Annotated in this window: 89 protein-coding genes, 2 tRNA genes and 14 pseudogenes (2 of these 105 cut by a window edge); 43 read left to right on the top strand and 62 right to left on the bottom strand. The window is 71.8% G+C overall.

All coding sequences use genetic code 11. From position 1 onward, the window contains the following. The 4 genes and pseudogenes from OJ254_RS15635 to OJ254_RS15620 all read left to right on the top strand — a co-directional run. Window positions 1-180, top strand: partial view of an ABC transporter substrate-binding protein gene (locus tag OJ254_RS15635; RefSeq protein WP_265362813.1) — the 3' portion only. Its footprint begins 1,080 nt before the window's first position; 180 of the gene's 1,260 nt are visible here — the last part of the coding sequence; its start codon lies beyond the left edge, outside the window; the stop codon is at window positions 178-180. Next, window positions 177-1,120 (top strand): annotated as a pseudogene (locus OJ254_RS15630) (carbohydrate ABC transporter permease). The gene OJ254_RS15635 and the pseudogene OJ254_RS15630 overlap by 4 nt, the downstream one beginning before the upstream one ends. A gap of 5 nt (window positions 1,121-1,125) precedes the next feature. Continuing rightward, on the top strand, window positions 1,126-1,989 hold the full coding sequence (locus tag OJ254_RS15625; RefSeq protein ID WP_265362812.1) for a carbohydrate ABC transporter permease: 864 nt from the start codon (window positions 1,126-1,128) through the stop codon (window positions 1,987-1,989). A gap of 404 nt (window positions 1,990-2,393) precedes the next feature. Next, window positions 2,394-3,283, top strand: a pseudogene (locus OJ254_RS15620) (TauD/TfdA dioxygenase family protein). A gap of 130 nt (window positions 3,284-3,413) precedes the next feature. Here OJ254_RS15620 and OJ254_RS15615 read toward each other — a convergent pair. From OJ254_RS15615 to OJ254_RS15605, 3 genes are all read right to left on the bottom strand, one after another. After that, window positions 3,414-4,259 carry an ArsR/SmtB family transcription factor gene (locus tag OJ254_RS15615; protein ID WP_265362811.1) on the bottom strand — a complete coding sequence of 282 codons (846 nt, stop codon included), beginning with the start codon at window positions 4,257-4,259 and terminating at the stop codon, window positions 3,414-3,416. Between the two features lie 524 nt (window positions 4,260-4,783). Next, the gene (locus tag OJ254_RS15610) at window positions 4,784-5,674 is read right to left on the bottom strand and encodes a tetratricopeptide repeat protein (RefSeq protein ID WP_265362810.1); all 891 of its coding nucleotides are present in this window, start codon (window positions 5,672-5,674) and stop codon (window positions 4,784-4,786) included. A gap of 92 nt (window positions 5,675-5,766) precedes the next feature. Continuing rightward, the gene (locus OJ254_RS15605; protein ID WP_265362808.1) at window positions 5,767-7,572 is read right to left on the bottom strand and encodes a hypothetical protein; all 1,806 of its coding nucleotides are present in this window, start codon (window positions 7,570-7,572) and stop codon (window positions 5,767-5,769) included. 127 nt (window positions 7,573-7,699) lie between these two features. Here OJ254_RS15605 and OJ254_RS15600 point away from each other — a divergent pair, with 127 nt between their 5' ends. Both OJ254_RS15600 and OJ254_RS15595 read left to right on the top strand, forming a co-directional pair. Beyond that, the gene (locus OJ254_RS15600; protein ID WP_265362807.1) at window positions 7,700-7,921 is read left to right on the top strand and encodes a hypothetical protein; all 222 of its coding nucleotides are present in this window, start codon (window positions 7,700-7,702) and stop codon (window positions 7,919-7,921) included. Between the two features lie 52 nt (window positions 7,922-7,973). Next, window positions 7,974-8,315, top strand: a pseudogene (locus OJ254_RS15595) (STAS domain-containing protein); the annotation flags it as partial. Between the two features lie 268 nt (window positions 8,316-8,583). On the opposite strand, the pseudogene ppdK reads toward OJ254_RS15595, so the two are convergent. Continuing rightward, window positions 8,584-11,318: pseudogene (gene ppdK, locus OJ254_RS15590) on the bottom strand (pyruvate, phosphate dikinase). Window positions 11,319-11,901: 583 nt separating this feature from the next. Next, complete coding sequence (locus OJ254_RS15585) at window positions 11,902-12,486, bottom strand: MarR family winged helix-turn-helix transcriptional regulator (RefSeq protein WP_265365171.1); 585 nt, start codon at window positions 12,484-12,486, stop codon at window positions 11,902-11,904. A 225-nt stretch (window positions 12,487-12,711) separates the two neighbouring features. Here OJ254_RS15585 and OJ254_RS15580 point away from each other — a divergent pair, with 225 nt between their 5' ends. Then, the gene (locus OJ254_RS15580) at window positions 12,712-13,344 is read left to right on the top strand and encodes a GNAT family N-acetyltransferase (RefSeq protein WP_265362806.1); all 633 of its coding nucleotides are present in this window, start codon (window positions 12,712-12,714) and stop codon (window positions 13,342-13,344) included. Between the two features lie 23 nt (window positions 13,345-13,367). Here OJ254_RS15580 and dusB read toward each other — a convergent pair whose 3' ends face one another. Beyond that, window positions 13,368-14,498, bottom strand: a complete 1,131-nt coding sequence (dusB, locus tag OJ254_RS15575; protein ID WP_261951577.1) for a tRNA dihydrouridine synthase DusB — start codon at window positions 14,496-14,498, stop codon at window positions 13,368-13,370. 192 nt (window positions 14,499-14,690) lie between these two features. On the opposite strand from dusB, the pseudogene OJ254_RS15570 reads away from it, so the two are divergent. Next, window positions 14,691-16,153, top strand: a pseudogene (locus OJ254_RS15570) (MFS transporter). A 25-nt stretch (window positions 16,154-16,178) separates the two neighbouring features. On the opposite strand, the pseudogene OJ254_RS15565 reads toward OJ254_RS15570, so the two are convergent. After that, a pseudogene (locus OJ254_RS15565) lies at window positions 16,179-17,116 on the bottom strand (helix-turn-helix transcriptional regulator). A 101-nt stretch (window positions 17,117-17,217) separates the two neighbouring features. Between OJ254_RS15565 and OJ254_RS15560 the strand changes: the two are divergent. The 3 genes from OJ254_RS15560 (at window position 17,218) to OJ254_RS15550 (ending at window position 20,679) form a co-directional block, all read left to right on the top strand. Beyond that, the gene (locus tag OJ254_RS15560; RefSeq protein ID WP_423835902.1) at window positions 17,218-18,669 is read left to right on the top strand and encodes an MFS transporter; all 1,452 of its coding nucleotides are present in this window, start codon (window positions 17,218-17,220) and stop codon (window positions 18,667-18,669) included. A 178-nt stretch (window positions 18,670-18,847) separates the two neighbouring features. Beyond that, window positions 18,848-19,852 carry an aldo/keto reductase gene (locus tag OJ254_RS15555; protein ID WP_265362805.1) on the top strand — a complete coding sequence of 335 codons (1,005 nt, stop codon included), beginning with the start codon at window positions 18,848-18,850 and terminating at the stop codon, window positions 19,850-19,852. A 182-nt stretch (window positions 19,853-20,034) separates the two neighbouring features. Further along, on the top strand, window positions 20,035-20,679 hold the full coding sequence (locus tag OJ254_RS15550) for a TetR/AcrR family transcriptional regulator (RefSeq protein ID WP_265362804.1): 645 nt from the start codon (window positions 20,035-20,037) through the stop codon (window positions 20,677-20,679). 90 nt (window positions 20,680-20,769) lie between these two features. Here the strand turns inward: OJ254_RS15550 and OJ254_RS15545 are convergent, their stop codons facing one another. From OJ254_RS15545 to OJ254_RS15535, 3 genes are all read right to left on the bottom strand, one after another. Then, window positions 20,770-21,663, bottom strand: coding sequence for a D-alanyl-D-alanine carboxypeptidase family protein (locus tag OJ254_RS15545; RefSeq protein ID WP_265362802.1), 894 nt, complete (start codon window positions 21,661-21,663; stop codon window positions 20,770-20,772). A gap of 202 nt (window positions 21,664-21,865) precedes the next feature. Beyond that, window positions 21,866-22,504 (bottom strand): response regulator, encoded by a 639-nt coding sequence (locus OJ254_RS15540; RefSeq protein ID WP_265365169.1) that lies wholly within the window; start codon window positions 22,502-22,504, stop codon window positions 21,866-21,868. Window positions 22,505-22,605: 101 nt separating this feature from the next. Continuing rightward, the gene (locus tag OJ254_RS15535; protein ID WP_265362801.1) at window positions 22,606-23,826 is read right to left on the bottom strand and encodes a sensor histidine kinase; all 1,221 of its coding nucleotides are present in this window, start codon (window positions 23,824-23,826) and stop codon (window positions 22,606-22,608) included. Window positions 23,827-23,978: 152 nt separating this feature from the next. On the opposite strand from OJ254_RS15535, the gene OJ254_RS15530 reads away from it, so the two are divergent. Then, window positions 23,979-24,443: a hypothetical protein gene (locus OJ254_RS15530; protein WP_265362800.1), complete on the top strand. Its 465-nt coding sequence runs from the start codon at window positions 23,979-23,981 to the stop codon at window positions 24,441-24,443. Between the two features lie 602 nt (window positions 24,444-25,045). On the opposite strand, the gene OJ254_RS15525 is transcribed toward OJ254_RS15530, so the two are convergent. After that, window positions 25,046-26,428, bottom strand: coding sequence for a glycine--tRNA ligase (locus tag OJ254_RS15525; protein ID WP_265362799.1), 1,383 nt, complete (start codon window positions 26,426-26,428; stop codon window positions 25,046-25,048). A 210-nt stretch (window positions 26,429-26,638) separates the two neighbouring features. Here OJ254_RS15525 and OJ254_RS15520 point away from each other — a divergent pair, with 210 nt between their 5' ends. From OJ254_RS15520 to OJ254_RS15490, 7 genes are all read left to right on the top strand, one after another. Continuing rightward, on the top strand, window positions 26,639-27,601 hold the full coding sequence (locus tag OJ254_RS15520) for a metal ABC transporter substrate-binding protein (RefSeq protein WP_265362798.1): 963 nt from the start codon (window positions 26,639-26,641) through the stop codon (window positions 27,599-27,601). Between the two features lie 41 nt (window positions 27,602-27,642). Continuing rightward, entirely contained in the window at window positions 27,643-28,422 is a 780-nt protein-coding gene (locus OJ254_RS15515; protein ID WP_265365168.1) for a metal ABC transporter ATP-binding protein, read from the top strand. Then, window positions 28,422-29,321, top strand: coding sequence for a metal ABC transporter permease (locus OJ254_RS15510; protein WP_261951566.1), 900 nt, complete (start codon window positions 28,422-28,424; stop codon window positions 29,319-29,321). Before OJ254_RS15515 ends, OJ254_RS15510 begins: the two co-directional genes overlap by 1 nt. 101 nt (window positions 29,322-29,422) lie before the next feature. Beyond that, complete coding sequence (locus tag OJ254_RS15505; protein WP_261951565.1) at window positions 29,423-29,851, top strand: Fur family transcriptional regulator; 429 nt, start codon at window positions 29,423-29,425, stop codon at window positions 29,849-29,851. 165 nt (window positions 29,852-30,016) lie between these two features. Continuing rightward, the gene (locus tag OJ254_RS15500) at window positions 30,017-30,370 is read left to right on the top strand and encodes a WXG100 family type VII secretion target (protein ID WP_265362796.1); all 354 of its coding nucleotides are present in this window, start codon (window positions 30,017-30,019) and stop codon (window positions 30,368-30,370) included. 57 nt (window positions 30,371-30,427) lie between these two features. After that, on the top strand, window positions 30,428-31,207 hold the full coding sequence (locus OJ254_RS15495; protein ID WP_265362795.1) for a hypothetical protein: 780 nt from the start codon (window positions 30,428-30,430) through the stop codon (window positions 31,205-31,207). A gap of 14 nt (window positions 31,208-31,221) precedes the next feature. After that, on the top strand, window positions 31,222-31,473 hold the full coding sequence (locus OJ254_RS15490; RefSeq protein ID WP_265362794.1) for a hypothetical protein: 252 nt from the start codon (window positions 31,222-31,224) through the stop codon (window positions 31,471-31,473). 96 nt (window positions 31,474-31,569) lie between these two features. Here OJ254_RS15490 and OJ254_RS15485 read toward each other — a convergent pair whose 3' ends face one another. Beyond that, window positions 31,570-32,388 carry an isoprenyl transferase gene (locus OJ254_RS15485; protein WP_261951562.1) on the bottom strand — a complete coding sequence of 273 codons (819 nt, stop codon included), beginning with the start codon at window positions 32,386-32,388 and terminating at the stop codon, window positions 31,570-31,572. A 94-nt stretch (window positions 32,389-32,482) separates the two neighbouring features. Next, complete coding sequence (recO, locus tag OJ254_RS15480) at window positions 32,483-33,229, bottom strand: DNA repair protein RecO (protein ID WP_261951561.1); 747 nt, start codon at window positions 33,227-33,229, stop codon at window positions 32,483-32,485. A gap of 134 nt (window positions 33,230-33,363) precedes the next feature. On the opposite strand from recO, the gene OJ254_RS15475 reads away from it, so the two are divergent. From OJ254_RS15475 to OJ254_RS15440, 8 genes and pseudogenes are all read left to right on the top strand, one after another. Next, window positions 33,364-34,197, top strand: a complete 834-nt coding sequence (locus OJ254_RS15475; RefSeq protein ID WP_265362793.1) for a helix-turn-helix domain-containing protein — start codon at window positions 33,364-33,366, stop codon at window positions 34,195-34,197. Continuing rightward, a complete protein-coding gene (locus OJ254_RS15470) occupies window positions 34,179-34,391 on the top strand; it encodes a DUF397 domain-containing protein (RefSeq protein ID WP_265362792.1) in 213 nt (70 codons plus the stop codon). Before OJ254_RS15475 ends, OJ254_RS15470 begins: the two co-directional genes overlap by 19 nt. Before the next feature lie 240 nt (window positions 34,392-34,631). Next, entirely contained in the window at window positions 34,632-36,089 is a 1,458-nt protein-coding gene (locus OJ254_RS15465) for an ATP-binding protein (protein ID WP_265362791.1), read from the top strand. Further along, on the top strand, window positions 36,086-36,514 hold the full coding sequence (locus OJ254_RS15460; protein WP_261951557.1) for a roadblock/LC7 domain-containing protein: 429 nt from the start codon (window positions 36,086-36,088) through the stop codon (window positions 36,512-36,514). Before OJ254_RS15465 ends, OJ254_RS15460 begins: the two co-directional genes overlap by 4 nt. Then, complete coding sequence (locus OJ254_RS15455) at window positions 36,511-36,873, top strand: DUF742 domain-containing protein (RefSeq protein WP_030413708.1); 363 nt, start codon at window positions 36,511-36,513, stop codon at window positions 36,871-36,873. The genes OJ254_RS15460 and OJ254_RS15455 overlap by 4 nt, the downstream gene beginning before the upstream one ends. 34 nt (window positions 36,874-36,907) lie before the next feature. Further along, entirely contained in the window at window positions 36,908-37,486 is a 579-nt protein-coding gene (locus OJ254_RS15450) for a GTP-binding protein (RefSeq protein WP_265365167.1), read from the top strand. Then, window positions 37,483-38,940 (top strand): cytochrome P450, encoded by a 1,458-nt coding sequence (locus tag OJ254_RS15445; RefSeq protein ID WP_423835901.1) that lies wholly within the window; start codon window positions 37,483-37,485, stop codon window positions 38,938-38,940. The genes OJ254_RS15450 and OJ254_RS15445 overlap by 4 nt, the downstream gene beginning before the upstream one ends. Next, window positions 38,856-40,099: pseudogene (locus OJ254_RS15440) on the top strand (cytochrome P450 family protein). The gene OJ254_RS15445 and the pseudogene OJ254_RS15440 overlap by 85 nt, the downstream one beginning before the upstream one ends. A 127-nt stretch (window positions 40,100-40,226) precedes the next feature. Here the strand turns inward: OJ254_RS15440 and OJ254_RS15435 are convergent. Together OJ254_RS15435 and leuA are read right to left on the bottom strand one after the other, a co-directional pair. Then, complete coding sequence (locus OJ254_RS15435) at window positions 40,227-40,937, bottom strand: TerB family tellurite resistance protein (RefSeq protein WP_265362790.1); 711 nt, start codon at window positions 40,935-40,937, stop codon at window positions 40,227-40,229. Window positions 40,938-41,183: 246 nt separating this feature from the next. Then, the gene (leuA, locus tag OJ254_RS15430) at window positions 41,184-42,947 is read right to left on the bottom strand and encodes a 2-isopropylmalate synthase (protein WP_265362789.1); all 1,764 of its coding nucleotides are present in this window, start codon (window positions 42,945-42,947) and stop codon (window positions 41,184-41,186) included. 287 nt (window positions 42,948-43,234) lie between these two features. Between leuA and OJ254_RS15425 the strand changes: the two genes are divergently transcribed. The 4 genes from OJ254_RS15425 (at window position 43,235) to OJ254_RS15410 (ending at window position 47,588) form a co-directional block, all read left to right on the top strand. Then, the gene (locus OJ254_RS15425) at window positions 43,235-44,344 is read left to right on the top strand and encodes a M4 family metallopeptidase (protein WP_265362788.1); all 1,110 of its coding nucleotides are present in this window, start codon (window positions 43,235-43,237) and stop codon (window positions 44,342-44,344) included. A gap of 196 nt (window positions 44,345-44,540) precedes the next feature. Beyond that, on the top strand, window positions 44,541-44,807 hold the full coding sequence (locus tag OJ254_RS15420; RefSeq protein WP_265362786.1) for a protealysin inhibitor emfourin: 267 nt from the start codon (window positions 44,541-44,543) through the stop codon (window positions 44,805-44,807). 133 nt (window positions 44,808-44,940) lie between these two features. Continuing rightward, window positions 44,941-46,308: a GH1 family beta-glucosidase gene (locus OJ254_RS15415; RefSeq protein ID WP_265362785.1), complete on the top strand. Its 1,368-nt coding sequence runs from the start codon at window positions 44,941-44,943 to the stop codon at window positions 46,306-46,308. Further along, window positions 46,305-47,588 (top strand): MFS transporter, encoded by a 1,284-nt coding sequence (locus OJ254_RS15410; protein WP_265362784.1) that lies wholly within the window; start codon window positions 46,305-46,307, stop codon window positions 47,586-47,588. Before OJ254_RS15415 ends, OJ254_RS15410 begins: the two co-directional genes overlap by 4 nt. 205 nt (window positions 47,589-47,793) lie before the next feature. Here the strand turns inward: OJ254_RS15410 and era are convergent, their stop codons facing one another. The 7 genes and pseudogenes from era to OJ254_RS15370 form a co-directional block, all read right to left on the bottom strand. Then, complete coding sequence (era, locus tag OJ254_RS15405; RefSeq protein WP_261951548.1) at window positions 47,794-48,732, bottom strand: GTPase Era; 939 nt, start codon at window positions 48,730-48,732, stop codon at window positions 47,794-47,796. A gap of 55 nt (window positions 48,733-48,787) precedes the next feature. After that, window positions 48,788-49,719 (bottom strand): annotated as a pseudogene (locus OJ254_RS31625) (aldo/keto reductase). A gap of 316 nt (window positions 49,720-50,035) precedes the next feature. Further along, window positions 50,036-50,395, bottom strand: a complete 360-nt coding sequence (locus OJ254_RS15390) for a cytidine deaminase (protein ID WP_265362782.1) — start codon at window positions 50,393-50,395, stop codon at window positions 50,036-50,038. 325 nt (window positions 50,396-50,720) lie between these two features. Then, a complete protein-coding gene (locus OJ254_RS15385) occupies window positions 50,721-52,037 on the bottom strand; it encodes a hemolysin family protein (protein WP_265362781.1) in 1,317 nt (438 codons plus the stop codon). A 12-nt stretch (window positions 52,038-52,049) separates the two neighbouring features. Next, on the bottom strand, window positions 52,050-52,547 hold the full coding sequence (gene ybeY, locus OJ254_RS15380) for an rRNA maturation RNase YbeY (protein WP_030415187.1): 498 nt from the start codon (window positions 52,545-52,547) through the stop codon (window positions 52,050-52,052). 42 nt (window positions 52,548-52,589) lie between these two features. Then, window positions 52,590-53,594 (bottom strand): PhoH family protein, encoded by a 1,005-nt coding sequence (locus OJ254_RS15375; RefSeq protein ID WP_265362780.1) that lies wholly within the window; start codon window positions 53,592-53,594, stop codon window positions 52,590-52,592. A gap of 164 nt (window positions 53,595-53,758) precedes the next feature. Further along, complete coding sequence (locus OJ254_RS15370; RefSeq protein ID WP_265365164.1) at window positions 53,759-54,859, bottom strand: carbohydrate kinase family protein; 1,101 nt, start codon at window positions 54,857-54,859, stop codon at window positions 53,759-53,761. Window positions 54,860-54,970: 111 nt separating this feature from the next. Between OJ254_RS15370 and OJ254_RS15365 the strand changes: the two genes are divergently transcribed. Continuing rightward, on the top strand, window positions 54,971-56,308 hold the full coding sequence (locus OJ254_RS15365) for a family 4 glycosyl hydrolase (protein WP_265362779.1): 1,338 nt from the start codon (window positions 54,971-54,973) through the stop codon (window positions 56,306-56,308). Between the two features lie 310 nt (window positions 56,309-56,618). Here the strand turns inward: OJ254_RS15365 and OJ254_RS15360 are convergent. From OJ254_RS15360 to OJ254_RS15350, 3 genes and pseudogenes are all read right to left on the bottom strand, one after another. Then, a pseudogene (locus OJ254_RS15360) lies at window positions 56,619-57,247 on the bottom strand (MBL fold metallo-hydrolase). Next, the gene (locus OJ254_RS15355) at window positions 57,247-58,332 is read right to left on the bottom strand and encodes an S-(hydroxymethyl)mycothiol dehydrogenase (RefSeq protein WP_265362778.1); all 1,086 of its coding nucleotides are present in this window, start codon (window positions 58,330-58,332) and stop codon (window positions 57,247-57,249) included. The pseudogene OJ254_RS15360 and the gene OJ254_RS15355 overlap by 1 nt, the downstream one beginning before the upstream one ends. A gap of 172 nt (window positions 58,333-58,504) precedes the next feature. After that, window positions 58,505-59,812 carry an enolase C-terminal domain-like protein gene (locus OJ254_RS15350; protein WP_265362777.1) on the bottom strand — a complete coding sequence of 436 codons (1,308 nt, stop codon included), beginning with the start codon at window positions 59,810-59,812 and terminating at the stop codon, window positions 58,505-58,507. A 305-nt stretch (window positions 59,813-60,117) separates the two neighbouring features. Between OJ254_RS15350 and OJ254_RS15345 the strand changes: the two genes are divergently transcribed. Then, a complete protein-coding gene (locus OJ254_RS15345) occupies window positions 60,118-60,948 on the top strand; it encodes an HAD family acid phosphatase (protein ID WP_265362776.1) in 831 nt (276 codons plus the stop codon). Window positions 60,949-61,011: 63 nt separating this feature from the next. On the opposite strand, the pseudogene OJ254_RS15340 reads toward OJ254_RS15345, so the two are convergent. After that, a pseudogene (locus OJ254_RS15340) lies at window positions 61,012-61,916 on the bottom strand (ribonuclease Z). A 6-nt stretch (window positions 61,917-61,922) separates the two neighbouring features. Further along, window positions 61,923-62,282, bottom strand: coding sequence for a histidine triad nucleotide-binding protein (locus OJ254_RS15335; protein ID WP_261951536.1), 360 nt, complete (start codon window positions 62,280-62,282; stop codon window positions 61,923-61,925). A gap of 151 nt (window positions 62,283-62,433) precedes the next feature. Here OJ254_RS15335 and OJ254_RS15330 point away from each other — a divergent pair, with 151 nt between their 5' ends. Continuing rightward, on the top strand, window positions 62,434-62,865 hold the full coding sequence (locus tag OJ254_RS15330; protein WP_265362775.1) for an OsmC family protein: 432 nt from the start codon (window positions 62,434-62,436) through the stop codon (window positions 62,863-62,865). Window positions 62,866-63,012: 147 nt separating this feature from the next. Here OJ254_RS15330 and OJ254_RS15325 read toward each other — a convergent pair whose 3' ends face one another. From OJ254_RS15325 to hrcA, 4 genes and pseudogenes are all read right to left on the bottom strand, one after another. After that, on the bottom strand, window positions 63,013-63,756 hold the full coding sequence (locus OJ254_RS15325) for a 16S rRNA (uracil(1498)-N(3))-methyltransferase (protein WP_265362774.1): 744 nt from the start codon (window positions 63,754-63,756) through the stop codon (window positions 63,013-63,015). Further along, window positions 63,753-64,889 carry a nitronate monooxygenase gene (locus tag OJ254_RS15320; protein ID WP_265362773.1) on the bottom strand — a complete coding sequence of 379 codons (1,137 nt, stop codon included), beginning with the start codon at window positions 64,887-64,889 and terminating at the stop codon, window positions 63,753-63,755. Before OJ254_RS15320 ends, OJ254_RS15325 begins: the two co-directional genes overlap by 4 nt. Before the next feature lie 284 nt (window positions 64,890-65,173). Further along, a pseudogene (dnaJ, locus tag OJ254_RS15315) lies at window positions 65,174-66,309 on the bottom strand (molecular chaperone DnaJ). Continuing rightward, window positions 66,310-67,326, bottom strand: coding sequence for a heat-inducible transcriptional repressor HrcA (gene hrcA / locus OJ254_RS15310; RefSeq protein ID WP_261951531.1), 1,017 nt, complete (start codon window positions 67,324-67,326; stop codon window positions 66,310-66,312). Between the two features lie 194 nt (window positions 67,327-67,520). Between hrcA and OJ254_RS15305 the strand changes: the two are divergent. Both OJ254_RS15305 and OJ254_RS15300 read left to right on the top strand, forming a co-directional pair. Continuing rightward, window positions 67,521-68,257, top strand: a pseudogene (locus OJ254_RS15305) (MBL fold metallo-hydrolase). A 168-nt stretch (window positions 68,258-68,425) separates the two neighbouring features. Beyond that, window positions 68,426-69,259, top strand: coding sequence for a DUF3097 domain-containing protein (locus OJ254_RS15300; RefSeq protein WP_265362772.1), 834 nt, complete (start codon window positions 68,426-68,428; stop codon window positions 69,257-69,259). Here OJ254_RS15300 and OJ254_RS15295 read toward each other — a convergent pair. The 5 genes from OJ254_RS15295 to lepA all read right to left on the bottom strand — a co-directional run bounded on the left by OJ254_RS15295 (window position 69,237) and on the right by lepA (window position 77,945). Further along, window positions 69,237-69,815, bottom strand: a complete 579-nt coding sequence (locus OJ254_RS15295; RefSeq protein ID WP_265362771.1) for a Uma2 family endonuclease — start codon at window positions 69,813-69,815, stop codon at window positions 69,237-69,239. The genes OJ254_RS15300 and OJ254_RS15295 overlap by 23 nt on opposite strands. Before the next feature lie 99 nt (window positions 69,816-69,914). Continuing rightward, on the bottom strand, window positions 69,915-71,147 hold the full coding sequence (gene hemW / locus OJ254_RS15290) for a radical SAM family heme chaperone HemW (protein WP_265362770.1): 1,233 nt from the start codon (window positions 71,145-71,147) through the stop codon (window positions 69,915-69,917). A 77-nt stretch (window positions 71,148-71,224) separates the two neighbouring features. After that, complete coding sequence (locus OJ254_RS15285) at window positions 71,225-73,585, bottom strand: ATP-binding SpoIIE family protein phosphatase (RefSeq protein WP_265362769.1); 2,361 nt, start codon at window positions 73,583-73,585, stop codon at window positions 71,225-71,227. Between the two features lie 237 nt (window positions 73,586-73,822). Further along, on the bottom strand, window positions 73,823-75,712 hold the full coding sequence (locus tag OJ254_RS15280) for an AMP-dependent synthetase/ligase (RefSeq protein WP_265362768.1): 1,890 nt from the start codon (window positions 75,710-75,712) through the stop codon (window positions 73,823-73,825). A gap of 358 nt (window positions 75,713-76,070) precedes the next feature. After that, window positions 76,071-77,945, bottom strand: a complete 1,875-nt coding sequence (gene lepA / locus OJ254_RS15275) for a translation elongation factor 4 (protein WP_265362767.1) — start codon at window positions 77,943-77,945, stop codon at window positions 76,071-76,073. 499 nt (window positions 77,946-78,444) lie between these two features. Here lepA and rpsT point away from each other — a divergent pair, with 499 nt between their 5' ends. Next, a complete protein-coding gene (gene rpsT / locus OJ254_RS15270; protein ID WP_261951524.1) occupies window positions 78,445-78,711 on the top strand; it encodes a 30S ribosomal protein S20 in 267 nt (88 codons plus the stop codon). Between the two features lie 654 nt (window positions 78,712-79,365). Beyond that, the gene (locus OJ254_RS15265; RefSeq protein WP_265362766.1) at window positions 79,366-80,334 is read left to right on the top strand and encodes a hypothetical protein; all 969 of its coding nucleotides are present in this window, start codon (window positions 79,366-79,368) and stop codon (window positions 80,332-80,334) included. Window positions 80,335-80,378: 44 nt separating this feature from the next. Here the strand turns inward: OJ254_RS15265 and holA are convergent, their stop codons facing one another. Further along, entirely contained in the window at window positions 80,379-81,362 is a 984-nt protein-coding gene (gene holA, locus OJ254_RS15260) for a DNA polymerase III subunit delta (RefSeq protein ID WP_265362765.1), read from the bottom strand. 271 nt (window positions 81,363-81,633) lie between these two features. On the opposite strand from holA, the gene OJ254_RS15255 reads away from it, so the two are divergent. Continuing rightward, window positions 81,634-81,858, top strand: coding sequence for a hypothetical protein (locus OJ254_RS15255; protein WP_265365163.1), 225 nt, complete (start codon window positions 81,634-81,636; stop codon window positions 81,856-81,858). Between the two features lie 220 nt (window positions 81,859-82,078). Here OJ254_RS15255 and OJ254_RS15250 read toward each other — a convergent pair whose 3' ends face one another. Continuing rightward, window positions 82,079-82,864 carry an arylamine N-acetyltransferase family protein gene (locus OJ254_RS15250; RefSeq protein WP_265362764.1) on the bottom strand — a complete coding sequence of 262 codons (786 nt, stop codon included), beginning with the start codon at window positions 82,862-82,864 and terminating at the stop codon, window positions 82,079-82,081. Between the two features lie 369 nt (window positions 82,865-83,233). Here OJ254_RS15250 and OJ254_RS15245 point away from each other — a divergent pair, with 369 nt between their 5' ends. Then, window positions 83,234-84,850 (top strand): substrate-binding domain-containing protein, encoded by a 1,617-nt coding sequence (locus tag OJ254_RS15245; RefSeq protein ID WP_265362763.1) that lies wholly within the window; start codon window positions 83,234-83,236, stop codon window positions 84,848-84,850. On the opposite strand, the gene OJ254_RS15240 is transcribed toward OJ254_RS15245, so the two are convergent. The 7 genes and pseudogenes from OJ254_RS15240 to OJ254_RS15210 all read right to left on the bottom strand — a co-directional run bounded on the left by OJ254_RS15240 (window position 84,780) and on the right by OJ254_RS15210 (window position 97,087). Next, on the bottom strand, window positions 84,780-87,809 hold the full coding sequence (locus OJ254_RS15240; protein WP_265362762.1) for a ComEC/Rec2 family competence protein: 3,030 nt from the start codon (window positions 87,807-87,809) through the stop codon (window positions 84,780-84,782). The two genes, OJ254_RS15245 and OJ254_RS15240, sit on opposite strands and share 71 nt — an antisense overlap. Further along, entirely contained in the window at window positions 87,806-88,783 is a 978-nt protein-coding gene (locus OJ254_RS15235; RefSeq protein WP_265362761.1) for a ComEA family DNA-binding protein, read from the bottom strand. Before OJ254_RS15235 ends, OJ254_RS15240 begins: the two co-directional genes overlap by 4 nt. A 428-nt stretch (window positions 88,784-89,211) precedes the next feature. Continuing rightward, window positions 89,212-90,057: a DegV family protein gene (locus OJ254_RS15230; protein ID WP_265362760.1), complete on the bottom strand. Its 846-nt coding sequence runs from the start codon at window positions 90,055-90,057 to the stop codon at window positions 89,212-89,214. A 366-nt stretch (window positions 90,058-90,423) separates the two neighbouring features. After that, window positions 90,424-91,226, bottom strand: a pseudogene (locus OJ254_RS15225) (hypothetical protein). A 324-nt stretch (window positions 91,227-91,550) separates the two neighbouring features. Further along, entirely contained in the window at window positions 91,551-94,457 is a 2,907-nt protein-coding gene (locus tag OJ254_RS15220) for a leucine--tRNA ligase (protein WP_265362759.1), read from the bottom strand. A gap of 254 nt (window positions 94,458-94,711) precedes the next feature. Next, entirely contained in the window at window positions 94,712-96,670 is a 1,959-nt protein-coding gene (locus tag OJ254_RS15215) for a S53 family peptidase (RefSeq protein WP_265362758.1), read from the bottom strand. Window positions 96,671-97,014: 344 nt separating this feature from the next. Continuing rightward, window positions 97,015-97,087 (bottom strand) — tRNA-Ala (locus OJ254_RS15210). Window positions 97,088-97,242: 155 nt separating this feature from the next. On the opposite strand from OJ254_RS15210, the gene OJ254_RS15205 reads away from it, so the two are divergent. Then, entirely contained in the window at window positions 97,243-98,577 is a 1,335-nt protein-coding gene (locus tag OJ254_RS15205) for a glycosyltransferase 87 family protein (RefSeq protein WP_265362757.1), read from the top strand. Window positions 98,578-98,797: 220 nt separating this feature from the next. Here OJ254_RS15205 and OJ254_RS15200 read toward each other — a convergent pair whose 3' ends face one another. From OJ254_RS15200 to OJ254_RS15160, 9 genes are all read right to left on the bottom strand, one after another. Continuing rightward, window positions 98,798-99,031, bottom strand: coding sequence for a hypothetical protein (locus tag OJ254_RS15200; RefSeq protein WP_030413843.1), 234 nt, complete (start codon window positions 99,029-99,031; stop codon window positions 98,798-98,800). 3 nt (window positions 99,032-99,034) lie between these two features. After that, a complete protein-coding gene (locus OJ254_RS15195; RefSeq protein WP_261951513.1) occupies window positions 99,035-99,211 on the bottom strand; it encodes a hypothetical protein in 177 nt (58 codons plus the stop codon). Between the two features lie 149 nt (window positions 99,212-99,360). Continuing rightward, a tRNA-Ala gene (locus OJ254_RS15190) sits at window positions 99,361-99,433 on the bottom strand. A 113-nt stretch (window positions 99,434-99,546) separates the two neighbouring features. Next, window positions 99,547-100,200 (bottom strand): histidine phosphatase family protein, encoded by a 654-nt coding sequence (locus OJ254_RS15185; RefSeq protein WP_265365162.1) that lies wholly within the window; start codon window positions 100,198-100,200, stop codon window positions 99,547-99,549. Then, the gene (rsfS, locus tag OJ254_RS15180) at window positions 100,197-100,631 is read right to left on the bottom strand and encodes a ribosome silencing factor (RefSeq protein WP_261951512.1); all 435 of its coding nucleotides are present in this window, start codon (window positions 100,629-100,631) and stop codon (window positions 100,197-100,199) included. Before rsfS ends, OJ254_RS15185 begins: the two co-directional genes overlap by 4 nt. A gap of 272 nt (window positions 100,632-100,903) precedes the next feature. After that, the gene (locus OJ254_RS15175; protein WP_265362755.1) at window positions 100,904-102,760 is read right to left on the bottom strand and encodes an LCP family protein; all 1,857 of its coding nucleotides are present in this window, start codon (window positions 102,758-102,760) and stop codon (window positions 100,904-100,906) included. A 24-nt stretch (window positions 102,761-102,784) separates the two neighbouring features. Beyond that, window positions 102,785-103,396, bottom strand: coding sequence for a nicotinate-nucleotide adenylyltransferase (gene nadD / locus OJ254_RS15170; RefSeq protein WP_051798734.1), 612 nt, complete (start codon window positions 103,394-103,396; stop codon window positions 102,785-102,787). A 52-nt stretch (window positions 103,397-103,448) separates the two neighbouring features. After that, window positions 103,449-103,655, bottom strand: coding sequence for a hypothetical protein (locus OJ254_RS15165; protein WP_265365397.1), 207 nt, complete (start codon window positions 103,653-103,655; stop codon window positions 103,449-103,451). A 95-nt stretch (window positions 103,656-103,750) separates the two neighbouring features. Next, a complete protein-coding gene (locus OJ254_RS15160; RefSeq protein ID WP_265362754.1) occupies window positions 103,751-103,900 on the bottom strand; it encodes a hypothetical protein in 150 nt (49 codons plus the stop codon). A 151-nt stretch (window positions 103,901-104,051) separates the two neighbouring features. Here OJ254_RS15160 and OJ254_RS15155 point away from each other — a divergent pair, with 151 nt between their 5' ends. Next, window positions 104,052-105,140 carry a M48 family metallopeptidase gene (locus OJ254_RS15155; RefSeq protein WP_261951509.1) on the top strand — a complete coding sequence of 363 codons (1,089 nt, stop codon included), beginning with the start codon at window positions 104,052-104,054 and terminating at the stop codon, window positions 105,138-105,140. Window positions 105,141-105,200: 60 nt separating this feature from the next. Here OJ254_RS15155 and OJ254_RS15150 read toward each other — a convergent pair whose 3' ends face one another. The 5 genes and pseudogenes from OJ254_RS15150 to proB all read right to left on the bottom strand — a co-directional run bounded on the left by OJ254_RS15150 (window position 105,201) and on the right by proB (window position 110,350). Continuing rightward, window positions 105,201-106,325, bottom strand: coding sequence for an SCO2583 family membrane protein (locus OJ254_RS15150; RefSeq protein ID WP_265362753.1), 1,125 nt, complete (start codon window positions 106,323-106,325; stop codon window positions 105,201-105,203). A gap of 107 nt (window positions 106,326-106,432) precedes the next feature. Further along, window positions 106,433-107,058 (bottom strand): annotated as a pseudogene (locus OJ254_RS15145) (SCO2584 family spore wall biosynthesis protein). An 87-nt stretch (window positions 107,059-107,145) separates the two neighbouring features. Beyond that, window positions 107,146-108,414 carry a glutamate-5-semialdehyde dehydrogenase gene (locus OJ254_RS15140; RefSeq protein WP_265362751.1) on the bottom strand — a complete coding sequence of 423 codons (1,269 nt, stop codon included), beginning with the start codon at window positions 108,412-108,414 and terminating at the stop codon, window positions 107,146-107,148. Between the two features lie 72 nt (window positions 108,415-108,486). Then, window positions 108,487-108,984, bottom strand: coding sequence for a hypothetical protein (locus OJ254_RS15135; RefSeq protein WP_265362750.1), 498 nt, complete (start codon window positions 108,982-108,984; stop codon window positions 108,487-108,489). Between the two features lie 247 nt (window positions 108,985-109,231). Further along, window positions 109,232-110,350: a glutamate 5-kinase gene (gene proB / locus OJ254_RS15130; protein WP_265362749.1), complete on the bottom strand. Its 1,119-nt coding sequence runs from the start codon at window positions 110,348-110,350 to the stop codon at window positions 109,232-109,234. A gap of 495 nt (window positions 110,351-110,845) precedes the next feature. Between proB and OJ254_RS15125 the strand changes: the two genes are divergently transcribed. Beyond that, on the top strand, window positions 110,846-112,933 hold the full coding sequence (locus OJ254_RS15125) for a hypothetical protein (protein WP_265362748.1): 2,088 nt from the start codon (window positions 110,846-110,848) through the stop codon (window positions 112,931-112,933). A gap of 289 nt (window positions 112,934-113,222) precedes the next feature. On the opposite strand, the gene obgE is transcribed toward OJ254_RS15125, so the two are convergent. The 3 genes from obgE to rplU all read right to left on the bottom strand — a co-directional run. Beyond that, window positions 113,223-114,659 carry a GTPase ObgE gene (gene obgE / locus OJ254_RS15120; RefSeq protein WP_265362747.1) on the bottom strand — a complete coding sequence of 479 codons (1,437 nt, stop codon included), beginning with the start codon at window positions 114,657-114,659 and terminating at the stop codon, window positions 113,223-113,225. 222 nt (window positions 114,660-114,881) lie between these two features. Next, the gene (gene rpmA / locus OJ254_RS15115; RefSeq protein ID WP_261951501.1) at window positions 114,882-115,139 is read right to left on the bottom strand and encodes a 50S ribosomal protein L27; all 258 of its coding nucleotides are present in this window, start codon (window positions 115,137-115,139) and stop codon (window positions 114,882-114,884) included. 14 nt (window positions 115,140-115,153) lie between these two features. Further along, window positions 115,154-115,343, bottom strand: the 3' portion of a protein-coding gene (gene rplU, locus OJ254_RS15110; RefSeq protein ID WP_030413828.1) for a 50S ribosomal protein L21. The gene runs 131 nt beyond the window's last position; 190 of the gene's 321 nt are visible here — the last part of the coding sequence; its start codon lies beyond the right edge, outside the window; it ends in the stop codon at window positions 115,154-115,156.

Raw genomic sequence — 115,343 nt, 5'->3', positions numbered from 1 at the left:
GCGGTGCGGTTCGCGACGGAGCACGGCCATGCGGAACCGCTGTTGTGGACCACGGCGGACCGTACCGCCTATCAGGATGCGCTGAGCCGGATCATCAAGGACGGCGCCAACCCGGAGACCGAGTTGAAGGGCGTGGTGCGGAAGGTCAACGCCGAGCTCCAGCGGGTCAAGAGGACGTGAGGGGCCGGACGGTGGGCGCAGACCGCATTCTCGGCCCGCAGCGGCGGAATCTGTGGTTCTGGGTGTTCGTCGGGCCGTTCGTCGTCGGGCTCGGGTTGTTCACGTACGTGCCGTTGGCGTGGAGCGTCTATCTCAGCTTCTTCGATGCGCACAACACGGTGAGCCCCAGCGGTGCGGATTTCGTCGGGCTGGGCAATTACGGCGCGATGCTGGGGACGATGCGTTCCTGAGCAGCCTGGGGACCTTCCTCGTCTTCACCGCGTTCATCGTGCCGGCGACCTATGCGCTGTCGCTGGGGCTGGCGCTGATGGTCAACCGGCTGCGGATCGCCCAGGCGTTCTTCCGGTCGGTGTTCTTCCTGCCGACGGCGTGCTCGTACGTCGTCGCGGCGGTGATCTGGAAGCTGTCGATTTTCAACGGGGTGCGGTTCGGGCTGGCGAATACGGTGCTGGGGTGGCTCGGTGGGGGCGGCGACATCGCCTGGCTGTCGACGACGGATCCGCCCTGGTACTGGCTGGTCATCGTGACCGTACGGCTGTGGCTGCAGGCCGGGTTCTACATGATTCTGTTCCTGGCCGGACTGCAGCGGATTTCCCCGCAGTTGTACGAGGCGGCGGCGGTGGACGGGGCGCGGCCCGGCTGGCAGACGTTCCGGCACATCACCTTTCCGCAATTGCGGGCCACGTCCGTGGCCGTGGTGCTGCTGTTGGTGATCAATGCGTTCCAGGCGTTCGACGAGTTCTACAACCTGCTGAGCGATGCCCGTGGCTATCCGCCGTACGCCCGGCCGCCGCTGGTCTATCTCTATTACACGGCGCTGGGCCAGGACCAGAATCTCGGGCTGGGCAGTGCCGGCGCGGTGATCCTGGCCCTGATCATCGCGGTAGCGACGGTGCTGCAGGCCCGCTGGTTCGGCCTCGGCCGCACGAGGGAGGACTGAGCGGGATGCGGAACCCGAAGCGAGACCCACAGACGCGGGATGCCCTGACGAAGGCCGGGCGGGCCCTGCGCGGGGTGCTGCTGGTCGCGCTGGCGCTGCTGTTCCTGGTCCCGTTCTACCTCCTGGTGCGGAACGGGCTGGCGAGCGAGCAGGACATCACCTCGCCCGACTGGACGTTCTTCCCGCACGACCTCCAGTGGTCGAACCTGACCGAGGTCTTCCGCGACCCGAACCTGCCGCTGGGGCGGGCCCTGCTGAACTCCACGCTGATCGCGGTGTCGACGACGGTCGGTACGGTCGTCCTGGCCTCGCTCGCGGGCTACGGGCTGGCGCGGATTCCGTACCGGTACGCCAATGCCGTCTTCTACGCGATCCTCGGGACGCTGATGGTGCCGGCGGCCGTGACGTTCGTGCCGAGCTTCGTGCTGGTGTCGACCCTGGGATGGATCTCGACCCTGCGCGGGCTGATCATCCCGACGCTGTTCAGCGCCTTCGCCTGCTTCGTCTTCCGCCAGTACTTCCTGGGCTTCCCCCGGGAGCTGGAGGATGCCGCGCGGGTCGACGGTCTCGGCTACTGGCGGACGTACTGGCGCATCGTCGTCCCCAACGCCCGGCCGGTGTTCGCCGCGGTCGGCACCATCGTCTTCATCGGCGCCTGGAACGCGTTCCTGTGGCCGCTGGTGATCGGGCAGGACCAGGAGGCGTGGACGGTGCAGGTCGCGCTCTCCACGTTCACCACCGCGCAGAACCTCAATCTGCACGAGCTGTTCGTGGCGGCGGCGGTGTCGATCGTGCCGCTGGTGGTCGTCTTCCTGCTGCTCCAGCGGTACATCGTCGCGGGGGTGGAGCGCAGCGGGATCGATGACTGAGGGCGGCATGGGTCGCCGGCGTATGGGGTACGGTGCGTGGCATGAGCACGCACCCGAAGCCACGTGAGGCGGCGCCGCGCGACCGCGGCCCCCACGGTGAGTGTGCGCCCCGCGGCCTGAGCTTCCTGCGCCGCCGCGGTCGGGTGGGGTCTCCCCCCGCGTGTTGTTTCCGTACGGCCTGAACGGCTTGAGCCGCTTCCGTACGACCTGAGTCGCTTCCCTGCGACCTGAGTCGCTTCCGTACGACCTGAACGCCTTCTCCCTTCGGGCTCGCGCCCACCGCCCCGCCCGCGACCGGCACCCTCCCCTTCCTCCGGCCGTGCCGTCTCCCTTCCCCAAGGAGGCCCCATGACGTCCCTCGCCCCCTCCCCGCTGTCCCCCTCCCTCCCCTCCGCCCCCACCGCATCCCCGCCGACGGCCTCTACGAAGGACCGCGGAGAGTGCGTCGTACGCCCGACGGATGGACGGACCGGCCCTACGAGCGCTTCGAGGTCGTACCGCGGGGGACGGTCCTCGGGGCCGAGATCCGTGGGCTGGACCTGTCCCGGCCGCTGACCGCGGAGCTGCGGGCGGAGCTGAACCGGGCGCTGCTGGAGTGGAAGGTGCTGTTCTTCCGCGGGCAACACCTGACTTCCGAGTCACAGCGCGAATTCGCCGCGAATTGGGGGGAGTTGGAGTCCAATCCGCTCCTGGCGCAGGGAGATACGAAGGAGGTGGTGCGGTTCGACAAGGCGGCCGGCGCGGTTCCTACGTTCGAGAACGTATGGCACGCGGACGTCACGTTCCGGGAACGCCCGGCGCTGGGCCCGGTGTTGCAGCTTCGAGAGGTACCGGACTCCGGGGGAGACACCCTGTGGGCCGATATGGCCGCGGCGTACGACAATTTGCCGTCGGAAATCAGGGCCCGCATCGACGGGGCGCGGGCGGTGCACGACTATCTCCCGGGCTTCGCGCGCTTCTCCTCGGCGGCTCAACTGGCGCCATTCCAGGAGGAGTTCCCGCCCGTCGAGCATCCGGTGGTGCGCCGCCACCCGGAGACCGGGCGGCGGACGCTGTTCGTCAACGCCTCCTTCACGACCCGGATCGCGGCTGGGGCGAGGCGGAGAGCGACCGGATGCTGCGGCTGCTGTTCCAGCAGGCGCAGGTGCCGGAGTTCCAGGTGCGGTGGCGCTGGCAGGCGGGCGACCTCGCCTTCTGGGACAACCGCGCCACCCAGCACTACGCCGTGAACGACTACGGCACACAGCGCCGGGTCGCCGAACGGGTCGCCATCGCGGGCGACCGCCCGTACTGATGGCGTACGCCGCGCCCGCACGGCGCAGGAGGGTGCCGGCCCCCGTCCGGCGTACGCGGCCCGCTCCGCACGCCGACCCCGCGTCCCGGCCCCGGCCCGCACCCGCCGCCACCCGTACGCGGCCCCGGCGTCACGCCAGCCGCTCGTACGCCGCGTCCTCCGCGGGCCGGGCACCGCGCAGCAGGGCCGCGCCCAGCGGCGTGAGGGTGTGCAGCACCGCGTTGCCCTGCCGGAGTGTGGTGAGCAGGCCGGCGTCGCGCAGGACGGTGGCGTGCTGGCTGGCGGAGGCCAGCGAGACGTCGGCCCGGCGGGCGAGTTCGCTGGTGGTGCAGCCGACGCCGACGCCCTGCAGTATCGCCGAGCGGGTCTTGCCGACGAGTCGGCCCAGACATCGCTCGGACGGTACGTGCGGGGTGAGCCGCGGCGCCGGGTGCTCCACCGGGTAGACCAGGACGGGCGTCAGGTCCGGGTTGTGGAACGTCACCGGGGTGCGGCGGCAGAAGTACGAGGGCAGCAGGAGCAGGCCGCGGCCGTTGAGATGGAGATCGCGGTCCACCGGATAGTCGGCCTCCAGGACCGGCGGGCGCCAGCGCATCATCGGCGGCAGCGAGGCGAGCAGCCGGTCCGCGCCGCCGTCGAGCAGCGCCCGGCCGCGGGCGGCCCGGTCGGCCTCGATGCGGCCCTGGATGCGCGCCCAGTGCGGGGCGACGGCCGCCTCGTAGTAGCCCTGCAGAATGGTGGCGAGGCGGCCGAGCGCGCGGGTCTCACCGTCGGCCATCGCCCGGATCCACGACGGGAGCGGACGGGCGGCGGTGGAGAGCCGGGACAGCTCGGTGTGCAGCCGTTCGGCCGGTGTCTCCCGCAGTGCGGCGAGCGCGTCGGCCAGCCCGAGGAGCCCTTCGGCGGGCGTCAGGAAATCGGGGAAATAGCCCCGCGTGGGCACCAGCGGCGCCAGCAGACGCGCTTCGCCATTCAACTTTCCCCGTGTTTCCGATCGCCATTTGCCGAACGCCGAATCGTCCCTCCGGTCACGCAGTCGGTGAAAGCTCAAGACGGTCTCCCACAGCGCGTCCGGGCGTGCCGCAATGCGCACACGGGCCAGATCGAGTCCACTGAAATGGACGCGTAACACCGAACCCCCACCCTTGGTTTGTTCCGTCGGCCCCCGGCACGCCTGAGTATGCACGCCAACACGCGCGGTCACCATGCCCTTTTGGCCAGACTTGAAAGTCCTCGCGCCGCCCGGGGGCGGAGGGAATGCTTGTACTCAATTCGACGGCGGCACGAACGGCCCGGATTGCTCGATCCCGTGGGGGGTGATGGGCAAGGAACCGTCCGCTCGGCAGCCCCGTCGAAGGCCGCCTTCCCGCGCCGACCGGGGTGGCGGCAGCTCCCGAGGGGGGAGTCCGGAGAAAGCGAGGGCGGCACCTCCGCACAGGTGCCGCCCTCGTCCGGTTTCTCCGCGGGGCCGCACCGGGGCGGTACGGGTGGGTCACCGGTTCACCCCCGGGTCCGCAGCAGCCCCTCCCACGCCTCCGTGTCCCCGGCGTCCACCGCCGTCCCGTAGAGCTCCGCCGCGCGTCGCACGTCACCCTTCTCCTCCATGAGTTGGGCGAGCGCACCCCAGGCATCCACATCTCCCAGGGCGATCGCCGTGAGATAGGCCCGTTCGGCGCCCTCGAGGTCGCCGCCCTGCTCGCGTACCCGGCCCAGGGCGGTCCACGCCCCGGTGGCGCCGGCCTCCCTCGCCTGGGCCACCGCCGCCTCCGAGCCCAGCCGGTCGCCGGCCCGCTCGCGGATGCGGGAGAGCGCGGCCCAGGCTTCCGGATCCCCGTTCTCTGCGGCGGTGTCGGCGGCACGTTCGGCACCCGCCCGGTCGCCGGCCGCCTCCCTGAGCCGCGCGAGCATGGCGCAGGCGTCGGTGTCCCCCGCGGCGGCGGCCGCTCCGGCCGCCAGGTCCGCGGCCACCGGATCGCCCGCCTCCGCCCGCAGCCGGGCCAGCGCCACCCAGGCCTCCGCGTCGCCCTGCCAGGCGGCCTTGCGGGCGGCGCGCTCGGCGCCCGCGCGGTCGCCGTTCTCCTCGCAGAGCCGGGCCAGTTGGGCCTGCGCGGTGACCGACCCGGCGGCGACGGCCCGCCCCCAGGCCTGCGCCGCCCCCTCGGTGTCGCCCCGCTCCCGGCGGAGCCGGGCCAGTACGCACCAGCCCTCGGCGTCCCGGCGCTCGCCGGCCTGTGCGGCCGCCCGCTCCGCCCCCGCCTCGTCCCCGCCGGCCCAGCGCAGCTGCACCAGATGGACGTAGGCCGCGGTGACGCCGCCGGCGCCGGCCGCCGCGTAGGCGGTCTCCGCCGCGGCCCGCTCGCCCGCCCGTTCGGCCAGCCGGGCCTGCCCCAACAGGCCCCAGGTCTCTCCCGCGCGGGCCGCCCGGGCGTACGCCGCACCGGCACCCGCGGGGTCCCCGGCGTGGTCCCGCAGCCGGGCGAGCGTCAGCCACGCCCGGGGGCAGCCGGCCTCCGCGGCCCGGGCAGCGGTCTCGTCGGCGCCCGCCCGGTCCCCGGCCGCTTCCCGCAGCCGGACCAGGGCCGACCACGCCTGCCGCTCCCCGCGCCGGCCGCCGTCGCATAGGCGTGGCAGGCACCGTCCCGGTCCCCGCTGTTCTCGCGTAACGCCCCGAGCACGGCCCAGGCACGCGCGCTGTCCGCCGCGGCCGTCTGTGCGCCCTCCCGGTCACCGGCCTCCTCCAGGAGCTGCGCGAGCGCCGGACGCGCCACCTCACCGCCCCGCTCCACGGCGCACCGGTACAGCCGTACGGCATGGTCGTGGCGGCGGCGGTCCTGGGCCGCCTGCCCCATCGCGTACAGGTCGTCGACGGTGCGCGCATGGGCCGCCGCGGCCTCCCACAGCTGCTCGGGCGGGGCCAGGTGGGCGCGCCGCAGCCGGACGCTCTGGTCCAGGTAGTCGGCGGGGTGGTAGCCGTCCGCCGCGCCGAGGCCCGGCGCGACCCGGTCCGGCACCAGGGCGGACAGCGAGCCGGTCTCCTGGGCGCACAGGCTGCGCAGGGCGGTGGCGAACCAGCCGCTGTCGTGCGTGACCCGGGCGGTCGTCGGCAGGTACCCGGCCACGGCCTCGGCGAGCAGTTCGCCCGGCAGCGCGCTGCCGTGACCGAGGCGGCGGGCGTCGACGGCGGCCGTGACGACCGCGTGCTCGATCTCCGCGAAGGCGTTGCCGGGCCCGGTCTCGTACCGCCGGACCAGCTCGGGCCCGCCGGTCAGTTGCTGGATGACCCGGGCGCGGGCGCCGTCGCCGGACCACTGCGCCGCCGCCACGGCCGCCCGCATCCGCGGGTCCCGGACGGCGATCTTCCTGGCCTGCCCGAGGCCGTCCCCGAGGCCGTCCGGGACGTGGATCTCGGCGCGGTAGGTCTCCAGGAGGGTGCGCGCATGGGCGTAGCGGTCGGCCGTCTCCAGGGCGCGCGAGGCCACCTTCCGGGCGTACTCCGGCCACATGGTGCCGATCACGGCCACCGGTGTGACCCGGGCGAGGAGTTCGGCGAGGGCCCGGGCCGCCTCCTCCCCGGCGGGCTCGGTCAGATGGCGCTGTGCCTCGCCGAGCCAGACGACGGTGCGTGCGTCGACCGAGTCCGTCGCCACCCAGTCGACGAGCTCGTGCGCACCCCGCGGCACCAGCACCGGCCAGGTGGGGAGTTCGCCGCGTACGGCCTCGAAGGCGGCGCGGGACTTGCCGGTCGAGGACTGCCCGACCAGGAGCGCGAGGACGGACTGCCGGCCCTCGGCCGCGTGCCGCAGCCGGTCGCGGAGCAGTTCGTCGTGTTTGCGCGCGATGTACGGGGTGAGGTCGTCGACGCCGCTGCCGTCGACGGCGACCGCGCGGTGCACCCCGAGGGAGAAGGCGCCCCAGTCCTCGGCGGTGCGCGGGGGCGGGCCGGGGTTCTCCTGGGCCGCGATCCACAGCTGTTTGGTCCGCACCACCACCTGTTCCGGGTCGTCGGCCCCGCCCGACCGCGCCAGCACCGCGGCGACCGACTCCGCGTCGTGCAGACCGGGCAGTTTCGCGCCGCCCAGGATCCGGTTGACGGTGTCCTTCAAGGGCGAGCCGGGCAGGCCGTCGTCCTGGCCGATCGCGTCCACGATCGCCTCCAGGGAAGGGGTGCCGGCGGCGAGGTAGAGGCGGTACAGGAAGCGCTTGAACTCCCGCAGCGCGCCCGGCGGCAGCCGCGGCGGGGCCAGCGGCCGGGGCCGGCGCCCCGGACTGCGGTTCTCGTCGCTTCCCATCGCTGTTCCCCCGCTCCCCACCGCATCCCGTCGCCACCCGTCGGCGGCCTCCCGCCCGCCGCCATCCTGATCCCCACGACGACAACGCGTCCAGCGGACGACGCATCACCTCACTCCGGAGGCAGAGTTGAACCCCTTCGCCACCCTCATCACGCGGGGCACCGGCAACGCCCTGTACCGGGTCCTGACCGCGGCCCTCCTCGTCCTTCCGCTCCTGCTGGTCACGCTGGCCAGCGTGCCGGCCCTCGTGGTGCTGCCGTTCCTGCCGGACGGCAGCCGCCGCGCCGACCGCATCATCCGCCAACTGATCGTCTGGACACGGTCGTTGGCCGCGCGGGGCAGGGCTTAGGCGGCGTACTCTGAGGCCCGGGATCGCGCCGAGCGGAAGGACGCGGGGACGCATGGAGCCGAACGTTTGCCGGTACGGCCGGGTGGATTTCACCCATGAGCACCTCTCCGAGGAGACGACCGTGCTCACGGTCGTCGGCGAGTTCGACGTCTATACGGCCCCGCTCTTGCGGGAGGCCCTCGTGGAGCTCGTCAACGACGGGCACTTCCAGCTGCTCATCGAGGTGAGTGGGGTGGATTTCCTCGACAGCACAGGAACCGGTGTGCTGGTCGGCGCCCTGAAGCGGACCCGGGCCCACGGCGGCATGGTCGGCATCGTCGCCCCTGGCCCCAGTTTCCTGAAGGCCCTCCGGGTGAGCGGTCTCACCAAGGTCTTCCCGGTGTTCGGCTCCGTCTCCCAAGGGGAGGAACTCCTGCCACTCCTCGTCGCCCGCCTCAACCAGCGACGTGGTGAGGCCGCCCCCGCCCGGCAGATCGCCTGAGGGCGGCCGCGGGCCCGCACCGCCACACGACCGAGGGCGGCACCTCCGCACAGGTGCCGCCCTCGTTGGGGTTCCGGAGCCGACGGCCGGGCTGGTGAGGGTTTTTGAGGTGTCCCCGCCGCCGGTTCCGGTGGTTTCGAAAGCACCGCGGACGCGCCCGCGCCCGCGGTGCCCTCCTGGGTCAGCGGCTGTCGCTGCCCTTGGACTCGGCCGCCGCCCGGCCCGCCTCCAGTCGTGCGACCGGGATGCGGAACGGGGAGCAGGAGACGTAGTCCAGGCCCACCTGGTGGAAGAAGTGGACGGACTCCGGGTCGCCGCCGTGCTCACCGCAGACGCCGAGCTTGAGGTCCGGGCGGGTGGCCCGGCCGGCCGCGGCGGCGTTGCGGACCAGCGAGCCCACACCGTCCTTGTCGATGGTCTCGAACGGGCTGACGCCGAAGATGCCCTTCTCCAGGTACGCGGTGAAGAAGCTGGCCTCGACGTCGTCCCGGGAGAAGCCCCAGACGGTCTGCGTGAGGTCGTTGGTGCCGAAGGAGAAGAAGTCCGCCGACTCCGCGATCTGGCCGGCCGTGAGGGCGGCGCGGGGCAGCTCGATCATCGTGCCGAGGGTGAGCCTGAGCTCGACGCCGTGGGTCTTCTCGACCTCGGCGATGACCTGCTCGGCCTCCTCGCGGACGATCTCCAGCTCCTGGACGGTGCCGACGAGCGGGATCATGATCTCCGCGCGCGGGTCGCCCTTGGCGTTCTTGCGCTCGGCGGCCGCCTCGGCGATCGCCCGCACCTGCATCGCGAACAGACCGGGGATGACCAGGCCGAGGCGCACACCGCGCAGACCCAGCATCGGGTTCTGCTCGTGCAGCTTGTGCACGGCCTGGAGGAGCCGCAGGTCGTTCTCGTGCTTCTCGTGGCGGGCCTCGGCCAGCGCGACCCGCACCGACAGGTCGGTGATGTCGGGCAGGAACTCGTGCAGCGGCGGGTCGAGCAGCCGTACCGTCACCGGCAGTCCGTCCATCGACTCGAAGAGCTCGATGAAGTCGGCCTTCTGGAGCGGCAGCAGCTCTTCGAGCGCGGCCTCCTTGTCGGCGTCGGTGTCGGCCAGGATCAGGCGCTCGACCATCTCGCGGCGCTCACCGAGGAACATGTGCTCGGTGCGGCACAGGCCGATGCCCTGGGCGCCGAACCGGCGGGCGCGAGCGGCGTCCTCGGCGTTGTCGGCGTTGGCGCGGACCCGCAGCCGGCGGACCCGGTCCGCGTACGCCATGATCCGGTGGACGGCCTTGACCAGCTCGTCGGCGTCATCGGCGCCGGCGTGCATCCGGCCCTCGAAGTACTCCACGACCGGGACGGCACGACCGGCACCTCGCCGGCGTAGACCTTGCCGGTGGAGCCGTCGATGGAGACGACGTCGCCCTCCTCGATGACGGTGCCGTCGCTGGTCGTCATCCGGCGGGACTTGGTGTCGACCTCCAGCTCCTCGGCGCCGCAGACACAGGTCTTGCCCATGCCGCGGGCGACGACGGCGGCGTGCGAGGTCTTGCCGCCGCGGGAGGTGAGGATGCCCTCGGCGGCGATCATGCCGTTGAGGTCGTCGGGGTTGGTCTCCCGGCGGATCAGGATGACCTTCTCGCCGGAACGCGACCACTTGACGGCGGTGTACGAGTCGAAGACGGCCTTGCCGACCGCCGCGCCCGGGGAGGCGGCGATGCCGCGGCCGATCATCTCGGACTTCGCACCGAGGTCGAAGCGGGGGAACATCAGCTGCGCCAGCTGCGCGCCGTTGACCCGCTGGAGCGCCTCGGCCTCGTCGATCAGGCCCTGGTCGACGAGCTGGGTGGCGATCCGGAAGGCGGCACCGGCGGTGCGCTTGCCGACCCGGGTCTGCAGCATCCACAGCTTGCCGCGCTCGATGGTGAACTCGATGTCGCACAGGTCCTTGTAGTGCGTTTCGAGCGTCTCCATGATCTGCATCAGCTGGTCGTACGACGCCTTGTCGATGTTCTCGAGGTCGGCGAGCGGCACGGTGTTGCGGATACCGGCGACGACGTCCTCGCCCTGCGCGTTCTGCAGGTAGTCGCCGTAGACGCCCTGCTGGCCGGAGGCGGGGTCGCGGGTGAAGGCGACGCCGGTGCCGGAGTCCGGGCCGAGGTTGCCGAAGACCATGGAGCAGACGTTGACGGCCGTGCCGAGGTCGCCGGGGATGCGCTCCTGGCGGCGGTAGAGCTTGGCGCGGTCGGTGTTCCACGAGTCGAAGACGGCCCTTATGGCGAGGTCCATCTGCTCGCGCGGGTCCTGCGGGAAGTCCCGGCCGGTCTCCTTGGCGACGACGTCCTTGAAGTGCGCGACCAGACCCTGGAGGTCCTTGGCGTCGAGGTCGACGTCGACGCGGACGCCCTTGGCCCGCTTGGCCTCCTCCAGCGCCTCTTCGAAGAGCTCGCCGTCGACGCCCAGCACGGTCTTGCCGAACATCTGGATCAGGCGGCGGTAGGAGTCCCACGCGAACCGCTCGTCGCCGGCCTGCGCGGCGAGGCCGGAAACCGACGCATCGGAGAGGCCGATGTTGAGGACGGTGTCCATCATGCCGGGCATGGAGAACTTCGCCCCGGAACGCACCGATACGAGCAGCGGGTCGTCGGCCTGGCCGAGCTTCTTCCCCATCTTCTGCTCAAGGGCGTCGAGGTGCTGGGAGACCTCGGCACGGAGTGCCGCCGGCTCGGTGCCGCTCTCCAGGTAGACCTTGCAGGCCTCGGTGGTGATCGTGAACCCCGGAGGGACGGGAAGTCCCAGGTTGGTCATCTCGGCGAGGTTCGCACCCTTGCCACCGAGGAGGTCCTTGAGGTCTTTGTTGCCCTCGGTGAAGTCGTAGACGAACTTCGCGGACGAAGGCTGGGTTACGTGGGGATCTTGTGTTTCCGGCACGGCACTGACTCCTCGCCGACGGGCTGCCCTGACGGCGAGGAACATACCCAGATCGAAGGCGTATGGGTACGTCCACTTGGTCGACATACGTGCGTAACCGGCTGTCAGCCAGCAGATCGAAAGTGATCACCCGCTCGGAGGTGCATTCAATACTCGAATGCACTACTACGAAACGTGATCGTAGAGCAGCGGATGTGATACACGCTGCGACGAATGAATCCATCACTCAAACACAAGATGGGTGGCACCCGGTGCCACCTCTCCGAGAGGTGGAGCCCGGCTCCATTCGCTCATCTGAGCGCAACCCCTATCAGGGGTGGCGAGAATCACGCGCTCATGTGTGCTGGGGTCCCATCATTTGGACCCCCTCGATGGCTGGTCGATCAAGAAAAGCACCGCGTTGCACAGTCGCCCGCGCGCACGCGGTGAGTCGTTCGCTACGCGATTCGGCCATCCGGCGCGCGAAAGCCCAGTGCCGGGAGGGCATGCCGGGGCAGGACGTCGCTATCAGGCCATAGTTCCCGGCCGGGCCGGAACGCGGCCCGGGCGGCCGGGGGTCGTATACGACCCGGCGGGCGGGGCCTCAGAGCGCACCGGCGCCCTTCGGCCGGCGGCCGCTGCGGCGGGGCGGCGGGTCACGGCCGTCGAGCAGTTCCAGCCGCCGTTCCGCGCCGCGGCGCTCCACCTGCGCCACGATCCGGCGCAGCAGCTCCGCCAGGTCCAGCGCCTCGTCGTCGTTCAATCCCCCGGTCACGAAGACCTCTTCGTCGTGGAACTCCGGGAAGAGCCGGGCCATCAGCCGCTCCCCCTCGGGCGTGAGGGAGAGCAGCGCGAGCCGCCGGTCGGTGGGGTGCGCCCGGCGCTCCAGCAGGCCACGGTTGTGCAGGGTGCGGGCGACGCCGGTGAGCGTGCCCTTGGAGATTCCGGCCTCCTCGGCGACCTTGCGGGTCTCGCGTTCGCCGCCGATCCACACCACCCAGAGCACGACGAAGCCGGTCCAGGTCAGATCGGCGCCGCGCAGCACGGAGTTCTCGAAGTGCTGGCGCACCGCGGCCGCGGCCCGGTAGATGCCCGCCACCGCGGCCATCTGCTCGGGGCGCACGGGCAGGTCCCCGACCCGGGCCCGGACCGCCCGCTCCACCTCGCCGAGCGAACGGTCCCCACTCAGCACGACTGCGTCCTCGTCACGGCGGCTCCTTCATCTCCGACATGCCGTAAATCCGGCATTCGGCCTCAAACGGTACGCGGCCGCCCCCGGCATTTCGGTGCGCCGCGCCCGACTCCGGCCCGCCCGCATAAAGAGGTGCCCCGACACTCTCCCTCGCGTAATGTGCGCACCCAGATAGCACCTCTTACCTACCACCCTCAACAACCGCCACTCGGGGAGGACTTGATGCTTTCGGAACTCGTCGGCAACTGGGGAACCGGCTGGGCGCTCTCGCGCGGCACGCCGGAGCCGGTCGCCCTGCCCTGGGGCCTGTACATCGAGGTCGGCACGCCCGGCCAGGTCGGGCGGCACGTCCTGTCCGAGGCCACCGAGGCCGCGGTGCGCGCGGCCACCGCGTCGGTGACCGTGCCCGACACCTGGCTCAAGGTGTGTCTGGAGGACGCGGAGGTCGAGCGCTGGCTCCCGGCGGGCTGGCAGGCCGACCGGGAGGACGCCGGCCACCTGATGGCCACGGATCTGCGGACCACGCATCCGGTGACGCCCGACGGCTACGCCACCTCCGTGGAGCACCGAGCCGGCGTCACCTACGTACGGGTGCACGACGCGGCCGGCACGCTCGCCGCGAAGGGCCAGATGGCCGTCCTCGGGGAGGCCACCGTCGTCGACCGGGTCGAGACCGATCCCGCCCACCGCCGCCGCGGGCTCGGCAGCGTGGTCATGCGCACCCTCGCCGACCGTGCCGTGTCCGAGGGCGCCCGCCTCGGCATCCTGGGCGCCACCGACGAGGGCCGGGCCCTGTACGAGTCGCTGGACTGGAAGCGGCACGCACCGCTGGCGGCGTGCGTGTACCGGCCGTAGGGGCGGCGGGCTGAGGAGCGGGGTCAGCCGCCGGACGTGTCCAGCTCGGCGTCCGCGCTGACGCCCGCGCAGTCGTTCGGGTCGTCCAGCCAGCCGTCGGGGAGGACCACGCGGTTGCGGCCGGAGGTGCGGCCGCGGGGGCCGTCGGCACCGGCGGGCCAGGGCTGGTCGAGGTCCAACTCGCCCAGCAGGTCGGAGAGTTCGTTGAGGGAGGAGGAGACCGCGAGGTTCCTGCGCATCTCCGAGCCGATCGCGAAGCCCTTGGTGTACCAGGCGACGTGCTTGCGGAAGTCGATGACGCCGCGCGCCTCGTCGTTCAGCCACTCGCCGAGCAGCGTGGCGTGCCGCAGCATGACGTCGGCGACCTGCTTCATCGTCGGCCGGGCGTAGTCCTCGGGGCGGCCCTCGAAGGCGGCGACGAGATCGCCGAAGAGCCACGGCCGGCCCAGGCAGCCCCGGCCGACGACGACGCCGTCGCAGCCGGTCTCGCGCATCATCCGGACCGCGTCGTCCGCGGACCAGATGTCGCCGTTCCCCAGGACGGGGATCTCGCCGACGTGGTCCTTCAGGCGGGCGATCGCGTCCCAGTCGGCGGTGCCGCCGTAGTGCTGGGCGGCCGTGCGGCCGTGCAGGGCGATGGCGGTCACCCCCTCCTCGACGGCGATCCGGCCGGCGTCCAGGTAGGTGATGTGGTCGTCGTCGATGCCCTTGCGCATCTTCATGGTCACCGGCAGCCCGCCCGCGTTCGCCACCGCCTCGCGCAGGATCGAGCGGAGCAGCGGGCGCTTGTACGGCAGGGCCGAGCCGCCGCCCTTGCGGGTCACCTTGGGGACCGGGCAGCCGAAGTTCAGGTCGATGTGGTCGGCGAGGTCCTCCTCCGCGATCATGCGGGCGGCCTTGCCGACGGTGTCCGGGTCGACGCCGTACAGCTGGATCGAGCGCGGCTTCTCCGTCGCGTCGAAGTGGATCAGCTGCATGGTCTTCTCGTTGCGCTCGACCAGCGCCCGGGTCGTGATCATCTCGCTGACGAAGAGGCCCTTGCCCGCGGAGAACTCCCGGCAGAGCGTCCGGAACGGGGCATTGGTGATCCCGGCCATGGGCGCGAGGACCACGGGCGGCTGCACCGTGTGCGGACCGATCTGCAGCAGCGACATGGAGCGATACCTTCGACTTTCTCCGGCGGTTCTCTTCGGTTTCCGGGGGTCCGGGGCGGCGGTACGGGGCGGGCGGGCCGGCGCCCCGCGGCTTCGTGCGCCACGGACGACCGGCTGCGGCCTCCCATTGTCCCGCACCGCACCCGTGGCCCCGCCAGGGCCGGACGACCGGGATCGTTGTAGCGTTCAAGAATGCCCGATCTCAGCCGTCGACGGCGTCTGGTCGTGCTGGCGATCTGCTGTATGAGCCTGCTGATCGTCAGCCTGGACAACACCGTCCTCAACGTCGCCCTGCCGTCCATGCAGCGCGAGCTGCACGCCTCGGTCTCGGGGATGCAGTGGACGATCGACGCCTACACGCTGGTGCTGGCGTCGCTGCTGATGCTGGCCGGCTCGACCGCCGACCGGCTCGGCCGGCGGCGGATCTTCCTGGTCGGGCTGGTGGTCTTCGCGCTCGGGTCGCTGCTGTGCAGCCTGGCGCCCGGCCTGGAATGGCTGGTCGTCTTCCGGATGGTGCAGGCGGTCGGCGGCTCGATGCTCAACCCCGTCGCGATGTCGATCATCACCAACACCTTCATCGACCCCCGGGAGCGGGCCCGCGCCATCGGGGTCTGGGGCGGCGTCGTCGGCATCAGCATGGCGGCCGGGCCGGTGGTCGGCGGGCTGCTGGTGCAGAGCGTCGGCTGGCGCTCGATCTTCTGGATCAACGTCCCGATCGGTGCGCTGGCGCTCTTCCTCACCCTGCGGTACGTACCGGAGTCCCGCGCCCCGAAGCCGCGCCGGGTCGACCCGGTCGGCCAGCTGCTGGTGATCGCGCTGCTCGGCTCGCTGACGTACGCGATCATCGAGGCGCCGGACGCCGGCTGGCCGTCGGCGGAGATCCTGGCGTTCGTGCTGGTGGCGCTGGTCTCCCTGGTGGCACTGATCGGTTACGAGCGGCGCCGGCGGGAGCCGCTGATCGATCTGCGGTTCTTCCACAGCGCGCCGTTCAGCGGCGCCACCGTCGTGGCGGTCTGCGCGTTCGCCGCACTCGGCGGCTTCCTGTTCATCAACACGCTCTACCTGCAGAACGTCCGCGGGCTGTCCGCGCTGGACGCCGGGCTCTACATGCTGCCGATGGCCGGGATGACGCTGTTCTTCGCGCCGCTGTCGGGGCGGCTGGTCGGCAACCGCGGTCCCGGCTGTCGCTGCTGCTGGCCGGTACGACGATGGGCGCGAGCGGGCTGCTGTTCGCGGCGTTCGACGCCCAGGCCACGAACTGGCTGCTGTTCCCCGGCTACGTCCTCTTCGGCATCGGGTTCGGCCTGGTCAACGCGCCGATCACCAACACGGCGGTGTCCGGGATGCCGCGCGCCCAGGCGGGGGTGGCCGCCGCCGTGGCCTCCACCAGCCGTCAGGTGGGGCAGTCACTCGGCGTCGCGGTGATCGGCGCCGTATTGGCGAGCGGGGTGCATGCGGCGGCCACCGCGGACGAGTTCCTCGCCGCCGGCCGCCCGGCCTGGTGGATCATCGCCGGCTGCGGCGCGGCCGTCCTGCTGCTCGGCGCGCTCACCACGGGCCGCTGGGCGCGGGCCACTGCGCGGCACACGGCGGAACTCTTCGCGGACGGCGAGCGGAACGGTGCGGTCACGACGGCACCGGGCCGCAGCGCCTGAGGCCGCGGCACCGGCTCGTACGGCGTCACGCCGGGACGAGCGCCAGCTGTTCCAGCTGCTCCAGCCGCTCGCGGGAGGTCTCGTCGACGGGCGTGTAGGAGACCAGCTTGGGGCCGGCGTTGGGGCCCGTCCACAGGCTGGCGGCGGTCAGTTCGAGCACGCCCACCCGTGGATGGCGGAAGAGCTTGCCGGAACTGATCGGGCGGACGACCTCGTGCTGGGCCCAGATCTCGCGGAACTCCGGCGAGGCCTCCGTCAGCCGCGCGACCAGCGCCTTCCAGGCCGGCTCGGCGACGTGCTCGGCCATCGAGGCACGGAACTTGGCGGCCATCACCCGCATCGTGGCGTCCAGGTCGACCACGCTCGCCCGCCACTGGGGTGGGTGAACGCCAGCCACATGCAGTTGCGGTCCTCCTCGGGCAGCGCGTCGAGGTCGCACAACAGCTGCCCGTAGGTGCTGTTGTAGGCGAGGATGTCGAACCGCGAGTTCTGGATGACCGCGGGGAACGGCGCGAGCTGGTCGAGGACCTGGCGCAGGGCGCGCGGAACGCCGGTGCACTCCTTGCCCGGCACGGGGTCGACGGCGCCGGCGAGCGCGAAGAGGTGGCTGCGCTCGGCGCGGTCGAGCAGCAGCGCACGGGCCACCGCGTCGAGGACCTGCGGCGATACGTGGATGTCCCGGCCCTGTTCGAGCCAGGTGTACCAGGTGACGCCGACCGCGCCGAGGTGCGCGACCTCCTCGCGGCGCAGTCCCGGTGTGCGGCGGCGGGCGCCGCGGGGCAGGCCGACCTGCTCGGGGGTGATCCGCTCGCGCCGGCTGCGCAGGAAGGCGGCCAGCTCGGCCCGGCGGGCGGCGTCGTCACGCGGGGGTGCGGCGCCCGTGGGGCGGGCCGCCCCGGACGGCGGGGTCGTGGCGGCACCGGGGGGTGTGGCAGCCTGCGTCAGGGTCGCGTCGACGGTCATGCCTCCAGCGTGCCGCAGCGCCCAGGCGGTTGCCAGGTAGCAGTGATACCAGGATAAGGACACTCTGGTACCCGGCTGAGCGCTCGACGATCGTCGTATCCGTGAGCGAAACCCGAGCACAGACCATCCTCGTCGAAACCCCGGCCGCTGCCCCGCGACAGGCATCGGCCACCGCCGCCCTGACCCCGCTCGGCCTGCTGACCGTGCTGCTGGGCGCGGCCCTCCCGATGATCGACTTCTTCATCGTCAATGTCGCCCTGCCGACCATCGACCAGGACCTGCACGCGGGACCCGCGATGCTGGAGATGGTGGTGGCCGGCTACGGCGTCGCCTACGCCACGCTGCTGGTCCTGGGCGGGCGGCTCGGGGACATGATCGGCCGGCGCCGGCTGTTCCTGTGGGGCCTGGCCACCTTCGGCCTGACCTCGCTGGCGTGCGGTCTCGCCCCGAACGCCGCGACGCTGGTGGCCGCCCGGGTCGCCCAGGGGGCGTCCGCGGCACTGCTGCTGCCCCAGGTGCTGGCCACCATCCAGGCCACGACCACCGGGAAGCGGCGCGCCAAGGCGGTCAGCCTCTACGGCGGCACGGCCGGGGTCTCCAGCGCCGTCGGCCAGGTGGTCGGCGGGCTGCTGGTCTCGGTGGACCTGGCGGGCTCCGGCTGGCGCGCGGTCTTCCTGGTGAACGTCCCGATCGCCGCGGCGGCCTGGCTGCTGGCCGCCCGTACGGTCCCCGAGACCCGCTCGCCGCACCCGACCCGGGTCGATGTCCTGGGCACCGTCCTGCTGGCCGTCTCGCTGATCGCGCTGCTGCTGCCGCTGACCGAGGGGCGGGCGGCCGGCTGGCCCCTGTGGTCGTGGCTCCTGCTGGCGGTCTTCCCGTGCGCCGGCGTCGCGTTCTTCCTGGTGGAGCGGCGTGCCGAACGCGGCGGCCGGACCCCGCTCGTCCCGCCGTCCCTCCTCCGTATCCCGTCGGTGAACAGCGGCCTCACCATGATCGTGCCGTTCTCGGTGGGCTTCGGCGGCTTCATGTTCGTGGTGGCCGTCGCGCTCCAGACCGGCCTGCACTACGGCCCGTTGGCGGCCGGCCTGTCGCTGCTGCCGCTCTGCGTCACCTTCTTCGCCGCCTCGCTGGCGGGGCCGCGGCTGGTGGGGCGGTTCGGGCGGCGGGTGGTCTTCACCGGCTCGCTGATCCAGGGTTCCGGGCTGATCGCGCTGGCGCTGACCGTGCACGCGGGCTGGCCGGGCATCTCGGTGGCCGGTCTCGCGCCGAGCATGGCGCTGCTCGGCTTCGGCCAGGGGCTGGTGCTGCCGGTCCTGATGCGCATCGTGCTGAGCGAGCTGCCGGTGGCGCAGGCGGGCGTGGGCGGCGGGGTCATGGTCACCACCCAGCAGTCCGGCCTGGCGCTCGGCGTGGCCACCCTCGGCACGCTCTTCCTCGCGCTGCTGCCGTCCGTCGGCATCCGCGATGCGCTGCTGGCGGCCCTGCTGACGCAGCTGGCGATCGTCGCGGGCACCACGGCGCTGGCCCTGCGCCTGCCACGATCACTGCGCTGACCTGCGGGAACGCTGGGGTGTGGCGCGCTTCGGCGCTGCGACGACTGACAGATATTGAAATCTGTCAGTCGTCATGCCATAGTTGCTTGCGTGAGGGATCCGGACACGTACCCGCCCACGGCGGCCCCTGCCGGCCCCCTCTCGCCCCCTCCCCTCGTCACCCATTCAGGAGCACGCAGTGCAGACCCGCACCCTGGGCACCACCGGCCCGCAGACCTCCGCCCTCGGCCTCGGCTGCATGGGCATGTCCGCCCTCTACGGCGACAGCGACCGCGCGGAATCCCTCGCCACGATCCACGCCGCCCTCGACGCCGGCATCACCCTGCTCGACACCGGCGACTTCTACGGCATGGGCCACAACGAACTGCTGATCAACGAGGCGCTGCACACCGCCCCCACCGCGGCCCGCGAACGGGCGCAGATCAGCGTGAAGTTCGGCGCGCTGCGCACCGTCGAGGGCGCCTTCACCGGCTACGACGGCCGGCCCGACGCCGTGAAGAACTTCGCCGCCTACTCCCTCCAGCGCCTCGGCACCGACCACATCGACATCTACCGGATCGCCCGGCTCGACCCGGACGTCCCCGTCGAGGAGACGGTCGGCGCCATCGCCGAGCTCGTGGAGGCGGGACACGTCCGGCACATCGGCCTCTCCGAGGTCGGCGCGGAATCGCTGCGCCGCGCGGCCGCCGTGGCCCCGATCGCCGACCTCCAGATCGAGTACTCCCTCATCTCCCGCGGCATCGAGGACGCGATCCTGCCCACCGCCCGCGAGCTGGGCATCGGCATCACGGCCTACGGCGTGCTCTCCCGCGGCCTGATCAGCGGCCACTTCGGCCGGGACCGCAAGCTCGCCGCCAACGACTTCCGCGGGATGAGCCCGCGCTTCCAGGGCGAGAACCTCGACCGCAACCTCGACCTGGTCGACGCGCTGCGCAAGATCGCCGAGCAGAAGGGCGCCTCGGTGGCCCAGATAGCCATCGCCTGGGTGCTCTCCCGCGGCGAGGACATCGTCCCGCTGGTCGGTGCGCGCCGCCGGGACCGGCTCACCGAGGCGCTCGGAGCCCTGGACGTGACGCTGGACGCGGAGGACCTCGCCGCGATCGAGCGGGCCGTCCCGGCCGGTGCCGCGGCCGGCGACCGGTACCCCGCCGAGCAGATGGCCCACCTCGACAGCGAGCGCTGACCACCGGCGGGGCGGCGGCCCGCGGGGGCGGCCAGGTACCGTCCGTAGGTACCGCGCGGGGACCCGGGTGCGCCCAGGTGCGCCACCGGCCCCGCCCGCGGATCCGGTACGGATGCCGCCCGGCGCCCGCCCACCGTGGTCCGTACCCGCCCGTCCGCCCCTCCCGAAAGGCCGTCCGCCCCATGCCCCCCGAGTCGTTGACCCCCGAGCGCATCCTCGAAGCCACCGAGGAGGTGCTGCGCCGCTACGGCCCGGCGAAGGCCACGGTCGTGGACGTGGCGCGCGCCCTGGGCGTCAGCCACGGCAGCGTCTACCGCCACTTCCGTACGAAGACGGCGCTGCGGGAGGCGGTCACGGCGCGCTGGCTGGACCGTACGAGCCGGCAGCTGTCCGGCATCGTGACGGAGGAGGGTCCGGCGGCCGAGCGGCTGGACCGCTGGCTGACCGCGCTCTTCGAGGCCAAGCGGCACAAGGCGGGCGACGATCCCGAGCTGTTCGCGACGTACATGGCGCTGATCGGCGAGAGCGGTGGGGTGGTCGACCGGCACGTCACGGATCTGGAGTCCCAGCTGACCCGGATCATCGAGGACGGCGTCGGCGAGGGCACCTTCCAGACCCCCTCTCCCGCCGTCACGGCCCGCGCCGTCTTCGACGCCACCGGCCGCTTCCACGACCCGTGTTACGCAGCCGAGTGGTCCCGTCCGGAGATCACCGCCGACTTCGAGGCGGTCCGCGATCTGGTCCTCCGCGGCCTGCGCCCCGCCCCGTCCGGCCCGGCGGACCCGACAGACGCGACGGACCCGACGGACCCGACGGTCGCGCCGTAGACCAGCGGAAACGGCAGAGGGCCTGCCCGCGACCGAACGGCCGCCGACAGGCCCCCTTGACCCGAGTCGTCACGACCCGAGCTGTACGGGCTACTTCTTGAACGCGTAGTCCAACAGCTTCTTCGCGTCCGCCGTGCGGTTGGAAACCGACGAGGAGGCGAGGACGGTACCGATGACGGTCTTGCCGTTACGGGTGGCGGCGAAGGCCAGGCAGAACTTGGCCTCCGGACCCGAGCCGGTCTTGACGCCGATGGTGCCGGCGTAAGTGCCCAGCAGCGGGTTGGTGTTGGTCCACTCCATGTAGCGGTAGCCACCGCTCTTGGTCGTGACCTTCTGCTTCGTCGACTTCGTCTTCACGACCGTACGGAACGTGGAGTACTTCATCGCGCTGCTGGCGAGCTTGGTGAGGTCGCGCGGCGTCGAGTAGTTCGCGCCGTGGCCGATGCCGTCGAACGAGTCGAAGTGCGTGTTCGTCAGGCCGAGGCTCTTGGCCGTGGTGTTCATCTTGCCGATGAACGACTTGACCCGCGCGGCCCGGGTGGAGCCGCTGCCGAACTTGTCGGCGAGCGCGTAGGCGGCGTCGCAGCCGGACGGCAGCATCAGCCCGTAGAGCAGCTGACGGACCGTGACCTTGTCGCCGACGATCAAGTGGGCCGAGGAGGCCCAGTTGTTGTCGACGATGTAGTCGCTGTACGCCTTCTGGACCGTGACCTTGGAATCCAGGTCGAGGTTCGACTGCGCGAGCACCACCCGAGCCGTCATGATCTTGGTGGTGGAGCCGGTGGAACGCCGGGTGTCCGCAGCCTTGGTGAACAGGGACTGGCCCGTGCTGTTGTTCATCACGAAACCGCCGGCGGCGGTGATCGTGGGCGTCGGGAGTGTGGCGGCCTGCGCCGGAGCGGCGAACGCCCCGGCCGTCAGAACGGCACCCGCGGTGACGACTGCCGCGGAGACGCGACGAATGCCCTTAATGCCGGTTTTCAAATTGAATACTCCAAATACCCCTGCGGTGCGGCCCATAGGACAAGGCCACTCGCCTGTGAGACGCGGGAAAAGAGGCAATGGATGCACGAGGCGGGGCAGGAAATGCGTTCCGGGCCGGATTTCACGCGGAAAGGCCCGGCCCGGATCGAATACCCCGGCGGTCGGCGGACCTCGGTTCGAGCCCGCGCGACCGGGTAGCCCCCTAGCCGCCGACCCCCAGGAACCGCAGCACCGCCAGGACCCGGCGGTGGTCGGCGTCGGCCTTCGGGAGGTCCAGCTTGGCGAGGATGTTGTTGATGTGCTTGGCGACCGCGCTCTCGCTCACCACGAGCCCGGCGGCGATCCCCGCGTTCGAGCGGCCCTCGGCCATCAACGCGAGGACCTCCCGCTCACGGGCGGTCAGCCGCTCCAGCGGATCGCTCGACCGCCGCACCAGCAGCTGCGCGACGACCTGTGGATCCAGCGCGGTACCACCGTCGGCCACCCGCCGCAGCGCCTCAAGGAACTCCTGGACGTCCGCCACCCGTTGCTTGAGCAGATAGCCCACACCGCTGGTGTTCGAGGCCAGCAGATCCGCCGCGTACCGCTCCTCGACGTACTGCGACAGCATCAACACCGCGGTACCGGGCCACTGCTGGCGGATCGACAGGGCGGCGCGCACCCCCTCGTCCGTGAAGCCGGGCGGCATCCGCACGTCCACCACCGCGAGGTCCGGCCGGTGTTCGGCGACCGCCGCCAGCAGCCCCTCGGCGTCCCCCGCCTCGGCGGCCACCTCGAACCCGGCCATCTCCACGACCTTGACCAGCCCGATCCGCAGCAGAACGGAGTCCTCGGCGATCACGGCCCGCCGTACCGCACCCGGACCGGCACCCTGCGCACCAGCCACCTCGGCCGCTACCCCACGCCCCATGTCATCCCCCACATCACGCCCCACCTCACGCCTCACCTCGGGCACGGCAGCTCCACGCTCATCATGGTCGGGCCCCCCACGGGGCTGCTCATCCGGAATGTTCCGTCCACGGACCGCACGCGCTGGGCGAGCCCGGTGAGACCACTCCCCTTGGACGGATCGGCCCCGCCCGCACCGTCGTCGGCGATCACCACCCGCAGTATCTCGCCCAGCCTGGTGACCGTCACATCCACCCGGGTCGCCTCCGGGGCGTGCTTGGCCACGTTCGTCAGCGCCTCGGAGACCACGAAGTACGCCACCGCCTCGATGGCCGGCACGGTGCGCTGCGCCAGATCCACCCGCAGCCGTACGGGCAGCGTCGCCCGGGCGGCGAGCCCGGAGAGCGCGGCATCCAGCCCCAGCTCGTCCAGGACCGCCGGGTGCAGGCCGCGCACCAGACTGCTGAGTTCCTCGATGGCCTCCTTCGCCTCCCGGTGCGCGGTGTCGATCACCTCGCGGACCTCGGGCGGCAGGTCGGTCAGCGTCGCCTTGGCCAGACCCAGGTTCAGGGCCAGCGACACCAGGCGCTGCTGCGCACCGTCGTGCAGGTCCCGTTCGATGCGGCGCCGTTCGGCATCCGCCGCGTCGACCGCACCGGCCCGGCTCTCGGTGAGGTCGATCACCCGCCGCTCCAGGTCCTCGCTCGGGTCGGGACCCAGCAGACCGGGCGCGAGGTGCGTCTCCAGCCGCACCAGGGCCGCGGCGAGGGAGGGGACCGCGGCGAGCGCGGCGAGCCCGGCGACGGTGACGTAGCTGGCCTGGGTGTAGTACCCGGGATGACCGACCCGCCATTCCAGGGGAACCGCCCATATCCACAGGCACACCGTGCCGGCGGCCAGACCCGCCAACAGTAGGCCGAGCACCAGCACTTCGAGCCCGCCGAGCAGCGCACCGACCAGGCAGTGGTAGCCGAACCGCCGCTGCCACCGCCGCCACCACCACCCCGGAGCGGGGATGTCGATCCCCAGGAACTGCCGGAAGCGCCAGCGTTGGGCGGCGGTCAGCGCGGGCACGGACGACGCGGTGAGCACCAGCGTGAGCCCCAGGACCACCGGCACGCTGCTGTCGTTCCCCTCGACGATCTCCCAGACGAGACCGAAGGCCATGAACAGCAGGAACCCGATGAGGAGGTGCAGCGGCGCACCCAGGGCCAGGAAGTACGTATCGCGGGACAGCCGGGTGAGCGCGCGCCGGGTCCGGGGCGGAATCTTCATGATCCAACGGTATGTGGCGGGCGCCGCGACCTGCCATGAAGCCCATTGCCGTACGGGGGGTGTAGCTGGTGCCACCCCAAGTCGGTCAGCCGCGTTACTGACCGTGACCGGCGAAAACCGGAGTCTTGATCACGAGCCCGAAGGCCGGGTTCGTGACCTTGAAAGAGACCTCCGCCATGGCCCTGATCGCCTTCAACCCCCCTGTCGACAACGGACGTTGCACGGCGAACGGGGCCGTCCGCGGGGGGCTGCGACTGAGCCGCGCCCGCCGCTGGCAGGGTCGCGTCCTCGTGGGTGCCGGGCTCGCGCTGCTGCCCTGGCTCGGCTACCTCGCCGGCACCCTGCCGCCCGCCGAGGCCACCGCCTGGGTCGCCCTCGACGCCATGGAGGCCGCCGCACTGCTCACCGCCGGCCTCCGCGTCCTGCGCGCCGACCCCCGCCACCGCGCCCCGGCCGGCGCCGCGGCCGTCCTCCTGTTCGCCGACGCCTGCATCGACCTCGCCACCGCCGCCCCCGGCACGGAACTGGCCACCGCCATAGCCATGGCCGTGGCCGCCGAACTCCCCCTCGCCGCCCTCTGCACCTGGCTCACCACCCGCCCGGCGCGGGGCCGTTGAGCGACCGGGCACTTGAGAGACGGGGCACGCAAGGGACGGGGCACGCGAGGGACGGGCACGTGAGAGACGGGCACTCCACGGGGCACTCAGCGGGGCACCCAGCGGCGGGGCACCGCAGCAAGCAGGCAGCGGGCGCCCAGCGGACCACCTAAGGGCCGCCGAACAGATCCCGTAGGGGACGCGAGGCCCCCCTTCGGGGCCACAACGTACGGGCGGGGGTGGGGTATTCCCGAGGGGCGGGGCATTCCCGAGGAGTGGGGTACTCCGGGAGGGGTGGGGCATTCCCCAGGGGTGGGGTACTCCGGGAGGGGTGGGGCATTCCCCAGGGGTCGGGCACTCCGGGGAGGGGTGGGGCGCTCCCGGGGGGGCGGGGCACTCCCGGGGGGGCGGGGCACTCCCGGGGGGTACTCCGGGGGCGGGGCACTCCAGGGGCCGGCGCACTCCAGAGGGCGGGGCACTCCGAGGGGGCCAGGCACTCCAGAGGCCAGGGAAACCCCGGACGACTCAGCCGCCAAGGCCCCCCTGGGCCGGTTGCCACGCCATGAAAAAGCCGGGGCCGGTTCCCCAAGGGAACCGGCCCCGGTCAGCTACAGCGGACCGACTCAGCAGCCCAGCAGACGCGCGGCCAGGTACGGCTGGATCTGGTCCAGGCTGACGCGCTCCTGCTTCATGGTGTCGCGCTCGCGGACGGTGACCGCGTTGTCGTCGAGGGTGTCGAAGTCGACGGTGACGCAGAACGGGGTGCCGATCTCGTCCTGGCGGCGGTAGCGGCGGCCGATGGCGCCCGCGTCGTCGAACTCGATGTTCCAGTTCTTCCGCAGGTCCGCGGCGAGGCCCTTGGCCTTCGGGGAGAGCTGCGGGTTGCGGGACAGCGGCAGCACCGCGACCTTGACCGGCGCCAGGCGCGGGTCGAGGCGCATGACCGTGCGCTTCTCCATCTTGCCCTTGGCGTTGGGCGCCTCGTCCTCGATGTAGGCGTCGAGCATGAAGGCGAGCATCGCGCGGTTGACACCGGCCGCCGGCTCGATGACGTAGGGGGTCCAGCGCTCGCCGGCCTCCTGGTCGAAGTACGACAGGTCCTGGCCAGATGCCTTGGAGTGGGCGGAGAGGTCGAAGTCCGTCCGGTTGGCCACACCCTCCAGCTCGGAGAACTCGGTGCCGCCGAAGTTGAAGCGGTACTCGATGTCAGCGGTGCGCTTGGAGTAGTGGGAGAGCTTCTCCTTCGGGTGCTCGTACCACCGGATGTTCTCCTCGCGGATGCCGAGGTCGCGGTACCAGTTCCACCGCTGCTCCATCCAGTATTCCTGCCACTGCTCGTCCTCGCCCGGCTTGACGAAGAACTCCATCTCCATCTGCTCGAACTCGCGGGTGCGGAAGATGAAGTTGCCCGGAGTGATCTCGTTCCGGAAGGACTTGCCCATCTGCGCGATGCCGAACGGGGGCTTCTTGCGCGAGGTCTGCTGGACCTGGGCGAAGTTGGTGAAGATGCCCTGGGCGGTCTCGGGGCGCAGGTAGGCGACCGAGGCGGTGTCCTGGGACGGGCCGAGGTGGGTGGAGAGCAGGCCGGAGAACTGCTTGGGCTCGGTGAAGCCGCCCTTGTTGCCGCAGTGCGGGCAGTTGATGTCCGCGAGGCCGTTCTCGGGCAGCTTGCCGTGCTTGGCCTCGTACGCCTCCTCCAGGTGGTCGGCGCGGAAGCGCTTGTGGCAGGAGGTGCACTCGGTGAGCGGGTCGGTGAAGGTGGCGACGTGGCCGGACGCCTGCCACACCTCGGGCGCCAGGATCACCGACGAGTCGATGCCGACGACGTCCTCGCGCGAGGTGACCATGGCGCGCCACCACTGCCGCTTGATGTTCTCCTTGAGCTCGACGCCCAGCGGACCGTAGTCCCAGGCAGCCCGGGAGCCGCCGTAGATCTCACTGCAGGGGTAAACGAAGCCACGGCGCTTGCTCAGGCTGACGATGGTATCGATCTTGTCGGCGGCCACGGTGCTCTCTTCATTACGACGACGAACGATGAATTGGGCGGCGCCCTCGCGTCTCGTCGGGGGTGCAGGTCGCAAGACGGCTGGGCGAATAGTTCAGGGTACCGGCGGGCGCCGCCCCGGGACCAAATCGGTTCCCGGCCACTGTCGGCCCGCTCACACCGGCCCGAGGTTTATTGACAATCGTTTCCAGGTTTGTTGAAAATGAGTGTCATGAACATACGTCGTCACCTCGCCACCGTCGCGGTCGCCGGAGCCGCCGGGCTCGGCCTGCTGGCCCTCAGCGGCTGCGCCCCCACCGCCAGCGGCAAGACGGCCGACGGCAGGCTGAAGGTGACAGCGTCCTTCTATCCCATGGAATTCCTCGCCGAGCAGATCGGCGGGAAGCACGTCGAGGTGACCGACCTCACCAAGCCGGGCGTCGAGCCGCACGACCTGGAGCTCACCGCCAAGCAGACCGCCCAGCTCGGCGAGTCCGGCGCGGTGGTCTACCTCAAGGGACTGCAGCCCGCCGTGGACGCCGCGGTCGCCCAGTCCGGAGTCAAGAACATCGCCGACGCCGCCGCCCTGACCTCCCTCGAAAAGCACGGCACCGAGGTCGACGGCCACCACCACACCACCGGCGACAACCACTCGCACTCCGACGCCGAGGGCGGCAAGGACCCGCACGTCTGGCTCGACCCGGTGAAGTACGCCGAGGTCGCCAAGGGCGTCAACAAGACCCTCGCCAAGGCCGACCCGAAGCACCGGGCCGACTACCAGAAGAACACCGACGCCCTGGTGAAGAAGCTCACCGGCCTGGACGCGGAGTTCAAGGACGGCCTGAAGAACCGGGCCTCGGACACCTTCCTCACCACCCACGCGGCCTTCGGCTACCTCGCCGAGCGCTACGGCCTGACCGAGGAGGCCATCAGCGGCCTCGACCCCGAGTCCGAGCCCAGCGCGCACCGCATCAAGGCCCTGCACACCCTCGCCACCGAGCACCACGTCTCCACGGTCTTCTTCGAGACCATCGCCAACCCGGCCACCGCCGAGGCTTTGGCCGGCGACCTGCACCTGAAGACCGACGTCCTCGACCCGCTGGAAGGGATCACCGCCAAGTCCCGCGGCAAGGACTACTTCGGCGTGCAGCGCGCCAACCTCGCGGCGCTGCAGAAGGCGCTCGGCGGCAAGTGAACGGCACCGACCAGCCCACCCCGCACCCCACGGAGGTCACCGTGAAGGAACCGCTCCCCGAGCCGGTCATCGACCTGCGCGGCGCCACCGCATCGCTGGGCGCCCGCCCGGTGTTGCGCGGCGTCGACCTGACGGTGCGCTCCGGCGAGGTCGTCGCGCTGCTCGGCGCGAACGGCTCCGGCAAGTCCACCGCCGTCCGGTCGGTGATCGGCCAGGTCCCGCTCAGCGGCGGCTCGCTGTCCCTGTTCGGCACGGAGTTCCGCCGGTTCAGGTCCTGGGCCCGGGTCGGCTACGTCCCGCAGCGCACCACCGCGGCCGGCGGGGTGCCCGCCACCGTCCGCGAGGTCGTCACGGCCGGCCGGCTGGCCCGTACGAAGCTGGGCGTGCTGCGCAAGGCCGACCGGGCCGCGGTGCACCACGCGCTGGAGCTGGTCGGCATGGCCGACCGCGCCAAGGACTCGGTCAACGCGCTCTCCGGCGGACAGCACCAGCGGGTGCTGATAGCCCGGGCGCTGGCCGGCGAACCGGAACTGCTGATCATGGACGAGCCGATGGCCGGCGTGGACCTCGCCAGCCAGGAGGTGCTCGCCGCCGCCCTGCGCGAGCAGGTCGCCCGCGGCACCACCGTCCTGCTCGTCCTGCACGAGCTCGGCCCGCTGGAGCCGCTGATCGACCGCGCGGTGGTGCTGCGCGACGGCTGCGTCGTCCACGACGGCCCGCCGCCCGAGGCCGTGGGCCAGCACGCCCTCCCCGGCCACGACCATGTCCACCCGCACGCCGACGCGGCCGCGGAACCGATCCGGACGGGGTTGCTCACCTGATGGACATCCTGAACTACGCCTTCATGCAGCGGGCCCTGATCGCCGCCCTGATCGTCGGCATCACCGCGCCCGCCATCGGCATCTACCTCGTCCAGCGCCGCCAGGCCCTGATGGGCGACGGAATCGGCCATGTCGCGCTCACCGGCGTCGGGCTGGGCTTCCTGCTCAACCAGAGCCCGGTCTGGGTCGCCACCGCCGTCGCGGTCGCCGGCTCGGTCGTCATGGAGCTGATCCGCTGGTACGGCAAGACCCGCGGCGACCTCGCGCTGGCCATGCTGTTCTACGGCGGTATGGCGGGCGGCGTGATGCTGATGAACCTCTCCGACGCCGGCTCCAACGCCAACCTCGGCACGTACCTCTTCGGCTCGATCACGACCGTCTCGCCGCAGGACATGACGACGATCTACGTGCTCGCCGCGCTGGTCCTGGCGATCACCGTCGGGCTGCGCCGCCAGCTGTTCGCGGTCTGCCAGGACGAGGAGTTCGCGCGGGTGACCGGTCTGCCGGTCCGGCTGCTGAACCTGCTGATCGCGGTCACCGCCGCGGTCACCGTCACCGTCGCCATGCGGGTGGTCGGGCTGCTGCTGGTCAGCGCGCTGATGGTGATCCCGGTCGCGGCCGCCCAGCAGATCAGCCGCAGCTTCGCGGTCACCTTCTCGGTGGCCGTCGCGATCGGTGTCGCGGTCACCCTTACGGGCACCACCACCTCGTACTACGTGGACGTCCCGTCCGGTGCCACGATCGTGCTGTTCGCCATCGGCCTGTTCGTCGTGCTGACCGCGCTCGCCACGCCGCTCGCGAAAAAGCGCGCCAGGGCTGCCGCACAGCCCGATGCGGGGTGCACCCTGGAGGTACCCGCCGGCCGCTCCGCCCCGGACGACGTGAGCGTGGCCGGATAGCCGCACGCCGGTAAGCGTCCCACCGGGGGGCCGGTCATCACCTGGCACAATGGCGGGACGCATGCGCAGGGGGAAGACCTGACGTCCTAAGGGAGGCAACGGTGGCGACGAGCGCGGGATCTCCGGTACGCGGCCGGTCGACGCGGCAGCGGACCGCGGTGTCCGCCGCACTCGACGAGGTGGACGAGTTCCGCAGTGCCCAGGAGCTGCACGACATGCTCAAGCACCGGGGCGACTCGGTCGGGCTGACCACCGTCTACCGGACGCTGCAGTCGCTCGCCGACGCCGGCGAGGTCGACGTGCTGCGCACCAGCGAGGGCGAGGCGGTCTACCGCCGGTGCAGCACCGACGACCATCACCACCACCTCGTCTGCCGGAGCTGCGGCAAGGCCGTCGAGGTCGAGGGCCCCGCGGTGGAGAAGTGGGCCGACCAGATCGCCGCCGAGCACGGCTTCCGGGACGTGGCGCACACGATCGAGATCTTCGGTACGTGCGGCGAGTGCGCGGAGCGGGCCGCCGCCGAGAAGTAGCCTCCTGAGCCGCGCATACGCCGGGGCCGCCGCCGAGTTGATCGGAGGCGGCCCCTTCGTATGGCCCGCTCGTGCCCGGCCGGGCGACGCATGGGTGACAGGTACACGCTAGTGGTAGCCTCGGTTGGCTATCGGCGCGGTGCTCGCGCCCACACGGGGGTAGTAATGGGTCTCGGGGACCTCTGGGAAGACGGCAAACAGCTCGTCGGCGACGTGGTCGAGGTCGGCAAGGACGTCATGATGGCGCCCGCCGAGATCGCGCACTGGGTACTGACCCAGATGTTCGGCGGCGGCGACGCGGACCTGCAGAAGATCGCGGCCGAGCTGGCCAAGCTCAGCAAGGAGCTGGACGGATTGACCAAGGAGGTCAATACCGCGCTCGGAAAGCTGACCTGGCACGGCCCGGCGTCCGACGCCTTCGTCACCGTCGCGCACGGCCGCGTCAAGGAGATGAACCAGATCTCCGACGATCTCACCACGCTGGGCCAGGCCGTCACCCGGCTGTCCCAGGTCTACTGACCCAGGTCTCCTGACCCAGGTCTCCTGACGAGCCACGACAGCACGGGGGTTGTACGGATGGCAGGCGACACGTTCGGTGTCGAGATGGCGGAGCTCAACACCATCGAGAAGGACTGGCGCTCCGCCGCCGAGCGGATGCTGGAACTGCACCGGCGACTGTGCGACGTCAGGGACGCCATGGAGGCGGCCTCGACCATCGATCTCGCGACCGCGCCGCTCGCGAGCCTCCCCGGCTTCGGCATCGCCTATCAGGTGCTCGCCGACGTCAAGGAGATCGCCGAGGTGAGCGCGCGCCTGGCGGCGGAGAAGTCCCAGTTGCTCGACGGGCTCGCGGCGGACGCCGACAAGATCAAGCAGGTCAAGGCCGAGTACGAGGCCAACGAGAAGAAGATCGAGGAAGACCTCAAGAAGATCAAGGACGGCAAGCACCACGACGCGCCCAAGTCGCCGCAGACCGGCTCGCACGGCGCCGGTGGCGGCTCCGGCTCCGGAGGCGGCGGAGGGGGCGGCGGCGCGAGCGGCGGCGGCCACGGCGGGGGTGGCGGTGGCGGCACCGGCGGCCCGGCTCCCACCCAGGGCCACGGCGACGGCAAGTGGGAGACGAAGGGCGACTGGGACGCCTGGTCGCCGGGCAAGCACCACACCACCACCGGCGCCGGCGTGCAGGACGCCCCCGACACCTCCGGGCTCCCCAAGGAGCGCAAGGACATCATCGACCGGGCCCTGGAGCGGGTGAACCACCGCATCGGCTACAGCCAGTCGGCCACCACCAACGGCTACCGCGACGACTGCTCCGGCTTCGTCTCCGCCGCCTGGGCCTCGAACCCCCGGGCCTGAACACCTACGGCCTGATGGGCGGCAACACCGCCCACGCCATCACCAAGGACGACCTGCAGCCGGGCGACGCCCTGATCGCCGGCGATCACACCGTCCTCTTCGGCGGCTGGGCCGACGAGGCGCACACCAAGTACATCGCCCTGGAGGACAACGGCTCCCAGGGCACCGTCTCGCACGTCATCCCGTACCCGTACTACTCGGGCGACGCGGCGCACGAGAGGTCGATCGGCCAGCCGTACGTGCCGTACCGCCGCAACGGCCTCTAGACCGCTGCGGCTTGCCGCTGAGGCCCATCAGGGCCGGTACGCGTACGGCCCGGCTTCCTGGAGCACAGGAAGCCGGGCCGTACGCGTCGCAGGCCGTCAGGTCGCGGACTCGCCCTCCGCCACCGGCGCGGCACCGAACCGCCGGTCCCGCTTGGCGTACTCCAGGCACGCGTCCCACAGGTTCCGCCGGTCGAAGTCCGGCCACAGGATGTCCTGGAAGACCATCTCGGCGTACGCGCTCTGCCAGATCAGGTAGTTCGAGGTGCGCTGCTCACCGGACGGCCGCACGAAGAGATCCACGTCCGGCATGTCCGGGTAGTACATGTACTTCGCGACGGTCTTCTCGTTGACCTTCGACGGGTCCAGCTTCCCGGCCCGCACGTCCCGGGCGATGGCCGCCGCGGCGTCCGCGATCTCCGCCCGACCGCCGTAATTCACGCAGAAATACAGCGTCATCGCGTCATTGTTCTTGGTCTGCTCCTGGGCGATCTGGAGCTCCTGCACCACGGACTTCCACAGCTTCGGCATCCGCCCGACCCACCGGATACGAATACCGAGCGCGTCCATTTCGTCGCGCCGCCGCCGGATGACATCGCGGTTGAAGTTCATCAGGAACTTCACCTCGTCCGGTGACCGCTTCCAGTTCTCGGTGGAAAAGGCGTAGAGCGAAAGGTTCTTCACGCCCATTTCGATGCAGCCCTTGAGGACGTCCAGCACGACGCCCTCGCCGACCTTGTGGCCCTCGGTGCGCGGCAGGCCCCGCTCCTTCGCCCACCGGCCGTTGCCGTCCATGACCACGGCCACATGGTTCGGGACGAGCTCCCCGGGGATCTTCGGCGGCCGCGCGCCCGAAGGGTGCGGCTCGGGCGTGACGTACTCGCGTCGGTTACGGCCCAGAATCCCGCGTCGTGCCATGCGGCCCACGTCTCCTATGTGTCGCTGTGTCGCTGTGTCGCTTCGAGGATTGTCGTTGTGCGCGGGTGACCACTGCGTCACCGCGCCTGCTGCCCTACTGCTCTACATACCTCAGGGAGCGCAGCCCCCGCTCCAGGTGCCAGTGCAAATAGGCCGTGACCAGCCCGCTGCCCTCCCGTGCGTGGCGGGCCTCGCAGGCGTCCGCGGTCTCCCAGTCGCCGGTCAGCAGCGCGCTCAGGAGCCCGATGGCCTCCGAGGAGGGTACGACGCTCCCGGGCACCCGGCACTCGCCGCAGATCACCCCGCCCGACGCGACCGAGAAGAACCGGTTCGGGCCCGGCATCCCGCACCGCGCGCAGCTGTCGAAACTCGGCGCGTAACCATTCACGGCCAGCGAGCGCAGCAGGAACGCGTCGAGCACGAGGTGCGGCGCGTGCTCCCCGCGCGCGAGCGTCCGCAGCCCGCCGACCAGCAGCAGGTACTGCTGAACGGCCGGCTCGCCCTCGTGGTCGGTGAACCGCTCGGCGGTCTCCAGCATGGCCGTGCCGGCGGTGTAACGGGCGTAGTCCGTGACGATGCCGCCGCCGTACGCGGCGATCGTCTCGCTCTGCGTACAGAGCGGCAGCCCGCGCCCGACGAGCTCGCTGCCGCGGGCGTAGAACTGCACGTCCACGTGCGAGAACGGCTCCAGCCGCGCCCCGAACTTCGACTTCGTCCGCCGCACACCCCGGGCCACGGCACGGACCCGGCCGTGGCCGCGGGTGAGCAGCGTGATGATCCGGTCCGCCTCACCCAGCTTCTGGGTGCGCAGCACGATGCCGTCGTCGCGGAACAGACTCATGGCGCCCATTCTGGCGCATGCGGAGAGGGGGTCGGCCGGGTTCACCGTTCGCACCCGCATGGTGACGCTCCGGAACTAGGCTGTGACCGAAAGAACAGCACAGCAAGAGAACAGCACAGCAAGAGGGGTGGGCGATGACCAACGCGTCACAGCAGGTCGGCTGGGAGTTCTGGGGCTCGGAACTCACGAACCGCCGGGAGGCAGCCGGTCTGAGTCAGGCGGAACTGGGGCGGAGGCTGTTCGCGTCCCGCGCATTGGTCTGCAGGTTCGAGTCCGCGGAACGCCGGCCGCGCCTGGAAATGGCGATCCAGATCGACGAGGCGCTGAATACGGACGGCTTTTTCGAGCGCCTCTACCGAAAGCTGCTGGAGGCTTCGCCGTATGCCTCCTACTTCGCGGCAGCGGCGGATCTGGAACGGCTGGCTACGAAGATCTGTGAGTTCGAGTCGATGCTCGTGCCAGGACTGCTGCAGACGTCGGCTTATGCGCGGGCGTTGATGCTGGCGGGCAGCCCATTGGCGTCGGACGAGCACATCGAGGAAAAAGTCCGCGCCCGACTCGACCGGGCGGCGGTCCTCAAGCCCGCTGATCGTCCGGCGTATTGGGCCGTCCTGCACGAAGCGGTACTGCGCGTACCAGTGGGAGGCCCGGCCGTTATGGCCGAGCAGTTGGAGCACGTTGCGCGGCTCGTCCACGAACGCAAGATCCTGGTGCAGGTACTTCCGTTCGCGGCCGGCGCGTTTTCCTTCATCGGCAAGATGGTGACGCTCATGGAGTTCGAGGACGCGCCGCCAACCGCCTATACAGAGGGCGTGTATTCGGGGAATCTGCTGGACGAACCGGCCGTAGTGAGGCACGTACAGCAAAGCTACGATCTGGCAAGGGCCGCCGCGCTGTCGCCGGAGGCATCCCTGCCCCTGATCGAGTCGATGGTAGAGGACTACAAACAATGCGCGAGTACGACCTGAGCAGTGCTCGGTGGCGCAAGAGCAGCTACAGCGACACCAACGGCGGCAGCTGCGTCGAAGTCGCCGACGACTTCCCCGGAGTGGTCCCCATCCGCGACAGCAAGACCCCCCAGGGCCCCGCCCTGACAGTGCCCGCGGGCGCTTGGTCCACTTTCATAGCGGCAGTCAAGAACGCGCAGTTCCGAACCCCCTGACCGGCTTTCACCAAGGGCACACAACAGGCACACACCGGCCCCGCCATCTTCCCTGGATGACGGGGCCGCATCACGTTATCGTCCGGTCATCGCGGGCGGAAGGTGACCTTCCGTACTTCTCAGTCGCCCCTTGGGATCGGCCCTCACGGCACGTCAACTGCCCGGTAGCATCCCGTGAGATCGGCACCACGTCGCCGTGATGGCCGGCCGACCCAGTCAGTACCCCACATGAGGATCTCGATGACATCCATACCGGAGGCGCTGTTGTGGTGCCTCAGCGCAGGTACGGCCGCCGCCGTGGTCCTGGCGGCGTTCTCGGTCCGGGCCAGTGGACAGCGCAAGGCCCTCAGAGCGCGCCTGGCCGCCGCTGAGGAACAGAACAGCGCCACGCTCCACAGCAATACGGAGCTGTCGGCCCGGCTGCGGGCCACCGAGGCCGAGATCCGGCACCTGGCCGGTACCCGGCTCCCCGATCTGACGATGGCGCTGGCCCACCCGCACGTACCGGTGCACGGTCTGCTCGACGCCCGGTTCGCCGGGTCGGAGACGGACGAGGCGCTCGCCGCCGTACTGGAGCAGGTCAGCGAGGCCATCACCAAGGAGCGCACGCGGGTCGACGCGGCCGCGCAGTCGGCGCTCCGCGGCGCGACCACCACCATCCAGGCGCTGCTGTACCGCCTGCAGACGGCGCTGCAGGAGATGCAGCACCGCTACGACGACCCGGAGATCGCGCAGGCCCTGCTGAACGCGGACTTCCTCAACGAGCAGGCGCTGCGGCGCGTGCAGGCCACCGGCGTGGTCTGCGGCGCCTGGCCGGGCCTGACCCGCGAGGACTCGTACCTGGCCGAGCTGGTCGTGGGCGCCATGTCCCGGCTGCGCGGCTACGAGCGCGTGCAGATCAGCAACCAGCTGCGGGACCCGATCGCGGTCGTCGCGCGGGCCGTCGAGCCGATCGCGATCACCGTCACCGAGCTGCTGGCCAACGCGCTGCACCACTCGCACCGTGAGCTGCCGGTGACGATCACCCTCCAGCAGGGCAACCGCGGCGCCTCGGTGATCATCGACGACTACGGCGTCGGCATGCACGACGACGAGATCAAGGCGGCGATGGAGCTGCTGGCGGGCGACGGCGATCTGCTGCTGACCCAGCTCGGCGACCCGCCGCGGTCCGGTTTCGCCGCGGCCGGCCAGCTGGTGCGCCAGTACGGCTTCGGGGTGCACGTCGAGCCGTCGCCGTACGGCGGCGTGCGGGCCGTGGTGTACATCCCGGGTGACCCCCTCCTCACCGTCCTCGACGAGAGTGCCCAGCCCATGTCCGTAATGGCTCCGCTGCCGCACCGTTCCGGGATGACGGAACGATCCTCCTCCGCCCTGCCGACCGGGGCGGCGCCCTCCTCGGCAGCGCCCGCCGGTCAGCCGGCTCCCGCGCCGACCGCGCCGGCCGCCCCCGCGGCACCCGCCGCGCCCGCCGTGCACGCCTCGTACGACGCGCCGGCCGCCGAGGGCGAACTGCCACGCCGGCGCCGCCGCAAGCCCGTGTCGGAGGCCGAGCAGGCCCCGCGCTCCGAACCGATTCCCCCGCGCTCTCCGGAGGAGACCGGATCCCGGTGGGCCGCCCTCCAGCGGGGCACCGAAACCGGCCGGGCAGCCGCCCAGTCAGAACCCCCTCGCAGTCCCGAAGGGAACGCCCAGTCATGAACAGCCCCACCCGCCGCCGTGTCGCCGAGGACAAGTCCTGGGTGCTGGCGCCGCTCTTGGAGTTGCCGCATGTTATCCACGCAGCCGTGATCTCCGGTGACGGCTTCATCGAGGGTGCCTCGCCGGGGCTGTCCCGGGAGGCGGGCGAGGGTGTCGCCGCGATGATGTCCGCGCTCCAGGGCGCCGCGCGCGCCGTCACCGCTGCGTTCGCCGAGAAGGACGACACCCGGCTGCGGCAGACCGTCATCGAGTCCGACGAGGGCTTCGTCTTCGCGATACCGGCCGGCGAGAACACCTGCCTGGCCGTCTTCGCCGACCCGGAGGTGAACATGGGAGTCGTCGCGCACCACATGCAGATCCAGGTGACGACGCTGGGCAGCAAGGTGATGAACAGCCCGGCCCGGGACCTCGGTAACCCGGCATGACGCCCCGCCAGAGCAGCGGCAGGCGCCTCGTCCCGGCCTACCTGGCCACCGGCGGACGCGCCCGCCCCAGCCGCAACACGTTGGACCGGCTCACCCTGCTGCACAGCGTGGGGATGCCGATCACCAGTGAGGTACGCCCGGAAGAGCACCGCATCCTGGAGCTGCTGCAGCCCGGGGCGCTGTCTCTGGCCGAGGTCGCCGCCCACCTTCACCTGCCCGTCAGCGTGGTGAAGGTGCTGGTGGCCGACCTTGTCGATGCCGGGCGGCTGCACGCCCGTGTCCCCATCCCCGAAGCCGAGCAATTCGACCGGCAGATTCTGGAGAGGGTTCTCGATGGACTCCGCTCTCTCAAGTCCTAGCAGCGCGACCGGTACGGGTACCGGCACCGGCAACATGTACCTCTCCGGCGAGAACCAGACCCTGGTCAAGCTGCTGGTCGCGGGTCCGTTCGGGGTCGGCAAGACGACGCTCATCCGGGCGCTGTCGGAGACCCCGCCGCTGCACACCGAAGAGGTCATGACCCAGTCCGGCGCGATCGTCGACGATCTCGCCGGCGTACGGGAGAAGACCACCACCACCGTCGCGATCGACTTCGGGCGGCTGACGCTGCCCGGGGACCTGGTGCTCTACCTGTTCGGCACGCCCGGCCAGAAGCGCTTCCGGCCCCTGTGGCAGGACATCGCCCGCGGCGCGCTGGGCGCCCTGGTCCTCGCGGACACCCGCCGGCTGGCGGACTCGTTCGAGGTGATGGACATCGTCGAGGAGGCCGGGCTGCGCTACGCGGTCGCGGTCAACACCTTCCCCGACGCGCCCGAGTACTCCGTCGAGAAGCTCCGCGAGGCGCTCGACCTGCACCCCGAGACGCCGCTGGTGCTGTGCGACGCCCGCGACCGCGACCAGTCCGTCGACGCGCTGATCGCGCTCGTCGGCCACGTCCTGGCCCACACTCCCGAGGAGAACCCGAACCCGTGACTTCCCCGCACCAGCCGGAAGAATGGGGTCTCCCCCGCTCCAACGAAGCCGAGAGCCCGGGGAAGCTGCCACCGCAGCAGGGCGCCGCGCCGCCGCCGGGCTGCCCGGCGCACTCCGCGGTCCCGCCGCAGCAGGCCATGGCGTACCCGCAGGCCCGGCCCGACGCGCAACAGCCGGTGAGGCTCTACGGACCGGAGTTCGCCGCCGACCCGGCCCGCAACTACGCCCAGCTGCGCCAGTACGGTGCGCTGGCACCGGTCGAGATCGCGCCCGACGTGACCGCGATGCTGGTCACCGACTACCGCGCGGCGCTCGACCTGCTGCACGACGACTCGACCTGGTCGAAGGACTCCCGGGAGTGGATGCAGACCATCCCGGCCGATTCGCCGATCCTGCCGATGCTGGGCTGGCGGCCGAACGTCTTCTACAGCGACGGGCCGGCGCACGTCCGCTACCGGGACGTCATCGTCGACAGCTTCAAGCTGGTGGAACCGCACGAGCTGCGGGCCCGGGTGCACCACGCCGCGGACACCCTGATCCAGCGGTTCGGCGCCCGCGGTGAGGTCGATCTGATCGCCGACTACGCGCGGCTGATCCCGCTGCTGATGTTCAACAACCTCTTCGGGCTGCCCGACTCCTACAGCGACCGGCTCGTCGAGGCCCTCGCCGGGATGATCGAGGGCACCTCGCCCGAGGAGGCGGCGGCCGCCAACGAGGCGTACACCGCGTACATCATGGAGCTGGTCGGGTCGAAGAAGGCGCAGCGCGGCGCGGACCTGACCTCGTGGTTCATGGACCATCCCAACGGGCTGTCCGACGAGGAACTGATCCACAACATCATCCTGGTGATGGGCGCGGGCAACGAACCGCTCGCCAACCTCATCGGCAACTCGCTGTCGCGGATGCTCTCCGACGACCGCTACTACAACACCCTCACCGGTGGCGCCCTGACCCCGCAGGACGCCATCAACGAGGTGCTGTGGAACGACCCGCCGCTGACCAACTACTCCGCCCACTTCCCGGTGCGGGACGTCTTCTTCCACGGGACCTGGGTGCGCCGGGGCCAGCTGGTGATGGTGTCGTACGCGGCCGCCAACAGCCAGTTCGACACCAGCTCGCTGGAGGTGCCGGGCTCGGGCGGCGGTTCGCACCTGTCCTGGTCGGCCGGCCCGCACGCCTGCCCCGTGAAGCGGCACGCGCTGCTGATCGCCACCACCGCGATCGAGCGGCTCACCGCCTGGCTCTCCGACATCGAACTCGCCGTACCGGCAGCTGAGTTGGAGTGGCGGCACGGCGCCTTCCACCGGGCCCTGGTCGCGCTGCCGGCCCGCTTCTCCCCCATCACCCCCGACCAGGCAGGAGCAACTCCATGGCACAACAGGGACAGCAGCCCTACGTCATCGACCCGGTCGGAAGCGACATCCACGGAGAGGCAGCCCGCCTCCGCGCGGTAGGCCCGGCGGCCCGGATCGAGCTGCCCGGCGGCATCGAGGCGTGGGCGGTCACCCGGCACGCCCTGCTCAAGTCGCTGCTGACCGACGACCGGGTCTCCAAGAACCCCGCGAGCACTGGCCGGCCTGGCAGCGCGAGGAGATCCGCAGCAGTTGGCTGCAGTCGTGGATCGGCGTCACCAACATGTTCACCGCGTACGGCCCGGACCACCGCCGACTGCGCAAGCTGATCGCGCCGGCGTTCACCGCCCGCCGTACGGACGCGATGCTGCCGCGCGTCGAGCGGATCACCCAGGCCTTACTGGACGATCTCGCCGACCGCCCGGCCGGCTCGGTCGTGGACCTGCGCGAGGTGTTCGCCCACCCGCTGCCCATGCAGGTCATCTGCGAGCTCTTCGGTTTCCCGGAGGGCGGGCCGCGCGCCGAACTGGCCCGGCTGGTCGAGGCGATCATGGACACCACCGCCACGCCGGAACAGGCCGGTGCCACCGCCGCGTCCGTGCACACCCTGCTGACCGGCCTGGTCACCGCCAAGCGCGAGACACCGGCGGACGACCTCACCAGCCTGCTGGTCTCCGCACGGGACGACGACGGCGAGCGGATGACCGAGCAGGAGCTCCTGGACACCCTGCTGCTGGTCATCGGCGCCGGTCACGAGACCACCGTCGACCTCATCGGCAACGCGGTGACGGCCCTGCTCACCCACCCCGACCAACTCAAGCTGGTGCTGTCGGGCCAGGTGCCGTGGAACGACGTGATCGAGGAGACGCTGCGCTGGGCCCCCAGCATCGCGAGCCTGCCGCTGCGCTTCGCGGTGGAGGACATCGAGCTGCCGGACGGGATCATCATCCGCAAGGGCGACGCGATCCTCCCCGGGTACGCAGGCGCCGGCCGCGACCCGGAGTTCCACGGCCCCGGCGCGGACACGTTCGACGTCCGGCGCGGCGTCCAGGAGCATCTGGCCTTCGGCCACGGCGTGCACCACTGCCTGGGCGCCCCGCTGGCCCGTATGGAGGCCCGGATCGCCCTCCCGGCCCTCTTCGCACGCTTCCCGGAGCTCCAACTGGCCGTACCGGCCGAGGAGTTGCAGCCCTCGGGCGGCTTCATCTCGGGCGGCCTGCGGGGCCTTCCGGTGCGCCTGACGCCGCCGGCGGACGCGTAACCGCCGTCGGCACCCGAGGAGTTCACGGCCCCCGTCACCGCCCCGGCGGCGACGGGGGCCGCAACCTTTGCTCCCCCTCGCGATCGGCATCGCCGCGAGGGGCGCCCGCCGACAGCGGAGCCCGGACCTACGAGGGCGTGCGCGCCGCCGCGGCGAGCAGCCGCTCGGTGTCCGCCGGGCCGAGGGTCAGCGCACCGCCGACCGTGGTGAGCACCTCGCGCTCCGCGGGCGTGTAGGCGCCGTCCGCGAGGGCGATCCGGGCGCCCTGGAGGAGCAGCGACTCCCGCCCGGCCGGCGCGAGATGCGGGGCCAGCGGTTCCAGGGCCTCGTGCAGCTCTATGGCCAGCGCGGTGCCGCAGGGGTCGAGGCCGGCGTGGCCGCAGTGGCCGCCGGTCACCGCGTCGTAGGTGCCGGTGAGCCGCCCGGTGTCGGCGGCGAGGGCGGCGAGGAGGGTCAGCAGCTGGTCCTCGGAGCAGTCCGGGAAGCCGGCCGTGCGGACGGCGTCCACGGCGGTCTCCCGGACCGCACGGGAGGACGTCCCGCCGGCGGCCAGCAGTGCGAGCGTGACGGTGTGGACGGCGTCCCGCAGCATCGCGGAGAAGCGGACGGTGGTGGGGTGGTCGAGGGCGTCCAGGCCGAAGCGGCCGTGGCAGGCGGAGCACTCCAGCACCGGGCCGGTGTGGCCGCGGGAGAGGAGCGGAACGCCGAGGAGGGTGAGGCGGCGGTGGCCGGTGCGTCGAAGGTAGTTGCGGTCGCCGCCGCAGTCCGGACAGAAGAACTCACCGTCGGCGACGGTACGCCAGCACGTGCGCACTCCCATCACACACACCTTGTGCATTCCGTCAGCCTCCGTAACTCCCCGTCGCCCTCAAGGCACAGGAGAGACCCCCACGCCCCCATCGCCGTGTTGGACGTGATGTTAGCCACATCATTGATGCGCCGTCAGCACCTCGTATCGGACAACCGGCCGGATGGTGCCGCTCCGCGCACGACCGCGCCCCCGCGGCTCGCGGTGAGCTGCGGGGCGCGATCGTGATCGAGGGTGGATCGGCGCAGGTCGGAGCCGATCGGTGGAGGTGCCGGCTCAGCGACCCGCGCGGTTGACGGCGGAGACCACGGCCTTCAGCGAGGCGCGGGTGGTGTTCGCGTCGATGCCGATGCCCCACAGGACCTTGTCGCCGATCGCGCACTCGATGTACGAGGCGGCCTGCGCGGAGGCGCCCTCGCTCATCGTGTGCTCCTGGTAGTCCAGCAGCCGTACGTCCACGCCGATGCCCTGCAGGGCGTCGAAGAACGCGGAGATCGGGCCGTTGCCGGAGCCGGTCAGCACGGTGTCCTGGCCGTCGACGACCGCCTCGACGGTCAGCGCGTCGATGCCGTCCCGGTCCGTCGTGGTCTGACCGTTCTTGACCTGGATGCGGCCCCAGGGGTTCTCGGGGTTGGGCAGGTACTCGTCCTGGAAGGCGGACCAGATGGCGGTCGGCGTGACCTCGCCGCCCTCGGCGTCGGTCTTCTCCTGGATGATCCGGGAGAACTCGATCTGCATCCGGCGCGGCAGGTCCAGCTTGTGGTCGTTCTTCAGGACGTAGGCGATACCGCCCTTGCCGGACTGCGAGTTGACCCGGATGACGGCCTCGTAGGAGCGGCCCACGTCCTTCGGGTCGATGGGCAGGTACGGTACCGCCCACTCGATGTCGTCCACGGTCTTGCCGGCGGCGGCCGCATCGGCCTCCATGGCGTCGAAGCCCTTCTTGATGGCGTCCTGGTGGGAGCCGGAGAAGGCGGTGTAGACCAGGTCGCCCGCGTAGGGGTGGCGCGGGTGGACCTCCATCTGGTTGCAGTACTCGCTGGTCCGGCGGATCTCGTCGATCTGCGAGAAGTCGATCTGCGGGTCGACGCCCTGGCTGAAGAGGTTCATGCCCAGGGTCACCAGGTCGACGTTGCCGGTGCGCTCGCCCTGCCCGAACAGGCAGCCCTCGATGCGGTCGGCGCCCGCCATGATCGCCAGCTCGGCGGCGGCCACGGCCGTACCGCGGTCGTTGTGCGGGTGGACGCTCAGGCACACGTACTCGCGCCGGGTCAGGTGGCGCGCCATCCACTCGAACCGGTCCGCGTGCGTGGACGGCGTCGAACGCTCCACCGTGGCGGGCAGGTTGAGGATGATCTCGCGGCCTTCCTCGGGCCGCCAGACGTCGCAGACCGCCTCGCAGACCTCCAGGGCGAAGTCCAGCTCGGTGTCGGTGAAGATCTCGGGGCTGTACTGGTACCCGAAGACCGTCTCGTCGCCGAGGATCTTCTCCGCGTACTCCATCACCAGCCGGGTGCCGTCCACGGCGATCTGCTTGATGTCGTCCTTGGAGCCGCGGAAGACCACCCGGCGGAAGGTCGGGGCGGTCGCGTTGTACAGGTGGACGGTGGCGCGCTTGGCGCCGCGCAGCGACTCGACGGTCCGCTCGATCAGGTCCTCGCGGGCCTGGGTCAGCACGGAGATCGTGACGTCGTCGGGGATCGCGCCCTCTTCGATGATCGACCGTACGAAGTTGAAGTCGGTCTCGCCGGACGACGGGAACCCGACCTCGATCTCCTTGTAGCCCATGCGCACCAGCAGGTCGAACATCTCGCGCTTGCGGGCCGGCGACATCGGGTCGATCAGCGCCTGGTTGCCGTCCCGCAGGTCGGTGGAGAGCCAGCGCGGCGCCTTGGTGATCCGGTTGTCCGGCCAGGTCCGGTCCGGCAGGTCCACGGCCTCGTACGGGCCGTACTTGTGGATCGGCATCCCGGAGGGGCGCTGGGTGACGGTCGCTGCGGTGATGGGCGTGGGGCGACCGACGGAGATTTCGGAGGTCATTGCGCGGGGCTCCTGTCGAAGGCTTTCGACGGCCGACGGTGGGCAACACCGGACTCCGCGGGGAGGGGGTCGGCCTCGACTACAGGCCCTCGCCGCGGCAGCTAAGGAGAAGCAGCCCGTAACGCATGATGCTCAGCACCCTAACCGAGGTACGCCCTGAGTGGCGGTCGCGTATCAGTATGCGGGACCGGGCCGGACGTTACGCCCTAAATGCGACGAACCACACATATGCAGGAATCTCCACCGCAGGCAGTGACACCCGCACTACACAGTGCCACCGTTTGTCCATGGACCTCAACACGGACCTCGACAACGACGAGACCCAGCAGACCACCGGCGCCACGAGCCCCGGCCACCCCGTCTTCTGCACGATCATCCCGCCGCACATCCTCGACAACCTCGCCCAGTCGGACGACCCGGCCCGGCACGAGCCGGCCCGCCGCACCCTGGAGCACGACCACGTCCGCCGCACCCGGCGCCGCGAGCTGGCCGCCCGCGCGACGACCCCCGGGGAGCCCGGCGCCGACGCCGACAAGCCGAACCGCACCATCTACGACGCCGGCCACCAGGAGAACCTCCCCGGCACCAAGGTCCGCTCCGAGTCCGACGGCCCCTCCCAGGACGCGTCGGTCAACCGCGCCCACGCCGGACTGGGCGCGACCTTCGACTTCTACCTGAAGGCGTTCCACCGCAAGTCCATCGACGGCGCCGGCCTGGCCCTCGACGCGACCGTCCACTACGGCCAGAAGTACGACAACGCCTTCTGGGACGGCGAGCGGATGGTCTTCGGCGACGGCGACAACGACCTGTTCAAGGACTTCACCATCCCCGTCGACGTCATCGGCCACGAGCTCACCCACGGCGTCACCCAGTACACCGCCAACCTCGACTACCAGGGCCAGTCCGGCGCCCTCAACGAATCCGTCTCCGACGTCTTCGGCTCCCTGATCAAGCAGTACGCCCTCGGCCAGACCGCCGACCAGGCCGACTGGCTGATCGGCGCCGACCTGCTCGGCCCCAACGTCACCGGCAAGGCCCTGCGCTCCATGAAGGCGCCGGGCACGGCCTATGACGACGACGTCCTGGGCAAGGACCCGCAGCCGGCCACGATGAAGGGCTACGTCAAGACCACCGACGACAACGGCGGCGTCCACATCAACTCCGGCATCCCCAACCACGCCTTCTACCTCGTCGCCAGCAAGCTCGGCGGCAAGGCGTGGGAGCGCGCCGGCCAGGTCTGGTACGACGTCCTGACCGGCGGCGAACTGCCCAAGAACGCCACGTTCGCCGACTTCGCCAAGCTCACGATCAAGGCCGCCCAGGCCCGCTTCGGCGCCGGCGACGAACACGAGGCCGTGGTCAAGGCCTGGTCGCAGGTCGGCATCTCGGCGAAGTAGCGACACGGGACGCGCCATCCCGGCCAGGCGGGAAATGACCGGCGTACCTCGGGGGTGTGCCGGTTACCCGTAAGGGCGGGGGTGGTGCACGGGCGCCGGCGACCAGCAGGCGCCCACCCCCCGCCCCCGACTACCGTGGCCATATGGCCCCCCAAACGGGGAAGAAGTCCGTCGCAGGACGTCGGAGGAGCCCGTTATGCGCATTCACGTTCACCGCACCGGCGGCTTCGCGGCCATCGACCGCCGGGCCGAGATCGACACCGCGGGGCGCGACGACTCCGCCGAGTGGCAGTCGCTCGCCGCACGCGCCCTCGCCACCGCCCGCACCGAACCCCCCGTCGGCGTCCCCGACGGCTTCAGCTACCAGATCACCGTCGACGGCCGCACGGTGTACCTCTCCGACCCGCGCCTCACGGACGACCAGCGAACCTTGATCACGAGGGTGATGAAGGAAGGGGCGTAGGCCGCCACGGCGACGTCCAGCGGCGTAGCAGCGGGGCCTCGGCGGCTGCCCGCCGGCCGCCGTACGCGCCCCGCCAACTCCCGTACGTGTCGGGCCTCTTGACACTGTTACCGCCGGTTACGAAGATCCCGGCATGACTGCCGTGCCGGAGTTCCCCAGGCCCCTGCCGCGTTTCCCGTCGGAATTCCTGTGGGGGGTGTCGACGTCCGCCGCACAGATCGAGGGCGCGGTGGCGGAAGCCGGGCGGGGCCCGTCCGCCTGGGACGTGTTCGCCGGGGAGAGCGGGCGGATCAAGGACGGGTCGGACGCGCGGGTGGCGACCGATCATTACCACCGGTATCCGGAGGACGTCGGGCTGCTCAAGGAACTCGGGGTCGGCGCGTACCGGTTTTCGGTGGCGTGGCCGCGGGTGGTGCCAGACGGTCGCGGGGCGGTGAACGCGGCCGGGCTGGACTTCTACGACCGGCTGGTCGACACCTTGCTGGCGGCCGGGATCGCACCGGTGCCGACGCTCTTCCATTGGGACACCCCGCAGGTCGTGGAGGACGGCGGGGGCTGGCTCGTACGGGAGACGGCGGAGTGGTTCGCCGCGTACGCGGATGCCGTGGCGGCCCGGCTCGGGGACCGGGTGGAGCGGTGGATCACGCTCAACGAGCCGGCCGAACTGACACTGCTGGGCTACGGGCTGGGGCAGCACGCGCCGGGACGGGAATTGCTCTTCGGGGCCCTGCCGGCGGCGCACCACCAGCTGCTGGGGCACGGCCTGGCGGTACAGGCGCTGCGGGCCCGGGGTGCCCGGTCCATCGGGATCGCCAATTCCCACGGGCCGACCTGGGCCGCGTCCGACGCGGAGGAGGACCGTCAGGCGGCGGATCTCTACGACCTGCTGTTGAACCGGCTGTTCGCGGAACCGATCCTGCTGGGCCGCTATCCGGACGAGGACGTGGCGGAGCTGCTGCCGGGAAACGTCGACGACGACCTGAAGGTGATCTCCCAGCCGCTGGACTGGTACGGGATCAATTACTACCAGCCGTCGCTGGTGGGACGACCGAGGGGCGAGGCAACGGAAGTCGGCGGAACCCGCATCCCCGAGGGGCTGCCTTTCACGCCCCAGGACATCGCGGGATATCCCCGGACCGACTTCGGGTGGGCGGTGGTGCCGGAAGGCCTGACCGAATTGCTGGTCGGCTTCCGCGAACGGTACGGAAAGCGGCTGCCGCCGATCGTGATCACCGAGAACGGCTGCTCGTACGAGGGCATCGACGACCGGGAGCGGATCGCCTATCTGGACGGGCACCTGCGGGCCCTGCACGCCGCCATGACGGCGGGAGTGGACGTCCGGGGGTATTTCGTCTGGTCCCTGCTGGACAACTTCGAATGGGCGGAGGGGTACGCACGGCGGTTCGGGCTGGTGCACGTCGACTACGCGACCCTGAAGCGGACGCCGAAGTCCTCGTACCGCTGGTTCCGCGAGGTACTCCGGGAGCAGGCGGGCGGGTGAGCCGGACCACGGGGGCGGGCCGGGGGCGGTACCGGGTCCCGGCGCCGGACCCGCTGGCCGAGCCGGCCGCGCCGGTCGGACCCGGGTGGACCGCGTCCCTCGCGGTGGCCAACGGGGCGATCTGGGCGGGCTGGTACGGCCCGCTCCAGATCCTGCTCGCCTGGCAGGCGGCGGAGGTGGCGGCACCGGCGGCCGGGATGCCCAAGGAATCCGTGCTGGCCTGGGTGACCGGCGTGGGCGCCGTCGTCTCCCTGGTGGCCAATCCCCTCTTCGGCGGGCTGTCGGACCGTACGACCTCCCGTTACGGGCGGCGAACTCCCTGGATCGCGGCGGGAGTTGCCGGCGGCGCCGCCGCGCTGGCGGCACTGGCGGCGGCCCGGACGGTCCTGGCGATGGCGCTCGCGTGGGGTGCCGTGCAGCTCGCGCTCAACGCGGCGTTCGCGGCGATCACCGCGGCCGTACCGGACCGGGTGCCGCACCGGCAGCGCGGCGCGGTGGGCGGCTGGCTGGGCGCCGCACAGATCCTGGGGGTGGTCGCGGGGACGGGCCTGGCGACCGTGGCGGGCGGGCTGGGGGCCGGGTATCTGGCCTGCGCCGGGTTCGTGGTGCTGGGCACCCTGCCGTACGTGCTGGGGCACCGGGACGCGGTGCTGCCGGCCGGGCGGCGGCCGGCACTGTCCTGGCGCGCCCTGCTCACCGGCTTCTGGATCAGCCCGCGGCGCCATCCGGACCTGGGCTGGGCGTGGCTGACCCGGTTCCTGATCAACCTGGGCAACGTGCTGGTGCTGCTGTACCTGCTGTACTACCTGCGCGATGTACTGCGGCGGGCGGACCCGGACGGCGGGGTGCTGCTGCTCACCGCCGTGAACGGCGTGACGCTGCTGACCACGGTCGTCGTCGGCGGGATCTGGTCCGACCGGGCCGGGCGGCGGCAGCCGTTCGTCCTGGGCGCCGGAGTGATCATGACGGTGGCCACCGTGCTGCTCGCCGTCTGGCAGACCTGGCCGGGCGCAGTGTGCGCCGCGGCGCTGCTGGGCATCGGATTCGGGGTCTTCACGTCCGTCGACCTCGCGCTGATGATGGACGTCCTGCCGGCCGCGGCCCACCGCGGCAAGGACCTCGGCCTCATCAACATCGCCAACTCCCTGCCCCAGGTGGCCGCCCCGGCGCTGGCCGCGCCCCTCGTACACCTCGGTGGCTACCGGACGCTGTACGCCGTGGCAGCGGCCATCGGCCTGCTGGGAGCGCTGCTGGTGCGGCGGATTCGGGGGGTGGCGTGAGGCGGGTGGGGTGGGGCGTGGGTTGGGGTGCGGCGGGGTGGGGTGAGGTGAGGTAGCGGGCTCGGGTAGGTGAGCCGTGGAGGGGCTCGGCGGGTGGGCCGTAGGGGGCGGTCGAACGGATCCCGTAGGGGTCACGAGCGCCCCCTCGGGGGCCAGAACGGGGCGGGGGCGGGGGGTATTCCCGCGGTCTCGCGCGAACGACGAACTAGAAGCCCAGCTTGCGCAGTTGCTTCGGGTCGCGCTGCCAGTCCTTGGCGACCTTGACGTGCAGGTCGAGGAAGACCGGCGTGCCGAGCAGTGCCTCGATGTGCTTGCGGGACTTCGTGCCGACCTCCTTCAGGCGCTTGCCCTTGGGGCCGATGATGATGCCCTTCTGGCTGGGGCGCTCGATGTAGACGTTGGCGTGCACGTCCAGCAGCGGCTTGTCGGCGGGGCGGTCCGCACGCGGGAGCATCTCCTCGACGACGACGGCGATGGAGTGCGGCAGCTCGTCGCGGACGCCCTCCAGCGCGGCCTCCCGGATCAGCTCGGCGACCATGACCTGCTCCGGCTCGTCGGTGAGATCGCCCTCCGGATAGAGCGCCGGGCCCTCGGGAAGCAGCGGCACCAGCAGATCGGCGAGCAGCGAGACCTGGGTGTCGCCCACGGCCGAGACCGGGATGATCTCGGCCCACTCGATGCCCAGCTCCTTGCCGAGCTGGTCGATGGCGATCAGCTGGGCGGCCAGCGCCTTGGAGTCGACCAGGTCGGTCTTGGTGACGATGGCGACCTTGGGGGTCTTCTTGATCTCGGCCAGCTCACCGGCGATGTACCGGTCGCCGGGGCCGATCTTCTGGTCCGCGGGCAGGCAGAAGCCGATCACGTCGACCTCGGACCAGGTGGTACGGACGACGTCGTTGAGCCGCTCGCCGAGCAGGGTCCGCGGCTTGTGCAGGCCCGGGGTGTCGACGAGCACCAGCTGGGCGTCGGGGCGGTGCACGATGCCGCGGACCGTGTGGCGGGTGGTCTGCGGGCGGTTGGAGGTGATCGCCACCTTCGTACCCACGAGAGCGTTCGTGAGGGTCGACTTGCCCGCGTTGGGGCGGCCGACGAAGCAGGCGAAGCCGGCCCGGTGGGCGGCGGAGGAGTCTGTACGAACGCTCATGGCGCCCATTCTCCCCGATCCCGGACGCCACTCCGACCATCCGGGCCGCGGACGCTCAGTCGACGACCGCCGCCGTGCCTTCGAAGGTGGTGTCCTTCAGCGCGGCGTCGATACGGGCGAGGGTGTCGGCGGACAGCGTGATCCGGGCGGCGGCGAGGTTCTCCGCGATGTGGGCCGGGGTGCGGCTGCCGGGGATCGGCACGACGTGCTCGTCCTGGTGCAGCAGCCAGGACAGCGCCAGCTGGCCCGAGGAGATGCCGAGGTCCTCGGCGAGGCCCCGGACCGGTGCGAAGCGGTCCTGGTTGGCCTTGAGGTTGGCGGCGTCGAAGCGCGGCAGGTGGCGGCGGAAGTCGTCCTCGGTGACCTGCTGGACGGTGCCGGTGAGGAACCCGCTGCCCAGCGGGCTCCAGGCGACGATGCCCACGCCCAGCTCGCGGGCGGTGGCGAGCAGCTCGGCGTCGATGGGCTGCCACATCGACCACTGGACCTGGACGGCGGCCACCGGGCGGACCGCGTGCGCGCGGCGCAGCTGGTCGGCGGTCACGTTGGAAAGGCCCAGGTGACGGACCAGACCGTCATCGATCAGCTCGGCGACGGCACCGACGGTGTCCTCGAACGGAACCTGCGGGTCCGGGTAGTGCGGGTAGTACAGGTCGATGACGTCGGTCCCCAGATTGCGCAGCGATGCCTCGGCGTAGCCGCGTACGTGGCGGGGTCGGCGTTCACGGCCAGTTCGCCGAAGCCGTAGTTGACCGGGAAAGGGTGCGGTGCGACGCCCTCGGGGAGCCGGAAGCCGAACTTCGTGGCGAGCACGACCTCGTCGCGGCGGCCGCGCAGTGCCCGGCCGATCAGCTGCTCGTTGTGGCCGTCGGGGCCGTAGCCGTCCGCGGTGTCGATGAGGGTGGCGCCCTCGTCGAGGGCGGAGAGCAGGGCGGTGGTGGCGCGCTGCTCATCGGTCTCGCCGTAGACGCCGGGCGAGAGGACCATCGCGCCGAAGCCGATGGCGGAGCTGGTCAAGCCGCCCAGGGTGCGGGCGGGGAGGGCGGTTGCGGCGGTCACGGCGGGCTCCTGGTGGGCGCGGGCCGGCGGCGGGGCCGGCGACGACTGCTGACACCCATGATCTTCGCCGCCCCGGCCGGGACGCGTCCAAGAGTTGCGGTGATAGCCGGTGGTTATGGCCCGCCCCGGGGAGGACCTGGACGGATCCGGGCGGGTCCGGGCGGATCCGGGCGGGGAAGCCGCTTGGGGGAGCCCGCCCGAGATCCCGTGCCCCGGTGACGCCTCGCCGGCTGTGCCCCGCCGGTTACGCCTCGCCCGCCGGGACGGTGGTGCGCAGGGCGCCGTCGAGGCCGGCGACCAGGACCGGCGTCTCGGGGCCGCCGAGGTCCCGGACGGCCGCGCGGTCCGCGTCCGTGGCGCGCTCGGCGTCGGTGACCACCGCTGCCGCCTCCAGGGACGTGGCGCCGCTGGCGACGGCCATCGCCACGGCCGTCTGCAGGGCGCTGAGCTGCAAGGAGTCCAGGGCGACGGTGCCGGCGACGTAGGTGCGGCCGGTTTCGTCGCGTACGGCGGCGCCCTCGGGCACGCCGTTACGGGCCCGCGCCGAGCGCGCGAGCGTGATGATCTTGCGGTCTTCGGGGTCCAGCGGTGCGGCTTCGGTCATACCGGCGAGCATATGCGCCGGCCCCGCGACGTGAGGAAGAAGGTGGCTGCCCCGGTCCCCCGTGGCCGGGGCAACCTGCGCGGCAAGATTTCTCGGACGATTTCTCTCCCGCGGGCGGCCGCCTTTCGGCGACCGCCCGAAGATCCTTCCATGGCACGTCACGAAGAATCCAGTCCCACCGGAAATGGCTTCCAGAACATTTCCGGTGCACTGCGGATAAGTAGCGTCGGAGGCAGCGAGCGTCGAAAGGTGGGTGCCGGAGCACTCACTTATTTCCACTTCTTGTTTCGGCCTCTGGTTTCGGCATTTCCCGGGTGCGCCCGGATTATGCGGAGAGTTCTCCGGCATCCGTGGCCCGCACCGGTTCGCAGAGCACCGTGACGATCTTGTTGCGGCGACCGGCCGGTGATTCGGCGGTCAGCCGCAGCGCCTTCAGCTCGGGGTCGGCGGCCGTGTCGGAGAGGTCCACCTCGGCCGTGGCACCGGCGATCGGGACCCGGCCGAGCAGCTTGGCGAGCAGCCCGCCGACCGTCTCGACGTCCTCGTCGTCCAGCTCCGCCAGGCCGTACAGCTCGCCGAGGTCGCCGATGTCGAGGCGGGCGGTGACGCGGTAGCGGCCGTCACCGAGGTCCTCGACCGGCGGCAATTCCCGGTCGTATTCGTCGGTGATCTCGCCGACGATCTCTTCGAGAATGTCCTCGATGGTGACGATTCCGGCGGTGCCGCCGTATTCGTCGATGACCACCGCGACGTGATTGCGGTCCTGCTGCATTTCGCGCAGCAGATCGCCGGCATTCTTGGTGTCCGGCACGAAGACCGCGGGCCGCATGGCCGTGGAGACCAGCTCGGTCTCCGCGTCGCGGCTGATGTGGACCTTGCGGGCCAGGTCCTTCAGATAGACCACGCCGACGATGTCGTCCTCGTTCTCGCCGGTCACCGGGATGCGGGAGAAACCGGAGCGCAGGGCGAGGGTCAGCGCCTGCCGGATGGTCTTGAACCGCTCGACGGAGACCAGGTCCGTGCGCGGCACCATCACCTCGCGGACGAGGGTGTCGCCGAGCTGGAAGACGGAGTGCACCATCCGGCGCTCCTCGTCCTCGATCAGCGACTCCTTCTCGGCGAGGTCGACCAGCGACCGCAGCTCGGCCTCGGAGGCGAACGGGCCCTTGCGGAAGCCCTTGCCGGGGGTGAGGGCGTTGCCGATGAGGATCAGCAGCTGCGGGATCGGGCCCATGATGCGGGCCAGCGGCAGCAGGACGTAGGCCGCCGCGGTGGCGGTGTTCAGCGGGTGCTGGCGGCCGATCGTCCGCGGCGAGACGCCGACCGCGACATAACTGACCAGCACCATCACGGCGATGGCGACGGTCAGCGCCTGCCAGGTCTCGTCGAACGAGCGCAGGCAGGCGTAGGTGACCAGGACGCCGGCGGCCATCTCGCAGCCGACCCGCACCAGCAGGGCGACGTTGAGGTAGCGGGTGGGGTCGGCGGCGACCTGGGCGAGCTTGGCGCTGCCGCGACGGCCGGAACGGACCGCCTCCTCGGCGCGGAAGCTCGTCGTACGGGCCAGGCCGGCCTCCGCGCAGGCGGCGAGCCAGGCGATCACGACGAGCAGGACCGCGACCGCGATCAGCTGGGTGGTCATCGCGGGCGCCCGTCAGGTCACGGTGGGCGCCGGCGAGGGCCCGGTCAGCCCCCGCTCGCCGCGCCAGCCGTCGACGATCGCCGCCTGGAGGCCGAACATCTCGGCTTTCTCGTCGGGCTCCTCGTGGTCGTAACCGAGGAGGTGGAGGACGCCGTGCACGGTCAGCAGCTGGAGCTCCTCGTCCATGCTGTGCGCGGTCGGCGCCTCCTCGCCCTGCTTCTTGGCGACCTCCGGGCAGAGCACGATGTCACCGAGCAGGCCCTGCGGGGGCTCCTCGTCGTCCTTGGCCGGCGGACGCAGCTCGTCCATCGGGAAGGACATGACATCGGTCGGTCCGGGCAGGTCCATCCACTGCAGATGGAGCTGCTCCATGGCCTCGGCGTCCACGACGATCACGGACAGCTCGGAGAGCGGGTGGATGCGCATCCGGCCGAGGGCGTAGCGGGCGACGTCCAGGATCGCCTGCTCGTCGACCTCCGTGCCGGATTCGTTGTTGACGTCGATGGACATGGGGCGTTGCGTCTCGCTTCTCGTTCGCGCGGTGCGTCCGGCTCACTGGCCGTTGCGGCTGTCGTACTTCTCGTAGGCGTCGACGATACGGCCGACGAGCTTGTGCCGGACCACATCCTGGCTGGTGAGCAGGGAGAAGTGCACGTCGTCGACGCCTTCCAGGATTTCCCTGACCTGGCGCAGACCGCTCTTGGTGCTGCCGGGGAGGTCGACCTGGGTGACGTCGCCGGTGACGACGATCTTCGACTCGAATCCGAGGCGGGTGAGGAACATCTTCATCTGCTCGGGGTTCGTGTTCTGCGCCTCGTCGAGGATGATGAACGCGTCGTTCAGCGTCCGGCCGCGCATGTACGCCAGCGGCGCGACCTCGATCGTGCCCGCGGCCATCAGGCGCGGGATGGAGTCGGGGTCGAGCATGTCGTGCAGCGCGTCGTAGAGCGGGCGCAGATACGGGTCGATCTTCTCGTAGAGGGTGCCGGGCAGGAAGCCCAGCCGCTCGCCGGCCTCGACCGCGGGGCGGGTCAGGATGATGCGGTTGACCTGCTTGGCCTGGAGCGCCTGGACGGCCTTGGCCATCGCGAGGTACGTCTTGCCGGTACCGGCCGGGCCGATGCCGAAGACGACGGTGTGCTTGTCGATGGCGTCGACGTAGCGCTTCTGGTTGAGGGTCTTGGGACGGATCGTCCGGCCGCGGTTGGAGAGGATGTTCTGGGTGAGCACCTCGGCGGGCGTCTCGCTCACCGCGCCCTCGCCGTTCTCCGCCGCGCGCAGCATGGCGATCGAGCGTTCCACCGCGTCCTCCGTCATCGGTTGCCCGGTGCGGAGCACCAGCATCATCTCGTCGAAAAGGCGCTGGACGAGGGCCACTTCCCGGGCGTCGCCGACCGCGCTGACTTCGTTGCCCCGGACGTGGATGTCGGTCGCCGGGAAGGCTTTTTCGATCACTCGCAGGAGCGAGTCTCCGGACCCCAGAACAGTCACCATCGGGTGCTTGGCCGGGACGGTGAACTGGGCGCTCGCCTGCGGTTCCATGGGTGTCTGCGTCATAGGGCGGCTCGGTGGCCTGCTCAACCCCATCCTTTGCTCATGAAGACGTGCCGAGAAGGTGCCTGCCGGCACGGCCTCCTTGCGATACAAGAGTACGACGGGGCACCGACAGGCCCGAGAGTTTTTCCTGGCGGCCGGCCTGAGCTGGGGTTTCGGCGCGGGGCTCAGGCCGGGCGGCGGAAGCCGATCGTGGGGACCGCGCGGGCCAGCGGCGCCGGACGGTAGGCCGCGGGCAGCACCTCGTCGAGGAAGGCGTACTGCCGGCGCAGCGCACCCGGGGCACCCGCCTCGCACAGCCGCACCTGCTGCCACCAGGCGGCGATCTCCGCCCAGCCCGGCGCGGACAGCGACCCGCCGAACTCCTGCACGGACAGCGCGGCGCTCAGGCCCGCGAACGCCAGCCGGTCGGTCAGCGGCCAGTCGGCCAGGGTGCCGGTGACGAAGCCCGCCACGAAGACGTCGCCGGCGCCGGTCGGGTCCAGCGCCTCCACCGCGATCGCCGGCACCTCGGCGGTCTCGCCGGTCCGCCCGTCCACCGCGTACGCGCCCTCCGAACCCAGCGTGACGACGGCCAGCGGCACCCGGTCGGCCAGCTTGCGGGCCGCCGCGCGCGGGCAGGTCGTGCGGGTGTAGCGCATCGCCTCCTCGGCGTTGGGCAGGAACGCCTCGCAGTGATCGAGGTCGGCGAGGTCGGCCGGGTCCCAGCGGCCGCTGTCGTCCCAGCCGACGTCCGCGAAGATCCGGCTGCCGCGGCCGGCCGCGCACTCCAGCCAGGGCTCCCGCCGGCCGGGCACGAGCGAGGCGACACAGGCCCGGGACGGCGGCGGGCAGCCCGGTGCGTGCCGGCCGTCGAAGGTGAAGTCCGGGGGCGGTGCCTGATGGCCGTGCGAGACCATCGTGCGCTCGCCCTCGTACGCCATGGAGACGGTGACCGGGGAGTGCCAGCCGGGGACCGTGCGTGACAGCGACAGGTCGATGCCCTCGCCCTCTTCGAGCGCCTCCCAGCAGTACTCGCCGTACTTGTCGTCGCCGAAGGCCGCGGCCAGGGAGGTGCGCAGCCCGAGCCGGGCCAGCGCGGTGGCCATGTTGGCGACGCCACCGGGGCTGGAGCCCATGCCGCGGGCCCAGGATTCGGTGCCGCGGACCGGGGCGGAGTCCAGGCCGGTGAAGATGATGTCGAGGAAGACCGTGCCGGTGAGGTAGACGTCGGTGCGCGGATCGCCGTCCGCCCGTACGCCGGCCAGCGGGTCGAGGCCCGGTGGCATCTCGGCCGGGCCCGTGGGCGGATGGACATCACGTCGGCTGGTCACCGTGCACGCCCCTCTCGTATCGGCACGTGCCGCCAGTGTGCCTGATGCTGCGGTACGTTCCGCCCCATGAGGCTCACGATTCTCGGCGGTGGCGGCTTCCGGGTGCCGCTGGTCTACCGCGCGCTCCTGGCCGACCCGGCGGACTCCGTCTCCGAGGTGGTGCTGCACGACACCGACACCCGGCGGGTGGCGGTCATCGCGGAGGTGTTGACCCGGCTTGCCGAGGGGCATCCGGCACCGGTGCCGGTCCGGGTCGCGCAGAGCCTGGACGAGGCGCTGGCCGGGGCGGACTTCGTGTTCTCGGCGATCCGGGTCGGCGGCACGGCCGGCCGGATACGCGACGAACGCATCCCGCTGGCCGAGGGCGTGCTGGGCCAGGAGACGGTGGGCGCGGGCGGCGTCCTGTACGGCCTGCGGACGATCCCGGTGGCGCTGCACATCGCCGAGCGGGTCGCCCAGCTCGCGCCGGCGGCCTGGGTCATCAACTTCACCAACCCCGCGGGCATGGTGACCGAGGCGATGTCCCAGGTGCTCGGCGACCGCGTCATCGGGATCTGCGACTCCCCCGTCGGCCTGGTGCGCCGGGCCGCGCGGGCGGCGGGGCTGGACCCGGCGGCCTTCGAGAGCGGCCGGGTCGGCTACGACTACGTCGGCCTCAACCACCTCGGCTGGCTGCGGTCGTTGACGTTCGAGGGCGCCGACCTGCTGCCGCGCCTGCTGGGCGACGACACCGCGCTGGCCTCCTTCGAGGAGGGCCGGCTGTTCGGCGCGGAATGGCTGCAGACCCTGGGCGCGCTCCCGAACGAGTACCTGCACTACTACTACTTCCGCCGCGAGACCCTCGACTCCCTCCGGGACACCCCGGAGACCCGCGGCGAGTTCCTCGACCAGCAGCAGGGCGGCTTCTTCGAGCGGGCCGCGGCGGCCGGCGGCCCGGACGCGGTGTACGCGCTGTGGGAGCGGACCCGGCTGGAGCGCGAGGAGACGTACATGGCGCACAGCCGGGAGGCCAGCGGCGGCTGGGAGCGCGACAGTCACGACCTGGAGGGCGGCGGCTACGACCGGGTGGCGCTGGCGCTGATGCACGCCATCGTGCGCGACACCGGCACCCGGCTGATCCTGAACGTCCGCAACGGCACGACGGTGCCGCAGTTGGCGCCGGACGCGATCGTGGAGACGGTGTGCGAGGTGACCGCGCACGGCGCCCGGCCGCTGCCCTGCGGCCCGCTGCGCGAGGACCAGTTGGGGCTGATGCTCCAGGTCAAGGCGGTCGAACGGGCGGCGGTGGTGGCCGCCACCCGCAAGGACCGCGGCGCGGCCCTGCGCGCCCTGGCCCTGCACCCCCTGGTGGACTCCCCCGCGGTGGCCGCCCGCATCCTGGAGCGGGCGGCCAAGGAGGACTGAGGAAGCCCCCGGACCGGTCCTCCGGTCCCGGAGTGCCCTCCGCCCCGGGAACCGGAATACCTTCCGCCGCGGGCCCCGGGATCCCCCTCGCCCCCCGCAGCGTTCCGGGGGCCCGGAATACCCCTCGCCCCGCCGCGTTCCCGGGACGCGGAATACCCCTCGCCCCCGCCGCGTTGTGGCCCCGCAGGGGGCGCTCGTGTCCCCTACGGGATCTGTTCGCCCGAGCCCTACGGGATGCGTGCCCCGGCCCCCCGTGGCTGCCTCAGTGGCCCGCTTCCTCAGTGGCCCGCTTCCTCAGTGGCCCGCCGACTCAGTGCCCCCGCTTGAGCCACTCGTCCAGGTGCGGTGCCTCCTCGCCGATCGTGGTGGGGTCGCCGTGCCCGGTGCGTACGACCGTCTCCGGTGGCAGGGTCAGCAGCCGGTCGCGGATCGAGGCGACGATCGTCGGGAAGTCCGAGAAGGACCGGCCGGTGGCGCCGGGGCCGCCCCGGAAGAGGGTGTCGCCGGTGAAGACGGTGCGCAGGTCGGGGGCGTGGAGGCAGACCGCGCCGGGTGCGTGACCGGGGGTGTGCAGCACGGTCAGGTCCGTACCGGCGATGGTCAGGACCTGGCCGTCGGCGAGGTCCGCGTCCGGGACCGTGCCGGATGGGTCATCTTCCACAGCGGCAGGTCGGCCGGGTGCAGATGGATCCGGGCGCCGGTACGGGCGGCCAGCGCCGGGGCGGCGTCGATGTGGTCGTTGTGCGCGTGGGTGCAGATGATCGCGCGCAGCGTCCGGCCGGCCAGCGCCTCGAAGATGGCGTCGGCGTCGTGCGCGGCGTCGATGACGATCGCCTCGTCGTCGTTCCCGACGATCCACACGTTGTTGTCGACGTCCCAGGTGCCGCCGTCGAGCGAGAACGTCCCCGAGGTGACGAGGTGGTCGATCCGCGCCGCCATCAGAGCGTCACCACCGAACGCAGCACGTCGCCGGCGTGCATCCGGTCGAAGGCCTGCTCGACGTCGTCGATGCCGATGGTCTCGGTGACGAACGCGGAGAGGTCGATCCGGCCCTGCTGGTGCAGGTCGATCAGCATCGGGAAGTCGCGGGACGGCAGGCAGTCGCCGTACCAGGAGGACTTCAGCGCGCCGCCGCGGCCGAACACGTCCAGGAGCGGCAGTTCCAGGGTCATGTCCGGGGTGGGCACGCCCACCAGGACGACCGTGCCGGCCAGATCGCGGGCGTAGAAGGCCTGTTTGTACGTCTCGGGGCGGCCGACCGCCTCGATGACGACGTCCGCGCCGAAGCCGCCGGTCAGTTCGCGGATCGCCTCGACGGGGTCGGTGGTGCGGGAGTTGACGGTGTGGGTGGCGCCCATGGTGCGCGCGATGTCCAGCTTGCGGTCGTCGATGTCGACGGCGATGATCCGGGCCGCGCCGGCCAGCCGGGCGCCGGCCACGGCCGCGTCGCCGACCCCGCCGCAGCCGATGACCGCGACCGAGTCGCCGCGGGTGACCCCGCCGGTGTTGATCGCGGCGCCGATGCCGGCCATCACCCCGCAGCCCAGCAGGCCGGCCACCGCGGGCGACACCTCCGGGTCGACCTTGGTGCACTGCCCCGCGGCGACCAGCGTCTTGTCGGCGAAGGCACCGATGCCGAGCGCCGGCGTCAGCTCCGTGCCGTCCTTCAGCGTCATCTTCTGGCGGGCGTTGTGGGTGTCGAAACAGTATTGGGGGCGACCGCGCAGACAGGCCCGGCACTGGCCGCACACCGCACGCCAGTTGAGGATGACGAAGTCCCCCGGCGCGACGTCCGTGACCCCGGCGCCGACCGACTCCACGACGCCGGACGCCTCGTGGCCGAGCAGGAACGGGAACTCGTCGTTGATGCCGCCCTGCTTGTAGTGCAGATCGGTGTGGCACACCCCGCACGCCTGGATCTTCACCACGGCCTCGCCGGGACCCGGGTCCGGCACCAGGATCGTCTCCAGCCGGACCGGTTCGTTCTTCCCCGGCGCGATCACGCCGCGCACTTCCTGTGCCATCGGAACAGCCCCTTTCAAAGATCGCTACGGGACCACTGTGGCGCACTGCCACTGAGCCGTGCCTCACCGTACGCGTGCGGGGCGACCGCGCACAGGACCACGGCCGGGTTCATGATCCCCGGCGGGCGGCGACCGGGTACGGCCGCCGGTCCGGCCCGCCGGCAGGCCGCGGTCACCAGCGCGGGACGGCCGGGACGGTCCAGTCCGGGTCTGCGCGGCGCATCGCGGCGGCGTCGTCGCGGTCGCGCAGGCCGCCGTCGTCGGCCAGCCAGCGGCGGTGCAGCGCGGCGAGCCGGTCCGGGTCGAGGGTGACGCCGAGGCCGGGGGCGTCGCCGACGTCGACCCGGCCGTCGCGGATCGCGATCCGCTCGGTGAGGACGTCCTCGGTCTGCCACGGGTAGTGGGTGTCGCAGGCGTGGTGGAGGTTCGGCACGGTCGCCGCCACCTGGGTCATCGCGGCCAGGCTGATGCCCAGGTGGGTGTTGGAGTGCATGGACAGGCCGACGCCGAAGGTCCGGCAGACGGCGGCCAGTTCGCGGGTGGCGCGCAGCCCGCCCCAGTAGTGGTGGTCGCAGAGCACCACCTGGACGGCGCGGCGGCGGAACGCCTCGGCGATCTCGTCGAAGGTCGTCACGCACATGTTGGTGGCCAGCGGTACGCGGGTGCCGGCCGCCACCTCCGCCATCCGCGCGGTCCCGCCGACCGGGTCCTCCAGGTACTCCAGGACGTCCGCCAGCTCGTCCGCGACCTGCCGCGAAGTGGCCGTGCTCCAGGCTCCGTTGGGGTCGAGGCGCAGCGGCCGGCCGGGGAACGCGGCGGCCAGCGCGCGGACCGCGGCGACCTCCCGCGCGGGCTCGAAGACGCCGCCCTTGAGCTTGAAGGAGGTGAAGCCGTAGGTGTCGGCGAGCCGGCGGGCCTGGGCCACCACCCCGGCCGGGTCGAGCGCCGCGCCCCAGTCGTCCCGTTCGCCGCGGCCGCCGGGGTGTTCAGCCCACCGGTAGAAGAGGTACGCGCCGTATTCCACGCGGTCCCGGAGCTTGCCGCCGAGCAGGGCGTGGACCGGCAGCCCGGCGGCCCTCCCCCAGGCGTCCAGGCAGGCGACCTCGAAGCCGGAGAGGACCGACAGCCGCAGTTTCCCGGGGGTCCGGACGCCGCGCAGCCCGCCGGCGTGCACCGCGTCGTCGCCGGTGGCGTCCGGTGAGTCCCCGCACACCCCGGCGGCGAGCGCGGGCAGCCCGTTCAGGTCCGTGACCCGCCGGCCGATCAGCGCCGCGGCCAGCGGCCGGGCCAGGTCGAGATACCCGGTGTCCCCGTAGGTCTCGCCGAGTCCGGTGACCCCGCCCTCGGTGACCAGCTCGATGATCAGCCGCGGGGTGTACGGCTGGTGTACGCCCTGGGTGTTGAGCAGCGGGGGGTCGGCCACCAGGATCGGGGTGAGCCGGATCTCGGCGATGGTGAGGGGGTGCGGGGCGTCGGTCATCCGGGGCTCCTACGGGGTACGACCGGCCCGCGGCCGGATCGGCGGCACGGTCGGTGACGGGGCCGTGGCACGGTCGGTGACAGGGCCGGTGCCGCGGCCGGTAGTGACGTGTCATTCACGTACACAAACTCCATCCACGCATGCAGGTGGAGGCTACGGAGGCCCCTTCGGGCCGTCAACACCCCACCCCTTGCGGGAACTTCTCGCCAAGGGTTGAATCTCCGCGCGTAGACCAAGGAATGAGGGGTCGTCAGCCCCTCGGAGTCCTGGGACCCACCACCCCGTTTCTCCCAGAGGAGCCGCGCATGCCCCGTCCCGACCGCTTCCGCTCCGGTCGCCTCCGCCCCGTCCTGTCGCGCCGCGCCCGCCTCGGTGCCGCGACGGTCGCCGCCCTCGTCGCCGGCACCGCCGTCTTCGGCGTCGGCCAGGCCACCGCCGAACACTCCGTCCCGCGGACCGACAAGGAGATCCCCAACCTCACGCAGGTCCAGGACAAGATCAAGGCGTACTACGGCGACACGGTCACGGCCGACGGCGAGCACTACGCCTCCCCGCACAGCAACTACGCCCGCCAGGTCCGCGGCATCGAGGCCAAGGCCCGTACCTACCTGGACAAGGCGCTCGCCCGCCAGGCCCGGGCCGGCAAGAAGGCCAAGCCCGCCATCGTCCTCGACATGGACGACACCACCCTGCTCACGTACAACTACGAGCTCCAGGTCGGCTTCGCCTTCACCCCGCAGAGCCAGGACAAGTACCTGGAGCACACCGACATGGACCCGGTCTTCGGCATGAACCGGCTGGTCGACCGGGCCCGTGACAAGGGCGCCGAGGTCTTCTTCATCACCGGCCGCAAGGAGGCCCAGCGCGACTGGAGCGTGCGCAACCTCAAGAACGTGGGCTACGACGTCCCGCTGGACCGGACGCACGTCTACCTGAAGGACAAGGAGCACCCGCCCGCCTACCTGCCCTGCGGCGCCACCTGCACGACCGTCGAGTACAAGTCGGGCACCCGCAAGCACATCGAGTCCCTGGGCTACGACATCGTCGCCAACTTCGGCGATCAGTACAGCGATCTGCAGGGCGGCTACGCCAACCGCACGTTCAAGCTGCCGAACCCGATGTACTACCTGCCGTAATGACGCAGGCCCGTCGTGACGGCCGACGTGGGATACCGTCACGACGGGCCCGTGGACCCGTGCTCAGCGCCGCTTGGGCATGGGCACCCGCATGAGGTCCTTGGCGATGGTCAGCTCACCCTCGTAGCCCGCCGCACGGGCCTGCCGCGCGAACTCCGCGGGATCGTCGTAACGCTGCGAGAAGTGCGTCAGCACCAGATGCCGCACCCCGGCCCGCACCGCCACCGCACCGGCCTGCCCGGCCGTCAAGTGACCGTGATCAGCGGCCAGTTGGGCATCGTCGTCCAGGAACGTGGACTCGATGACGAGCATGTCCACGCCCTCCGCGAGCGCCTCGACGCCCTCGCACATCCGGGTGTCCATCACGAACGCGAACCGCTGGCCGGGGCGGCGCTCGCTCACCTCGTCCAGGGTGACGCCGTTCAGCTCACCCTCCCGCTGGAGGCGCCCGACGTCCGGCCGGTGATGCCGTGCTCCGCCAGCCGCTCCGGCAGCATCCGGCGCGCATCCGGCTCCACGAGCCGGTAGCCGTACGACTCGACCGGGTGCGACAGCCGCCGCGCCTCCAGGACGTACGCCGCGCAGCGGTCCAGCTCCCCGTCGGCCGCGACCGGCCGCTCGACCAGCCGGACGGTCTCGCGGTAGGCGGTCGCGTAGCGCAGCCGCTCGAAGAAGTGCTGGCCGCTGGCCGGGAAGTGCGCGGTGACCGGGTGGGGCACCCGGTCGAGGTTGATCCGCTGGATCACCCCGGCGAGCCCGAGCGAATGGTCGCCGTGGAAGTGGGTGATGCAGATCCGGTTGAGGTCGTGGGCCGCGACCCCGGCGCGCAGCATCTGGCGCTGCGTCCCCTCGCCGGGATCGAAGAGCAGCCCCTGGCCGTCCCACCGCAGCAGATAGCCGTTGTGGTTGCGGTGCCGGGTGGGGACCTGGCTGGCGGTGCCGAGGACGACCAGTTCACGTACGGACATGGCTGGTTATCCGGGGGGCCACTGGAGGCCGCGGCCGCCGAGGACGTGCAGATGGGCGTGGAAGACGGTCTGGCCCGCCCCGGAGCCGGTGTTGAAGACCACCCGGTAGCCGGTGTCCTCGACCCCGTCCCCGGCGGCGACCTCCCGGGCCTCGCGCATTATGTCGGCGACGACCTGCGGTTCGGCGGCGGCGAGGGCCGCGGCGTCCGGGTGGTGCACCTTGGGGATGATCAGGACGTGCGTCGGGGCCTGGGGGTTGATGTCGCGGAACGCGACGGTGGTCTCGGTCTCGCGCACGATGGTCGCCGGCACCTCCCCGGCCACGATCTTGCAGAACAGGCAATCGGCCTGCGGTTCTCCCGCCACCGTTGGCTCCTCCCAGCTCATCCCTCGTACGCACGGTGCGCACGGCCTCGGATGCTACCGGGCGAGCCGGGTGGGGCGTCGCAGCGACGGGGGGACCGGGATCACTAAGCTGGCCTTGATCGCTTTCGCCCACAACCGGGAGTTATGCACCATGGCAACCACGCGCACCGCCAAGACCCACTGGGAAGGCAACCTCCTGGAGGGCAAGGGCACCGTCGCCCTGGAGTCCTCCAAGGTCGGTACGTACGACGTGAACTGGCCCGCCCGCGCGGAGCAGCCCAACGGCGTGACCAGCCCCGAGGAGCTGATCGCGGCGGCCCACTCGTCCTGCTACTCCATGGCGTTCTCGCACGGCCTGGCGGGCAAGGGCTACACCGTCGAGGCCCTGGACACCCAGGCCGACGTCACCTTCCAGCCCGGTGAGGGCATCACCGCGATCGCGCTGACCGTCAAGGCCCGGGTCCCCGGCCTGTCCGAGGCGGACTTCCAGGCAGCGGCCGAGGACGCCAAGAAGAACTGCCCGGTGAGCCAGGCGCTGGCCGGCGTCAAGAACATCACGCTGGCGGCCGAGCTGCTGAGCTGACGGGCGGCCGGCCGTCCGCTCGTGGCGGCCGGCCTTTCCGCTCGTGAACGGCGGTGCGCCGACGGGTCGTTGAGGCCGGTCGGCGCACCGCCCGCGTGCAGGGGCGGCCGTGGTGCGGCGGGCTCGGATGCCGCGGTCGGAGCGGGCTCAGCTCCAGCGTCCCGTGCGGCCCAGCAGGAGGGCGGTGGCCGCGGTGCCGGCCGTGGAGGTGCGCAGGACGGTCCGGCCCAGGCGGTACGGCTTGGCGCCGGCCTCAGCGAAGAGCGCCAGCTCCTCCGGTGAGACGCCGCCCTCGGGTCCGACGACCAGCACGATCCGGCCGGTGGCCGGGAGTTCCGCGGTGGCGAGCGGGGCGCTGCCCTCCTCGTGGAGCACGGCCGCGAAGTCGGCGTCGGCGAGCAGGGCGGCCACCTGTTTGGTGGACAGCGGGTCCGCGACCTCCGGGAAGGTCAGCCGGCGGGACTGCTTGCCCGCCTCACGGGCCGTGGCCCGCCACTTGCCCAGCGCCTTGGCGGCCCGTTCGCCCTTCCACTGGGTGACGCAACGCGCCGCCGGCCAGGGCACGATGGCGTCCACCCCGGTCTCGGTCATGGTCTCGACGGCCAGTTCGCCCCGGTCGCCCTTGGGGAGCGCCTGGACGACCGTGATGGTCGGGTCCGGCGCCTCCTCGGTGCGCAGTTCGGCGACCGCGACGGTCAGCCGGTCCTTGCCCTCGGCGGCGGCCACCGTGCCGTGGGCGCCGGTCCCCTGACCGTCGGTCAGGACGACCTCCTCGCCGACCCGCAGCCGGCGCACCGACACCGCGTGCCGGCCCTCCGGCCCGTCGACGGTGACCGTGCCGCCCGCTTGTACGTGCGCGAGCGACTCGACGAGGAATACGGGCGCGGTCATGCGGCACCCCCGGCGGCCGGTGCGTCACCGGGGCCCGTACTTCCGTCCCCGGATGCCGTGCTCCCCGTGCGGCCCAACCCGGCGCGCGCCGCGTCGAGTTCGGCCGCGAGGACCTCCACCAGCCGGGCGGCCGGCAGCTCCCGGGCCAGCCGGTGCCCCTGACCGGCCCACAGGTTCAGGCCCTGCGCGTCGCCGGCCTTGGCCGCCGCCTTGCGGACCGTGGAGGTGAGGTAGTGGACGGCGGGGTAGGCGGCCGGTGCGTACGGGCCGTGCTCCCGCATGAAGCGGTTCACCAGGCCGCGGGCCGGCCGCCCGGAGAACGCCCGGGTCAGCTCCGTATGGGTGAAGAGGGGATTGGTCAGCGCCTGCTTGTGCAGCGGATTGGCGCCCGACTCCGGGGTGGCGAGGAAGGCGGTGCCGAGCTGCGCCATGGTCGCCCCGGCGGCCAGCACCGCCGCGATCTGCGCCCCGCGCATCAGCCCGCCCGCGGCGATCACCGGGATCTGCACGGCCTCCCGGACCTGTCCGAGCAGTGCCAGCAGGCCCAGGCCCGCGCCGGTCCCGTCGGCGTGCGGGTCATCGCGGTGGGTGCCCTGGTGGCCGCCCGCCTCCACGCCCTGCACGCAGACGGCGTCCGCGCCCGACCACTGCGCGGCCTGCGCCTCGGCCGCCGTGGTGGCCGTGACGAGGGTGTACGTGCCGACCCTGGCGAAGGCGTCGAGGACCGCGCGGGAGGGGCAGCCGAAGGTGAACGACACCACCGGCACCGGGTCCTCGCGCAGGATCGCGAGCTTGGCCTCGTAGCCGTCGTCGGTGGGCTCGTCGGTGTCGCCGAGCTCGGTCTCGTACCACGTGGCCTCGCCGGCGAGCTGCTCGCGGTACGCCTCGACGGCGGAGTGATCGGCGAGCGACGGCTGCGGCATGAAGAGGTTGACGCCGAACGGCCGGTCGGTCAGCGACCGCAGCTGTTTGATCTCCTGGTACATGCCGTCGGCGGTTTTGTAGCCGGCGGCCAGGAAGCCGAGACCGCCGGCGCCACAGACGGCGGCGGCGAGTTCGGGTCCGGAGCCGCCGCCCGCCATGGGGGCCTGCACGATCGGATAGCGGCAGAGATCGGTCAGTGCGCTGGGCATGACCACATCGTGTCACGGGATGTGGCGGCGCCCCGCATCAGGGGCGCGCGGGAGAAGGGGGTGCGGGAGGGGCCGGGGCCGAGGCCTTAGGGGTGGGGCGAACGGATCCCGTAGGGGACACGAGCGCCCCCTGCGGGGCCACAACGGCGAGGTGCCCGGCGGATATTCCCGCCGGGCACCCCGTCGTATGTGGCTACGTCCGCTCCACGCGGCTACGTCCGCTCCACGCGGCTCACGTCCACTCCACGCGGCTCACCGTCCGCTCCACGTGGCGCACGCCCGCTCTACCGGCCGTTGAACGCGTCCTTCAGGCGGGAGAACAGCCCTGCTGGCCCGGCTGGAACTGGCCCGTGGGGCGTTCCTCGCCGCGCAGCTTGGCGAGCCGCCGCAGCAGCTCCTCCTGCTCCGGTTCGAGCTTGGTCGGGGTCTGGACCTCGACGTGGACGATCAAGTCGCCCCGGCCGTTGCCGCGCAGATGGGTCACGCCGCGCTGGTGCAGCGGGATCGACTGGCCGGACTGCGTACCGGGCCGGACGTCGATCTCCTCCACCCCGTCCAGCGTCTCCAGCGGGCACTTCGTGCCCAGCGCCGCCGCCGTCATCGGGATGGTGACCGTGCAGTGCAGATCGTCGCCGCGCCGCTGGAAGACCGGGTGCGGCAGCTCGTGGATCTCGACGTAGAGGTCGCCGGCCGGGCCGCCGCCGGGGCCGACCTCGCCCTCGCCGGCGAGCTGGATCCGGGTGCCGTTGTCGACACCGGCCGGGATCTTGACGGTCAGCGTACGGCGGGAGCGGATCCGGCCGTCGCCCGCGCACTCCGGGCACGGCGTCGGCACGACCGTGCCGAAGCCCTGGCACTGCGGGCAGGGACGGGACGTCATGACCTGGCCCAGGAAGGACCGGGTGACCTGCGAGACCTCACCGCGGCCGCGGCACATGTCACAGGTCTGCGCCGACGTGCCGGGGGCGGCGCCCTCGCCGCTGCAGGTCGTGCACACCACGGCGGTGTCGACCTGGATGTCCTTGGTCGTGCCGAAGGCCGCCTCGTTCAGCTCGACGTCGAGCCGGATCATGGCGTCCTGGCCGCGGCGGGTGCGCGACCGCGGACCGCGCTGCGAGGCGGTGCCGAAGAACGCGTCCATGATGTCGGAGAAGTTGCCGAAGCCGGCACCGAAACCGCCCGCGCCACCGGCGCCGCCGGCCTGCGAGAGCGGGTCCCCGCCGAGGTCGTAGACCTGCTTCTTCTGCGGATCCGACAGGACCTCGTAAGCGGCGTTGATCTCCTTGAACCGCTCCTGGGTCTTCGGGTCCGGGTTCACGTCCGGGTGCAGCTCGCGCGCCAGCCGGCGGAAGGCCTTCTTGATCTGGTCCTGCGAGGCGTCACGGCTGATGCCGAGGACCGAGTAGTAATCCGTGGCCACTTACGACTCCGCGAGGATTTGTCCGACGTAACGTGCCACTGCGCGTACCGCTCCCATCGTTCCGGGGTAGTCCATGCGGGTCGGTCCGACCACGCCGAGTTTGGCGACTGCCTCGTCGCCCGAACCGTAGCCGACCGTGACGACCGATGTGGACGTCAGGCCTTCGTGGGCATTCTCATGCCCGATGCGTACGGTCATGCCCGAGTCCTTGGCTTCGCCGAGGAGCTTGAGCATCACCACATGCTCCTCGAGCGCCTCCAGCACCGGACGAATGGTCAACGGGAAGTCGTGCCCGAAGCGCGTGAGATTGGCGGTACCGCCGATCATCAGCCGCTCTTCGGTCTCCTCCACCAGAGTTTCCAGCAACACCGACAGCACTGTCGAGACCGTGCCGCGGTCGTCCTGCTCGAAGGACTCCGGGAGATCCTGCACCAACTGGGGCACATCCGTGAAACGGCGCCCCACGACCCGGCTGTTCAGCCGCGCCCGCAGGTCCGCCAGCGAGGTCTCTGCGAACGGCGTCTGGCAGTCGATGAGCCGCTGCTCGACCCGTCCGGTGTCGGTGATCAGGACGAGCATCAGCCGGGCCGGGGCCAGCGCCAGCAGCTCGACGTGCCGCACCGTGGACCGCGTCAGGGACGGGTACTGCACGACCGCGACCTGCCGGGTCAGCTGCGCCAGCAGCCGGACCGTGCGCCCCACGACGTCGTCGAGGTCGACCGCGCCGTCGAGGAAGTTCTGGATCGCCCGTCGTTCGGGGCTGGACAGCGGCTTCACGCCGGCCAGTTTGTCGACGAAGAGGCGGTAGCCCTTGTCGGTCGGGATCCGCCCGGCGCTGGTGTGCGGCTGGGCGATGAAGCCCTCTTCCTCCAGGGCCGCCATGTCGTTGCGGACGGTCGCCGGGGAGACCCCGAGCTGGTGGCGCTCCGTGAGTGCCTTGGAGCCGACCGGCTCCTCCGTCCCGACGTAGTCCTGGACGATGGCGCGCAGCACTTCGAGCCTGCGTTCACTGAGCATCCCGCGCACCTCCAGCCGGCCGTCGCCGTCTCGTCTGTCTCCTGGCACTCAACCGGGCCGAGTGCCAGACCCTGAGCCAGTGTACGGCCGGGTAGCACGACCACGGCAAGGGCGGCCGCGCGGAGCACGCTCCCGATGACCGTGTTCGGGCGATCTGCCGGGCAACGCTATCGCGATGGAGCTAGCGTCTCGGTATGCGCACAGCTTGGGAAGAGGCCGGGTGGGAACGGCTCGGTGACGGTGTCGCCAGGCGCCGTATGCCGGGCTGGGACGAGACCGTGGGCGTGATCGCCGGGTCGGCCGGCGTCATGATCGTCGACACCGGCGCGACCCTGCGGGACGGTGCGGACCTGCGCCGGTCGATCCGCGGGGTGCTGGGCCGGGAAGTGACGCATGTCGCGCTCACTCATCCGCACTTCGACCATGTGCTGGGCACCGCCGCCTTCGCCGGCGTGGCGGTGTTCGGCGCGGCCGGTCTCGCCGAGCTGTTCCGCCGCGACAAGGACGCGCTGCGGCACGACGCCGTCCGGCACGGCGTCGACCGGGACGCGGCCGCAGAGGCCGCCGATCTGCTGGTCAGCCCGCACCACCACGTCCACGGCCAGCTGACCGTCGAGCTCGGCGACCGGCAGGTGCTGCTCGCCAACGTCGGGCCCGGCCACACCGCGCACGACCTGGCCGTCCTGGTACCGGGCCGGCACGGCGACCCGGAGATCGTCTTCTGCGGCGACCTGGTCGAGGAGTCCGGCGAGCCGAGCGCCGGCCCCGACGCGCTGCCCGGCAGTGGCCCGCCGCGCTGGACCGGCTGCTGGCGCTCGGCGGCGACGACGCGCGGTACGTACCCGGCCACGGCGCCGTGGTGGACGCCGCCTTCGTCCGCGCCCAGCGGGACGCCCTGGCGGCCCGCTTCGGCGTCCCGCCGTCCTCCTGACCTGACTGCTGACCCGGCTGCTGACCCGGCTGCGCCGTTTCCCGGGCAGAGCATCTCCCGGGGGGAACGTCTCCCGGGCAGAACATCTCCCCGACAGAACGTCCCCCGGGCAGAACATCTCCCGGGCAGAACATCCCCCGGACTCCGTCCTCCCGATAGAAAAGGCCCATGCAGAGCAAGCGCTACAGCCCCGACCTCACCCCGCCCTGGAAGAAGCAGCAGCCTGCGCCGGAGGTCCCGGCCGAGCCCGATCTCGTCGTCGAGGAGGTCGCCACGGGCTTCTGCGGTGCGGTGATCCGCTGCGAGAAGACCGCCGAGGGCCCGACGGTCACCCTGGAGGACCGGTTCGGCAAGCACCGGGTCTTCCCGATGGTCCCGCGCGGCTTCCTGCTGGAGGGCAAGGTCGTCACGCTCGTCCGCCCGCAGAACCGGCCTGCGGCGAGCGGCCCGGCCCGTACGGCGTCGGGTTCACTCGCCGTCCCCGGCGCCCGCGCCCGGGTCGCGCGCGCCGGGCGCATTTACGTGGAGGGCCGGCACGACGCGGAGCTCGTCGAGCGGGTCTGGGGCGACGATCTGCGCATCGAGGGCGTCGTCGTGGAGTACCTGGAGGGCATCGACGACCTCCCGGCGATCGTCCGCGGCTTCGCGCCGGGGCCGGACGCCCGGCTGGGGGTGCTGGTGGACCACCTCGTACCGGGCTCGAAGGAGTCCCGGATCGCGGCCGAGGTGACGGGCGAGCACGCGCTCGTCGTCGGCCACCCGTACATCGACGTGTGGGAGGCGGTGAAGCCGTCCTCGGTGGGCATTCCGGCCTGGCCGTCGGTGCCGCGCGGGCAGGACTGGAAGACGGGCGTGTGCCGGGCGCTGGGCTGGCCGGAGAACACCGGCGCGGCGTGGCAGCGGATCCTGTCGTGCGTGCGGTCCTACAAGGACCTGGAGCCGGCGCTGCTGGGGAGGGTGGAGGAGCTGATCGACTTCGTTACGGTCGGCGATGCGGCCTGACGTTGGGAAGGGTGCCGAATTCGGTGGTGTCCAGATCGACGCCTAGCGGTTGCAGCCGCACCGTCTCACCGAACTTGTAGATCCATTGCGACCGGTAGTCGGCGCCGTCGCCGGTGCCGGTGGGGTCTGTGAGCAGGACACAGTGGGCCACGATGGGATCGATGATCAGGTAGATGGGAAGCCTGGCTGCCGCGTAGATCGAGCGCTTGACGCCGTAGTCATGATCAACGCTGGTCTTGGAGACGACCTCGACAACCATCTTGATCACCTCGGGCGGCATCATCCGCCCGGAGTCCGGTCCAGTGCCGCGCTCCACCAGTACGAGATCCGGCTGGGGCTCGCTGGACTCTTCATGAAGCGCGAGATCCTGTGTGTGGAGGCGCCGCCAATTCTTCCGAGGGAACTGGTCATGGACAGCTTCCACGATGTCGTTGTGGACCACATCTGGCCCCGCCATCATCACGATGTTCCCCCGGAGGAGCTCGACCTTGACGCCCTCGGGAACCTCAAGGTTCTCGAAGAGCTCCGTCATCCGGCGTTCATCCACAGCGGTCATCTCCGTGGCCTCCGTTTCCCGTCGCCGTGTATACGGCACAGGCTAGGAACAGCCTAGGCGGGGCCGCAGGCCCTTCGCATTGGTTCAGTCGTACGAGGATCAGTCCACCAGATCCCGCACCACCGCGTCAGCCAGCAGCCGCCCCCGGAGTGTCAGCACGGCCCGCCCTGCCGAGTACGGGACGGGCTCCAGCAGCCCGTCGGCGAGGGCCCGCTTCGCCGCCCGGGCGCCCGCCGGGGCGAGGAGGTCCAGCGGGCAGCCGTCCGCGAGGCGCAGTTCGAGCAGGATGCGTTCCACCCGGCGGTCCTCGTCGGCGAGGATCTCGCGGCCCGCGCCCGGGGAGCGGCCCTCGCCCAGGGCCTGGGCGTACGCGCCGGGGTGCTTCACGTTCCACCAGCGGACGCCGCCGACGTGGCTGTGCGCCCCGGGGCCGGCGCCCCACCAGTCGGCGCCGGTCCAGTACAGCTCGTTGTGGCGGCAGCGGGCGGCTTCGGTGGTGGCCCAGTTGGAGACCTCGTACCAGGAGAAGCCGGCCGCGGTGAGCCGCTCCTCGGCGATGAGGTAGCGGTCGGCGTGCACGTCGTCGTCGGTCATCGGGACCTCGCCGCGGCGGATCCGGCGGGCCAGCTGGGTGCCCTCCTCGACGATCAGGGCGTAGGCGGAGATGTGGTCGGGGCCGGCGCCGAGCGCGGCGTCGAGCGAGGCCCGCCAGTCGTCGTCGGACTCGCCGGGGGTGCCGTAGATCAGGTCGAGGTTGACGTGCTCGAAACCGGCGGCGCGGGCCTCGCCGACGCAGGCCTCGGGGCGGCCGGGGGTGTGCGTGCGGTCGAGGATCTTCAGGACGTGCTGCCGGGCGCTCTGCATGCCGAAGGAGACCCGGTTGTAGCCGGCCGCGCGCAGCTCGGAGAGGTAGCGCGGGTCGACGGAGTCGGGGTTGGCCTCGGTGGTGATCTCGGCGCCGGGCGCCAGGCCGAATTCCGCCTGGATGGCGGCGAGCATCCGGCCCAGGTCGGCGGCCGGGAGGAGGGTCGGGGTGCCGCCGCCGACGAAGACCGTCTCGACCGGGCGGGGGTCGTCGCCGAGGACCTTGCGGGCCAGCCGGATCTCCTCCACGACGGTGTCGGCGTAGTTGTCGCGGGAGGCCAGCGCCCCGCCGGAGCCGCGCAGCTCGCTCGCGGTGTAGGTGTTGAAGTCGCAGTAGCCGCAGCGGGTGGCGCAGTACGGCACGTGCAGATAGAAGCCGAGGGGCCGGTCGGCCGCCGCCGCCAGCGCATGACCGGGCAGCGCCCCGTCGTCGGGCATCGGCTCACCATCAGGCAGTGCGGAAGGCATGGGAACCATTGTCCGTCATCGCACGGACAGCGCGGTTCGCGCGCGGGCGGCGGGAAGCCCGTAGGCCCCGGAGGTGACTACGCCGGGCCGCCCACCGCCTGGAGGACGAGCAGGGCCAGGTCGTCGTCGGGCGGGTCGGGGGCGAAGTTGTGCACGGTGTGGCGGAGGTGGTCGGCGAGGGCGGTGGCGCCCAGTCCGGCGCCGGCGGCGAGGGCGGTGGCCAGGCCGTCCTCGTCGTCGAACAGCCGCCCGCCCGAGCGCCGCTCGGTGACCCCGTCGGTGACGCACAGCAGGGTCTCCCCCGGGCGCAGGTCGAACGATTCGCTCACGTACGCCGCGTCCTCGACGACGCCCAGCAGCATCTGCGGTGCCGCGACCGTGCGGACCGCGCCGTCCGTGCCCAGCACCAGCGGGAGCGGGTGGCCGGCGCTGGCGAGGGTGCAGCGGGCGCCGCCGGCCCCCTCCGGGTACGGGGCGATCTCGCCGTAGAGCAGCGAGAGGAAGCGGGCCTGTTCGCCCTCCTCGCGGATCTCCACCGGTGCCTCGGCGCCGGCTCCGGCGGCCGCCACCGCCGCGGCGACCGCCGCCACCGAGTCCGCGGCCTCCCGGGCCATGGTCTTGTTGAGCCGGTCGAGCACCTCGGCGACGCCGAAGCCGTCCCGGGCCAGCAGCCGCAGCACCGGCCGGGCCAGGCCGGTCACCGCGGCCGCCTCCGGGCCGCTGCCGCAGACGTCGCCGAGCGCGAAGCACCAGCGGCCGTCGCCGGCGTCGAAGAGGTCCCAGAAGTCGCCGCCCGCCCAGGCGCCCTCGCGCGGCTCGTAGACCACCGCGGACGCCACGCCGGGCACCTGCGCCCGGCCCCGGGGCAGCAGCCGGCGCTGCAGGACCTGGCTGATGCGCTCCTGGCGGCTGTAGGCGCGGGCGGTGGCCACCGCGCGGGCGACCCGGCGGCCCAGGTCCTCGATGAGTCCGACGACCTCGTCGGGGAAGCGCGGCAGGCCGCCGCGGCCGAGCAGCAGCGTGCCCAGCCGGCGGCCGCCGGCGACCAGGGGGCAGGCGAGCGCGGCACCGCCCGGCCGGTCGCCGTCGGGACGGGCGCCCGGGAGGGCGTAGGCCGGCAGGACGTGGCCCGGCAGGTCCGGCAGCGCCTGTCCCAGCAGCTCCGGCAGGCCGTGCCCGCAGGAGGGACCGTCGTCCGGGCGGTCGCCGTCCGGGTGGTCGTGGTCCTGGTCCTCACCGTCCGGGTCGTGCGGCCAGGGCCAGGGGACGGCGGCGGCTGCGGCGCCCGGCGGGATGTCGCCCCAGAAGTCCGGCGGCTGTTTCTCCAGCGCGGCGCGCAGGGTGTCGATCCGGCTCTCGCAGCTGTGCCAGACGCGGGCCAGCCGCTGTTCGTCGCCGCCGGTCGCGATGCCCCGGCCGGGGGCGCCGCCGTCGCCGTCGTGGAGCCACACCGCGCACCAGTCGGCGAGCCGCGGCACGATCAGCTGGGCGGCGAGCGCGGCGACCTGATCGGCGTCGAGCTGGCCGGAGAGCAGGTCGGAGGCCTCGGCGAGGAAGGACAGCGCTCCGTTGTCGACCCGGTCGGCGTCGAGTTCCCGGCGGTCGGCGCGGCGGGGTGCCGGGGCGAGGAGTTCGGCGGCCCGCAGCCCGCGCTGGAGCACCTCGTCGGCGTACGCGGCCGCGGCGTCGTCGTACGGGGCCGCGGGATCGTCGTACGGGGCCCGGGGATCGTCGGCGGCGTACGAGGGCGGGAGGTCGTAGGGCACCCCGTCGTGGCGCGCTCCCTCGTGGTGCCCTCCCTCGTGAGGCGCCCCCTCGTAGGGCGCCCCCTCGTACCGCGCCCCTTCGTACGGCGTCTCCTCGTACGCGGTCTCCGGCAGCGGGTGGGCGGCGGCCTCCGGGGCGGGCAGCGGCAGCCGGAACCACACGGTCTTCCGGTCGCGGCGATAGGTGATGCCCCAGGATTCGGCGACCGCGCTGATCAGCTGGAGCCCGTGGCCGCCGCTCTCGTTCCGGGCGGTCTCGTCACGGGCACGGATCGGCTGGGTGGGGTGGCGGTCGGAGACCTCGATGACGACGGCGGGCGCGGGGGCGTCGTCCGGGTCCGGTCCGGGGCCCGGCTCCGGTTCCGCGGCGGGATCCAGCCGGCAGCTCAGCTCGATGGTGGTGCCCGCGTGCACCACCGCGTTCGTCACCAATTCGCTGACCAGCAGCACCGCTTCGTCGGTGAGCCGGTCGGTGAACCGCTCGGTGCCGGGCAGCCGCTGGGCCGCCCACTCGTCGAAGGCGGACCGTACGCACCGCCGGGCGGCGGCCGCGGCCTGCGGGTCCCCGGGCAGGCCGGCCCGCCGGGTGCGCGCGGCGGGGAGCCCGGGGCCGGCCGTCGTCGTGCGCGCCGCCGTGACGTCGTCCCGTGGAGACGAAGTTGTCGTCCTCATTGAGCAACTCCCGAACAGCTCCGCTGCAGCGCCGGATGCGCCACCGACAGAGTGACAGAAAGAGCGCAGCCATAAGCAGTGAGTCACGGAAGTGGGCGGTCGGAGCGACCAATTCGGCTGACGCGCCGGAAGAGTTGGCCGGTGGGGTGAGTGCTGACCGCGGCGTCGTGGGGCCATGGCGCCGCGACGTGGTGCGGGGCAGGCCCGTGGCCCACCCCGCACCCCGCCCGGGGACGGTTACGACTCCCGGGTGCCCGCGTACATCTCGTCCAGCAGGTCCTTGAACGCCCGCTCCACCACCGGCCGCTTGATCTTGAGGCTCGGGGTCACCTCACCGTGCTCGATGTCCAGGTCGCGCGGCAGCAGCCGGAACTTGCGGATCTGCTGCCAGCGCTGCAGCCCCTCGTTGACCCGCTCGACGTAGCCGTCGACCAGCTCGCGGACCTGGTCGGTCGCCACGACCTCGGCGTACGTCTTGCCGGCCAGGCCGTGTTCCGCGGCCCAGCCCATGATCGTCGGCTCGTCGAGGGCGATCAGCGCGGTGCAGAAGTTCCGGTTGGCGCCGTGCACCAGGACGTTGGAGACGAACGGACAGACCGCCTTGAACTGGCCCTCCACCTCGGCGGGCGCGATGTACTTGCCGCCCGAGGTCTTGATCAGGTCCTTCTTGCGGTCGGTGATCCGCAGATAGCCGTCCGGGGAGAGCTCGCCGATGTCGCCGGTGTGGAACCAGCCGTCCTCCTCCAGGACCTCGGCGGTCTTGTCCGGCAGGCCGTGGTAGCCCTGCATGATGCCGGGGCCGCGCAGCAGGATCTCGCCGTCCTCGGCGATCCGGACCTCGGTGCCGGGCAGCGGCTTGCCGACCGTGCCGGTGCGGTACGCCTCGCCGGGGTTGACGAAGCTGGCCGCGCTGGATTCCGTCAGGCCGTAGCCCTCCAGGATGTGGATGCCGGCGCCGGAGAAGAAGTAGCCGATCTCCGGGGAGAGCGCGGCCGAGCCGGAGACCGCGGCGCGCAGCCGCCCGCCGAAGGCGTCCCGCAGCTTGGCGTAGACGAGGGCGTCGGCGACCTTGTGCTTGGCGGCGAGCGCGAACGGCACGGAGGCGTTGCCGGTGCGGCGGAAGTTGTCCTGCGAGACCTTGGCGTACTCGCGGGCCACCTCGGCCGCCCACTGGAAGATCTTGTACTTGGCGCCGCCGCCCTGCCGGGCCTTGGCCGCGACGCCGTTGTAGACCTTCTCGAAGATCCGCGGCACGGCCGCCATGTACGTGGGCCGGACGACCGGCAGATTCTCGATGATCTTGTCGACCCGGCCGTCCACCGCGATCACATGGCCGGCCGCGATCTGGCCCGCGGTGAGCACCTTGCCGAAGACGTGCGCCAACGGCAGCCAGAGGTACTGCACGTCCTCCTCGGTGACCATGCCGGTCGCCGGGATCGCCCGCGCCATGTACGCCCAGCAGTCGTGCGGCAGCTGCACGCCCTTGGGACGGCCGGTGGTGCCGGAGGTGTAGATCAGCGTGGCCAGCTGGTCGGCGCGCAGCGCCGCGACCCGCTCCTTGACGCACTCCGGGTGCTTCTCCAGGTGGGCGTGACCGCGCTTCTCCAGGTCGGCCAGGCTGAGCACCCACCCGTCAGGGTCCTCGGGGGACGCCTCGGCGGCGGCCGCGTCGATGACGATGACATGCGCCAGGTCGGGCAGCTCGGCGCGGCGTTCCCGCGCCTTGGCGAGCTGGCCGGCGTCCTCGGCGATCAGCACCCGGCTGCCGGAGTCGGCGAGGATGTACGCGGTCTCCTCGGCGTTGGTGCTGGGGTAGACCGTGGTGGTGGCGGCACCGGAGCACAGCACGCCGAGGTCGGCGAGGATCCACTCCACGCGGGTGTTGGCGGCCAGCGCGACCCGCTCCTCGGGCCGCACGCCCAGCGCGATCAGCCCGGCGGCCACGGCGTAGACCCGGTCGGCGGCCTCGGCCCAGCTGATCGCCTTCCAGTCGTCCGGGCCCTGGCCCGAGGCGGGAGGGACGGGATAGCGATAGGCCTCGATGTCGGGAGTGGCCGCGACCCGCTCCAGGAAGAGGTGTGCCACCGAAGGCGGCCGGTTTTCGATCATCGTGTGGGTGTCCGTCACGGCGTCCTCCGGGGCCCGCTTCGTTGCTGGTGACTCGCGAGTAACCTTTGAGCAGTGATCAGAGTAGAGCGCGTTGCGCCGACACGTAAGGGGCTACGACCGACTGGTTCAGGATGTGACCAGTGCGATAGGTGTACGCAGCACGCGCATCGCCCGATTGCGAGCCGCGCCGATCACCCCCACCAGACCACACCCGGTGACCCCTGTTCCCGCCCTCGCGGAACGCCACGCTCCGCATTCATCCCGATGAGGGGCCCACGGCTGGGGAGACGGAGAACGGCCAAGGAGACGCAGAGGGGCGCCGGGTCCCGAACCGGACCCGGCGCCCCTCTTCCGCTCCACGGCTACTGCCCGGCGGTCACTTCTTCGCCTTGGCGTCGCCGTCGGAGTCCGAGGACAGCACCGCGATGAAGGCCTCCTGCGGGACCTCCACGCTGCCGACCATCTTCATCCGCTTCTTGCCTTCCTTCTGCTTCTCCAGCAGCTTCCGCTTACGCGAGATGTCACCGCCGTAGCACTTGGCGAGGACGTCCTTGCGGATGGCGCGGACCGTCTCACGGGCGATGACCCGGCTGCCGATGGCCGCCTGGATCGGCACCTCGAAGCTCTGCCGCGGGATCAGCTCGCGCAGCTTGGCGACCAGCCGCACACCGTAGGCGTAGGCCTTGTCCTTGTGGGTGATCGCGGAGAACGCGTCCACCTTGTCGCCGTGCAGCAGGATGTCGACCTTCACCAGGTCGGCGACCTGCTCGCCGGTGGGCTCGTAGTCCAGCGAGGCGTAGCCACGGGTCTTGGACTTGAGCTGGTCGAAGAAGTCGAAGACGACCTCGGCGAGCGGGAGGGTGTAGCGGATCTCGACGCGGTCCTCGGAGAGGTAGTCCATGCCGAGCAGGTTGCCGCGACGGTTCTGGCACAGCTCCATGATCGCGCCGATGAACTCGCTGGGCGCCAGGATCGTGGCCCGGACGACCGGCTCGTGCACCTTGTCGATCTTGCCGGTCGGGAACTCGCTCGGGTTGGTGACCTCGTGCTCGGCGCCGTCCTCCATGTCCACGCGGTAGACCACGTTGGGCGCGGTGGCGATCAGGTCCAGGCCGAACTCGCGCTCCAGCCGCTCGCGGATGACCTCCAGGTGCAGCAGACCGAGGAAGCCGACGCGGAAGCCGAAGCCGAGCGCCGCGGAGGTCTCCGGCTCGTAGACCAGCGCCGCGTCGTTGAGCTGGAGCTTGTCCAGGGCGTCGCGCAGCTCGGGGTAGTCCGAGCCGTCGAGCGGGTACAGCCCCGAGAAGACCATCGGCTTGGGGTCCTTGTAGCCGCCGAGCGGCTCCTCCGCCCCCTTGGCGAGCTGGGTGATCGTGTCACCCACCTTGGACTGCCGGACGTCCTTCACACCGGTGATGAGGTAGCCCACCTCACCGACCGAGAGGCCGTCGGCCGGCTTCATCTCCGGCGAGTTCGTCCCGATCTCCAACAGCTCGTGCGCGGCGCCCGTGGACATCATCTTGATGCGCTCGCGCTTGCCGAGCGTACCGTCGACGACCTTCACGTACGTCACCACGCCGCGGTAGGCGTCGTAGACGGAGTCGAAGATCATCGCGCGGGCGGGGGCGTCCTTGACGCCGACCGGGGCCGGCACCTCGCGGACGACCTTGTCGAGCAGCTCGGGCACGCCGACGCCGGTCTTGGCGGAGACCTTCAGCACGTCCTCGGGCTCGCAGCCGACCAGGTTGGCCAGCTCGGCGGCGAACTTCTCGGGCTGCGCGGCCGGCAGGTCGATCTTGTTGAGGACGGGGATGATCGTGAGGTCGTGCTCCATCGCCAGGTAGAGGTTGGCGAGGGTCTGGGCCTCGATGCCCTGGGCGGCGTCGACGAGGAGGATGCACCCCTCGCACGCGGCGAGGGAGCGCGACACCTCGTACGTGAAGTCGACGTGGCCGGGGGTGTCGATCATGTTGAGGATGTGGGTCGTGCCACTTCCCTCTTCGCCCTCGGAGGGGGCCCAGGGCAGCCGGACCGCCTGGGACTTGATCGTGATGCCGCGCTCGCGCTCGATGTCCATGCGGTCGAGGTACTGCGCGCGCATCTGCCGCTGGTCGACGACACCGGTGAGCTGGAGCATCCGGTCGGCGAGCGTCGACTTGCCGTGGTCGATGTGCGCGATGATGCAGAAGTTACGGAGGAGGGCCGGATCGGTACGGCTCGGCTCCGGCACGTTCGTAGGGGTCGCGGGCACGCAGGGTCCATTCAGTGAACGCGGGTAGGCGGGACTCGGGTATGTGACGTCTCCCCCCATCGTCCCATGAGCGACGCCCCCGGTCCGGTTCGGGCGGGTGTGCCCTGTGGCGAAGGGAGCTCCGGTCGGGGTTTCGGGAGACTTCGGGCGGGCTTCGGGAGGCTTCGGGGGGGTGTGCCCTGTGGGGAAGGAGCGCCGGGCAGGGCTTCGGGAGGAGCACCGGGCAGGGCTTCGGGTGGGCTTCGGGGGGTGTGCCCTGTGGGGAAGGGGCACCGGGCAGGGCTTCGGGAGGAGCGCCGGGCAGGGCTTCGGGGGTGTGGCCTGTGGGGAAGGGGCTCCAGACAGGGCTTCCGGAGAGGCTTCGGGCAGGCTTCAGGGAGCGGGTCCGGTCCGGTTTGGGAGGCCGTAGACCCTGCTGGTAACCTGGTCCACTGCGCTTCGTGCCCTCTCTCGTGCGCGGCGCAACTCGAAACTCCAACGAACCTGAAAAGGCTCTTTCGTGGCGAACATCAAGTCCCAGATGAAGCGGATCAAGACCAACGAGAAGGCTCGTCAGCGCAACAAGGCTGTCAAGTCGGCTCTGAAGACCTCGATCCGTCGCACCCGTGAGGCCATCGAGGCCGGCGACCTGCAGAAGGCCACCGCCGCCCAGGCCGAGGCTGCCAAGAAGCTCGACAAGGCCGTCAGCAAGGGTGTCATCCACAAGAACGCCGCCGCCAACAAGAAGTCGGCGCTGGCGAAGAAGGTCGCGACCCTCCAGGGCTGACCTGACCTTCGCGGGGATCTTCCCGGTCGCGTCTCCTCCACGGAGCCCGGATCCGGACCTTGACCCCGCACTCGCAGTACGCAGCTCCGCTGCCTCTGCACTTGCACTCCTGCACGACCCTGCCGACAGGGACCCAGCGGCCCCTCTCTCCGCTCCCTGACCGGTGCACCACCGCGCCGCACACGGCCTGCGTTCGCCACGCGGGTGCGGCGCACCCGGCTCACCGGCGGCCTCCACCGCCGACCGAGCCCAACTTTCCAAGACGAAGGCCCTTCCGCCCCTTCCCCGGGGTGGGGGGCCTTTGTCGTGGGTGCGGGGGTTGGCGCTGTTAGGGCTGCTGGGGCCACCCTGTCGTTGCGCGGGGCCCGTCGTGGAGCGGGGCCCGTCGTGGAGCGGGGCCCGTCGTGGAGCGGGGCCCGTCGTGGAGCGGGGCCCGTCGTGGAGCGGGGCCCGTCGTGGAGCGGGGCCCGTCGTGGAGCGGGGCAACCCGTCATGCGGCGGAGTGGGCTCCGAGCCCGGACCGATCCGTCGTGGAGCCGCAGCCACCTCGTCGTAGGGACGTGTGCAGACGCACCTCCGCTGTCGTGGGGTTATTCGTCGTAGGGGCCTCCGAGAGCCAGGGCCCGTGTTCGGCCGGTCCGCTACTCTGCGGCCATGTCAACCTCGGGGGAGCCCTCTCAGCCTTACGGCCTGCCGCAGCCCAACCCCTACGGCCAGGTCCCCGCACCACCGCAGAACCCGGTGCCCGCGCAGCAGAATCCGTACGCGCAGCCGCATCCCGTGCCCGGACAGCCGGATCCGGCCGCCGGACAGCCGACCCCGTCGCAGCCACCGATGCAGCCGCCGTCGCAGCCACCCGGCGGCAACTACGGCTACCCGCCGGTGGGCGTGGGTGCTCCCGGGACACCCGCCGGGCCGGCCGGTGCTCCCGGCGGCAACGGCAGTGGCGGCGGACGGGGTGCCTCCGGCTGGCTGTGGGCGATCGGCGGCGCGGTCGCCGCCTCCGCGATCTGGGGTTCGCTGCTGTTCGCCACCGGTGGTTTCTCCTCCGAGCCCAGCCCCGACCTCGCGGGCTACTCCTACACCGATGACCTGTGCGCGGCCACCTCGATGACGCCCTTCGAGAACGCCCACTACAAGACCAAGGCGAACACCGGCTCCTCCTCGAAGGACGCCAACCCCCAGCACAGCGCGGCCCGGCAGAAGTCGATGGACACCATGTGGTGCAACGTCGCACTGGAGCAGGAGAACGCGAGCTCCGCCACCTACTCCTCGACCTGGCTCTACACCAGCGCCACACTGCACCGCACGGCCGACCCGGCACCGGAATTCGCCGACAACTACCGCGCGTACGAGAAGCAGGAGACCTCCATCGGCTACAAGGTCGAGTCCGTTCCGGGCATCGGCGACGAGGCCTACCTGGTGACGCGGAACGACCTGGGCAGCGACAGCGGTTCCTACGTGATCCTCGGCGTGCGGGACGGCTGGATGACCTTCCAGTCGACGTGGTCGAGCTACGCCTCCAGCAGCAGTTCCGGCAAGCAGCCGACCTCCGACGAGATCGCGACGATGCTCAAGACCAGCGCGACGGAGACCCTGAAACGCTTGCAGAACGCGCGCTGACGCCGCACCCCTCCCCTCCCCTCAGCGCCTCTCCCCTCCGCGCCTCAGCGGGACCGCGCCGCCCGGGCGATCGTCACGACCGCCTTCTCCAGGGCGTACTCGGGATCGTCCCCGCCGCCCTTGACGCCCGCATCGGCCTCCGCCACCGCGCGCAGCGCCGTCGCCACACCGTCCGCCGACCAGCCGCGCATCTGCTGCCGCACCCGGTCGATCTTCCAGGGCGGCATGCCGAGGTCGCGGGCGAGATCGCCGGGGCGGGCGCCGCGCGGCGCGGAGGCGAGTTTGCCGATGGCCCGGACGCCCTGGGCGAGCGCGCTGGTGATCATGACGGGCGCGACCCCGGTCGCGATCGCCCAGCGCAGCGCCTCCAGGGCTTCGGCGGCCCGGCCCTCGACGGCACGGTCCGCGACGGTGAAGCTCGACGCCTCGGCCCGGCCCGTGTAGTACCGCCCGACGACCGCCTCGTCGATCGTGCCCTCGATGTCGGCGGCCAGCTGCGCACACGCCGAGGCCAGCTCTCGCAGATCGCTGCCGATCGCATCGACCAGCGACTGGCACGCCTCGGGCGTCGCCGACCGCCCGACCGTACGGAACTCCCCCCGGACGAACGCCAGCCGGTCGGCCGGCTTGGTCATCTTCGGACAGGCCACTTCCCGCGCCCCGGCCTTACGGGCGGCGTCCAGCAGGCCCTTGCCCTTGGCGCCGCCGGCATGCAGCAGCACGAGCGTGATCTCCTCGGCGGGCGAGCCGAGATACGCCTTGACGTCCTTGATCGTGTCCGCGGACAGGTCCTGGGCCGAGCGCACCACCACGACCTTGCGCTCGGCGAACAGCGAGGGGCTGGTCAGCTCGGCGAGGGTGCCGGGCTGGAGCTGCTCGGGGGTGAGGTCGCGCACATCCGTGTCCGCATCGGCCGCGCGGGCAGCCGCCACCACCTGCTGCATCGCACGCTCCAGCAGCAGGTCTTCCTGCCCCACCGCGATCGTCACGGGGGCGAGGGGATCGTCGTTCGCTGTCTTCCTGGCCATCGCGATCCAGCATCCCACGCCCCACTGACAACGCCGATCGGACCGTCTCCGGCCCGCTCCACCCCGCCCGCTACCGCCCTGGCATCGAGGACCGGGCGTGTCGTACGGAACCCGCGCGCCGAGAGCCGCGGTCCCGGACCGGGACAATGGCCTGATGAACGACCACGCCGCCGCGCCCCGACACCGCGATCCCCACGGCCTCCACGATCCCCACGATCACCACGCCGCACCCTCCGTCCCGGCGCCCGCCCCCGGGCACTCGCGCCACGTCCTGGTCCTGCCCGACCGCGACGCCGCCGAGGAGGTCGCCGAGGCCCTCGTCGAGCGCTTCGGCGTCACCGAGGAGCCCCAGCTCGTACGGGACGCCCTGGCCGGCGAGGACGACGCCGAGGACGCCCAGTGGCTGGTGGTGGTCGAAGACCCGGACGCCCGCCACGACCCGGCGCGGTTGGACGACCTCGCAGCAGAGCACGAGGGCTGGCGCGAGGCCGAGTAACTCCCCGCCGACTGCCTGTGACTGGCCTGCCCAACGACCTGCCCAACGGCCTGCCCAACGACCTGCCAGGCTGCCACCGACCGGCCCGGCTGCCATGGGGTGCCCCGGCTGCTCCCGGCCTGCTTCCCGCCACCGGCCGGCCCGGCTGCCACTGGCGTGTGCCGGGCTGCCACCTGCCCCGACCGACCCGCCGCCTGCAGGCCCGCCCGCCCCCGGGCAGTCACCCGGCCGCCTCCGCCCCCACCACCGGCTCCCGGTCCAGCACCACCCCGAAGTGCTCCCGATAGGCGGCCAGTACCTCCTCCGCCGCCAGCTCACGTTCGTCCCGCCCGCCGCCCTCCCCGGTGATCACGAGCGTGCGGCCGGAGAGCGTGATCCGGCCGGTCTCGGTCAGCCGTGAGCAGACCAGGGACCGGGTGAAGTGGGAGGTCGGCGAGGTGCGGTTCCACCAGCAGCCGACCTCGAAGTCCGCCAATGCACGCGGCCGTTGTTCGAGCCGGTACTGCGGCGAGCCGTCCCTCAGGACGTCCACGTCCCCCTCCGCCGTCTCCTCCAGCCGGAACGTCCCACCGGGATCGGTCTGCTCCGCGCGGCTGTCCCAGCGCAGCGGAAAGTGGCTGTGCCGGCCGAAGCCGACGTCGGCCAACCACGGCCCACTCGGCGTATGGACCCGCAGCGCAAGGTGGTCGTACGGGATGCCGAGGCGCCCCTCGGCACCGAACACGCGCGCCGACAACAACTCGACCTCGTACCCGAGGGCCCGCAGCAGCCCGGCGAAGGCGCCGTTGAGTTCGTAACAGAACCCACCGCGCCGGGCGCCGACGATCTTGTCCAGCAGCGGCTGCTCCGCCAGCACGATCTCCTCACCGAGGTGGATGGCGAGGTTCTCGAACGGCACGGACCGCAGATGCCTGAGGTGCAGCGCCGCCAACACCCCGGCATCAGGTGCTCCGGGCCGCACCGCACCGATGCGCTCCAGATAGGCATCGGCCGCCATCTCGTCCATCCGCCCCGCCTCCGCTCGTCCCGTATCTCCACCTGCATGCAGCGCCACAGCCCCCATCAAAGGGGTACCTCGTTCCGGAGCCTACAGAGCCAGGACCAGCCGAAACGGGAGGACGAGGGCTAGGGGAAGGGCGAGGGGGAGGCCGTGGGGAGGCCGTGGGAGAGGGCGTGGGGGAAGGGCCGCCGGAGGACCACGGGTCGCGGAGGGCCGACGCCAGACCCGGCGGAGACCGCGGCGGGGGGAGGAGACGGCGTCACCGGCGGCCAGCGGATGAACCTCCGATGACGAGCTGCCGAAGGCCTCCCGGGGCCCAGCGGGGCTGCTTAAAAATTTGACCTCCCAACGCCCGTTCATCTGTGCGAGGTTGCCGTGGCTCTGCCGGACACCGAGACGATCCTCACCGCGGCCGGGCTCGTGGCCACGGCCGTGGTGTGGGCCGTCGAGCGGTTTCTGCCGGGACGGAAGCGGATCGGCTACCGCGTCCAGATGGACACGGCGATCGGCATGAACCCCCAAGACGCCCACAGCCTGGTGCAGTTGCGGCTGCTGCGGCAGGACCAGGAGGTCAACGATGCGACGCTGGCCCTCCTGCGGTTCGAGAACGACGGCGGCAAGGACATCGTCCGGCAGGACTATCAGGAGCCGCTGACGGTCGAGTTCGCCGGGCGCACGGTCATCGGTGTCGAGGTGCCGGACGCCAATCCGACCGACCTGGTGGGCATGCTGACCCGCAACGGCGGCGGGCTGCGCCATGACGGCGGCCGGCTGTTCATCCCCAAGGTGCCGCTGAACAAACGGAATCACTTCAAGCTGCTGGTTCTCCTCTCGGCCACGGGTACGGGTGCGGGCCCGGGCACGGACCCGGGTACGGATGCGGGCAGGGACGCCGATTCCGGAAACGGCACCTCCGGCAATCCCGGCACCACTGGCACCAGCAGCCGCACCGGCACGGCGACCGGGGCCGGGGCCGTGACCGTCAGCGGATTCATCAGCGGCGGACGGATCCGCCGCAACGCCCAGCGTTGGGGGCCGCGCAAGCTCAGTCTCGCGCTGGGCGGCACCTTCATCGTGCTGCTGGGACTGCTCGGCGGACTCCTCCTCAGCGCGCGGACGGCCCCGGCGGCGGCCGGCGAATGCGCCACCGGGCGGCTGACCATCGACGGGTCCACGGCGTTCGCCCCGCCGATGCGGGAGATCGCCCGGCAGTACCGGGCCCGGTGCGCGGGTGCCGAGATCACCGTTTCGGCGTCCGGCAGCCTCTCCGGCCTCGGCAACCTCAACCGGGAGGGCAAGCCGGCCACCGTCGAGGGGCCCGGCTTCCTCGCCGTGTCGGACGTGCCCGCGCCGTCCCTCTACCGGCGGTTCGAAGGCGAGCGCATCGGCGTCATCCTGCTCGGGCTCGTGGCCAACGAGAAGGCCGGTGTCGACGACCTCACCTCCGGCCAGGTCCGCAAGATCTACGACGGGACGTACACCAACTGGAAGCAACTGCACGGCAACGACCTGCCGATCCGCCTCGTCAGCCGCGACGCCGGCTCGGGCACCCGCCGGGCGTTCGAGACATCGGTGCTGCACCACTCGGAGCCGGGCGTGGTGTCGTCCTACGACTGCGGCGACAAGGACCGTGACGAGCAGGCGCGCCTGACGCGCTGCGAGGTGAACAGCACCAAGAGCCTGCTGGACGCGGTGGACCGGGTGCCCGGCGCCATCGGTTACGCCGAGGTCTATGCGGCGGCGCAACGACAGCACGTGGTCAGCGTGCGCCTGAACGGGCACGAGCCGGACATCGAGTGGGGACAGCAACGTGATTACCCCTTCTGGACGGTGGAGTACCTCTACACGTACGGGCGGCCCGAGGACGGCTCACTGACCGCGAAGTTCCTGGCGTTCATGGACTCCGACACGGCGAAGAACATCATGCGGATGTACAAGCACGTGCCCTGCGCCGATCGCCAGAGCCTGCCGGACGCCGTCTGCCGGCCCTGAGCCGCGGGTCGGCAGGCCGGCCCCGGCCGGCCTGCCCCCGCCTGCGTATTCGGCGGCCTCGCCGCCTCCCCCGACCGCGCCCACCGCCCCGGCCGCTCGGCAGGCGCGCCCCCGTCCGCCGGCCGGTCACGGTCGCGGCGAGCCTGCCCGGAGTCCCGACGATCGCGATCGCACCGTCGGTGTCGGTACGCAGCACCCGCGCGCCCAGCGCCCGCAGCGCGGCGACCGTCCGCAGCGCGGGATGGCCGTAGGGGTTGTCGGCACCGCACGAGATCAGCGCCAGGCGCGGCGCCAGCCGGTGCATCAGCGGCGGAGCCTGATGCGCGGAACCGTGGTGCGCCACCTTCAGGACATCGACCCCCGCCACCTCCGGATGCGCCGCCAGCAGCGCCTGTTGGGCAGGCGGTTCGAGATCACCGAGGAGCAGGAGCGTCAGTCCACCGGTCCGTACGAGCAGGGTGACACTGGCGTCGTTGGGCCCGTCGAGCGCCGGGGCGAACGGCGAACCAGGAGGCCAGAGCACTTCCCAGCTGAGCGGGCCGAGGCGCCGCCGCTCCCCCGGAACGGCACGCACCAGCGGAATCCCGGCCCGGGCGGCCGTCTCCCGTACGAACCGGGCCTGGCCCGGCGGATCTTGCAGGGTCGTGGTCTCGATCGCACCGACCGACCGGCCACGGAGCGCGCCGGGAAGCCCGTCCACGTGGTCGGCATGGAAGTGGGTGAGGACGAGCAGGGGGATCCGGCGGATACCCAGCTCCGTGAGGCAGCGGTCGATGGCGCGCGGCTCGGGGCCGGTGTCCACCACCAGCGCCGTACCGTCCCCGGCGGCCAAGACCAGGCCGTCGCCCTGCCCCACGTCGCAGACCACGGCACGCCATCCGGGCGGCGGCCAGCCGGTGATGACACGGGTGAACGGAGCGGGGCGGCACACCGCCAGCAGCAGGGCGAACGCACACAGGACGCAGAGCCAGGGACGGCGCACCACCCGTCGCCCGACCGGCACCAGCACCACCGTGACGGCCGCCAGCGCCAGGGCACCCGCCCAGCCGCCGGGCCAGGCGATCTCCGCTCCGGGCAGCGCCGCGCCCGTACGGGCGACACCGGCGATCCACTCGGCGGGCCAGCCGGCGCACCACGCCAGTGCCTGGGCGACCGGCAGGACGAACGGGGCCGTGACCAGCGCCGCGAACCCGAGGACCGTGGCCGGGCCCACCGCCAGCTCGGCCAGCAGATTGCACGGCACGGCCACCAGGCCCACGCGGGCGGCGAGCACCACGATCACGGGCGCACAGACCGCCTGTGCCGCGGCAGCGGCCGCGATCACTTCGGCGAGCCTGGGTGGCATCCGGCGCCGTTGGAGGGCGGCGCTCCAGCGCGGTGCGAGCAACAGCAGTGCGCCGGTGGCCAGTACGGAGAGCAGGAAGCCGTACCGTCGCGCGAGCCAGGGGTCGTAGAGCACCAGCAGCAGCACCGCGGCGGCCAGCGCGGGGAGCAGCGAACGGCGACGGCCGGTGCCGATGGCCAGCAGGGTGATCAGGCCACAGGCGGCGGCCCGCAGCACGCTCGGGTCCGGGCGGCACACGACCACGAAGGCCAGCGCCAGCACGCCCCCGATGACGGCGGTGCCGCGCAACGACAGCCTCAGGCGGGGCGCCAGCCCACGCCGCTCGGCACGCGTGGCGAGGTGTGGCGGGCCGATCAGCAGGGCGAGCACGATCGTGAGATTGCTGCCGGAGACGGCAAGCAGGTGCGTCAGATCGGTGGCCCGGAAGGCCGCGTCCAGATCCGGCGGCACGCGTGAGGTGTCCCCTACGACCAGCCCGGGCAACAGTGCACGGGCGTCGGGCCGGAGCCCGTCCGTGGCCTCACGCAGCCCGGCCCGCACACGTCCGGCCACCCGCTGCAGCACCGACGGGCCGGCGATCTTGACCGGCGGCGCGTCGCCGTCGACCCGCAACACCGCGGCGACCTGATCACCGGGCATGAGCGGTGGTACGGCCCGCGCCACGACCCGGATCCGCGTCGACGGCAGCAGCCCGCGCCAAGCCTCCGACAGCGCCGCGGCCGTTGGCGCCGAGCGCCCGTCCGGCCGGTCCCCCTCACCTGCGGAGCTCGCACCGCCGGGCGGCGCGCCTTCGTCGCTTCCGCCCTGCCGTACGAGGACCAGAGTGGGGGTACGCACGGCGGTGACCGCGCCGTCCGGAGCGGTGACCCGCACGGCATCGGCGTTGAACACCACGGCCGCAGGCGTCCGTTGGGAACCGCGCACCCGGGGCCGGGTCAGCCGAGGGTCATCGGTCACCTCCAGCTCCACCGTGACCCGCGCATAGCGGTCCGCCAGGTCAGGCAGCGGACCACGCCGGACGTCCGCCGCATGCAACGCCGCGGACGCCGCCCCTGCGACAGCCCCCAGCAGCACGGCGGCCAGCGCCGCCCACGCCCCGGAGGACCATCGACGGGAGGAGCCGGGCCGGTACGCGCGCCCCGCCGCGCCACCCCGAACGGCCCCTGCCCCACCCTCCGCCTCACGTCCCGCACCGGTACCGGTAACGGCACCCGCACCCGCACCCGCACCCGCACCCGCACCACTTTGCTCGCCTTCCTTGTCCTCCTCGTACTCGTCGTTCTCCTCGTTCTCCTTGTCCTCCCCGTACTCGTCGTCCCGCTCATCCACCTCGTACTGCTCGCACACCTCCGTTCCCTCGTACTCCCCGCCTCCCCCGCGTTCCGCCCGGCGCCGGAGGACGGCCACCCGTAACGCGAGTGCCGCGAGCACCACCCCCACCGCGCAGGCCATCGCCACGCCGCCGCCGGGCGCACCCAGCCCGATCGCCGCGGCTGCCCAGGCCGCCAGCGCCGGTCCGGCCAGGCGCAGGTCGGGCGGTCCTTCCTGTCGCGGGTCCGAAGCGCCGCGCGGCGAGGGGGCCGTGGCGTGCACCGAGGGCCGGGCGGTGGTCATGGCTCCACCAAGGGCCGCAGATCGGCGAAGCGACGGTCGCCGATACCGGTCACCTGACGAAGCTGCTCCACCGAGGTGAAGCCGCCGTGCTGGGTGCGGAATTCGATGATGTGGCGCGCCAGTACGGGGCCGACGCCCGGCAAGGCGTCGAGCTGCTGCTCCGTCGCCGTGCTGAGGCTCACCGGACCGCTCGGACCGGCTCCGCCACCCGCCGTCCCGCTGCCCGTGCCACCGGCCCCCGCACCACCGGGGCCGGCACCGCCGCCGGCCGCGGCGCCCGGCACGCCGACCGCGATCTGCTCGCCGTCGGTCAGCAGCCGCGCCCGGTTGAGCCCGCTGACGTTCGCCCCGTGCAGCACACCGCCCGCGGCCCGCAGCGCGTCGATCACCCGCGAGCCCGGCGGCATCCGGTGGATGCCGGGATGCCGGACCTTGCCCGTGACATCGACGACCAGCTGGCGCCCCGCACCGCCCGAGGAGCCACCCGCCGCACCGTCCGCCGAACCACTCGCGCCCGTCGAGGAGGCTGACGAGGGTGCGGATGACGGAAGTGCGGATGAGTGCGGGTCGGCGGCCGCTCCGGGCCCACGGTGTCGGTCGTCCGGCCCCGTGGCGGACCGTTCGACGGCCGGGGCGCGTACCGGTTCCGGGCGCCCGGTCCAGAAGTGGTGCACCGCGAACGCCACCGCCACGATCAGCACCAACGCCAGGGCGGCCAGTGCCCTGGGGTCGGTACTGCACCGTAACTGCAGCCACAGCGGGAGCCGTTCGCGCACCGCCAGCCAGGCTCGCTCCGCGCGCTGCGGGCGCGGGGGCCGGGGCTGGGGCTGAGGCTGGGGCGGCGGATCGTGTCCGGGTGAGGGTGGCCCGGTCATCGCGGCCGCCCGCTCCGTATCGCCGAAGATCGCCGCCACCCGGGCCCGTACCCGCTCGCGCTCCCACTCCTCGCGCGCACGCGCACGAGAGGGGGCCACGGGTCCGCGCACAGGTTCCGGCGAGGGCGATGCGGCTGCGGCTGCGGCTGCCGGCTCCGGCGAGGGCGCCACGGATTCGCCCACCGGTTCCGGAGGGAGTGAGGAATCAGGAGGGGGTGAGGAGTCAGGAGGGGGTGGAGTGCCGGTCAGGGCGTCCAGCTCGTACGGGGCTGCCGAGTCGGACGCCCACGACCAGCCGGGACGTTCGGCAGAGGCTTCCGGAGCCGAGGAGGGGCCGTCAGCCGGCGCGGCCCGCGTGGAGAGGGATACGGACGAGTCGAGTCGAGCGGTCTGCGAGGAGTTCATAGCTCCTGACGCTAAGTGACCGGCGCAGAGTCTGCCGAGCGGTGTCAAATCCCGTGGACAACACCGAAGTTGTGGATAACTTCGTCACCCACACGTGCCCTGCCGTGCCCCTTCCGCCTCGCTCAGCGCGGTGACACCACGACCGCCAGCAACCCAGGCCCGGTGTGTGCACCGATCACCGCGCCGACCTCGCTCACATGGAGCTCGTTCAGCCCCGGGATCCGCTCACGGAGCCGCTGGGCGAGCGCGTCCGCGCGTTCCGCGGCGGCGAGATGGTGCACCGCGATGTCGATCTGGCCCTCGCCCGCCCGTTCCACGGCGATCTCCTCAAGCCGTGCGATGGCCTTGGATGCCGTACGGACCTTCTCCAGCAGCTCGATCCGTCCGTCCGCCAGTTGGAGAAGCGGTTTGACGGCGAGCGCCGAGCCGAGGAGGGCCTGGGCCGCGCCGATCCGGCCACCGCGGCGCAGATAGTCCAGGGTGTCGACGTAGAAGTAGGCGGACGTGCCCGCGGCCCGCTTCTCCGCCGCGGCGACCGCATCGTCCACGTCGCCGCCGGCCTCCGCGGTCTCGGCGGCGGCGAGGGCGCAGAACCCGAGCGCCATGGCGACCATCCCGGTGTCCACGACGTGCACCGGGACCGGGGCGTCCTTGGCGGCCATCACTGCCGCGTCGTAGGTGCCGGAGAATTCCGAGGAGAGGTGGAGGGAGACGATGCCGGTCGCTCCGGCCGCCGCCACCTCGCGGTAGGTGTCCGCGAACACGGCCGGGCTGGGCCGGGAGGTCGTCACGCTGCGCCGCTTCTGCAGGGCCTGCGCGACGGATCTCGCGGAGATCTCGGTGCCCTCTTCAAGGGCCTGGTCCCCCAGGACGACGGTCAGCGGTACGGCCGTGATGCGGTGGCGCTCGACGGCCGTCCGCGGCAGGTAGGCCGTGGAATCGGTGACGATCGCGACATGGCGGGACATGACAGGGAGATTATCCGGGGATCGGGACGTCGCACAGTGCGGGTCCGTCCCCAAGATCTTCCAGGTTTCCCCAAGGCTCTGCCAAGTACCCAGCAGGCAACGGAAGCATCACCTCCGCGACGGACCTCGCGGAGGCCGCGGTCGCGCGGGTACTCCCGATTGGCGCGCCCCGGCCTCGGGCTCCCGGTAGACGCGCCCCGGCTGCAGACTCCCGGTAGACGCGCCTCAACTGCGGACTCCCGGTGGCGTTGGCGTTCCTGGTGGCGGGCTGTCGTGGGCCTCCCCTATGGCCGTGGGTGGGATTGGCCTTCCTTCCCCGGGGGCCCCGCCCCGCCCCCCCCACCCACCTCCACCACCTCTCAGCACTCAGGTCTTGGTCGTGCCCGCGCCCGTCCCCCTGCCCTCCGTCCGCCGAGTCGTCATGCCTTCCTCCGCCCGCGGGGACTTCTCCCACGGGTACGTCGGCCGGCCGCGGCCGTCGGGCGCGGTGATCGCCCGTTGCTGCTCGTCCCCGCCCTCCGGCGCCCACGAGCGGCGACCGCCGGGCGCCGGCGCCCCCTGCCCTGCCCCCGAACGTCCCCGGAGCGGCCCCGGTCCACACCCCTGTCGCTCGGCTGCTCCTCAGGAGCCTGGGTCCAGTGGCGCAGGGCGCCTGCCTCGACGTCGATCTGGTCGGTCAGTGCCGCGAGGTCGTCGTCGGCGAACTTGCGTGCCCGGTCGCGGGCGGCCCAGCGGAGCGACTCGGCGGAGTGCGTGATCCGTTCCAAGCGCTCCCTCAGCTCCGGGAGGCGGGCGGCGATGGTGGCCCGGTCGGGCTCGCGTTCCAGGCGTTTGAGCTCGGCGTCCAGCTCGTGGCCGTGGGCGCTCAGCCGCTCGAACAGGCCGATCGCCTCGCTCAGGGACGCGTCGTCCGGAGCGCCTCCGTACAGCACGTCCTGGGTGGCCCGCATGGACGTTCTGAGCGACAGCCGCAGCTGGGCCAGCTCGCCGACCACACCGGGCTGGGCGAGCTGCCGGGCCCGGAGGGTGGTGTCCTCGACCGTTCGGCGCGCCTGGGCGACCGTACGGTCCACGCCGCGCTTGGTCGCCTTCACTGCCTTGACCGTCAGGAGCACGCCGGCCAGGACGAACAGCACGAAGAGCAGTCCGATGATGGCGGCGGCTTCCATGGGATCTCCCCCAGGCGTGTCGGTGGCGCCGGACTTTCGCCTGCGCCCTGTCCCTCCACCGTAAACGGAAAGGGCAGGTTGCGGGGTCCGGAAGAACCCCCAACCTGCCCGTAGGGGAAACCCCTATACCGCGCTCGTCCGGCCTTCCGCCGCCCCCGGCCGGCGCCCGCCGCTCACGTCCTCACGGACCGGCAGGCACCGCCGATGGTATGCGTCCGCACAGACCTCTCGGGCCGGAAAACGCCCTCCATGACCCAGGCCCGCGCGGACCGGAAGGCGCCCCCCATGCCCCAGGCCCGCACGGACCGGAAGGCCGCAGATGGCTCACGCCGGGACGATGTTCACCAGCTTCGGTGCGCGGACGATGACCTTGCGGATGCCCGCGCCGTTCAGCGCCGCGACCACCGCCGGCTCGGCCAGTGCGGTCGCCTCCAGGTCGGCGTTGGAGATCGACGGGGCGACCTCCAGACGGGCCTTGACCTTGCCCTTGATCTGGACGACGCAGGTCACGCTCTCGTCCACGACGTACGCCGGGTCCGCGACCGGGAAGTCCGCGTGCACCACCGAGTCGGTGTGGCCCAGCTTGCGCCACAGCTCCTCGGCGATGTGCGGGGCCAGCGGGGCGATCAGCAGCACCAGCCGCTCCGCGACCGTGCGCGGGACCGGGCCGCCCGTCTTGGTCAGGTGGTTGTTCAGCTCGGTGACCTTGGCGATGGCGGTGTTGAAGCGCAGGTTCGCCAGGTCCTGGCCGACGCCGTCGATGGCCTTGTGCAGGGCGCGCAGGGTGTCCACGTCGATGTCCGACTCGGGCACGTCCGCGACGGTGACCTCACCGGTCGCCTCGTCGACGACATTGCGCCACAGGCGCTGCAGCAGGCGGTACTGGCCGACGACCGCCCGGGTGTCCCACGGCCGCGACACGTCCAGCGGGCCCATCGCCATCTCGTACAGGCGCAGGGTGTCCGCGCCGTATTCGGCGCAGATCTCGTCGGGGGTGACGGCGTTCTTCAGGGACTTGCCCATCTTGCCCAGCAGGCGGCTGACCTTGTCGCCCTGGTAGTAGTAGGCGCCGTCCCGCTCCTCGACCTCGGCGGCCGGGACGGCGATGCCGCGGCTGTCCCGGTAGACGAAGGCCTGGATCATGCCCTGGTTGTACAGCTTGTGGAACGGCTCGGAGGACGAGACGTGCCCCAGGTCGTGCAGGACCTTGGACCAGAAGCGGGCGTACAGCAGGTGCAGCACGGCGTGTTCGGCGCCGCCCACGTACAGGTCGACACCGCCGGCCGGCTGGCCGTCGCGCGGCCCCATCCAGTACTGCTCGACGGCCGGGTCGACCAGCGCGTCGTCGTTGCGGGGGTCCAGGTAGCGCAGCTCGTACCAGCAGGAACCGGCCCAGTTGGGCATGGTGTTGGTCTCGCGGCGGTAGCGCCGCACGCCCCGGCCGTCGCCCAGGTCCAGCTCGACGTTGACCCAGTCCTCGTTGCGGGACAGCGGGGTCTCGGGCTGGGTGTCGGCGTCGTCCGGGTCGAAGGTGCGCGGGGAGTAGTCCTCGACCTCGGGCAGTTCCAGCGGCAGCATCGACTCGGGCAGCGCGTGCGCCACGCCGTCCTCGTCGTAGACGATCGGGAACGGCTCGCCCCAGTAGCGCTGGCGGCTGAACAGCCAGTCGCGCAGCCGGAAGTTGACGGTGCCCTCGCCGATGCCGCGCTCGGCCAGCCAGTCGGTGATCTTCGCCTTGGCCTCGGTGACGCCCAGGCCGTCCAGCGAGATGCTGTCGCCGGACGAGTTGATGATCTTGGCGTCGTACGAGGCGAAGGCGTCGTCCCAGGTGGCGGGGTCGGTGCCGCGGCCGTCCGTCGGCTCGACGACACAGCGCATGGGCAGCTCGAAGGCGCGGGCGAAGGCGAAGTCGCGGGTGTCGTGCGCGGGCACGGCCATGATCGCGCCGGTGCCGTAACCCATCAGGACGTAGTCGGCGATGAAGACCGGGACCCGCTCGCCGCTGACCGGGTTGGTGGCGAAGACGCCGGTGAAGACGCCGGTCTTGTCCTTGGCCTCGGCCTGCCGCTCGATGTCGGACTTGGCGGCGGCCTGCTTGCGGTAGGCGGCGACGGCCTCGCGCGGGGTGGCGTGGCCGCCGGTCCACACCTCGTGGGTGCCCTCGGGCCAGACGTCGGGGACGATGGCGCCCGTGGTGTCGCCGTTGTCGGAGCCGGCGATCAGCGGGTGCTCGGGGGCCAGCACCATGTACGTGGCGCCGAACAGGGTGTCCTGACGGGTGGTGAAGACGGTGATCTTGTCGTCGCCCACCGGGAAGTCGACCCGGGCGCCCTCGGACCGGCCGATCCAGTTGCGCTGCTGCAGCTTGATGGCCTCCGGCCAGTCCAGCGCGTCCAGGTCGCGCAGCAGCCGGTCGGCGTAGGCGGTGATGCGCATGTTCCACTGGCGCAGCTTGGCCTTGAAGACCGGGTAGTTGCCGCGTTCGGAGCGGCCCTCGGCGGTGACCTCCTCGTTGGCCAGTACGGTGCCCAGCCCGGGGCACCAGTTGACCGGCGAGTCCGAGGCGTACGCCAGGCGGTACTCGCCCAGGACGTCGGCGCGCTCGGTGACGCTCAGTTCGGCCCAGGGGCGGCCGTCGGGGGTCGGGCGGGTGCCGGCCTCGAACTGGGCGACCAGGGTGTCGATCGGACGGGCGGCGTCCGCCTCCGGGTCGTACCAGGAGTTGAAGATCTGCAGGAAGATCCACTGGGTCCACTTGTAGTACGCCGGGTCGATCGTCTCGACCGAGCGGCGCTGGTCGTGGCCCAGGCCCAGGCGGCGCAGCTGGCGCCGCATGTTCACGATGTTGGCCTCGGTGGAGACCCGCGGGTGGGTGCCGGTCTGGACGGCGTACTGCTCGGCGGGCAGGCCGAAGGCGTCGAAGCCCAGGGTGTGCAGGACGTTGTGGCCCGTCATGCGCTGGTGGCGGGCGTAGACGTCGGTGGCGATGAACCCCAGGGGGTGGCCGACGTGCAGGCCGGCGCCCGACGGGTAGGGGAACATGTCCATGATGAACTTCTTGGGGCGGGCCGCCAGCTCCGGGTCGCCGGCCAGCTCCCCGCTCGCGTTCGGGGCCTCGTAGGTCCCGTCCTTCTCCCAGAAGTCCTGCCAGCGTGCCTCGATGTCGGCGGCCAGCGCGGCCGTATAGCGGTGCGGCGCTGCCACCTCGGCAGCGGTGGTCGTCTCGCTCATCGTCTCAAAGCTCCATCGATCGTCTCTGCCTGCGGAAACGCGCCTTGTCCCGGACCTTGTCCCCGGAACTCCGGAAACAAAAAGACCCCTCGCACAGGAGGGGACGCCGCGCCGATTCCGACGGGTCTGTCATCCGTCGGCACTGATCAGCGCGGCCCGCTAAGCAGAAGGCGTACGGCACGCATGGCGCCAGGGTACCGCAGGGCGTGCGGGGCCCGCGCCGAGGATTCCCCCGGCGCGGGCCGCGCGGTCCGTCAGGGACGGTAGGAGCTCACGTAGCCGGCGCTGGGGCTGCCCACACCGGTGACGTCGTCGTAGCCGACGACGGCGTGCAGGGAGCTGTCCTTGCCGAGGCTGCGCAGCGAGGTCGTGGTGCCCTTGCTGCTGTCGGTGCCGTTGACGTAGTCCACGCGGACGACGGCGAGGTCACGTCCGGCGCCCAGCGGGTGGTCGGTGACGTCGTGGTAGGCCGACGTGCCGTAGCGCTGGTAGATGCCGGGGTTGGCGAAGCCGATGGCCACACCGTGCCGGGCCTGCTGGGCGAGCGCCTGGACGCCGGCGATGACTGGGGCGGCCAGGGAGGTGCCGCCGATGCGGTACTCGTCGTAGCCGAGCTTGCCGCCGGGCAGGGTCTGGGTCTGACCCACCAGGAAGCCGGTGTTGGGGTCGGCGACCGCGGAGATGTCCGGAACGGTGCGCATCCGGCCCTTCAGGAGGGAGTTGGACAGCGAGTCCGGAACGACTCCGCGCTGGTAGAAGGGCTGCGGGACGGTCTTGCTGACACCGCCGCCGGCCCCGCCGTTGAAGGCGCCCGGGAAGCCTGCCCAGCTGTTGCCGTCCTTGGAGAGCAGGGCCTTCTGGGTGCCCCAGCCGGTCTCCCACTGGTACGTGTCGTGCTTGCCGACGGCCAGGGAGGTGCCGCCGACCGCGGTCACCCAGGCGGAGTTCGCCGGGGTGTCGACCTGCTTGGTGCCGGTGTTGGCGACCTCGTCACCGTTGTCGCCGGAGGAGAAGTAGAAGCCGATGCCCTGGACCGCGCCCTGCTGGAAGAGCTGGTCGTAGGCGGCGGCCACGTCCGGGGTCTCGTTCGCCTCGATGTCGCCCCAGGAGTTGGAGACGATGTCGGCGAGGTGACCGTCGACGATCTTGCCGAGCGAGTCGATCAGGTCGTCGTCCATGCAGGAGGCGGCGCCGACGTAGACGACGTCGGAGGCCGGGGCGACCGCGTGGACGGCCTCGACGTCGAGGGTCTCCTCGCCGTACCAGCCGGCCGCGCCGCACTCGTCGATGTGCGTGTACTTGTTGGGCAGCACCTGGGAGAGCTGGCCGCGGCGGTACGCGGCGTCGCCATTGCGGGCCGCGTAGGTGGCGGCGTCCTTGGAGATCGTCGGCGAGGCGAAGGCGTCGGTGATCGCGACGGTGACGCCCTTGCCGGTCCACTTCTTCGCCCCGTAGGCGGCCCTCAGCTGCTGGCCGGTGTAGCCCTTGACCGCGTACGGAGCCTTGCTCCCGTAGGCGGACGGCAGCTTCTTGTTCGTGCGGGAGCCGTAGTACGAGGAGAACGGGCCGGAGTTCCGGAAGACGCCCTCCGGGGGCGGCAGTTCGCCGGAGTGGTGCTTGGCGAGCTTCGGCGCGTTGTCCAGGCCGGTGACCGTCAGCACCGCGTCGGCCAGCGTGGCGGGCGCGGAGGCGGTGGTCGACGGGGCGTGGTAAGTGTGCCCGCCCTTGCGGTAGTTGTGCAGGTCGGTGGCGAAGGCCTGCTCGGCGGCGGCCGCATCGCCGGTGACCGTGAGGTAGCGGTTGGTGGAGCCGGTGACCTTCAGGCCGGACTTCGTCAGCCAGTCGGTCACCTTGGCTATCTGGTCACGGGTGGCACCGAAGCGGGCCCGCGTCTGCGCGGCGCTCAGGTACTTCCCGTACGCGGCCGAGTGCGGGTCGGACACGGCCCGGGCGTAGGCGGCCAGGCCCTTGGCGTCGCGGCCGGCGAGGTAGACCCGGGCGGTGACGTCCGCGGAGTCGGCGGTGGCGCCCTGGTCGGCCTGCTTGGTGGCCCACAGGGGCTTGGTGCCCAGAAGTGCGTGCCGGCCACCGTCGTGGCCCGCGGCGTCGGCGGCGGGCGCGCCGAGTGCGAGCGCGCCGGCGACCAGGGGCAGCGCGGCTGCCCAGGCCAGACCCGCGCGGACGCGCGGTGATCCGGTGTGGCTTGATCTCATGTAACCCCCTGCTGTGGCGATGCGATGCGCTGCGGGGTGACGCGGTGCGCCGGTGCGCCGATGCGCGGCACCTCACGAGCGGTGCATGCGGTGGATGTGACGCTCACACGCGATTCGCCACTCTTTCGGTGAACTGTTCATGTCAGGGGAATGTGATCACCAAGAAGAAGCCAAGGAATGGTAAGGACTGGTCAGGAATGACCATCCGGCGAACAGTGAATCCGCCATAGCGGACACGGACTTGACCGGCCGTCACGCCCGATGCGAAGCATCCGCCCCACCCGGGAGTCCGGATACGCACAGCAAAGCAGGCCGTCCGCAATGGACGGCCTGCTTTGTCTCTGTGGAGCTAAGGAGAATTGAACTCCTGACCTCCTGCATGCCATGCAGGCGCTCTACCAACTGAGCTATAGCCCCGTATTTTGTTTTCCGCCCGGTTCCCCGCTGCGGCATCGCCTACATTACACGGACCTCCCCGCCTTCTGCCAAATCGTTCTCCCGAGGGCCCTTGGACGGGGCGCGCGGTACTGTCGGCAGGCCGTGCCCGATTCGTCCTGGGGGAGCCGTACGCCGTGACCGCCCTGGAGCTGGAACAGCCCACCGAACCCGGCGGCCCGCACCCCGGCAAGGGCGTCCTGCGCCGCCACCCGACGGCCGCGGCGGCGCTGGCCTGTCTGGCCTCCTTCACCGCCTTCTGGATCGCCCAGCGGCTCGCGCACGTCACGATGATCGACCTCATGGTCTACCGGGCCGAGGGCCTGACCGTCCGCAACGGCGAGTCCCTCTACGACATGGTGGCCACCTCGGCCCACCTGCCCAACACCTACCCGCCCTTCGCGGCGCTGCTCTTCACCCCCCTCACCCTCCTCGGCGTCCCGGCGATGCGCACCCTGGCCACCGCCGGGAACCTGCTGCTGCTCGTCGCGGTCGTCGACCTCTCGCTGCGCCTGGCGGGCCGCCCCCGGCGGCTGCCCCGGCCGGCCGCCACGCTGGCGGTCTCGGCGCTGCTGGTGTGGTGCGAACCGGTGTGGACGACGCTGCGCTACGGCCAGATCAACCTGCTGCTCACTGCGCTCGTGCTGTGGGACCTGACCCGCAGGGACGCCCAGCGGCTCGCGGGTATCGGCATCGGCATCGCGGCCGGCATCAAGCTCACACCGGCGCTGTTCGCCGTCTTCCTGGCCGTGGCCGGCGCCGTACGGGCCGGGCAGCGCCTGCGCTCCGGCGCCGGTCTACGCGCCGCCTGGAACCCCTGGCTGCGGCAGGCCGCCGTCGCCACCGCGACCTTCCTAGCCACCGCCCTCCTCTCCGCCCTCGCACTGCCCCGCGACTCGCACCGCTTCTGGACCGGGATCGTGTTCTCCGCCGACCGGGTCGGTGAGGTGGAGATCACCGCGAACCAGTCGCTGCGCGGCGCGCTCGCCCGGCTGCTGCACACCCACGACCCCGGCGCCTCCTGGGCCGTACTGGCCGGGCTGACCGCGCTCGCGGGCCTCGCGCTGGCCGCCGGGGCGCTGCTGCGCGGGCCGGCCGCATCCCCGGCCGACGGCGGCCGCGCCTGGGCGGCCGTCGCCTGCGCCGCCACCGCCCTCCTGATCAGCCCGGTCTCCTGGTCCCACCACTGGGTGTGGTGCGTGCCGATGCTGGTCCTGCTCGGCTCCGAGGCGCTCGACCGGACCGGCACCGGCGCGCGCCGCTGGTGGGTGACCACCGTCACGCTCGGCCTCCTCTTCTGCTCCTTCGCCCTGTGGTGGGTGCCGCACCGCTGGCACCAGCACCAGGAACTGCACCAGAACGGCATCCAGATGCTGCTCTCCGACGTCTATCCGCTCGCCGGACTGGCCGTGCTGGCCCTGGCCGGGGCCCGGCTGTGGCGGGCCAACCGCTCCCCCGCCACCCGCGATTGAGGCGGACGGGGCGCCGGCCGGTGTGCCTGCCGGCATGCCGTCGTCCGGTCCAACGCCGGGCGAACGCACGGCCGTTCCGCCCGATCGGAACCGACCGGAACCGACCGGAACCATGCGGTAGCGCCCGGAAGTCTCCGGAGATGCCGGGAAGGGCGTCAGAACGGCGTGCTCATCCGGCCCAAGGTGTTCGGAACGGCCGCCCGTTGGCGGGCGGCGCCGGTCAGGCCGTGGCGAACGAGTAGAAACGCTTGAGCGTGCAGTGCTCGTCGAGCAGCCGCCCGTAGATCGGCTCCCCGTCGAGCTCCCGGTAGGTCTCGATCGGGTCGCCCTTTATGACCAGGGCGCGTGCGCATTCCTCGCACCAGTACTGGTAGTCGGTGTTGACCGGCTCCATGTCGCGCACGATCGGCGTTCCGCTGCCGCACCAGTCACATTTCCTGCTGTGGGCGCCCATCCATCAGCTCCAACTGTGGCCGCAGGCCGTACAAACGAAGGAGATGCCGCCGTTGTCGCCCAGCACCTGCGCGACGTGCGACGACCCGCACGAGGGGCACTGCAGGGCAGAGCCGGTACCGGCGCCCGCCGCAGCGACGTCGAGCAGGCCGTCGACCTCCCCGAGGATGCTCGTGGGCATCGCTGTCTCTCCTCCCCTGGCGGCGCCGTCCGATTCTGCCACGGACGGCCCACCAGGTCAGGTCCGTCTTCGCAGCGGGCCGGGCCGTGCGCGGGTCCGCACATACGCAATGATCCCGCCTCCATCTGGAGGCGGGATCATCCGGGTTGTGGAGCTAAGGAGAATTGAACTCCTGACCTCCTGCATGCCATGCAGGCGCTCTACCAACTGAGCTATAGCCCCGGGTCTTGTTCCGCTCCTCCGGGGTTTTCCCCGGCGGCGCCGCGAACAAGATGAACTTTAGCCTGCGACCTGCCCAGATGTGAAATCCGGGTCCGCCCGGGCCCCCGGCGGGGTCAGACGTCGTCGCCGAGCACCGGCTCCGGCAGGGTGCCGGCGTTGTGCTCCAACAGCCGCCAGCCGCGCGCGCCCTCGCCGAGCACGGACCAGCAGCAGTTCGACAGCCCGCCCAGGCCCTCCCAGTGGTGGGCCTCCAGGCCGAGCAGCCGCCCGATGGTGGTGCGGATCGTGCCGCCGTGGCTGACCACGACCAGGGTGCCGTTCTCAGGCAGCTTGTCGGCGTGGTTGAGCACCACGGGGGCGGCCCGGTCGGCCACCTCGGTCTCCAGCTCGCCGCCACCGCGCCGCACCGGCTCCCCGCGCTTCCAGGCGGTGTACTGCTCGCCGTAGCGCGCGAGGATCTCCTCGTGGGTCAGCCCCTGCCAGGAGCCCGCGTACGTCTCGCGCAGGGCCGCGTCGTGGGTCACGTCGAGCCGGGTGAGGGCGGCCAGCTCGCTCGCCGTGGCGGCCGCGCGCCGGAGGTCGGAGGCGATGATCGCGTCCGGCCGCAGCGCGGCGAGCAGCCGGGCCGAGCGCCGGGCCTGGGTCAGGCCCGTGTCGGTCAGCTCGATGTCCGTGGAGCCCTGGAAGCGGCGCTCCAGATTCCAGGCCGTCTGGCCGTGCCGCCACAGGACGATGCGGCGGCCCGACGCCCGCTTCGTGCCGTTCAGAGCAGCTCTCCGTCCTGCCCGCCCGCAGTGGCCTCGGCGTGCGCGGCGGCCTTGCCGCGGGTGGCCTTGGCGTCCTCGGGGAGGTCGATCTCCGGGCAGTCCTTCCACAGCCGCTCAAGCGCGTAGAACACGCGCTCCTCGCTGTGCTGGACGTGCACGACGATGTCGACGTAGTCGAGCAGCACCCAGCGGGCCTCGCGGTCGCCCTCGCGGCGGACCGGCTTGGCGCCGAGGTCCTTGGAGAGCCGTTCCTCGATCTCGTCGACGATCGACTTCACCTGGCGGTCGCTGGGGGCCGAGGCGAGCAGGAAGGCATCGGTGATCGAGAGGACGTCACTGACGTCGTACGCGATGATGTCGTGCGCGAGCTTGTCGGCCGCGGCCTGGGCTGCGGCGTTGATGAGCTCGATGGAGCGGTCCGTGGCGGTCACAAGCGGCTTTCCGGGTCGAGGGCTGCTTCTCCGGCCGGTCACGGGGCGAGGGCTCGGCCCCGCCGCGGCGCGCGCCGCAGTCCCCATGGGCAACCGGATCGGCGGTCAGGTACCCCTCAAGGGTCTCACGGACCACTGACACTCCCGGCAGGGTTTTCGAACCAGTGGGTCAGATCGCGCATCCTGGCTGGTCAGCGCGGTGGCAGTGGGTCCGACGGCCCACCGGTGACCGGTCGGGGCGGGTCGGTCCGGTGGACCGCCCGCCCCTCCCGTCAGCCCTTGTAGTCCTGGCCGAGGACCACCGTGATGTCGGCGTTCCCGGCGCCCTTGCCCTGCCGGACCGCGCCCGCCGGCAGGCCCAGCGTCTTGGCGACCTCGGCGGCCTTCGCCTTCGAGGCGGCGTCCGCGTACGTGACCCGGGAGGCGGCCTGGGCCGCGCCCTCGGCGCCGTCGTCGACGAAGCTGTAGCCGCCGTTGAGCAGGGCGACCTGTGCCTTTCCGGTCGCCGCCTTGTTGCCGGTGGCGTTGCGGACGGCCACCCGGGCGGTGGTGTCGGGGGCGGTCTTCTTGACCGTGCCGCCGAGCACGTCCTTGACGACACCGGCCGCGGTGCCCTGGCTGAGCGTGCCGTCGGTCTGTACGGGCAGCAGGGTCGTGCGGTAGGCGCCGGTCTTCGCCAGTTCCGCGCGCTGCGCCAGCGAGCTGCCCAGCTGGGCCTCGGTGAGCGGCGGGTCGAGGACCTGGAGGAGTGCCTTGACGGTGGCGGTGGCGCCGTCCGAATCGCTGGAGACCTTCTTCAGCGTCGCCTGCATGACCTGCCCGAAGCGCTGCAGCTGCCGGGTCTGGGGCTCGCCGGGCGCCTGGTAGGTGGCGTAGGCGACGGCCGCCTGGCCGCCCAGATCCTGGGCCCGGCCCTGCTTGACCACCGGGGAGGCGCCCTTCTTGGCGCCGGGCACGGTGGCGTCGGTGTCGAGGGTGATGCCGCCGACCGTCTCGACGAGGTTCTCCAGGTAGGGCGTGTCCAGCCGCCAGGTGGCCTTCAGGTCGGCGCCCAGGAGGCTGTTGAGGGCGTCCCGGGTGGGCTCGGCACCGTCGTCCTTCACGGACTTGCCGAGCGTGGTGGCGCTGCCGTCGTCCTTGGGGACCACGAGGCTGTTGGGCAGCAGGACGGTGGTGCCCTTGTGGGTGGTCTCGTTGTCCACCAGGAGCGCGGTCGAGCTGTTGCCCGTCTTGGTGTCCCGCAGGTGCACGACGAGGACGTCGCGCTTCTGGCCGCCGGCCGCGGCGGTCCGGCCGGTGCCCGGCCCGGCCAGTCCGGGCAGCTTGCCCGCCCACCACAGGTAGCCGGCACCTCCGGCCACCAGGAGGACCAGGACGACCGACAGTGCGATGATCCGGCTGCGGCCGCGCCGCTTGGCCTCCTCGCGCCGCTCGGTGCGGCTCTCGGTGAACTTCAGCCAGTCGATGACGTCTTCGGAGTCCTCGTCGGGCTCCTCGATGAAGGAGAACTGCTCGGTCTGGTACTCCGGGTCACCGGAAGAGGCGCCGCCGGGTGTCTCCGCCGCGGGACCGTCCGAGGGGGCGCGGCGCCCGCCGCCCGGCTGCCGGGCGTCCTCGCGGCCACCCGGTGCCGGTGCGCCGTGGCGCTGCTCCTCGTAGGAGAGCTGCTCGTACGGCGACTGCTGGGCCTGCTGCGGGATCCACTCCTGCGGAGGGGCCTGCTGCGGGGGCGACTGCTGGGGGGACGGCTGCTGGGGCCGGCCGTACGGGTCGTACTGCTGGGGGTAGCCGGGTTCGGCCTGGACCTGGCCGTGGCCGTAGGGGCCGTAGCCGTAGTCCACGCCGGCCTGCTGCCCCTGGTGACCCTGCTGTCCCTGGTAGGTCTGCTGCGCCTGATGGCCCTGTGCGGTGCCGTACGGGTCGTAGCCCTCGTAGGCGGACGGGGCGGAGTGCCCGCCGTACGGGTCGTGTTGCTGCTCGTACGACGGCCGGGCGGCGTCGTGGTAGACCGGCTGCCCGTAGGCGTCGTAGGTGTAGCCCGGCTGCCCCTGCTGCCCTGGTTGCTCCTGGGCGTAAGGGTCGCGGGCATACGGGTCCTGCGGCCCGTACGGATCGTGTCGGTCGCTCACCGGTGCCCCTTTCCGTCAGCCCCGTCAGCGGTCGTTGCGGTACAGCTGTTTTTTGTCGATGTAGCGCACCACACCGTCCGGCACCAGGTACCAGACCGGATCCCCCTGGGCGACGCGCGCCCGGCAGTCGGTCGAGGAGATGGCCAGCGCGGGCACCTCGACCAGGGACACCGCCCCCTCGGGCAGCCCGGGGTCCGCGAGGACGTGGCCGGGCCTGGTCACCCCGATGAAGTGGGCGAGCGACACCAGCTCCGCGGCATCGTGCCAGGTCAGGATCTGGCTGAGCGCGTCGGCGCCGGTGATGAAGAACAGATCCGCGTCACGGTGCTCCGCGCGCAGATCACGCAGCGTGTCTATCGTGTACGTCTTGCCGCCGCGGTCGATGTCGATGCGGCTGACGGAGAACTGCGGGTTCGAGGCGGTCGCGATGACCGTCATCAGATACCGGTCCTCGGCCGGCGACACCTTCTTGTGGCTCTTCTGCCACGGCTGCCCGGTCGGCACGAAGATGACCTCGTCGAGGTGGAACTGGCTGGCCACCTCGCTGGCGGCGACCAGGTGTCCGTGATGGATCGGGTCGAACGTCCCGCCCATCACTCCGAGTCGCCGCTTCACGGGCCCTGTGTGCTCTCCCATGCGTGCAGACCCTACTGGGCGGCGCGCGATGCCGGGGGCCGGGTGCCGGGGCTCAGCGGTCCCGGTTGAAGCGGGTCGTGACCCACAGCAGGAGGAGCAGGACAAACAGGGCACCGCCGCCGGTCACGAAAGGGCTGAGGCTGGCGTGACCGCCCTCGTGGCCGGGTTCGGCGGCGAGGGAAACCAGGGACTGTGCGGTGGTGTGCAGGCTCATCGTCAGCAGGACCAATCCGGGCTCGGTGCGGGCAGAGACTTCCACCACATCGTATGCGTCGGCTCACCGCCGGCTCACGGCGACTCCACCCGGATGCGCCCGGCCGCGTCCGCACGCCTCCGGGCGCGGCCCCCGGCCGGTCAGTCCTGGCCGTAGCCGCGCAGCAGGAACCAGGCGAGCAGGACGGCGCCGAGCACGCCGACGATGATCACGGTGCGCAGGATCCATCCGGGGCCGCCGTCCCTGGCGGTCTCCGCGGCTGCGGCGAGCAGCAGGCTCGGATGCGGCATGGCGGCGCTCCTCGGGTACCGGCCCGGCGGGTCTTTTGTACGGGCCTGTGCGGTCATTGGTGCGATCGCCAGCGTACGCCCGAGCATCCATTCGCCTGTCAGTGGCGTCCTCTAGTCTGAAACTCACGCAGTCGAAGAGGGGGAGGCCCCAATGACGGAGAGCCCAGACGGCAGCGCGCACGTACCGAGCCGGGACCGGCGGCGATTCCCCGGAATCTCCTCGCGGTCGTACGAGCACCCCGCGGACCGCTCGGCGCTGGTCGCCCTGCGCAAGCTCAGCGGGTTCGACACCGTCTTCAAGACGCTCAGCGGCCTGTTGCCGGAGCGCAGCCTCCGGCTGCTGTTCCTGTCGGACTCGGTGCGCGTCGGCGACCAGCAGTTCTCGCACCTGAACGACATGCTGCGCGACGCCTGCTACATCCTGGACCTGGAGAAGGTCCCGCCGATGTACGTCAATCAGGACCCGCAGCCCAACGCCATGTGCATCGGCCTGGACGAGCCGATCATCGTGGTGACGACCGGTCTCGTCGAGCTGCTCGACGAGGAGGAGATGCGGGCGGTCGTCGGCCACGAGGTCGGCCACGCCCTCTCCGGGCACGCGGTCTACCGCACGATCCTGCTCTTCCTGACGAACCTCGCCATGAAGGTCGCCTGGATCCCGCTGGGCAACGTCGCGATCATGGCGATCGTGACGGCGCTGCGCGAGTGGTTCCGCAAGTCCGAGCTGTCGGCGGACCGCGCCGGGCTGCTGGTCGGTCAGGACCTGCAGGCCTCGATGCGCGGCCTGATGAAGCTGGCCGGCGGCAATCACCTGCACGAGATGAACGTCGACGCCTTCCTCAAGCAGGCCGACGAGTACGAGTCGGGCGGCGACCTGCGCGACTCCGTGCTGAAGATCCTCAACCTCCTGCCGCGCAGCCACCCGTTCACCACCGTGCGGGCGGCCGAGCTGAAGAAGTGGGCGGCCAGCCGCGACTACCAGCGGATCATGGACGGCCACTACCCCCGCCGCGACGAGGACAAGGACGCCTCGGTGTCCGACTCGTTCCGGGACTCGGCGGCGCACTACGCCGATTCGGTCCGCAACAGCAAGGACCCGCTGATGGGCCTGGTCCGCGATATCGCGGGCGGCGCGGGTGACTTGGGCGGCAAGCTGCGGGACACGGTCTTCGGCGGCGGCTCGCGCGGCGGCCAGGGCGGCGCCAACGGCACGGACCGGCCCAACGGCTCGGAAGCCTGACGGAGCGGCCCGCACGACGCCCGGTGGAGCGGCTCGCCCGCCCGGCGGGTCCTGGGCCGCCTAGCGGATCGGGTGGGCCGGCTTCGGCTCGGCGGACGGCGCCAGCTGACCGCACAGCGAGGGGTTGGCCCGGTCCCTGGCGTAGGGGTCGGTGCCGGCCGGGCGGTCGCTGCCGGCGTGCTGTCCCGCGAAGAGCGGGTGCAGCGCGTCGGCCGGCTGCGAGGAGCAGGCCAGCGGCCCCGCCTGCAGGCTGCTCTGCAGCACCTCCAGGCGGTGGTCGGTCAGGTCGTCGCGGCCCAGCCGGAAGTGCATCTCACGCCGCACGGTGACCAGCGAGGCGGCGCCCGCGGTGGCCTTGCCGACGTCCTGGCCGGCCGCGGCCTGCCGGGCACCGGGGGCGGGCTGGACGGCGTAGACGAAGGTGTAGTCCGCGGTGACCTCCAGCGCGTCCGGGCTCAACTCCGTGGCGGACAGCGTGCCGTTGACCCGTACGTTCCGGTCGGCGAGCCGGGTCTGCCGGGGGTCGAAGCGCACCAGCCAGCCGGTGGCGGCGTTCTGGCCGTTGTCGTCGGGGTGCGCCAAGCTCTGGTCGAACTGGTCGAGTTGGCCGGTGTCGAGCAGCAGCCGCAGCGGCCGTACGGAACCGCCGGTGACGGTTTCCGGGTCCAGCGAGGAGCGGACGAGGTAGTCCTTGGCGATGGTCAGCGCGGAGACGATCTGGCCGTCGGAGAAGTGGTCGGTGCGGGAGACCGTGGGCAGGTTCACGCCCGCGGCGCCGACCCGGTAATTCGCCGCGGGGCTGTGCGCGAAGAGGTCCTCGGGCGTCCCGCCGGGCACCTCCCCGCTCGGCGCGAGCGGTACGACGGCCGACCGCAACGGCTGCGCCCGGGCCGGCTCGGGGGTCTTGTAGGGGTGCCGGATGCCCATGTAGACGGCGGTGCCGAAGGCCAGCACGATCAGCAGCACCAGGAGGATCGCCTGCCGGGAGCCCCCCAGCCGCATCCAGGCGCGCCGGGTCTTCACCGCCGGTGCGTGGTGCTCGCCGAGCCGTTCGTCGGCGGAGAATTCCTGCAGCCGCGCAGCGCGCACGAACGATTCGTCGAAGACGACGGATCGGTACTCGTCCTCACCGCCTCCCGGGGCGCCGTTGGGCGTCCCTTCGGGAGGGTCACCAGGCCCGGTCATACAACAAGAGTAGGTCGGCCGGGGCAAAGGTAAACGCCGGGGCGGCGGGCAACTTCAGCGCACCGTTCCGTTTCGGGCGCCCCGGATGCGGGCAGTGCGCGACGGTGTCACTGCGCCGGGGTGCCGGCGGAAAATGACGGGCGCACGGTCTCGGCGGACGGCAGCGACGGCAGGCCGGGCCGCGCCGTACGGACGCTGTCCGCGCCGCCGGTGGCCGGGGCGTCGACACCGCTGGACGTGGGTGCCGGCGCCGGGCTCTGGTTGCGCCCGGACGCGCCGCGGTAGACGGCGCTGAAGGCCAGCGCGACCAGCCCGATACCCATGACCACGGCCAGGACCCAGGCCACCGGCCGGTGCCAGCGGGTGCTGCCGCGGTAGGGCCGCAGCGAGCCGCCGTAGGGGCCGTACGGGCCGTGTGGCCGGTCGTCGTGGTCGTCGTCCTCGTACCCGCCGTACGCGCCGCGCTGCCGCGGGTCGCCGTACGCGTCGGGGTCGTCGGCCGCGTCGGGGCCGAAGCCGGGGGCCGAGCGGGCTGCCTCGGCCTCGGCGCGCGCCTCGGCGGCGGCCAGCATCCGCTCGACCGCCGAGGGTTCGTGGATCCGCGCGGACCGGACGAATTCCTCGTCGAAGACCACGGGAGCGAATTCCTCATCCGCTTTTCCGTGGCTCCCGTGGTGGTGCTCGTCGGGCTCTTCGCCGTCCGGGAACGGCGTGCCCCCACGTCGTCCGGCACCCGTCCAGGTTAGCCCCGGGGGGCCATTTTGGGCAGGGAGAAAGCACAGAGAACGGGGCTGCGGGGACGGGAAATCCGGGGACGGCGTCAGCGGGTGTGGCCATCGCCGGTGACGATGTATTTGGTGGAGGTCAGTTCCGGCAGGCCCATGGGGCCGCGGGCGTGCAGCTTCTGGGTGGAAATGCCGATCTCGGCGCCGAAACCGAACTGGCCGCCGTCCGTGAAGCGGGTCGAGGCGTTGACCGCGACGGTCGTGGAATCCACCAACTGGGTGAACCGGCGGGCCGCGGCCTGCGAGGTGGTGACGATCGCCTCGGTGTGCCCGGAGGACCAGCGCCGGATGTGCGTGACCGCCGCCTCCAGGTCGGGCACCACGGCGGCCGCGATGTCGTACGAGAGGTACTCCGTCGCCCAGTCCTCGTCGGTGGCGGGGGCGACCAGCCCGGGGCCGGCCTGCTGCCAGGCCGCGTCACCATGCACGACCACGCCGGCCTCGGTGAGCGCCTCCAGGGCACGCGGCAGGAACTTCTCGGCGATCCCGGCGTGCACCAGCACGGTCTCGGCGGCGTTGCAGACGCTGGGCCGCTGGGCCTTGGAGTTGATCAGGATCTCGATCGCCATGTCGAGGTCGGCCGCCTCGTCGACGTAGACGTGGCAGTTGCCGGTGCCGGTCTCGATCACCGGGACGGTGGACTCCTCGACGACCGTGCGGATCAGCGAGGCGCCGCCGCGCGGGATCAGCACGTCGACCAGGCCGCGGGCGCGCATCAGCTCGCGCACCGAGTCGCGGCTCTCGCCGGGCACCAGCTGGACGGCGTCGGCGGGCAGCCCGGCGCTCTGGACGGCGTCGCGCAGCACGTCCACCAGGGCGCTGTTGGAGGCGTAGGCGGAGGACGAGCCGCGCAGCAGCACGGCGTTGCCGGACTTCAGGCAGAGGGCGGCGGCGTCCACCGTCACATTGGGCCGGGCCTCGTAGATGATGCCGATCACGCCGAGCGGGACCCGGACCTGGCGCAGGTCGAGGCCGTTGGGCAGGGTCGAGCCGCGGACCACCTCGCCGACCGGGTCGGGCAGCGCCACGACCTGGCGGACGTCCGCGGCGATCGCCGCGATCCGCTCCGGGGTGAGGGTGAGCCGGTCCACGATCGACTCGGCGGTGCCGGCCTGACGGGCCTTGGCGATGTCCTGGGCGTTGGCGGCGACGATCGCCTCGGTCCGCTCCACCAGGGCGTCGGCGATGGCGAGCAGCGCGGCGTCACGGGCCGTCCGCGGCAGTGGCGCCAGGACGGCGGCCGCCTCCCGCGCGCGGCGGGCGGTGTCGAGGACGGGCGAGGTCTGCGGTGCGCTGCTGGTCATGGCCGCAGCCTATCGGGCGGGCAGGCCGCGGCCAGGGGGTATCTCACTGCGCGGAACGCGGCGGGCCACCGGTCAGAACGGGTGCACGCCCACGGGTGCGGCCGGTGGCGGACCGTAGCCCTCGGCGATGCGCTGGTGGTACGTCTCCCGGTCGATGACCTCCAGGCCGACGATCTCCCACGGGGGCAGTTTGGCCGTCGAGCGGTGCTCGCCCCAGAGCCGCAGGGCGACCGCCGCGGCGTCGTGCAGGTCGCGGGCCTCCTCCCAGTAGCGGATCTCGGCGTGGTCGTTGGCGTAGCGGCTGGTCAGCAGGAAGGGATGGTCGTGCGCGAGCTGCTCCAGCGCCCGCCGGACCTCCCGCAGCGGGGCCTCGGCCCCCGAGACGCTGAGGGTGATGTGCCAGAGCCGGGACGCCTCCACGCGGTCACTCTCCGTGGTTGGCCGCGCGGTCTGGCTGCGCTCCCCCAGGTCCTCGTCCTCGGGCCGGCCGGCGGCCGGACCGGGTCCGACGCTGGTCAGTGCGCGCTCCGCCGTCCCTCGGGGCGGTGCCCCTGGGCGCCCTCGTCTCACCGGCGGCCTCCTGTGTTGCGAATTGCTCGGCCCCGGGCGGTTGCGGGGCCGACTGGGTGGTACGTCGACGGGTGCGCTTGCGCGCGGCGGGCGCCCCTCCCCTGTGGCGCCCCGCAACAAAGTTGACCAGTCCGCGGGCCGTCGCGGGGGCGTTTTTGCCAAGCTCTCGCGGGAAAGACCGGTCCGCGTACCGTGGGCGGGGCGGTGTGCCGGTGCCGTGCCGGCCGCCGGCGGGGGCGCGACGGCGTCAGTGGTGCAGCAGCACCAGATCGTCGCGGTGCACGACCTCCCGCTCGTAGGCGGGGCCCAGCTCACGGGCGAGATCGCGGGTCGAACGGCCAATCAATCGGGGGATTTCCCGGGCGTCGAAATTGACGAGGCCGCGGGCGATCGCCCGGCCCGCGCCGTCCCGTAGCTCGACCGGGTCGCCGGCCGAGAACTCGCCCTCCACCGCGGCGATACCGGCGGGCAGCAGCGAGGAGTGCCGCTCGACGACGGCCTGCACCGCCCCGTCGTCCAGGACGAGGGCGCCGCGCGGCGTGGAGGCGTGCGCGAGCCACAGCAGCCGGTCGGCGGAGCGGCGCCCGGTCCGCAGGAAGTGCGTGCCCGTGGGCCCGCCGGCCAGCGCCTCCGCGGCGTGCACGGCGGAGGTCAGGATGACCGGGACGCCGGCCGCGGCGGCGATCCGGGCGGCCTCGACCTTGGTGACCATGCCGCCGGTGCCCACGCCGGCCTTGCCCGCGCTCCCGATGGAGACGCCTTCCAGGTCCTTGGGACCACGGACCTCGGCTATCCGCGAGGTGCCCGGGGTGGCCGGGTCGCCGTCGTAGAGGCCGTCCACGTCGGACAGCAGGATCAGCAGGTCGGCGCGGACGAGGTGGGCGACCAGCGCGGCCAGCCGGTCGTTGTCGCCGAAGCGGATCTCGTCGGTGGCGACCGTGTCGTTCTCGTTGACGATCGGCACGGCGCCCATGGCCAGCAGCTGGTCCAGGGTCCGGTAGGCGTTGCGGTAGTGGGCCCGGCGGCTGGTGTCGTCGGAGGTCAGCAGGACCTGGCCGACGCGCCGGCCGTAGCGGGCGAAGGAGGCGGTGTAGCGGGCGACCAGCAGGCCCTGGCCGACGCTGGCGGCGGCCTGCTGGCGGGCCAGGTCACGGGGCCGCCGGTCCAGGCCCAGGGGGGCCAGGCCGGCCGCGATGGCCCCGGAGGAGACCAGCACGATCTCCTTGTCCTGGTGCTTGGCCAGCACGTCCACCAGCGCGTCGACCCGGTCCGCGTCCAGTCCGCCGGCGGCCGTGGTCAGTGAGGACGAGCCCACCTTGACCACGATCCGCCGGGCGTGAGCGACGTCCTGCCTTGCGCCTGCCACCTGCTGTACCCCTGTACTGCTCGCCTGTTTCCCGGCCGCCGTACGGGTGGTCCCCGGACCGTCCCGTACACGTCCCTACGGGCGCAATCTACGGCAGTGCGGCCCGCCGGCGCGTGCCGATATCGCCTGGCGGAACGGTGACCGGGCCGTCCGGGTGGCGAACGCCACCATGAAGTGGCTGGAACAATACGGAAGAGCGCCCTCCGGTCCGCCCGCCACGCACGGCCGGAGGCTTCTTCCCGCGGCCGTATTTACCGCCTTTACCGCCACCCACCCGGAATCCTTTAAGACGGGCGGAACGGCCAAGAGGTTGCGTTCGATTGGTCCGCTTTCGCGGTGATGAGAGCCACAGCAGATTGTCACCAAGGCCAACAAGGTCATACGGTCGGGTGTCCATCGGTCCCGTTTCGCCGCTCCGGCGGCGTCGCAGCGCGGGACCCGGCCGCCCCACCTCGGCCTCCCCCCTGACCTTCTTGCTGCCAGGAGCCCTCCCCCGTGCCTTCCGCCGGAATCGTTCCCCGCCGAGCCGTACAGCTCGCGGCACTCCTCGCGATGATGCTCGCGTTCACCGCCCAGCTCGTCGGTGCGCTGCTGCCCGTCATCCCGCTGTTCATCGCCGCCTCCGTGGTCAACCTGGGTCTCGACCTGGTCCTGCAGCACAAGCAGCCCGGCCTGCTCGCCGTGCTGGGCCGGATCCGGTTCGACGTCACGGTGCGCCAGCTGCTGCGCGACATGCTGATACTGGTCGGCCTGCTGCACATCGACGGCATCAACCCGCTGGAGGAGCAGGCGCCGCTCACCATCACGCTGCTCCTCTTCTACGGCACCCACTTCGTGTGCCAGGCGGTCGCGGTGCTGGTCCGCCGGACCCGCAGCCTGCCGTTCGTGACGCGCAACATCGACGCCGGCGAGCTGCGGCTGTGCGACGCGCCGCCGCGGATCCTGTCCCGCCAGACGGGCCGGCGGCTGCTGCGCTTCTCGGTGCCCACCACCATCGGCATGATGGTGACCGCGATCACGACCGACGCCTACTGGGGCGGCATCGGACTGACCGTCTCCCTGGCCCTGTCGGCCGGCGGCACCCTCTACCTGGGCACCTGGCTGCTGCCCAAGAAGCGCGTGGTCGCCGAACAGCAGGCGCTGGAATGGCTGGACAACTGGCTGGCCGGGTACCGGCCGACGGTCGGCATGTACTTCTCCGGCGGCGCGTCCTCGGCCTACCAGGCCAACATGTGGCTGAGCACGCTCGCCTCCCTGGACGGCAACCCGATCATCGTGCTCCGTGAGCGCTTCATGGTGCAGAAGATCGAGGCCACGGACATCCCGATCGTCTGCATCCCGAAGGTCGCCAACCTGATGCGCCTGGAGCACTCCACGCTCAAGGTCCTGCTGCACCCGGCGAACTCCGGCAAGACCTCGCAGATCCTCCGGATCCCGTCGATCAAGCACGCGTTCATCAACCACGGCGAGAGCGACAAGCTGTCCTCCTGCAACCCGTACGCCAAGGCCTACGACGAGGTCTGGGTGGCGGGCCCGGCGGCCCGCGACCGCTACCAGCTCGCCGACATCGGCGTGGAGGACAAGGACGTCGTCGAGGTCGGCCGCCCGCAGCTGTCCCCGATCCGCCCGCACGAGGGCGCCCCGGCCGGCCGGCCGACCACCGTGCTGTACGCCCCGACCTGGGAGGGCTGGGACGGCAACCCTGGCAACACCTCGGTGATCCTGGCCGGCGAGAACATCGTCCGCGAGCTCCTCGCCGACGAGAACGTGCGGCTGCTGTACAAGCCGCACCCGATGACCGGTTCCGTCGACCCGCGGGCGGGCGCCGCCAACGCCCGTATCCAGGCGATGATCACGGAGGCCAACGGCCGGCGCAGCGGGACGCGCCCCGGCCCGGAGGCCGCGGCCGAGCTGGCCCGCCGCGCCGAGGAGCTGAACGCGTTGACCACGTCCGCGTTCCGCAAGAGCGCCGACGAGCTGGAGCGGATGCGGCTGCAGGGCACCCCGGACGAGGGCCGCGCGGCCGCCGTCGCGGACGCGGTCACCGCCTGGGAGGAGGCGTACTGGAACTCCTTCCCCGAGTGGGAGCACCAGATCATCACCACCGCCCGTCCCGGCATCTTCAGCTGCTTCAACCAGGCCGACGTGCTGGTCAGCGACGTCTCCAGCGTGGTCTCCGACTACCTGACCAGCGAGAAGCCGTACGCGGTCGCCAATACGTCGGGCATGACCGAGGACGACTTCCGGGCGAACTTCCCGACCGTCCGGGCGGCGACGATCCTCACGCCGGACGCGGCCGGGGTGGCCGGTCTGCTCGACGCGGTCCGTGACCGGGAGAAGGACACCCTCGTCGCGGCGCGGGCAGAGCTCAAGGAGCACCTGCTGGGTCCGTCGGACCCGCCGTCGTCGGTCCGCTTCAACCGGGCGGCGATGGATCTGTGCACCAAGGCCGACGAGCGCCGCATCCGCATGGAGAACCGGCTCTCCGGCATCCCCGGCCAGCGCTCGCAGGAGGGCGTGGACGGCTCGGAGACGGCCGAACACGAGGCCACCGGCACCTCGGACGCGACGGCCGGCGTCTAGCCCGCAGAACGCCGTCTGCGGCCTCCGCGGACGGCGCTGAGCACCAGCGCAGGCCCCGGGAAGATTCTCTTCCCGGGGCCTGCGCTTTGGGTTCTTGTGGGGTGGGGGGCCGCACGCGGTGGGGGCTGCCGCTTGTGATTGGGGGCCGCTGTGGTTGAGGGCTGCCGCTTGTGGTTGAGGGCTGCCGCTTGGTTTTTTCCCCGCCGCCCACCCCCCTTCGGGGGGTGGACGGGTACATGTGCGCGGGTTCCCCGCTTCGGGAACCCCTGGAACCGCGCTTCGGGAACCCCTAGAACGGCCGGAAGCCGTCGAACTCCTGGGCGGCCTCGTCGCGTTCCGCGTCGCGGTCGCGGCGGCGCTGGGCGGCCGGACGGGGCGCCTCGAAACGGTGGTCCTCGCCGCGCCGGCCCAGCATCTCCGCGCCGGCCGTCACCGACGGCTCCCAGTCGAAGACCACCGCGTTGTCCTCGGGGCCGATCGCCACGCCGTCCATGGCGCGGGCGCCCGCCTTGAGGAGCGCGGCCTCGACACCGAGGCGGTTGAGCCGGTCCGCCAGATAGCCGACCGCCTCGTCGTTGTTGAAGTCGGTCTGCCGCACCCAGCGCTCCGGCTTCTCGCCCCGTACGCGGAAGAAGCCCTCGCCCTCCTGCGTGACCGTGAAGCCCGTGTCGTCCACCGCCTTGGGGCGGATGACGATCCGCGTGGCCTCCTGGACGGGCTTGGCGGCGCGCGCCTTGGCGACGATGTCGGCCAGCGCGTACGACAGCTCCTTCAGGCCCTGGTGGGCGACGGCCGAGACCTCGAAGACGCGGTAGCCGCGCTCCTCCAGGTCCGGCCGGATCATGTCGGCCAGGTCCTTGCCGTCGGGGATGTCGACCTTGTTGAGCACGACCACCCGCGGTCGGTTCTCCAGACCGCCGTACTGGGACAGCTCCTCCTCGATGACGTCGAGGTCGGAGACCGGGTCCCGGTCGGACTCCAGGGTCGCGGTGTCCAGGACGTGCACCAGCACCTCGCAGCGCTCGACGTGCCGCAGGAACTCCAGGCCCAGGCCCTTGCCCTGGCTGGCGCCCGGGATCAGCCCGGGGACGTCCGCGATGGTGTAGACCGTGGCGCCGGCGGTGACCACGCCGAGGTTGGGCACCAGCGTCGTGAACGGGTAGTCCGCGATCTTCGGCCGGGCCGCGGAGAGCACCGAGATCAGCGACGACTTGCCCGCGCTCGGGTAGCCGACCAGCGCGACGTCCGCGACGGTCTTGAGCTCCAGGACGATGTCCCGGCTCTCCCCCGGCTCGCCGAGCAGCGCGAAACCGGGCGCCTTGCGACGGGCGGAGGCCAGCGCGGCGTTGCCGAGGCCGCCGCGGCCGCCCCGGGCGGCGACGAAGGTGGTGCCCTGGCCCACCAGGTCGGCGAGCACCTCACCGTTCTTGTCGAGCACGACCGTGCCGTCCGGGACCGGCAGGACCAGGTCCTTGCCGTTCTTGCCCTCGCGGTTGTCGCCGGCACCGGGCTGGCCGTTGGTGGCCTTGCGGTGCGGGTGGTGGTGGTAGTCGAGGAGCGTGGTGACGTCCTGGTCGACGACCAGGATCACCTCGCCGCCGCGGCCGCCGTTGCCGCCGTCGGGTCCGCCGAGCGGCTTGAACTTCTCCCGGTGTACGGAGGCACAGCCGTGGCCTCCGTTACCCGCGGCGACGTGCAGCTCGACGCGGTCCACGAAGGTGGTCATGGTGGGGTGCCTCCAGATGAGCGGGGTGGTCAGGTACTGCGTACTACGGGGGTACTGCGGCCGCGCCGCGGGACTGCCGGGAGCAGCGCCGCACGGACGGCAGTGAAGGCGCGTACGTCAGGGATATCTCTGTCGTAACACGCCAAGGGCGGACCAGCCTTCCCGCTCACGCGAGAAAAGGCGGTCCGCCCCTGGTGATGCTGTGTGACGTCCGGGCCCGTATTACTGGGCGACCGGGACGATGTTCACGACCTTGCGGCCACGGTGGGTGCCGAACTGCACCGCACCGGCCTGCAGGGCGAACAGGGTGTCGTCGCCGCCGCGGCCGACGCCCGCGCCGGGGTGGAAGTGGGTGCCACGCTGGCGGACCAGGATCTCACCGGCGAGGACGGCCTGACCGCCGAAGCGCTTCACGCCGAGCCGCTGAGCGTTGGAGTCGCGACCGTTCCGGGTGGACGATGCGCCCTTCTTGTGTGCCATGTCTCCTCAGTCCCTTACTTCGCCGGGGCGTCGATGCCGGTGATCTTCAGCGCCGTGTGGAGCTGGCGGTGGCCGATCCGCTTCTTGTAACCGGTCTTGTTCTTGTACTTCTGGATCCGGATCTTGTTGCCCTTGTGGTGGTCCACGACCTCGCCCTGGACCTTCACGCCGGCCAGGACCCACGGGTCGCTGGTGACCGCGTCA

The sequence above is a fragment of the Streptomyces endophytica genome, assembly GCF_026153355.1.
Classification (GTDB): Bacteria; Actinomycetota; Actinomycetes; order Streptomycetales; family Streptomycetaceae; genus Streptomyces; species Streptomyces endophytica.
Note: the sequence above shows the minus strand (reverse complement) of the source record. Positions and strands in the feature narration are given on the sequence as shown.

Bases quoted from the DNA above. Each gene is read 5' to 3' on its own strand.
- OJ254_RS15625 (WP_265362812.1), top strand. From the start codon at position 1,126: ATGCGGAACCCGAAGCGAGACCCACAGACGCGGGATGCCCTGACGAAG.
- OJ254_RS15605 (WP_265362808.1), bottom strand. From the start codon at position 7,572: ATGGGAAGCGACGAGAACCGCAGTCCGGGGCGCCGGCCCCGGCCGCTG.
- OJ254_RS15580 (WP_265362806.1), top strand. From the start codon at position 12,712: ATGCTTTCGGAACTCGTCGGCAACTGGGGAACCGGCTGGGCGCTCTCG.
- dusB (WP_261951577.1), bottom strand. From the start codon at position 14,498: ATGTCGCTGCTGCAGATCGGTCCGCACACGGTGCAGCCGCCCGTGGTC.
- OJ254_RS15550 (WP_265362804.1), top strand. From the start codon at position 20,035: ATGCCCCCCGAGTCGTTGACCCCCGAGCGCATCCTCGAAGCCACCGAG.
- OJ254_RS15535 (WP_265362801.1), bottom strand. From the start codon at position 23,826: ATGAAGATTCCGCCCCGGACCCGGCGCGCGCTCACCCGGCTGTCCCGC.
- OJ254_RS15520 (WP_265362798.1), top strand. From the start codon at position 26,639: ATGAACATACGTCGTCACCTCGCCACCGTCGCGGTCGCCGGAGCCGCC.
- OJ254_RS15510 (WP_261951566.1), top strand. From the start codon at position 28,422: ATGGACATCCTGAACTACGCCTTCATGCAGCGGGCCCTGATCGCCGCC.
- OJ254_RS15500 (WP_265362796.1), top strand. From the start codon at position 30,017: ATGGGTCTCGGGGACCTCTGGGAAGACGGCAAACAGCTCGTCGGCGAC.
- OJ254_RS15495 (WP_265362795.1), top strand. From the start codon at position 30,428: ATGGCAGGCGACACGTTCGGTGTCGAGATGGCGGAGCTCAACACCATC.
- OJ254_RS15490 (WP_265362794.1), top strand. From the start codon at position 31,222: ATGGGCGGCAACACCGCCCACGCCATCACCAAGGACGACCTGCAGCCG.
- OJ254_RS15485 (WP_261951562.1), bottom strand. From the start codon at position 32,388: ATGGCACGACGCGGGATTCTGGGCCGTAACCGACGCGAGTACGTCACG.
- recO (WP_261951561.1), bottom strand. From the start codon at position 33,229: ATGAGTCTGTTCCGCGACGACGGCATCGTGCTGCGCACCCAGAAGCTG.
- OJ254_RS15475 (WP_265362793.1), top strand. From the start codon at position 33,364: ATGACCAACGCGTCACAGCAGGTCGGCTGGGAGTTCTGGGGCTCGGAA.
- OJ254_RS15470 (WP_265362792.1), top strand. From the start codon at position 34,179: ATGCGCGAGTACGACCTGAGCAGTGCTCGGTGGCGCAAGAGCAGCTAC.
- OJ254_RS15465 (WP_265362791.1), top strand. From the start codon at position 34,632: ATGACATCCATACCGGAGGCGCTGTTGTGGTGCCTCAGCGCAGGTACG.
- OJ254_RS15460 (WP_261951557.1), top strand. From the start codon at position 36,086: ATGAACAGCCCCACCCGCCGCCGTGTCGCCGAGGACAAGTCCTGGGTG.
- OJ254_RS15455 (WP_030413708.1), top strand. From the start codon at position 36,511: ATGACGCCCCGCCAGAGCAGCGGCAGGCGCCTCGTCCCGGCCTACCTG.
- OJ254_RS15450 (WP_265365167.1), top strand. From the start codon at position 36,908: ATGTACCTCTCCGGCGAGAACCAGACCCTGGTCAAGCTGCTGGTCGCG.
- OJ254_RS15435 (WP_265362790.1), bottom strand. From the start codon at position 40,937: ATGCACAAGGTGTGTGTGATGGGAGTGCGCACGTGCTGGCGTACCGTC.
- leuA (WP_265362789.1), bottom strand. From the start codon at position 42,947: ATGACCTCCGAAATCTCCGTCGGTCGCCCCACGCCCATCACCGCAGCG.
- OJ254_RS15425 (WP_265362788.1), top strand. From the start codon at position 43,235: ATGGACCTCAACACGGACCTCGACAACGACGAGACCCAGCAGACCACC.
- OJ254_RS15420 (WP_265362786.1), top strand. From the start codon at position 44,541: ATGCGCATTCACGTTCACCGCACCGGCGGCTTCGCGGCCATCGACCGC.
- OJ254_RS15415 (WP_265362785.1), top strand. From the start codon at position 44,941: ATGACTGCCGTGCCGGAGTTCCCCAGGCCCCTGCCGCGTTTCCCGTCG.
- era (WP_261951548.1), bottom strand. From the start codon at position 48,732: ATGAGCGTTCGTACAGACTCCTCCGCCGCCCACCGGGCCGGCTTCGCC.
- OJ254_RS15390 (WP_265362782.1), bottom strand. From the start codon at position 50,395: ATGACCGAAGCCGCACCGCTGGACCCCGAAGACCGCAAGATCATCACG.
- OJ254_RS15385 (WP_265362781.1), bottom strand. From the start codon at position 52,037: ATGACCACCCAGCTGATCGCGGTCGCGGTCCTGCTCGTCGTGATCGCC.
- ybeY (WP_030415187.1), bottom strand. From the start codon at position 52,547: ATGTCCATCGACGTCAACAACGAATCCGGCACGGAGGTCGACGAGCAG.
- OJ254_RS15375 (WP_265362780.1), bottom strand. From the start codon at position 53,594: ATGACGCAGACACCCATGGAACCGCAGGCGAGCGCCCAGTTCACCGTC.
- OJ254_RS15370 (WP_265365164.1), bottom strand. From the start codon at position 54,859: ATGCCACCGGGCCTCGACCCGCTGGCCGGCGTACGGGCGGACGGCGAT.
- OJ254_RS15365 (WP_265362779.1), top strand. From the start codon at position 54,971: ATGAGGCTCACGATTCTCGGCGGTGGCGGCTTCCGGGTGCCGCTGGTC.
- OJ254_RS15355 (WP_265362778.1), bottom strand. From the start codon at position 58,332: ATGGCACAGGAAGTGCGCGGCGTGATCGCGCCGGGGAAGAACGAACCG.
- OJ254_RS15350 (WP_265362777.1), bottom strand. From the start codon at position 59,812: ATGACCGACGCCCCGCACCCCCTCACCATCGCCGAGATCCGGCTCACC.
- OJ254_RS15345 (WP_265362776.1), top strand. From the start codon at position 60,118: ATGCCCCGTCCCGACCGCTTCCGCTCCGGTCGCCTCCGCCCCGTCCTG.
- OJ254_RS15330 (WP_265362775.1), top strand. From the start codon at position 62,434: ATGGCAACCACGCGCACCGCCAAGACCCACTGGGAAGGCAACCTCCTG.
- OJ254_RS15325 (WP_265362774.1), bottom strand. From the start codon at position 63,756: ATGACCGCGCCCGTATTCCTCGTCGAGTCGCTCGCGCACGTACAAGCG.
- OJ254_RS15320 (WP_265362773.1), bottom strand. From the start codon at position 64,889: ATGCCCAGCGCACTGACCGATCTCTGCCGCTATCCGATCGTGCAGGCC.
- hrcA (WP_261951531.1), bottom strand. From the start codon at position 67,326: ATGCTCAGTGAACGCAGGCTCGAAGTGCTGCGCGCCATCGTCCAGGAC.
- OJ254_RS15300 (WP_265362772.1), top strand. From the start codon at position 68,426: ATGCAGAGCAAGCGCTACAGCCCCGACCTCACCCCGCCCTGGAAGAAG.
- OJ254_RS15295 (WP_265362771.1), bottom strand. From the start codon at position 69,815: ATGACCGCTGTGGATGAACGCCGGATGACGGAGCTCTTCGAGAACCTT.
- hemW (WP_265362770.1), bottom strand. From the start codon at position 71,147: ATGCCTTCCGCACTGCCTGATGGTGAGCCGATGCCCGACGACGGGGCG.
- OJ254_RS15285 (WP_265362769.1), bottom strand. From the start codon at position 73,585: ATGAGGACGACAACTTCGTCTCCACGGGACGACGTCACGGCGGCGCGC.
- OJ254_RS15265 (WP_265362766.1), top strand. From the start codon at position 79,366: ATGTCAACCTCGGGGGAGCCCTCTCAGCCTTACGGCCTGCCGCAGCCC.
- holA (WP_265362765.1), bottom strand. From the start codon at position 81,362: ATGGCCAGGAAGACAGCGAACGACGATCCCCTCGCCCCCGTGACGATC.
- OJ254_RS15250 (WP_265362764.1), bottom strand. From the start codon at position 82,864: ATGGACGAGATGGCGGCCGATGCCTATCTGGAGCGCATCGGTGCGGTG.
- OJ254_RS15240 (WP_265362762.1), bottom strand. From the start codon at position 87,809: ATGACCACCGCCCGGCCCTCGGTGCACGCCACGGCCCCCTCGCCGCGC.
- OJ254_RS15230 (WP_265362760.1), bottom strand. From the start codon at position 90,057: ATGTCCCGCCATGTCGCGATCGTCACCGATTCCACGGCCTACCTGCCG.
- OJ254_RS15220 (WP_265362759.1), bottom strand. From the start codon at position 94,457: ATGAGCGAGACGACCACCGCTGCCGAGGTGGCAGCGCCGCACCGCTAT.
- OJ254_RS15215 (WP_265362758.1), bottom strand. From the start codon at position 96,670: ATGAGATCAAGCCACACCGGATCACCGCGCGTCCGCGCGGGTCTGGCC.
- OJ254_RS15200 (WP_030413843.1), bottom strand. From the start codon at position 99,031: ATGGGCGCCCACAGCAGGAAATGTGACTGGTGCGGCAGCGGAACGCCG.
- OJ254_RS15195 (WP_261951513.1), bottom strand. From the start codon at position 99,211: ATGCCCACGAGCATCCTCGGGGAGGTCGACGGCCTGCTCGACGTCGCT.
- nadD (WP_051798734.1), bottom strand. From the start codon at position 103,396: ATGGGAGAGCACACAGGGCCCGTGAAGCGGCGACTCGGAGTGATGGGC.
- OJ254_RS15160 (WP_265362754.1), bottom strand. From the start codon at position 103,900: ATGCCGCATCCGAGCCTGCTGCTCGCCGCAGCCGCGGAGACCGCCAGG.
- OJ254_RS15155 (WP_261951509.1), top strand. From the start codon at position 104,052: ATGACGGAGAGCCCAGACGGCAGCGCGCACGTACCGAGCCGGGACCGG.
- OJ254_RS15150 (WP_265362753.1), bottom strand. From the start codon at position 106,325: ATGACCGGGCCTGGTGACCCTCCCGAAGGGACGCCCAACGGCGCCCCG.
- OJ254_RS15140 (WP_265362751.1), bottom strand. From the start codon at position 108,414: ATGACCAGCAGCGCACCGCAGACCTCGCCCGTCCTCGACACCGCCCGC.
- obgE (WP_265362747.1), bottom strand. From the start codon at position 114,659: ATGACCACCTTCGTGGACCGCGTCGAGCTGCACGTCGCCGCGGGTAAC.
- rpmA (WP_261951501.1), bottom strand. From the start codon at position 115,139: ATGGCACACAAGAAGGGCGCATCGTCCACCCGGAACGGTCGCGACTCC.